Source organism: Pelagibius litoralis, from assembly GCF_011683915.1.
Classification (GTDB): domain Bacteria; phylum Pseudomonadota; class Alphaproteobacteria; order Kiloniellales; family Kiloniellaceae; genus Pelagibius; species Pelagibius litoralis.
The window spans coordinates 109365-223017 of record NZ_JAAQPH010000004.1; the positions used below are offsets into that span (position 1 = coordinate 109365).

General features: G+C 64.7%; 103 protein-coding genes, 1 tRNA gene and 2 pseudogenes (2 of these 106 only partly in view). 58 read left to right on the forward strand and 48 right to left on the reverse strand.

Going from position 1 to position 113653, the window contains the following annotated elements; all coding sequences use genetic code 11:
- The 10 genes from HBA54_RS06515 to HBA54_RS06560 form a co-directional block, all read left to right on the forward strand.
- Positions 1 to 342 carry the 3' portion of an HpcH/HpaI aldolase/citrate lyase family protein gene (locus HBA54_RS06515; protein WP_167222631.1) on the forward strand. Its footprint begins 540 nt before the window's first position, so the window shows 342 of its 882 coding nt (coding positions 541-882); its start codon lies off the left edge, out of view; the stop codon is at positions 340 to 342.
- 14 nt (positions 343 to 356) lie between these two features.
- Positions 357 to 1409 carry a MaoC family dehydratase gene (locus HBA54_RS06520; protein ID WP_167222633.1) on the forward strand — a complete coding sequence of 351 codons (1053 nt, stop codon included), beginning with the start codon at positions 357 to 359 and terminating at the stop codon, positions 1407 to 1409.
- Positions 1410 to 2872: 1463 nt separating this feature from the next.
- Positions 2873 to 3268 (forward strand): succinate dehydrogenase, cytochrome b556 subunit, encoded by a 396-nt coding sequence (gene sdhC, locus HBA54_RS06525; protein ID WP_167222635.1) that lies wholly within the window; start codon positions 2873 to 2875, stop codon positions 3266 to 3268.
- A gap of 1 nt (position 3269) precedes the next feature.
- Positions 3270 to 3647 (forward strand): succinate dehydrogenase, hydrophobic membrane anchor protein, encoded by a 378-nt coding sequence (sdhD, locus tag HBA54_RS06530; RefSeq protein ID WP_167222637.1) that lies wholly within the window; start codon positions 3270 to 3272, stop codon positions 3645 to 3647.
- Positions 3648 to 3752: 105 nt separating this feature from the next.
- Positions 3753 to 5540, forward strand: a complete 1788-nt coding sequence (gene sdhA / locus HBA54_RS06535; protein ID WP_167222639.1) for a succinate dehydrogenase flavoprotein subunit — start codon at positions 3753 to 3755, stop codon at positions 5538 to 5540.
- A gap of 65 nt (positions 5541 to 5605) precedes the next feature.
- On the forward strand, positions 5606 to 6385 hold the full coding sequence (locus HBA54_RS06540) for a succinate dehydrogenase iron-sulfur subunit (protein ID WP_167222641.1): 780 nt from the start codon (positions 5606 to 5608) through the stop codon (positions 6383 to 6385).
- 73 nt (positions 6386 to 6458) lie between these two features.
- Entirely contained in the window at positions 6459 to 6812 is a 354-nt protein-coding gene (locus HBA54_RS06545; RefSeq protein WP_167222643.1) for a hypothetical protein, read from the forward strand.
- A 323-nt stretch (positions 6813 to 7135) separates the two neighbouring features.
- Entirely contained in the window at positions 7136 to 7579 is a 444-nt protein-coding gene (locus HBA54_RS06550; RefSeq protein ID WP_167222645.1) for a hypothetical protein, read from the forward strand.
- A gap of 153 nt (positions 7580 to 7732) precedes the next feature.
- A complete protein-coding gene (locus HBA54_RS06555; RefSeq protein WP_167222647.1) occupies positions 7733 to 7984 on the forward strand; it encodes a hypothetical protein in 252 nt (83 codons plus the stop codon).
- The gene (locus HBA54_RS06560) at positions 7956 to 9044 is read left to right on the forward strand and encodes a glycerophosphodiester phosphodiesterase (RefSeq protein WP_167222649.1); all 1089 of its coding nucleotides are present in this window, start codon (positions 7956 to 7958) and stop codon (positions 9042 to 9044) included. The genes HBA54_RS06555 and HBA54_RS06560 overlap by 29 nt, the downstream gene beginning before the upstream one ends.
- On the opposite strand, the gene HBA54_RS06565 is transcribed toward HBA54_RS06560, so the two are convergent.
- A complete protein-coding gene (locus HBA54_RS06565; protein WP_167222651.1) occupies positions 9041 to 9247 on the reverse strand; it encodes a DUF6494 family protein in 207 nt (68 codons plus the stop codon). The two genes, HBA54_RS06560 and HBA54_RS06565, sit on opposite strands and share 4 nt — an antisense overlap.
- Before the next feature lie 216 nt (positions 9248 to 9463).
- On the opposite strand from HBA54_RS06565, the gene HBA54_RS06570 reads away from it, so the two are divergent.
- The 3 genes from HBA54_RS06570 to HBA54_RS06580 all read left to right on the forward strand — a co-directional run bounded on the left by HBA54_RS06570 (position 9464) and on the right by HBA54_RS06580 (position 12467).
- Positions 9464 to 10258, forward strand: a complete 795-nt coding sequence (locus tag HBA54_RS06570) for a phytanoyl-CoA dioxygenase family protein (RefSeq protein ID WP_167222653.1) — start codon at positions 9464 to 9466, stop codon at positions 10256 to 10258.
- Between the two features lie 7 nt (positions 10259 to 10265).
- Positions 10266 to 11627, forward strand: a complete 1362-nt coding sequence (locus tag HBA54_RS06575; protein ID WP_167222655.1) for an NAD(P)H-dependent oxidoreductase — start codon at positions 10266 to 10268, stop codon at positions 11625 to 11627.
- A gap of 519 nt (positions 11628 to 12146) precedes the next feature.
- The gene (locus tag HBA54_RS06580; protein WP_167222657.1) at positions 12147 to 12467 is read left to right on the forward strand and encodes a hypothetical protein; all 321 of its coding nucleotides are present in this window, start codon (positions 12147 to 12149) and stop codon (positions 12465 to 12467) included.
- Between the two features lie 38 nt (positions 12468 to 12505).
- On the opposite strand, the gene HBA54_RS06585 is transcribed toward HBA54_RS06580, so the two are convergent.
- Positions 12506 to 13207, reverse strand: coding sequence for a glutathione S-transferase N-terminal domain-containing protein (locus HBA54_RS06585; protein WP_167222659.1), 702 nt, complete (start codon positions 13205 to 13207; stop codon positions 12506 to 12508).
- 350 nt (positions 13208 to 13557) lie between these two features.
- On the opposite strand from HBA54_RS06585, the gene HBA54_RS06590 reads away from it, so the two are divergent.
- The 9 genes and pseudogenes from HBA54_RS06590 (at position 13558) to HBA54_RS28650 (ending at position 25192) form a co-directional block, all read left to right on the forward strand.
- Positions 13558 to 14469, forward strand: coding sequence for a DMT family transporter (locus HBA54_RS06590; RefSeq protein WP_167222661.1), 912 nt, complete (start codon positions 13558 to 13560; stop codon positions 14467 to 14469).
- A 35-nt stretch (positions 14470 to 14504) separates the two neighbouring features.
- The gene (locus HBA54_RS06595; RefSeq protein ID WP_167222663.1) at positions 14505 to 15251 is read left to right on the forward strand and encodes an SDR family oxidoreductase; all 747 of its coding nucleotides are present in this window, start codon (positions 14505 to 14507) and stop codon (positions 15249 to 15251) included.
- Positions 15252 to 15295: 44 nt separating this feature from the next.
- Entirely contained in the window at positions 15296 to 16450 is a 1155-nt protein-coding gene (gene zapE, locus HBA54_RS06600; RefSeq protein WP_167222665.1) for a cell division protein ZapE, read from the forward strand.
- Positions 16451 to 16633: 183 nt separating this feature from the next.
- Positions 16634 to 17581: pseudogene (gene mdh, locus HBA54_RS06605) on the forward strand (malate dehydrogenase); the annotation flags it as partial.
- A gap of 383 nt (positions 17582 to 17964) precedes the next feature.
- Positions 17965 to 19161, forward strand: a complete 1197-nt coding sequence (sucC, locus tag HBA54_RS06610) for an ADP-forming succinate--CoA ligase subunit beta (RefSeq protein ID WP_167222669.1) — start codon at positions 17965 to 17967, stop codon at positions 19159 to 19161.
- Between the two features lies 1 nt (position 19162).
- Positions 19163 to 20038, forward strand: a complete 876-nt coding sequence (sucD, locus tag HBA54_RS06615; protein ID WP_167222671.1) for a succinate--CoA ligase subunit alpha — start codon at positions 19163 to 19165, stop codon at positions 20036 to 20038.
- Positions 20039 to 20095: 57 nt separating this feature from the next.
- Positions 20096 to 22984 (forward strand): 2-oxoglutarate dehydrogenase E1 component, encoded by a 2889-nt coding sequence (locus HBA54_RS06620; RefSeq protein ID WP_167222673.1) that lies wholly within the window; start codon positions 20096 to 20098, stop codon positions 22982 to 22984.
- A gap of 45 nt (positions 22985 to 23029) precedes the next feature.
- The gene (gene odhB / locus HBA54_RS06625) at positions 23030 to 24736 is read left to right on the forward strand and encodes a 2-oxoglutarate dehydrogenase complex dihydrolipoyllysine-residue succinyltransferase (protein WP_167222675.1); all 1707 of its coding nucleotides are present in this window, start codon (positions 23030 to 23032) and stop codon (positions 24734 to 24736) included.
- 6 nt (positions 24737 to 24742) lie between these two features.
- Positions 24743 to 25192 (forward strand): hypothetical protein, encoded by a 450-nt coding sequence (locus tag HBA54_RS28650; protein ID WP_205944459.1) that lies wholly within the window; start codon positions 24743 to 24745, stop codon positions 25190 to 25192.
- Between the two features lie 3 nt (positions 25193 to 25195).
- Here the strand turns inward: HBA54_RS28650 and HBA54_RS06635 are convergent, their stop codons facing one another.
- The 7 genes from HBA54_RS06635 to HBA54_RS06665 form a co-directional block, all read right to left on the reverse strand.
- The gene (locus HBA54_RS06635; protein ID WP_240932542.1) at positions 25196 to 26368 is read right to left on the reverse strand and encodes an ABC transporter permease; all 1173 of its coding nucleotides are present in this window, start codon (positions 26366 to 26368) and stop codon (positions 25196 to 25198) included.
- Positions 26361 to 27305, reverse strand: coding sequence for an ABC transporter ATP-binding protein (locus HBA54_RS06640; RefSeq protein WP_167222677.1), 945 nt, complete (start codon positions 27303 to 27305; stop codon positions 26361 to 26363). The genes HBA54_RS06635 and HBA54_RS06640 overlap by 8 nt, the downstream gene beginning before the upstream one ends.
- Positions 27302 to 28258, reverse strand: a complete 957-nt coding sequence (locus tag HBA54_RS29595; RefSeq protein WP_167222679.1) for an HlyD family secretion protein — start codon at positions 28256 to 28258, stop codon at positions 27302 to 27304. The genes HBA54_RS06640 and HBA54_RS29595 overlap by 4 nt, the downstream gene beginning before the upstream one ends.
- Positions 28255 to 28887 carry a TetR/AcrR family transcriptional regulator gene (locus HBA54_RS06650; protein ID WP_167222681.1) on the reverse strand — a complete coding sequence of 211 codons (633 nt, stop codon included), beginning with the start codon at positions 28885 to 28887 and terminating at the stop codon, positions 28255 to 28257. The genes HBA54_RS29595 and HBA54_RS06650 overlap by 4 nt, the downstream gene beginning before the upstream one ends.
- A gap of 257 nt (positions 28888 to 29144) precedes the next feature.
- Positions 29145 to 29909, reverse strand: coding sequence for an alpha/beta fold hydrolase (locus HBA54_RS06655; protein ID WP_240932543.1), 765 nt, complete (start codon positions 29907 to 29909; stop codon positions 29145 to 29147).
- A 65-nt stretch (positions 29910 to 29974) separates the two neighbouring features.
- Positions 29975 to 30604, reverse strand: coding sequence for a LysE family translocator (locus HBA54_RS06660; protein WP_167222683.1), 630 nt, complete (start codon positions 30602 to 30604; stop codon positions 29975 to 29977).
- Between the two features lie 34 nt (positions 30605 to 30638).
- On the reverse strand, positions 30639 to 31757 hold the full coding sequence (locus tag HBA54_RS06665) for a threonine aldolase family protein (protein WP_167222685.1): 1119 nt from the start codon (positions 31755 to 31757) through the stop codon (positions 30639 to 30641).
- A gap of 223 nt (positions 31758 to 31980) precedes the next feature.
- On the opposite strand from HBA54_RS06665, the gene lpdA reads away from it, so the two are divergent.
- From lpdA to HBA54_RS06680, 3 genes are all read left to right on the forward strand, one after another.
- Positions 31981 to 33390, forward strand: a complete 1410-nt coding sequence (gene lpdA / locus HBA54_RS06670; RefSeq protein WP_167222687.1) for a dihydrolipoyl dehydrogenase — start codon at positions 31981 to 31983, stop codon at positions 33388 to 33390.
- A 153-nt stretch (positions 33391 to 33543) separates the two neighbouring features.
- The gene (locus HBA54_RS06675; protein WP_167222689.1) at positions 33544 to 34410 is read left to right on the forward strand and encodes an isocitrate lyase/PEP mutase family protein; all 867 of its coding nucleotides are present in this window, start codon (positions 33544 to 33546) and stop codon (positions 34408 to 34410) included.
- 179 nt (positions 34411 to 34589) lie between these two features.
- Positions 34590 to 35213: a LysE family translocator gene (locus HBA54_RS06680; protein ID WP_167222691.1), complete on the forward strand. Its 624-nt coding sequence runs from the start codon at positions 34590 to 34592 to the stop codon at positions 35211 to 35213.
- Between the two features lie 37 nt (positions 35214 to 35250).
- Here HBA54_RS06680 and HBA54_RS06685 read toward each other — a convergent pair whose 3' ends face one another.
- Positions 35251 to 35925: an HAD family hydrolase gene (locus HBA54_RS06685; RefSeq protein ID WP_167222693.1), complete on the reverse strand. Its 675-nt coding sequence runs from the start codon at positions 35923 to 35925 to the stop codon at positions 35251 to 35253.
- Positions 35926 to 36066: 141 nt separating this feature from the next.
- Here HBA54_RS06685 and HBA54_RS06690 point away from each other — a divergent pair, with 141 nt between their 5' ends.
- Both HBA54_RS06690 and HBA54_RS06695 read left to right on the forward strand, forming a co-directional pair.
- Positions 36067 to 37281 (forward strand): MFS transporter, encoded by a 1215-nt coding sequence (locus HBA54_RS06690; RefSeq protein ID WP_167222695.1) that lies wholly within the window; start codon positions 36067 to 36069, stop codon positions 37279 to 37281.
- Positions 37282 to 37284: 3 nt separating this feature from the next.
- The gene (locus tag HBA54_RS06695; protein ID WP_167222697.1) at positions 37285 to 37782 is read left to right on the forward strand and encodes a GNAT family N-acetyltransferase; all 498 of its coding nucleotides are present in this window, start codon (positions 37285 to 37287) and stop codon (positions 37780 to 37782) included.
- Here the strand turns inward: HBA54_RS06695 and HBA54_RS06700 are convergent.
- From HBA54_RS06700 to fsa, 3 genes are read right to left on the reverse strand one after another with little or no spacing between them, the layout of a single operon-like run.
- Positions 37761 to 38765: a tyrosine recombinase XerC gene (locus tag HBA54_RS06700; protein WP_167222699.1), complete on the reverse strand. Its 1005-nt coding sequence runs from the start codon at positions 38763 to 38765 to the stop codon at positions 37761 to 37763. The two genes, HBA54_RS06695 and HBA54_RS06700, sit on opposite strands and share 22 nt — an antisense overlap.
- Positions 38738 to 39526, reverse strand: coding sequence for a DUF484 family protein (locus HBA54_RS06705; protein WP_322095988.1), 789 nt, complete (start codon positions 39524 to 39526; stop codon positions 38738 to 38740). The genes HBA54_RS06700 and HBA54_RS06705 overlap by 28 nt, the downstream gene beginning before the upstream one ends.
- Entirely contained in the window at positions 39519 to 40208 is a 690-nt protein-coding gene (fsa, locus tag HBA54_RS06710; RefSeq protein WP_167222701.1) for a fructose-6-phosphate aldolase, read from the reverse strand. Before fsa ends, HBA54_RS06705 begins: the two co-directional genes overlap by 8 nt.
- Positions 40209 to 40359: 151 nt before the next feature.
- Here fsa and HBA54_RS06715 point away from each other — a divergent pair, with 151 nt between their 5' ends.
- The 7 genes from HBA54_RS06715 (at position 40360) to HBA54_RS06745 (ending at position 48942) form a co-directional block, all read left to right on the forward strand.
- On the forward strand, positions 40360 to 42672 hold the full coding sequence (locus HBA54_RS06715) for a primosomal protein N' (protein ID WP_167222703.1): 2313 nt from the start codon (positions 40360 to 40362) through the stop codon (positions 42670 to 42672).
- 343 nt (positions 42673 to 43015) lie between these two features.
- Positions 43016 to 43576: a F0F1 ATP synthase subunit delta gene (locus tag HBA54_RS06720; RefSeq protein WP_167222705.1), complete on the forward strand. Its 561-nt coding sequence runs from the start codon at positions 43016 to 43018 to the stop codon at positions 43574 to 43576.
- Complete coding sequence (atpA, locus tag HBA54_RS06725; RefSeq protein WP_167223067.1) at positions 43576 to 45108, forward strand: F0F1 ATP synthase subunit alpha; 1533 nt, start codon at positions 43576 to 43578, stop codon at positions 45106 to 45108. The genes HBA54_RS06720 and atpA overlap by 1 nt, the downstream gene beginning before the upstream one ends.
- A 49-nt stretch (positions 45109 to 45157) precedes the next feature.
- Positions 45158 to 46051, forward strand: coding sequence for a F0F1 ATP synthase subunit gamma (locus HBA54_RS06730; RefSeq protein WP_167222707.1), 894 nt, complete (start codon positions 45158 to 45160; stop codon positions 46049 to 46051).
- A 55-nt stretch (positions 46052 to 46106) separates the two neighbouring features.
- Entirely contained in the window at positions 46107 to 47528 is a 1422-nt protein-coding gene (atpD, locus tag HBA54_RS06735; protein ID WP_167222709.1) for a F0F1 ATP synthase subunit beta, read from the forward strand.
- A gap of 41 nt (positions 47529 to 47569) precedes the next feature.
- Entirely contained in the window at positions 47570 to 47974 is a 405-nt protein-coding gene (locus HBA54_RS06740) for a F0F1 ATP synthase subunit epsilon (RefSeq protein WP_167222711.1), read from the forward strand.
- 149 nt (positions 47975 to 48123) lie between these two features.
- The gene (locus HBA54_RS06745; RefSeq protein WP_167222713.1) at positions 48124 to 48942 is read left to right on the forward strand and encodes an acyl-ACP desaturase; all 819 of its coding nucleotides are present in this window, start codon (positions 48124 to 48126) and stop codon (positions 48940 to 48942) included.
- Between the two features lie 17 nt (positions 48943 to 48959).
- Here the strand turns inward: HBA54_RS06745 and HBA54_RS06750 are convergent, their stop codons facing one another.
- The 21 genes and pseudogenes from HBA54_RS06750 to HBA54_RS06850 all read right to left on the reverse strand — a co-directional run bounded on the left by HBA54_RS06750 (position 48960) and on the right by HBA54_RS06850 (position 70915).
- Positions 48960 to 49451 (reverse strand): RNA pyrophosphohydrolase, encoded by a 492-nt coding sequence (locus HBA54_RS06750; protein WP_205944460.1) that lies wholly within the window; start codon positions 49449 to 49451, stop codon positions 48960 to 48962.
- Positions 49451 to 50866: a divergent polysaccharide deacetylase family protein gene (locus tag HBA54_RS06755; protein ID WP_167222715.1), complete on the reverse strand. Its 1416-nt coding sequence runs from the start codon at positions 50864 to 50866 to the stop codon at positions 49451 to 49453. Before HBA54_RS06755 ends, HBA54_RS06750 begins: the two co-directional genes overlap by 1 nt.
- Before the next feature lie 163 nt (positions 50867 to 51029).
- Positions 51030 to 52331, reverse strand: coding sequence for a S41 family peptidase (locus HBA54_RS06760; protein WP_167222717.1), 1302 nt, complete (start codon positions 52329 to 52331; stop codon positions 51030 to 51032).
- Positions 52331 to 53719, reverse strand: coding sequence for a murein hydrolase activator EnvC family protein (locus HBA54_RS06765; protein WP_167222719.1), 1389 nt, complete (start codon positions 53717 to 53719; stop codon positions 52331 to 52333). The genes HBA54_RS06760 and HBA54_RS06765 overlap by 1 nt, the downstream gene beginning before the upstream one ends.
- 2 nt (positions 53720 to 53721) lie before the next feature.
- Positions 53722 to 55296, reverse strand: coding sequence for a 2,3-bisphosphoglycerate-independent phosphoglycerate mutase (gene gpmI, locus HBA54_RS06770; protein ID WP_167222721.1), 1575 nt, complete (start codon positions 55294 to 55296; stop codon positions 53722 to 53724).
- 70 nt (positions 55297 to 55366) lie between these two features.
- Positions 55367 to 55825, reverse strand: coding sequence for a 23S rRNA (pseudouridine(1915)-N(3))-methyltransferase RlmH (rlmH, locus tag HBA54_RS06775; protein ID WP_167222723.1), 459 nt, complete (start codon positions 55823 to 55825; stop codon positions 55367 to 55369).
- 105 nt (positions 55826 to 55930) lie between these two features.
- Entirely contained in the window at positions 55931 to 56284 is a 354-nt protein-coding gene (gene rsfS / locus HBA54_RS06780; protein WP_167223071.1) for a ribosome silencing factor, read from the reverse strand.
- Positions 56285 to 56455: 171 nt separating this feature from the next.
- On the reverse strand, positions 56456 to 57112 hold the full coding sequence (locus HBA54_RS06785) for a nicotinate-nucleotide adenylyltransferase (RefSeq protein ID WP_167222725.1): 657 nt from the start codon (positions 57110 to 57112) through the stop codon (positions 56456 to 56458).
- Positions 57113 to 57207: 95 nt separating this feature from the next.
- Positions 57208 to 58173, reverse strand: a complete 966-nt coding sequence (locus HBA54_RS06790; protein WP_167222728.1) for an ABC transporter ATP-binding protein — start codon at positions 58171 to 58173, stop codon at positions 57208 to 57210.
- Positions 58170 to 59144 (reverse strand): ABC transporter ATP-binding protein, encoded by a 975-nt coding sequence (locus HBA54_RS06795; RefSeq protein WP_167223073.1) that lies wholly within the window; start codon positions 59142 to 59144, stop codon positions 58170 to 58172. Before HBA54_RS06795 ends, HBA54_RS06790 begins: the two co-directional genes overlap by 4 nt.
- Positions 59144 to 60064 (reverse strand): ABC transporter permease, encoded by a 921-nt coding sequence (locus HBA54_RS06800; RefSeq protein WP_167222730.1) that lies wholly within the window; start codon positions 60062 to 60064, stop codon positions 59144 to 59146. Before HBA54_RS06800 ends, HBA54_RS06795 begins: the two co-directional genes overlap by 1 nt.
- Positions 60061 to 61044 carry an ABC transporter permease gene (locus tag HBA54_RS06805; RefSeq protein WP_167222732.1) on the reverse strand — a complete coding sequence of 328 codons (984 nt, stop codon included), beginning with the start codon at positions 61042 to 61044 and terminating at the stop codon, positions 60061 to 60063. The genes HBA54_RS06800 and HBA54_RS06805 overlap by 4 nt, the downstream gene beginning before the upstream one ends.
- 89 nt (positions 61045 to 61133) lie before the next feature.
- The gene (locus tag HBA54_RS06810) at positions 61134 to 62714 is read right to left on the reverse strand and encodes an ABC transporter substrate-binding protein (protein WP_167222734.1); all 1581 of its coding nucleotides are present in this window, start codon (positions 62712 to 62714) and stop codon (positions 61134 to 61136) included.
- 442 nt (positions 62715 to 63156) lie between these two features.
- Positions 63157 to 64440, reverse strand: a complete 1284-nt coding sequence (locus tag HBA54_RS06815) for a glutamate-5-semialdehyde dehydrogenase (RefSeq protein WP_167222736.1) — start codon at positions 64438 to 64440, stop codon at positions 63157 to 63159.
- Between the two features lie 23 nt (positions 64441 to 64463).
- A complete protein-coding gene (gene proB / locus HBA54_RS06820; RefSeq protein ID WP_167222738.1) occupies positions 64464 to 65633 on the reverse strand; it encodes a glutamate 5-kinase in 1170 nt (389 codons plus the stop codon).
- A complete protein-coding gene (gene obgE, locus HBA54_RS06825; RefSeq protein WP_167222740.1) occupies positions 65630 to 66664 on the reverse strand; it encodes a GTPase ObgE in 1035 nt (344 codons plus the stop codon). Before obgE ends, proB begins: the two co-directional genes overlap by 4 nt.
- On the reverse strand, positions 66661 to 67239 hold the full coding sequence (locus HBA54_RS06830; RefSeq protein WP_167222742.1) for a GNAT family N-acetyltransferase: 579 nt from the start codon (positions 67237 to 67239) through the stop codon (positions 66661 to 66663). Before HBA54_RS06830 ends, obgE begins: the two co-directional genes overlap by 4 nt.
- A 130-nt stretch (positions 67240 to 67369) precedes the next feature.
- A complete protein-coding gene (gene rpmA / locus HBA54_RS06835) occupies positions 67370 to 67651 on the reverse strand; it encodes a 50S ribosomal protein L27 (protein WP_167222744.1) in 282 nt (93 codons plus the stop codon).
- 216 nt (positions 67652 to 67867) lie between these two features.
- A pseudogene (gene rplU, locus HBA54_RS29600) lies at positions 67868 to 68170 on the reverse strand (50S ribosomal protein L21); the annotation flags it as partial.
- Positions 68171 to 68366: 196 nt separating this feature from the next.
- Positions 68367 to 69911: an alpha/beta hydrolase gene (locus HBA54_RS06845; RefSeq protein WP_167222748.1), complete on the reverse strand. Its 1545-nt coding sequence runs from the start codon at positions 69909 to 69911 to the stop codon at positions 68367 to 68369.
- Positions 69908 to 70915, reverse strand: a complete 1008-nt coding sequence (locus HBA54_RS06850; RefSeq protein WP_167222749.1) for a hypothetical protein — start codon at positions 70913 to 70915, stop codon at positions 69908 to 69910. The genes HBA54_RS06845 and HBA54_RS06850 overlap by 4 nt, the downstream gene beginning before the upstream one ends.
- A 216-nt stretch (positions 70916 to 71131) precedes the next feature.
- Here HBA54_RS06850 and HBA54_RS06855 point away from each other — a divergent pair.
- Positions 71132 to 71221: transfer RNA gene (locus HBA54_RS06855), tRNA-Ser, on the forward strand.
- A 985-nt stretch (positions 71222 to 72206) separates the two neighbouring features.
- Here the strand turns inward: HBA54_RS06855 and HBA54_RS06860 are convergent.
- Positions 72207 to 72515, reverse strand: a complete 309-nt coding sequence (locus HBA54_RS06860) for a carboxymuconolactone decarboxylase family protein (protein WP_167222751.1) — start codon at positions 72513 to 72515, stop codon at positions 72207 to 72209.
- 10 nt (positions 72516 to 72525) lie between these two features.
- The gene (locus HBA54_RS06865) at positions 72526 to 73224 is read right to left on the reverse strand and encodes a cyclic nucleotide-binding domain-containing protein (RefSeq protein ID WP_167222753.1); all 699 of its coding nucleotides are present in this window, start codon (positions 73222 to 73224) and stop codon (positions 72526 to 72528) included.
- 253 nt (positions 73225 to 73477) lie between these two features.
- Here HBA54_RS06865 and HBA54_RS06870 point away from each other — a divergent pair, with 253 nt between their 5' ends.
- The 9 genes from HBA54_RS06870 (at position 73478) to HBA54_RS06910 (ending at position 85332) form a co-directional block, all read left to right on the forward strand.
- The gene (locus HBA54_RS06870; RefSeq protein WP_167222755.1) at positions 73478 to 73942 is read left to right on the forward strand and encodes a universal stress protein; all 465 of its coding nucleotides are present in this window, start codon (positions 73478 to 73480) and stop codon (positions 73940 to 73942) included.
- A 63-nt stretch (positions 73943 to 74005) separates the two neighbouring features.
- Positions 74006 to 75658: an MFS transporter gene (locus tag HBA54_RS06875; RefSeq protein WP_167222757.1), complete on the forward strand. Its 1653-nt coding sequence runs from the start codon at positions 74006 to 74008 to the stop codon at positions 75656 to 75658.
- A gap of 66 nt (positions 75659 to 75724) precedes the next feature.
- Complete coding sequence (locus tag HBA54_RS06880) at positions 75725 to 77119, forward strand: NarK family nitrate/nitrite MFS transporter (RefSeq protein ID WP_167222759.1); 1395 nt, start codon at positions 75725 to 75727, stop codon at positions 77117 to 77119.
- A 65-nt stretch (positions 77120 to 77184) separates the two neighbouring features.
- The gene (locus HBA54_RS06885) at positions 77185 to 80925 is read left to right on the forward strand and encodes a nitrate reductase subunit alpha (protein ID WP_167222761.1); all 3741 of its coding nucleotides are present in this window, start codon (positions 77185 to 77187) and stop codon (positions 80923 to 80925) included.
- Positions 80922 to 82445: a nitrate reductase subunit beta gene (gene narH / locus HBA54_RS06890; RefSeq protein ID WP_167222763.1), complete on the forward strand. Its 1524-nt coding sequence runs from the start codon at positions 80922 to 80924 to the stop codon at positions 82443 to 82445. The genes HBA54_RS06885 and narH overlap by 4 nt, the downstream gene beginning before the upstream one ends.
- Positions 82445 to 83155, forward strand: coding sequence for a nitrate reductase molybdenum cofactor assembly chaperone (gene narJ, locus HBA54_RS06895; RefSeq protein ID WP_167222765.1), 711 nt, complete (start codon positions 82445 to 82447; stop codon positions 83153 to 83155). The genes narH and narJ overlap by 1 nt, the downstream gene beginning before the upstream one ends.
- 14 nt (positions 83156 to 83169) lie before the next feature.
- Positions 83170 to 83943, forward strand: coding sequence for a respiratory nitrate reductase subunit gamma (gene narI, locus HBA54_RS06900; protein WP_167222768.1), 774 nt, complete (start codon positions 83170 to 83172; stop codon positions 83941 to 83943).
- Between the two features lie 5 nt (positions 83944 to 83948).
- Entirely contained in the window at positions 83949 to 84752 is an 804-nt protein-coding gene (locus HBA54_RS06905) for a peptidylprolyl isomerase (protein WP_167222770.1), read from the forward strand.
- Between the two features lie 10 nt (positions 84753 to 84762).
- Positions 84763 to 85332, forward strand: coding sequence for a hemerythrin domain-containing protein (locus HBA54_RS06910; RefSeq protein WP_167222772.1), 570 nt, complete (start codon positions 84763 to 84765; stop codon positions 85330 to 85332).
- Positions 85333 to 85435: 103 nt separating this feature from the next.
- On the opposite strand, the gene HBA54_RS06915 is transcribed toward HBA54_RS06910, so the two are convergent.
- The 9 genes from HBA54_RS06915 to HBA54_RS06960 all read right to left on the reverse strand — a co-directional run bounded on the left by HBA54_RS06915 (position 85436) and on the right by HBA54_RS06960 (position 95975).
- Positions 85436 to 85822 carry a hypothetical protein gene (locus HBA54_RS06915; protein WP_167222774.1) on the reverse strand — a complete coding sequence of 129 codons (387 nt, stop codon included), beginning with the start codon at positions 85820 to 85822 and terminating at the stop codon, positions 85436 to 85438.
- A gap of 732 nt (positions 85823 to 86554) precedes the next feature.
- A complete protein-coding gene (locus tag HBA54_RS06925) occupies positions 86555 to 87388 on the reverse strand; it encodes an XdhC family protein (RefSeq protein ID WP_167222775.1) in 834 nt (277 codons plus the stop codon).
- A gap of 10 nt (positions 87389 to 87398) precedes the next feature.
- The gene (locus HBA54_RS06930; RefSeq protein ID WP_240932555.1) at positions 87399 to 88589 is read right to left on the reverse strand and encodes a vWA domain-containing protein; all 1191 of its coding nucleotides are present in this window, start codon (positions 88587 to 88589) and stop codon (positions 87399 to 87401) included.
- The gene (locus HBA54_RS06935; protein ID WP_167222779.1) at positions 88589 to 89470 is read right to left on the reverse strand and encodes an AAA family ATPase; all 882 of its coding nucleotides are present in this window, start codon (positions 89468 to 89470) and stop codon (positions 88589 to 88591) included. The genes HBA54_RS06930 and HBA54_RS06935 overlap by 1 nt, the downstream gene beginning before the upstream one ends.
- Positions 89471 to 89512: 42 nt before the next feature.
- Complete coding sequence (locus HBA54_RS06940; protein WP_167222781.1) at positions 89513 to 91933, reverse strand: aerobic carbon-monoxide dehydrogenase large subunit; 2421 nt, start codon at positions 91931 to 91933, stop codon at positions 89513 to 89515.
- Entirely contained in the window at positions 91930 to 92421 is a 492-nt protein-coding gene (locus HBA54_RS06945; RefSeq protein ID WP_167222783.1) for a (2Fe-2S)-binding protein, read from the reverse strand. Before HBA54_RS06945 ends, HBA54_RS06940 begins: the two co-directional genes overlap by 4 nt.
- 15 nt (positions 92422 to 92436) lie before the next feature.
- Positions 92437 to 93291: an FAD binding domain-containing protein gene (locus tag HBA54_RS06950; RefSeq protein WP_167222785.1), complete on the reverse strand. Its 855-nt coding sequence runs from the start codon at positions 93289 to 93291 to the stop codon at positions 92437 to 92439.
- Between the two features lie 179 nt (positions 93292 to 93470).
- Complete coding sequence (locus HBA54_RS06955) at positions 93471 to 94670, reverse strand: MHYT domain-containing protein (RefSeq protein ID WP_167222787.1); 1200 nt, start codon at positions 94668 to 94670, stop codon at positions 93471 to 93473.
- Positions 94671 to 94889: 219 nt separating this feature from the next.
- Positions 94890 to 95975, reverse strand: a complete 1086-nt coding sequence (locus tag HBA54_RS06960) for a LacI family DNA-binding transcriptional regulator (protein ID WP_167222789.1) — start codon at positions 95973 to 95975, stop codon at positions 94890 to 94892.
- 127 nt (positions 95976 to 96102) lie between these two features.
- Between HBA54_RS06960 and HBA54_RS06965 the strand changes: the two genes are divergently transcribed.
- The 6 genes from HBA54_RS06965 (at position 96103) to HBA54_RS06990 (ending at position 102132) form a co-directional block, all read left to right on the forward strand.
- A complete protein-coding gene (locus HBA54_RS06965; protein WP_167222791.1) occupies positions 96103 to 97095 on the forward strand; it encodes a substrate-binding domain-containing protein in 993 nt (330 codons plus the stop codon).
- Positions 97096 to 97172: 77 nt separating this feature from the next.
- Positions 97173 to 98675 (forward strand): sugar ABC transporter ATP-binding protein, encoded by a 1503-nt coding sequence (locus HBA54_RS06970; protein ID WP_167222793.1) that lies wholly within the window; start codon positions 97173 to 97175, stop codon positions 98673 to 98675.
- Positions 98668 to 99651, forward strand: a complete 984-nt coding sequence (locus HBA54_RS06975; protein WP_167222795.1) for an ABC transporter permease — start codon at positions 98668 to 98670, stop codon at positions 99649 to 99651. The genes HBA54_RS06970 and HBA54_RS06975 overlap by 8 nt, the downstream gene beginning before the upstream one ends.
- Positions 99648 to 100634, forward strand: a complete 987-nt coding sequence (locus tag HBA54_RS06980) for an ABC transporter permease (RefSeq protein WP_167222797.1) — start codon at positions 99648 to 99650, stop codon at positions 100632 to 100634. The genes HBA54_RS06975 and HBA54_RS06980 overlap by 4 nt, the downstream gene beginning before the upstream one ends.
- Complete coding sequence (locus HBA54_RS06985; protein WP_167222799.1) at positions 100631 to 101479, forward strand: sugar phosphate isomerase/epimerase family protein; 849 nt, start codon at positions 100631 to 100633, stop codon at positions 101477 to 101479. Before HBA54_RS06980 ends, HBA54_RS06985 begins: the two co-directional genes overlap by 4 nt.
- Entirely contained in the window at positions 101479 to 102132 is a 654-nt protein-coding gene (locus HBA54_RS06990; protein WP_205944461.1) for a nucleoside/nucleotide kinase family protein, read from the forward strand. Before HBA54_RS06985 ends, HBA54_RS06990 begins: the two co-directional genes overlap by 1 nt.
- Here HBA54_RS06990 and HBA54_RS06995 read toward each other — a convergent pair.
- On the reverse strand, positions 102125 to 103120 hold the full coding sequence (locus HBA54_RS06995) for a sugar-binding transcriptional regulator (RefSeq protein ID WP_167222801.1): 996 nt from the start codon (positions 103118 to 103120) through the stop codon (positions 102125 to 102127). The two genes, HBA54_RS06990 and HBA54_RS06995, sit on opposite strands and share 8 nt — an antisense overlap.
- Positions 103121 to 103411: 291 nt before the next feature.
- Between HBA54_RS06995 and HBA54_RS07000 the strand changes: the two genes are divergently transcribed.
- The 8 genes from HBA54_RS07000 (at position 103412) to HBA54_RS07035 (ending at position 111424) form a co-directional block, all read left to right on the forward strand.
- Positions 103412 to 104722 (forward strand): ABC transporter substrate-binding protein, encoded by a 1311-nt coding sequence (locus HBA54_RS07000; protein ID WP_167222803.1) that lies wholly within the window; start codon positions 103412 to 103414, stop codon positions 104720 to 104722.
- 96 nt (positions 104723 to 104818) lie between these two features.
- Positions 104819 to 105691 (forward strand): carbohydrate ABC transporter permease, encoded by an 873-nt coding sequence (locus HBA54_RS07005; RefSeq protein WP_167222805.1) that lies wholly within the window; start codon positions 104819 to 104821, stop codon positions 105689 to 105691.
- Between the two features lie 4 nt (positions 105692 to 105695).
- Positions 105696 to 106526: a carbohydrate ABC transporter permease gene (locus tag HBA54_RS07010; RefSeq protein WP_167222807.1), complete on the forward strand. Its 831-nt coding sequence runs from the start codon at positions 105696 to 105698 to the stop codon at positions 106524 to 106526.
- Between the two features lie 13 nt (positions 106527 to 106539).
- Positions 106540 to 107541, forward strand: coding sequence for an ABC transporter ATP-binding protein (locus HBA54_RS07015; RefSeq protein ID WP_167222809.1), 1002 nt, complete (start codon positions 106540 to 106542; stop codon positions 107539 to 107541).
- Positions 107538 to 108311 (forward strand): L-iditol 2-dehydrogenase, encoded by a 774-nt coding sequence (locus HBA54_RS07020; protein WP_167222811.1) that lies wholly within the window; start codon positions 107538 to 107540, stop codon positions 108309 to 108311. Before HBA54_RS07015 ends, HBA54_RS07020 begins: the two co-directional genes overlap by 4 nt.
- 13 nt (positions 108312 to 108324) lie before the next feature.
- The gene (locus tag HBA54_RS07025) at positions 108325 to 109101 is read left to right on the forward strand and encodes an SDR family NAD(P)-dependent oxidoreductase (protein WP_167222813.1); all 777 of its coding nucleotides are present in this window, start codon (positions 108325 to 108327) and stop codon (positions 109099 to 109101) included.
- A gap of 41 nt (positions 109102 to 109142) precedes the next feature.
- Complete coding sequence (locus HBA54_RS07030) at positions 109143 to 109835, forward strand: HAD family hydrolase (RefSeq protein WP_167222816.1); 693 nt, start codon at positions 109143 to 109145, stop codon at positions 109833 to 109835.
- Positions 109835 to 111424 carry an FGGY-family carbohydrate kinase gene (locus HBA54_RS07035; RefSeq protein WP_167223079.1) on the forward strand — a complete coding sequence of 530 codons (1590 nt, stop codon included), beginning with the start codon at positions 109835 to 109837 and terminating at the stop codon, positions 111422 to 111424. Before HBA54_RS07030 ends, HBA54_RS07035 begins: the two co-directional genes overlap by 1 nt.
- Positions 111425 to 111500: 76 nt before the next feature.
- On the opposite strand, the gene HBA54_RS07040 is transcribed toward HBA54_RS07035, so the two are convergent.
- Positions 111501 to 112067 (reverse strand): hypothetical protein, encoded by a 567-nt coding sequence (locus HBA54_RS07040; protein WP_167222818.1) that lies wholly within the window; start codon positions 112065 to 112067, stop codon positions 111501 to 111503.
- A gap of 166 nt (positions 112068 to 112233) precedes the next feature.
- On the reverse strand, positions 112234 to 113653 hold the 3' portion of the coding sequence (locus HBA54_RS07045) for a sensor histidine kinase (RefSeq protein WP_167222820.1). Its footprint extends 152 nt past the window's final position; 1420 of the gene's 1572 nt are visible here — the last part of the coding sequence; its start codon lies off the right edge, out of view — the gene reads right to left on this strand; the stop codon is at positions 112234 to 112236.

A 113653-nucleotide genomic window follows, 5' to 3' on the forward strand; every position in this document is an offset into this window, starting at 1 on the left:
GCGGCGCGCGCCTACGGCATTGCCATTGTCGACGGCGTGCATCTCGACCTCTCCGATGACGCGGGCTTTGCCGATCACTGCCTGCAGGGCAAGGAGCTGGGCTTCGACGGCAAGACCCTGATCCATCCCAAGACGGTCGCCAAGGCCAACGAGGTTTTCGCGCCCTCCGCTGAGGAGGTTGCCTGGTCGCACAAGATCATCGCCGCTCACGGCGAGGCGACGGCGGCGGGCCAGGGCGTCGTGGTGGTCGACGGCAAGCTGGTTGAGAATCTGCATGTCGAAGCGGCGGAGCGGCTGGTTGCCCTGGCAGAGGCGATCGCCCGCATGGAAAACGCCGCATAGAAGGGGCCCCTTGAATGAGTAAGGAAAACGCCGGCAACTTTTTCGAAGACTTCCAGCCGGGCCAGGTGCTGCGCCATGCCACGCCGCGGACCCTGACCGCAGGCGACCAGGCGCTCTACACCGCGCTCTACGGGTCGCGCTTTGCCCTGCAGTCTTCGGACGTCTTTGCCCGGCAACTCGGCCTGGCGCAGGCGCCGCTCGACGACCTGCTGGTCTTTCACGTGGTCTTCGGCAAGACGGTGCCCGATGTCTCGCTGAACGCTGTCGCCAACCTCGGTTATGCTGCCGGCCACTTCGGCGCGCCGGTCTATCCCGGCGACACCCTGAGCGCCGAAAGCGAAGTGATCGGCGTGAAGCAAAATTCCAACGGCAAGACCGGCGTGGTCTACGTCCGGACCAGGGGCGTGAATCAGGATGGCGCCCTGGTCGCCGACTACATCCGCTGGGTCATGGTCCGCAAGAAGGACCCGGCTTCGGCAGCCCCCGAACCCCAGGTGCCGGATCTGCCGGACGCAGCGAGCGCTGATCGTCAGGCGATTCCGCAAGGCCTCGATTTTTCAGCTTTCGACTTTGCCGCTGCCGGCAGCCCCCATCGCTGGGATGATTATCGGATCGGCGAGAAGGTCGACCATGGCGATGCCATGACCATCGAGGAGGCGGAGCACCAACTGGCGACGCGGCTCTACCAGAACACGGCGCGGGTACACTTCAACCAGCATGCCGAGGGCCAGGGGCGTTTCGGGCGCCGCATCGTCTATGGCGGCCATGTGATCTCCCTGGTGCGGGCGCTCAGCTTCAACGGCCTGGGAACGGCGGTGAAGCTGCTGGCGATCAACGGCGGCACCCATGCCGCGCCCAGCTTTGCCGGGGATACGATCTACGCCTGGTCGGAAGTGCTCGATAAGTCGGAGGTCGCCGGACGGCCGGACCTCGCGGTGCTGCGCCTGCGCACCGTTGCCGCCAAGGACCACGCCTGCGGCGGCTTTCCTTACAAGGATGCGGAAGGCCGCTATCACCCGGCCGTGGTGCTGGATCTCGATTACAGCGTCTTACTGCCGCGCGCCTAACCCGGCTAACCGGGCATATTACGCCAAGTGTTGTGTTTTTCCCTGAGAGGGACACAAAATTTAGTTGAAAGCGGTGAATCGCTCGTGTAATGACTGAGGCGCCGGGTGCAGAGGAGGCGAGCCTCTTCTGCGCTGTGCCCCGGAAGAAAGGGCAACACCCGACGCCTCAAGAGCTGGATCCAGCTCAGCGCGATCACAGCGGCAAGAGTGTTCTTTGTTTTCATCTGCGCACTGATACCGGGCCTGGCGTGACCGATAAGGCGCTGCGAGACAAAAACCCTCCCCGAGGGGAGCGAACGCTCCTGGTTGATCTCCGTCCGATCTAGCTGTCGCTCTTCCGGCTTCCGATACATTTGCTTCACTGCGGACCGAAGTCCGCCGTTCCGCTAACGTTTCCGACCAGGCCCAGGCAACGCTCCGAAGAGCCTTCACCCGTCAGTTGGCGGCGCAGGGCACGCCCACTGATCCCGATTCCCGGGAAGCGGCCCCCGAAGAGGTCTCCTCCCTGGCCGCCGACGGTCCGCAAGCGAACCCTCTTTGGCCTGAGAACCGCACAAAACCCCGTTAGAGGTTCTGCCGTCCCGGACTGGCCAGCCCCCCGACACGGGGAAGGGGAGCGACCGTCGCCGGAAAATGACGGTGCATGATCTGACCGACATCTCCCAACCAATGATCAAGAACTGCAGGGCAACCCGATCATCGGCGCCGGACCAGCCGCCTCCGAAGAAGCAACCCGCCCCCGGACATTGGAGCTGCGCCCCGGCTTCGCCAACTCCCGAAGAAGTTCTTGAAGCCGACACCCCCTGGTCCGAAGACCGAAGAACCCATGTCGCCCGGCCCGAGAGCCAGTCTCCACCGGTTCCGCAGGAACCGAAGTTCCCAGGGACCGCCGCAACCCTTCATGTTTCAGACCGTGAGACCCGAAAAACTCCAAGCTGCTCCCCCGTTGGACCGAAGCCCCGCGGGAGGGCCGCATCTACCGCCATCCGGCGCTTTCGCGTGCAAGAGAATGCTCGCCTGAATCATTCAGATCGACAACACGAAATGTCGGCAAGGGCGCAAAATCTTGTGCATAATTTCTCCAGTGCTGCACAATTCCTTCACATCTTGCCCACAGCTCTGTCCACAGTTTTGATCGGGGCGCTCCGGACCGCTGTGGTTGCAACGCGGTCCGCGGCGGGGCCGGCGCCGTAACCGTTTCGGTGTTTCGGGCATCCCCGGAAGAGTCCGGGACCGCTTGATCGAGTATCGCGAATCGTCAGGAAAACTGCGGCATGAAGGGGCCTCGCGTTGACTTGTGTTGCGCTGCGGTCTAAATCACAACGGTCTAGAGGTATTGTTGAGATTCGCCGTCTATTACTGTCGTCTCCGTCCTGTGTTCTTCGCACGAGCGCAGCGGCGGGCCAGATGACGACCAGACCTGTCAGCCCGCAAACTGGCACAGAGCCCAAAGGCAGCCGCGCATGAGCAGTTCCAACCGACCCCTGTCGCCGCATATGCAGGTCTACCGACCGCAGATCACGTCGATGCTGTCGATCCTGCACCGCATCACCGGCGTCGCCCTGGCGGTGGGAACCCTGTTGCTGGTCTACTGGCTGGCGGCGGCGGCAAGCGGGCCGGCGGCCTTTGCCGACGCCCAGGCGCTGATCGGCTCGATCATCGGCCGCCTGCTGCTCTTCGGTTGGACCTTCGCGCTGTTCTATCACCTCTGCAACGGCATCCGGCACCTCTTCTGGGATGCGGGTTACGGCTTTGAGATCGAGACCGTTTCACGCACCGGCTGGCTGGTGCTCGCCGCCGGCCTGGCGCTGACCGTGATCAGCTGGGTCCTCGGCTATACGATGATGGGGGGCGCCTGAGATGAGCCTTCGTTCCCCCCTCGGGCGCGTCCGCGGCCTCGGCTCCGCCAAGGATGGCACCGGTCACTGGTGGGCCCAGCGCCTCACGGCGCTGGCCCTGATCCCGCTGACGGTCTGGTTCTGCGTTGCGGTCGTCTCGCTCAGCGGCGCCGATCATGCCGCGGTGGCGGCCTGGGCCGGATCGCCTCTGGTGGCGGGTCTGCTGATCCTTCTGATCGCTGCGACTTTTTATCACGCCTATCTGGGTGTCCAAGTGGTGATCGAGGACTACGTACATAGTGAAATGTTTAAGATTGCCGGGTTACTGCTTGCAAAAGCGGCGGCAATCGTCCTGGCGTTGACAGGAATATTGTCCGTTCTGCTGCTTCTGTTCCGGTAATACCGGTTCGTCGGGCAGACCCGGGCAGTGGTTGGTGTCCGCGGTTTGGCGTCCGCCGGGCACGCGGCAGGAAAGAAACACCCCAGAGGGAACTGAGGGCCGAGCATGACCAAGTCCTATGAGGTAATCGACCACACCTATGACGTCGTCGTGGTCGGGGCCGGCGGCGCCGGCCTGCGGGCGACCCTGGGTCTGGCCGAGGCTGGCCTGAAGACGGCCTGCATCAGTAAGGTGTTCCCGACGCGCAGCCATACCGTGGCCGCCCAGGGCGGTGTCTCCGCCTCGCTCGGCAACATGGGCGAGGATGACTGGCGCTGGCACATGTACGACACGGTGAAGGGCTCGGACTGGCTCGGCGATCAGGACGCCATCGAATACATGGTGCGCGAGGCGGCGCCGGCGATCTTGGAGCTCGAACACTACGGCATGCCGTTCAGCCGCACCGAGGACGGCAAGATCTATCAGCGACCCTTCGGCGGCATGACCACCCACTTCGGCGAGGGCATCGCCCAGCGCACCTGCGCGGCGGCCGACCGTACCGGCCATGCCATGCTGCACACGCTCTATCAGCAGAGCCTGCGCCAGCACGCTGAATTCTTCATCGAGTATTTCGCCCTCGACCTGATCATGGAAGACGGCTCCTGCCGCGGCATCATGGCCTGGAACCTGGACGACGGCACGATCCACCGCTTCCGCGCCCAGATGGTGATCATTGCCACCGGCGGCTATGGCCGGGTCTATTTCTCCTGCACCGGGGCCCACACCCAGACCGGCGACGGCAACGCCATGGTGGCGCGGGCCGGCCTGCCGCTGCAGGACATGGAGTTCGTGCAGTTCCACCCGACCGGCATCTACGGCGCCGGGACCCTGATTACCGAGGGCGCGCGCGGCGAGGGCGGCTACCTCACCAATTCAGAGGGCGAACGCTTCATGGAGCGCTATGCGCCTTCGGCCAAGGATCTGGCCAGCCGCGACGTGGTCAGCCGCGCCATGACCATGGAGATCCGCGACGGCCGCGGCGTCGGCGGCGGCGACGATCATATTCATCTGCATCTGGAACATCTCGACCCGGCGCTGCTGCATGAGCGCCTGCCCGGCATTTCCGAATCGGCGCGCATTTTCGCCGGGGTCGACGTGACCAAGGAACCGATCCCCGTGCTGCCGACCTGCCACTACAACATGGGCGGCATCCCGGCGCTGTGGAGCGGCGAGGCGGTGACCGAGAAGAACGGCGATCCCAACACCGTGGTTCCCGGGCTGATGGCGATCGGCGAGGCAGCCTGTGTGTCGGTGCACGGCGCCAACCGCCTGGGCTCCAACTCTCTGCTCGACCTTGTCGTCTTCGGGCGTTCCGCCGCCAAGCGCTGTGCCGAGATCCTGACGCCCGGCGACAAGCAGCGCCCGCTGCCCGACGATGCCGGCGACTCTGCGCTCGACCGCCTGGACAGAACCCGCCACGCCAAGGGCGGCACCGCGACGGCGGAGCTGCGCGGCGAGATGCAGCGCGCCATGCAGGATCATGCCGCGGTCTTCCGCACCGGCGAGTCCCTGGTCGAGGGTGTCGAGAAACTCGACGCCGCCTGGCAGAAGCGCAGCGACCTTGTGGTCACCGACCGTTCGATGATCTGGAATTCCGATCTCGTCGAATCCCTGGAACTCGACAACCTGATGTTCCAGGCCAAGGTAACCATGGAATCCGCCGCCAATCGCACGGAAAGCCGTGGCGCCCACGCGCGTGAGGATTTTGCCGAGCGCGACGACGTGAACTGGATGAAACACTCGCTGGTATGGTGCGGTGAGGATGGCAAGGTGCGCTTCAGCAGCCGGCCGGTCAGCCTCAATACCCTGACCAACGAGGTTCAGACCTTCCCGCCCAAGGCGCGGGTCTACTGAATGTTCACCGGAGGCTCCCGGGCAGAAACCCCGATCAACAGCACAGTTGCTAGAGAAAGATTTCGATGGTCGAGTTAGCACTCCCCGCCAATTCCAAGGTCGGTACCGGCAAGTCCTGGCCCAAGCCCGCCGGTGCCGCCAAGACAAAGACCTTCAAGGTCTATCGCTGGAATCCCGATGACGAGGAAAACCCCAAGGTCGACAGCTTTGAGGTCGACCTTGACGACTGCGGGCCGATGGTTCTCGACGCGCTGATCAAGATCAAGAACGAGATCGATCCGACCCTCACCTTCCGGCGGTCCTGCCGCGAGGGGGTCTGCGGCTCCTGCGCCATGAACATCGACGGCACCAACACCCTGGCCTGCACCAAGTACCTGAGCGAAATCGGCGGCGATGTGAAGGTCTACCCGCTGCCGCACATGCCGGTGGTGAAGGACCTGGTGCCGGACCTGACCCAGATCTACGCGCAGTATGCCTCCATCGAGCCCTGGCTGAAGACCGAGACCCCGGCGCCGGAGCGCGAGCGCGCGCAGAGCCCGGAAGAACGCGCCAGGCTGGACGGCCTCTGGGAATGCATTCTCTGCTTTTCCTGCTCGACCTCCTGCCCCAGCTACTGGTGGAACGGCGACCGCTATCTCGGCCCCGCCATCCTGTTGCAGGCCTATCGATGGATCGTCGACAGCCGCGATGAGGCGACGGGCGAACGGCTCGATCAGCTGGAAGACCCCTTCCGGCTCTACCGCTGCCACACCATCATGAACTGCACCAAGACCTGCCCGAAGAGTCTCAATCCCGCCAAGGCCATCGCCGAAATCAAAAAGCTGATGGTCGAGCGCAAAGGCTGAGGCTGCGCGCGCTCAAAGGGGCGGCGCAACTTTCCCCCTGGCTTTGGGGATCGGCTAGGCCTATCTCTAAGCCATGATGATCAGAACAATCCTGGCGGTCGTGCTGGGCGGCGCTGCCGGTACGCTGGCGAACGCCGCGGCGGCGGCGCTTTTTCTCAATCCCGATCTTTTTGCCCGCCTGGCCGCTGTGCCGAATCGCTATGCTATTGGCATCCTCTTCGCGGCGGCTCTGCCGATCATCTATCGCCTGATCCGCGGGCCGGCCGGGGCGGTCGTCGCACTGTTGCTGCTGACCCTGGCGCCGTCGCTGCTGGCCAAGCTCGGCCTCGGCGCGATGACAGCCTGGACCACGGTGCTGGCGCTGAACTTCGTCTATGCCCTGGTCACGCTGATTGTCTATCGGCTCGTTGTTGGCGGGCGGCGGTGACGACGATCTTGGCGATGCCGCCATTTCCTGTGACAAATTCCGTCACCGGTTGAAGCTTCCGCTGAAGCGGGTATGGTCCCCAATCCGGCGACATCACGATGTCGCCATGTCCCGTCAACCGCCAGGGAAGGAAATCGCGATGATTTGGTTCATGCCTCCCGACATGCTGCGGCTTTCGCGACGGGCACGCCTTAGGGCTATCGCCTCCTAAAATCGATTTGCCGCAGGTTGCCGCCGCGCCCCTTCGTCTTGAAGCGGTTCGGCTTCGTCCTGCTTTTCTATAGAACGCTCACGGCCGGCATAGCGGCTGGGTGAGGTGATCCATGTCTGAGTACTTTGTACAGCAATGGACGCGGGCCAACCCGCGTTGGTACGAACTGCTGCGCCTGGCCGCGGCGGCGGGGGAGGAGTCTGCGCTGACGACCCAACCCCGCAGTGTGGCGGTCTGCGAAACCCTGGTGGCGCTGGTAAGGTGCCCGCACGGCCTCGGCGGTATTGCCGGCTATCTGCGCTTTGCGATTCGCGCGCCTCAGGCGGCGCGGGGCGTGCAGCCGGGGGACGCCGTGATCCTGGCCTTTGCCGTCGACCGCATTCACCGCGCCGCCGGTGTCGCCGCCCTCCTGCAGAACGAGGCCGCGTTCCTGGCACGGCGGATCGGCGGCCATCGGCTGCTGCCTTCGGTATCGGGCCTGCGGGTCCCGTCGCTGACGGGTGTGGGCGTGTGCTTCGAACTGCCGCTGGTCATTCAACCGCTTTCCTGGTCGTGAGGGGGGTCGAAGGGCGTGGGAAGGTCTGGGTCGGCAGTGGTCCTACAGGGCCGCTGTCGACCGGCCCTTTCCGCAGGCCCGGCGACCGCTTAGCGTGGCACTCCGCTCGCGGTCCAGGAGGATGGGCAGTCCGAGCCCTGGTCGACGGCGGGCTTGGATGCCGCCTTCATGCAGGCCATGATGCGCGGGCTGGTGGCGTTTGAAATGCCGCTGACCCGGCTGGAAGCCAAGGCCAAGCTGAGCCAGAACAAGAAACCGGAGCAGCTGGCCGCCGCGACCGCCGTGCTGGAGGCGGCGGCGGAACCTCTCACGCGGGCGACCGGCGCTTGGATGCGGGCGGCCCTGAATACTCTTGCGAAGGCGGAAGACACCGATCTTGAACGAGCCGAAGCTGACAAGACCTGAAGGCTCGCAGCGCAGGCTGTCGCGCAGCTCGCGCTTCTGGTTGCTGGCGACCGGCTTTTTGATCGTCCTGGCGCTGACCGGGGTGTTCTTTCCCGGCGAGACGCCGGATGCCGAAAGAGGACTGCTGGCCAAGACCTTTGATCTCCAGGGGCACCGCGGCGCCCGCGGTCTGATGCCGGAGAACAGCCTGCCGGCTTTCGAGAAGGCGCTGGCCTTGGGGGTGACGACCCTGGAGCTCGACACGGTAATGACCGCCGACGCTGTGGTGGTGGTGCATCACGACCGCCGCCTGATGCCGGAGCGCACCCGCGATGCCCAAGGCAACTGGCTGAGCGCGGACTCTACCGCCGCGCTGATCGACCTCGGCCATGCCGAACTGGAAGCCTATGACATCGGCCGCGCCAAACCCGGTGGCCGGCTGGCGGAACGTTATCCTGCACAGGCCGGTCTCGACGGCGTGGCGATCCCGACGCTGGCGGCGGTACTGGCGCGGGCGGAAGCGCTCAGCGGCGGGCAGGTCCGCTACAACATCGAAACCAAGATCTCGCCCCTGTCGCCGGAGGACTCAGCCGAGCCGGAGGTTTTTGTATCGGCTTTGGTGGCGGCGATCCGCGCCGCGGATGTGGCCGGGCGCGCCGCCGTGCAGTCCTTCGACTGGCGCACGCTGCTCCTGGTCCAGGAACAGGCGCCGGAGATCGAAACCGTCTACCTGACGGCGGAGCAGTCCTGGCTCGACAATCTGGGCCGAGGCGAGAGTGCTCCCTCGCCCTGGATCGGCGGCCTCGCCGTCAACTGGGCCGAGGTGACTCCGCCGGCGGTGGTGAAGGCGGCCGGCGGCGCGGTCTGGTCGCCCTATTACCGCGACCTGAAGGAACAGGACCTGAGGGAAGCCCAGGCGCTGGGCCTTCGGGTCGTGGTCTGGACCGTGAACGACCCAGGCGACATGGCCACGCTGATCGACCTGGGCGTCGACGGCATCATCACCGATTATCCGGACCGGGCGCGCGACGTCATGCGCCAGAAGGGCCTGCCCCTGCCGCGGGCGTATCCCGGCAGCTAGCCGAGCGAGATGTCGCCGGCGATCTCCTGGTTCAGGTCCAGGCCGTCGATGGTGAGCACCACCTTGGCCTTCAGGGTTTCCGACCCGTTCAGCTTGCCGGCATCGATGGCGGCGCGCACGGCGGTCTCGATCTCACGCTGCGAGGTGACGCCGACTTTCTTCAGGAACTTGCGCAGTTCCATGTTGAAGGTTTCTTCGTTCATGACCGGGAACTCCTGACTCTGTTGTGGGTGGGCTGCTGCCTTGCGCTCTAGATAACCGTCCCGGGGGCCTGCGCCAAGGCTTCTGCGTCTGAAGCCCTCCTATATCCTGGCTTGCTTTGCCAAGACCGCTGCTTATGTGGATACTGGAAGGCATAAAAACAGGAAGATCGCCGCAACAAAATGCGAAGGCGACGCCGAAGATAGAGGGAGACACAGATGCTCTTGACCGAAACTCAACGCGCGGATTTCGACCGCGAAGGGTATCTCTTCCTGCCGGAGGTTTTTTCTCCGGCGGAGGCCGCGCTGTTGCGGCGCGAGGCGGCGAGGGTCTTCTCTCTGGAGCGTGAGGAGGTCTGGCGCGAGGACTCCGGCGCGCCGCGCACCGCCTTTGCGGCGCAGACCTACAGCGAGCCTTTTCGCCGCCTGGGCCTGCATCCGCGCCTGGTGGAACCGGTGATGCAGTTGCTGGACGGGCCGGTCTATCTGCACCAGTACAAGGTGAACGCCAAGGCGGCCTTCGACGGCGATGTCTGGCAGTGGCACCAGGACTACGGCACCTGGGCGCGCGACGACGCGATGCCGGAAGCACGGGCGATGAACATCGCGGTCTTCGTCGATGACGTGACGCCGGTGAGCGGCCCGCTGATGTTCATCCCGCGCAGTCACAAGGACGGGGTGCTGGAAGCCGGCCACGACCTGGAGACGACGTCTTATCCGCTCTGGACCCTGGATCGGGAAACCGTCACCCGCCTTGCGGAACAAGGCGGCATCGTCGCGCCGACCGGCCCCGCCGGATCGCTGCTGATGTTCCACTGCAACCTGGTCCACGCCAGCCCGCCCAATATCAGCCCCTGGGGGCGGACCATCGTCTATCTCTCACTCTGTCACGTCGACAATCACATCCGTCAGTTCAAGCGGCCGGAATGGGTGGCGCACCGCGACTTCGCGCCCATCGCGCCGCTGGCCGACGACTGCCTGGCCGAACTGGCCGCCCAACAAGCAGCGGAGTAACGACGCGATGAACCTTCATGCTCTGCTTGGCCGCCGTGCGGCGGAAGGAAAGCCCGTTCGCATCGGGCTGATCGGCGCCGGCAAGTTCGGCACCATGTTCCTGGCGCAGGCCGCGCTGACGCCGGGTTTCCATGTCGTGGCCATCGCCGACCTGGCGCCGGAAAAAGCGCGCAGCTCTCTCGCCAATGCCGGTTGGCCGGAGGAACGTTTCACGGCGCCTGATATGGACACCGCGATGGCGCTGGGGCGCACCTGGATCACAGAGGATGCCGAAGCGCTGCTGCGCAGCGACGTCATCGAGGTGATGATCGACGCCACCGGTCATCCCGCCGCCGGCATCCGCCACGCCCGCCTGGCGCGCGAGAACGGCAAGCACATGGTGATGGTGAACGTCGAGGCCGACGCCCTGGCCGGGCCGCTGCTGGCCGCAGAGGCGGCAAAGGCCGGTCTGGTCTACAGCCTGGCTTACGGCGACCAGCCGGCCCTGATCTGCGAGATGGTCGACTGGGCGCGGACCTGCGGCTTTCCGGTGGTGGCGGCGGGCAAGGGCACCAAGTACCTGCCGTCCTATCACAAGCTGACCCCCGACGACGTGTGGCAGCATTACGGCATCACCGCCGAGGCGGCGGCCGAGGGCGGCATGAACCCGCAGATGTTCAACTCCTTCATGGACGGCACCAAGTCGGCGATCGAGATGGCGGCGGTGGCCAATGCGACGGGGCTTTCGCCGGCACCGGGCGGCCTGGAATTTCCGCCCGTCGATGCTGAAAGCCTGGCGAGCGTTCTTCGGCCGGCAAGCGAGGGCGGCTGTCTCCACCATAAGGGCCAGGTGGAGGTGATCTCCTCCCTGGCGCGTGACGGCAGCACCATCGAGCGCGACCTGCGCTGGGGCGTCTATGTCGTCTTTGAAGCACCGAGTGATTATGCCAGGCGTTGCTTCGGCGAGTACGGTCTGGCGACCGATCCCAGCGGACGCTATGCGGCGATGTACAAGCCTTATCACCTGATCGGCCTGGAACTCGGCATCTCCGTTGCCTATGCCGGCCTCCTGGGGCAGGCGACTGGCGCCGCCTGCGGCTGGAGCGGCGATGTCGTTGCCACCGCCAAGCGCGATCTTCAGGCCGGCGAAACCCTGGACGGCGAAGGCGGCTATACGGTCTGGGGCAAACTGATGCCGGCGGCGGAAAGTCTGCGCGCCGCCTGCCTGCCGCTTGGTCTTGCCCAGGGTGTCAAGCTGGCCCGGCCGGTGGCCGAGGATGCGGCGCTTTCCTGGGACGATGTCGCTATCGATTCAGCAGACGCCACTGTCGCCTGCCGCCGCGAGATGGAACAACACTTCGCGAGCCGGAAAGCCGCCGCGGCGGAATAGAACGTTCTCGGTTTTTTCGGCGCTGGTTGAAACACAGATACCAAAGATAGGTCTAAATCCCTGCGCTTCGGGTTCTTCAAGCCTGCGTGACCTTCCCTTGCGAATCATTACTCCCAACCCCAGATTAATACTTGAGAGCTCACCTCTCATTAGGTTCGGCAAAGATTGAGGACCTGTCGCGGTTTTCCCGGTTGAGGGACTGGGTTGGCTCCCCTTAAGAGCGTGAAAAGCCGCGAGATAAAAAGGGTTTAGCGACAGCTAAAAGGCGTAAGGCCTTTGTGTCGCAAAGGCCGCCCGGCTCAGCCGAAAGAGCCCGGGGCCTGTGGTAAAACCCACCGCCTTTCCACAACAGCAAAGTCATGATGGGTCCTTGGATCGGGAATATCCCGGTCGCTTCGACGTTAGTCTTATATGAACGAAGAACAGAGTCGTTTCGACAGATAAGACAGTCGAAGAAATTTTAAGGAGGCGTAAGCCATGAGCAAGATAACTTTATTTGAAAGGAGCCCGCGGAAGCGTTTGAACGCGTCGATCCTTGCGCTTGCGTTGGCTGCCCCCCTGATCGTTGCGGCGACAACCGCATTTTCCGGTTCTGCAGAGGCCCAGGGGCCGCAGTGCGCACCCCGCGAAGCGCTGTTGCAGAGCCTGTCGAAGAATTACAAGGAAGCGCCGGTCAACATGGGCGTGACCTCGACCGGTTCCCTGATCGAGATTCTGGCGAGCCCTGCTGGTTCCTGGACCATACTCGTGACCGTGCCCGGCGGCCCGACCTGCATGGTCTCCTCCGGCGATGGCTGGCGCAAGTCGCCGATCCAGATAGCGCAGGACCCGGCTGTCTGAAAACAATCCGACAACGGCCTGGCAAGCCTCGCCCGATATCAGGCCGCAGTGTCGTAGGCGGTAACGGATCGGGCGAGGCCGTCGAATAGATCCAGCATGCAGTGGCGCCAGGCGCGGAGGGTCGTGTCTTCCGGCGCCAGGATGTCCTGATCGCAGATCGTCCGGGCCCACTGAAATTCAGCGAAGGCCAGGTAGTCGCCGTAGGCCGGCCTTTCCCCGCAGATGAAGGATGACTCGCCGAGGCGCTGGCGCAGCGGTTCCAGTATCGGGTCGAGCGCTTCCAGATAGACCGCGCGCTTTGCCGCCACCCGTTCCAGGCTCTCGCCGTAGCGGGCTTCGCGGGTCTGGCGATAGTAGTGGCGGTCATCCGGATCGACGGCCGCCAGCATGTAGGGCGCCAGAATAGGGCTCAGCGCTTTTTGCAGGCCGTGATCGACCCAGTGGTTGACGAAGCGCGCCAGCGCCCGGCCGCCGGCCCCGTCGAACAGTGACGGGGCCTTCGGGTAAAAGTCTTCCAGGTAGCAGGCGATCTCCCAGGAATCGGTCACCACCCTGGCGCCGTCGACCAGCACCGGCACCTTGGCCTGGCCGCTGAAGGCGACGAGGTCGCTCTCGGTGAACCTGACCGTCCTGATTTCGGGGCTCAGCCCCTTGTGGGCCAGTGCCAGGCGTGCGCGCCAGCAGTAGGGGCTGGGGCGACGGTCGTCGGCGCAAAGGCGTTCATAAAGAACAAGAGGCATCGGGGCTTCCGGTTGTTTGCGCGGTCGGTGCCCATGTTGACCGAGCCGGCAACCGCTGCCAAGGGCGATGGCTGCCGGGGTTTTGCGATTGTCGGCTGACAATGCAAGGGTTGTCGCCCGCGCCGGCACGGCGCTAACCTAAAGTGTTTTCGACTGACGTCGAAGCGGTTCCAGCCCGCTCCCCCTCCCGGCCACCCATAGGATACTGGCGTTGGGTGGCCGGGAGGGGGAGCGGGCCGGTGTCGTAAAAACGTGAAAGAGTCCAGCATCCCGCAGGCCCCGGCTGCCGCCGGGCCGCAATCCGCATTTCAAATTCCTGTCTTGTCCCGTTGAAAAAGGGCCGTCCGGTCATGCAGAAGTCGCCCCTTTTCGACCCGGCGCTCTATGTCTTCACCGTTCTGGTGTGGGGCACCTCCTGGATTGCGATGACGTTCCAGATCGGCGTGGTCGCGCAGGAGCTCTCCGTGGCCTATCGCTTCGCCGCCGCCGCCCTGATCGTTTTCGCCTGGGCTTTCGCGGCCAAGCAGGGGTTGCGCTTCGGGTTGCGCCGCCATCTGCTGCTGATGGCCATGGGCCTTTTCATGTTCTCGCTCAATTTCTATCTCTTCTATACGGCGGCGGCTTATCTCACCTCGGGCCTGCTGGCGGTGATCTTTTCCATGACCGCGGTCATGAACATCGTCAACGGGCGCCTCTTCCTCGCCCGCCGCTCGACCCCGCGCATCATCATGGGGGCGGTCCTGGGGGCGGTCGGCGTCGCCGCCCTGTTCTGGCCCGAAGTCAGCAGCTTGGATCTGGCCGACAAGGGCCTGACCGGTCTGCTGCTGTCGTTGGCCGGCACCTACTGTTTTTCCCTCGGCAACATCACCTCGGCCCGCGCCCAGTCCGAAGGCCTGCCGCTGCTCTCCTGCAATGCCTGGGGCATGGCCTACGGCGCGGTGATCATGTTCGCCCTGGCGCTGATCACCGGCGCGCCCTTCACCTTCGACCCGGGGCTTGGTTACGTCGTCTCGCTGTTTTACCTGGCGATCTTCGGATCGGTCTTTGCCTTCGCGGCCTACCTGACCCTGCTGGGCCGCATCGGCGCCGACCGCGCCGCCTATGCCACGGTGCTCTTCCCGCTGGTCGCGCTGGCCATTTCGACGGTCGTCGAGGACTATGTCTGGACTGCACCGGCGCTGGCCGGCGTGGTTCTTGTCCTGATCGGCAATCTGCTGGTCCTGACGCGCCCGCGCGCCAAGCCGGCGCCGACCGTCGCCTAGCAAAGCAGCAGTCAGTAAAAGAGGAGAACAGCAGGATGTCGGGAACGCTTTTGGTGACCGGGGCAAGCCGTGGGATCGGCGCGGCGGTGGCCCGGCTCGGCGCGGCGCGCGGCTATGCGGTCTGTGTGAACTACAACGCCTCGGCCGATATCGCCGAGCAGTTGGTGCAGGATATCCGGGCGGCCGGGGGACAGGCCCTGGCGGTACAGGCCGACGTGGCGCGCGAAGACGCGGTCGAGCGGCTGTTCGAAACCGTCGATGCCGAACTGCCGCCGCTGACCGGTCTGGTCAACAACGCCGGGCTGTCCGGGCTGGTGAACCGGATCGAGGATGCCCCGGCGGAGACCATCCGTCATGTGATGGACTTGAACGTGCTGGGCAGCATCTGGTGTGCGCGCGCCGCCGTCAGGCGCATGGCGCGGCGTCACGGCGGTGACGGTGGCGCCATCGTCAACATCTCCTCCGGTGCTGCGACCCTCGGCAGCCCGGGGGAATACGTCTGGTACGCCGCCTCCAAGGGCGCCATCGACAGCCTGACCGTCGGGCTCGCCCGGGAAAATGCGGGCGACGGTATTCGCGTCAATGCCGTGGCACCGGGCTTCGTGAACACCGAAATCCACGCCGCCTCCGGCATGCCGGACCGGCTGGAGAAGATCGCCCCCACCATGCCCATCGGCCGGGCGGCGGAACCGGAGGAGATCGCCGAGGCGGTGCTCTGGCTGCTCTCCGACGCCGCCTCCTACACCACCGGGGCGGTCCTGCGGGTGGCCGGCGGGCGCTGAAGGGCGCTTTTCTGCGCCCGCGCTTTAGCCTATGTATCGATCCGATGGCAGAAGACGACAAGCAGACCGCCGAAGGGGGCAGCGCCGGCCCCCTGACCGCCTATCGCGCCCGGCGGCGCGAAGGGCATCTGCGCCACGATGCCGGCCAGCAGCTGGCGGCGGAGAAGCTGCAGTCCCTGCACAACGCCCTGCGCCACTATGAGCCGGCCAGCGGCATGGGCGGCTGGAAGGCGCGCCTCGGCCTTGCCCGCCGCCGTAGCGACCCGCCTCTGGGGCTTTATATCTTCGGCGGGGTCGGCACCGGCAAATCGATGCTGATGGACCTTTTCTTTGCCGGCGCGCCGCTGGAAAAGAAACGCCGCGTTCACTTCCACGCCTTCATGCAGGAGGTGCAGGAACGCCTGCATGTCTGGCGCCAGGACGAAGCCAATGCCGACAAGGCCGATCCGCTGCCGGTCATTGCGGCGGATCTGGCCGAGGAAGCCTGGCTGCTCTGCTTCGACGAGTTTCACGTCGTCAACATTGCCGATGCGATGATCCTCGGCCGGCTGTTCGAGACTCTCTTCGAACTGGGGGTGGTCGTCGTCGCGACCTCCAACTGGCCGCCGGACCGTCTTTATGAAGGCGGCCTGCAGCGCGAGCGCTTCCTGCCCTTCATCGAAGTGGTGAAGCAGCGCCTGGATGTGCTGGAGCTGGACGGCGGCATCGACTACCGCCAGCAACGCCTGAAGGACATCACGACCTATCATGCGCCGCTTGGCCCCAAGGCGGAGGCGGCGCTTGACAAGGCCTTTGCCGAACTGACCGAGGGGGCCAGGGCGGCGCCCGACAGCCTGCATTACAAAGGCCGGCAAATCCCCGTGCCCCTGGCGGCGCGGGGGGTGGCGCGGTTTTCCTTTGCCGATCTCTGCGAGCAGCCCCTGGGCCCCGGCGACTACCTGGCCATCGCCGGGCTCTATCATACCCTGGTGCTGTCCGGCGTGCCGCTGCTCTCGGCGGAGAACCGCAACGAGGCACGGCGCTTCATGACCCTGATAGACGCGCTCTACGAACACCGGGTGAAGCTGATTGTCGCGGCGGAGGCGCCGCCGGAAAGACTCTATCCGGCCGGCGACGGCGCGGTCGAATTTCAGCGCACCGTCAGCCGCCTGCAGGAGATGCGCTCGGCCGACTATGTGGCTGCCGCGCACATGACCTGACCGGCCCCCGGCAGGCGATCATCAACTGCCTGTGTTTGCGCCGCTGCGGCAGCGCCTTCGCCTTGCCCCGGCCTGCAAATCGCGCTACGTAACCCGAACTCGTCGCCGCGCATCCCAAGAGCGATGCAGGCGGTCGGCGAGGCGTCCACCCCAGGCAGCTCACATCGATCGAGGAAACACATCATGGCTCGCAACAAGATCGCGCTTGTCGGTGCCGGCAACATTGGCGGCACGCTGGCTTTACTCGCCGGCCTGAAGGAACTGGGCGACGTTGTCCTGTTCGATATCATCGACGGCGTTCCCCAGGGCAAGGCGCTGGATCTGGTCGAGTCATCGCCGGTTGAAGGCTTCGACGCCAAGTTCGTCGGCTCCAGCAAGTACTCGGCCCTCAAGGGCGCGGACGTGGTCATCGTCACCGCCGGTGTCGCCCGCAAGCCGGGCATGAGCCGCGACGACCTGCTGGGCATCAACACCAAGGTGATGACCGCGGTGGGTGAGGGCATCCGGAAGAACTGCCCCAAGGCCTTCGTGATCTGCATCACCAATCCGCTGGACGCCATGGTCTGGGTGCTGCAACAGGCCAGTGGTCTGCCCGCCAGCCACGTGGTCGGCATGGCGGGCGTGCTCGATTCGGCGCGCTTTCGTTACTTCCTGGCCGAGGAAATGAGCGTCTCGGTTGAAGACGTCAGCGCTTTCGTGCTCGGCGGCCACGGCGACACCATGGTGCCCATGGTGCGCTATTCCACCGTTGCCGGCATTCCGTTGCCCGACCTCATCAAGTTGGGCTGGCTGACCAAGGAGCGCCTCGACAAGATCGTCCAGCGCACCCGCGACGGCGGCGCCGAGATCGTCGGCCTGTTGAAGACCGGTTCGGCCTTTTATGCACCGGCCTCCTCGGCGATTTCCATGGCCGAGTCCTACCTGAAGGACAAGAAGCGGGTGCTGCCCTGCGCCGCCCATCTCACCGGCCAATACGGCATAAAGGGCCTGTATGTGGGGGTTCCCTGCGTGATCGGCGCCAAGGGTGTGGAGCGGATCGTCGAACTCACCCTGAACAAGTCCGAGCAGGCCATGCTGAAGAAATCGGTCGGTGCGGTCAGCGGCCTGGTCGATGTCTGCAAGGGCATGATGAAGCAGGCGGCGGCGCCCAAGAAGGCACCCAGGAAGGCCCCGGCCAAGGCTGCGAAGAAGGCCAGGGTCGCCAGGAAGGCGACGGCGAAGAAGGCAAAAGCCTAGGCACCGGCGCGCTCTTGTTGCGGATCGGCACCGCTGGATCGGCCGGCGATGGCGGGAAAAGGCCGGTTGCGGCCCGGCGTCTGTCGGTTGCGCTGCTCCGCCGGGGTGCTAAGGTAGCCCAGAAAGCGGCATCAAAGGCCGTGTCTCGGTGATTTCGGCGGGGGGCGCCGGGGTGCATGAAGGCGCGGCGGCTGGGACGAAAACGATGTTAGATATCAGGGCGCGGCTTACCGGCTCCGGCTGTCCCATCTCCTTCAACCACTCTGAAGCGGCGGATCATGAACATTCATGAGTATCAGGCCAAGAGTCTCTTGGCGAAGTTTGGCGTTGCGGTTCCCAAGGGCGGGGTTGCCTACACGCCCGAAGAAGCGGAGAACGCGGCACGCGAGCTGGGCGGGCCCGTCTGGGTCGTAAAATCGCAGATCCATGCCGGCGGCCGCGGGGCCGGGCGCTTCAAGGACGATCCCGACGGGCAGGGCGGCGTGCGGGTCTGCAAGTCGCTGGACGAGGTCAAGGAAAACGCCCGCAAGATGCTGGGTCATGTGCTGGTGACCAAGCAGTCCGGGGCGGCGGGCAAAGAGGTCAAGCGCCTCTATATCGAAGACGGCTGCGACATCGCGCGCGAACTGTACCTCGGTATGCTGATCGACCGGGCGACCAGCCGCATTACCATCATGGCCTCGACCGAAGGCGGCATGGAGATCGAAGAGGTGGCAGCCGCCACCCCGGAGAAGATCCTGAAGCTGGCCATCGATCCGGCCGAGGGCTACATGGCCTACCACGGGCGCCAGATTGCCTTCGGTCTGGGTCTTGAGGGCAAGCAGGTCAGCGCCGCGGTGAAGTTCATCGGGGCGATGTACAAGGCCTTCCTCGCGCTCGATGCTTCCATCGTGGAGATCAATCCCCTGGTGGTGACCGGCGCCGGCGAGGTGATCGCGCTGGATGCCAAGATGAACTTCGACGACAACGCCCTGTTCCGTCACAAGGATGTGGCGGATATGCGCGACGAAGACGAAGAAGACGCCATGGAGCTGGAGGCCGCGCGCCACGAGCTCAACTACATCAAGCTGGATGGTCAGGTCGGCTGCATGGTCAACGGCGCCGGCCTTGCCATGGCGACCATGGACATCATCAAGCTCTATGGCAGCGAGCCGGCGAACTTCCTGGATGTCGGCGGCGGCGCCACCAAGGAGCGGGTGACGGCGGCCTTCAAGATCATCCTTTCCGACAAGAACGTCGAAGGCATTCTGGTGAACATTTTCGGCGGCATCATGCGTTGCGACGTCATCGCCGAGGGTGTTGTGGCGGCGGCGCGCGAAGTGGAACTGCATGTACCTCTTGTCGTGCGCCTGGAAGGCACCAACGTGGAACTGGGCAAGAAGATCCTGGCCGACTCGGGCCTGCCGATCGTCTCGGCCGACAATCTGGCCGATGCCGCCGAGAAGGTGGTGAAGGCCGTGAAGGAGGCAGCATAAAATGGCGGTCCTGGTCGACAGCAATACCAAGGTCATCTGTCAGGGTTTCACCGGGGCCCAGGGCACCTTCCACTCTGAGCAGGCCATGGCCTACGGCACCAAGATGGTCGGCGGCGTCACCCCCGGTAAGGGCGGCGGCACGCATCTGGACCTGCCGGTTTTCGACACCGTGGCGGAAGCGGTCGGCAAGACCGGCGCCAATGCCAGCGTGATCTATGTGCCCCCGCCGTTTGCGGCCGACGCGATCCTGGAGGCCATCGATGCGGAGGTCGAGCTGATCGTCTGCATCACCGAAGGCATCCCGGTTCTGGACATGGTGCGCGTAAAGCGCGTTTTGTCCGATTCCAAATCGCGTCTTATCGGCCCCAATTGTCCGGGCATCATCACGCCGGAAGAATGCAAGATCGGCATCATGCCGGGCCATATCCATTCTGCCGGCAAGATCGGCGTGGTGTCGCGTTCCGGCACCCTGACCTACGAGGCAGTGGCCCAGACAACCGCGGCCGGCCTGGGCCAGACCACCTGTATCGGTATCGGCGGCGACCCGGTGAACGGCACCAATTTCATCGATTGCCTGGAGCTTTTCCTGGACGATCCCCAGACCGAGGGGATCATCATGATCGGCGAGATCGGCGGCAGCGCCGAGGAGGACGCGGCAGATTTTTTCAAGGCGTCAAAGATAAAGAAACCTATTTGTGGTTTCATCGCCGGCGTGACAGCGCCGCCGGGCCGCCGCATGGGCCATGCCGGCGCCATCATCGCCGGCGGTAAAGGCGGTGCCGACGACAAGATCGAGGCACTGAAATCGGCCGGTTTCCTGGTTGCGGATTCGCCGGCCAGTTTGGGATCGACAATGCTGCAAGCCATGGCAGGCTAGGCGGCGCAGAAAGAAGGCGGCCCGGCCCGGTTTCGCCCGGCCGGGCCGGGAGAAGCCATGACCATCTATTCCCAGTCGCAAGCCTCTGTTCTCGCGGACCTCTATCGCCAGTTCAGCCAGGCCCCCGGAACCGTGGAGCCGCAGTGGCAGGCCTTCTTTGGCGATCTCGACGCAGAGGCCAAAGCGATCATCGAAAAGCTGAACGGCGGTGCGGCCAACGGCGCGGCCGCGCCTTCGGCGGCCGGTTCGGTCGATGTCGGCGATGCCGGGGTGCGCGCCGCTACCCTGGATTCGATCCGTGCCCTCATGCTGATCCGCGCCTATCGCGTGCGCGGCCATCTCGAAGCCAACCTCGACCCCCTCGGCCTGAAGCCGCTGGAGCCGCACCCCGAGCTTGATCCCAAGAGCTACGGCTTCACCGAAGAGGACATGGACCGTCCGATCTTCATCGACAACGTGCTGGGGCTGGAAACCGCTTCGCTGCGCAAGATCGTCGAGGTGGTGCGGGCAACCTATTGCGGGACCATCGGTGTCGAGTTCATGCATATTCAGGATCCGGCGCAGAAGGCCTGGATCCAGGAGCGTATCGAATCGATCCGCAATCAGCCGGACTTCACGGTCAACGGCAAGCGGGCGATCCTTGAGCGCCTGACCGCGGCGGAGACCTTCGAGCAGTTCCTCAACAAAAAGTACACCGGCACCAAGCGCTTCGGCCTGGACGGCGGCGAATCGATGATCCCGGCGCTGGAGCAGATCCTCAAGCGCGGCGGCCAGCTCGGCCTGAAAGAGGTGGTCATCGGCATGCCGCACCGCGGACGCCTGAACGTGCTGGCGAACTTCCTCGGCAAGCCCTTCTCGGCGATCTTCTCCGAGTTCGAGGGCGGCGCCGCCCATCCCGAGGATGTCGGCGGCTCCGGCGATGTGAAGTATCACCTCGGCACCTCCTCCGACCGTGAATTCGACGGCAACGTCATTCACCTCTCGCTGACCGCCAATCCGTCGCATCTGGAGGCCGTCAATCCGGTGGTGGTCGGCAAGGTCCGGGCCAAGCAGGAGCAGGGCAAGTACAAGGACCGCAGCGAAGTCATGGCGCTGCTGATGCACGGCGATGCCGCCTTTGCCGGGCAGGGCCTGGTGCCGGAGACCCTCGATCTGTCGGAGCTGAAAGGCTACCGCATCGGCGGAACCATCCATTTCATCGTGAACAACCAGATCGGCTTCACCACCAACCCGGTGAATTCGCGCTCCGGGCCTTATTGCTCCGATGTGGCGAAGATCATCCAGGCGCCGATCTTTCATGTGAACGGCGACGATCCGGAGGCGGTGACCCATGTGGCGCGCATCGCGACCGAGTTCCGCCAGTCGTTCAACAAAGACGTCATCATCGACATGTTCTGTTATCGCCGCTTCGGTCACAACGAAGGCGACGAGCCTGCCTTCACCCAGCCGATGATGTACAAGGCGATCGCCAAGCACCCGACGGCGCGGCAGGTCTACGGCCAGAAGCTGGTGGGGGAAAGCACCTTCACCCAGGCCGAAGTCGACGGTCTGGTCGAGCAATGGACCGAACGCCTGGAGCAGGACTTTCAGGCGGCCAAGAGCTACAAGCCCAACAAGGCCGACTGGCTGGAGGGTGTCTGGTCCGGCCTGGATGCGGCCCGCGGTTACGATCCGCGGCGCGGCAAGACCGCGGTCGAGACGCCAACCCTGCAGGAAGTCGGTCTGTCGCTGACCAAGGTTCCGGTCGACTTCAAGCTTAACCGCAAGATCGCCCGCCAGCTCGACGCCAAGCGCAAGATGATCGAAAGCGGCGAGGGGATCGATTGGGCGACGGCGGAGGCCCTGGCTTTCGGGACGCTGCTGGTGGAGGGGCACCCGGTACGGCTCTCCGGCCAGGACAGCAACCGGGGCACCTTCTCGCAGCGCCATGCGGCTTTCATCGATCAGGAGACCGAGGCGACCTACAAGCCGCTGAGCCACATCCGCGAGGAGCAGGCGCGCCTCGAGATCGTCGACTCGCCGCTCAGCGAGCTGGCGGTGCTCGGCTTCGAATACGGTTTCTCGCTGGCCGAGCCGCGCGCCCTGGTGATGTGGGAGGCGCAGTTCGGCGACTTCGTGAACGGCGCCCAGATCATCATCGACCAGTTCATTGCCTCGGGCGAATCCAAATGGCTGCGCATGTCCGGCGTGGTCATGCTGTTGCCGCACGGCTACGAAGGCCAGGGCCCGGAGCATTCCTCCGCCAGAATCGAACGCTTCCTCCAGCTCTGCGGGGAAGACAATCTGCAGGTCGTGAACTGCACCACGCCGGCGAACTACTTCCATGCCCTGCGGCGTCAGCTGCACCGCGAATTCCGCAAGCCGCTGATCGTCTTCACGCCGAAGTCGCTGCTGCGGCACAAGCGCTGCGTCTCCAAGCTCGACGACTTCGGGCCGGGCAGTTGCTTCCACCGGGTGCTCTACGACGATGATCTGCCGAGCGCGAAGAAGGACGCCAAGCAGGTGGTCATCTGCTCCGGCAAGATTTACTACGACCTCTTGGAGGAGCGTGAGAAGCGCGGCGTGAAGGATGTTCACTTCCTGCGTCTTGAGCAGCTCTACCCCTTCCCGGCGGACGCCCTGACGCAGGAGCTGGAACCCTACAAGCACTGCGATCTGGTGTGGTGCCAGGAAGAACCGCGCAACATGGGCCCCTGGGCCTTCGTCTCCACCTTCATCGAAGAGGTGGCGGAGGAAATCGGCTTTAAGACCCCCCGGCCGCGTTATGCAGGCCGCCATTCCGCGGCTTCTCCGGCGACCGGGTCGCACAAGCGCCACGTCAACGAGCAGGCGGCACTGATCGACGATGCCTTGACCCTTGGCAAAAAAGCCGTGGGGCGTATCCAGTCGCGCAAGGCTGCGATGGAAGAGCGGGAAAAGAAAAGCAAGGGCCAGGCCGCGGAGTAGCACCGACGGCTTTCGGCTTTGCGCCAGAGGATGAGTGAGACAGATATGGCGACAGACATCGTGGTGCCCACCCTGGGCGAATCGGTCAGCGAAGCAACCGTTGCCCAGTGGCTGAAGAAACCCGGCGAAGCGGTTGCGGTTGACGACCCGCTCGTTGAGTTGGAAACCGACAAGGTAACCCTGGAGGTCAACGCGACCGCCGCCGGCGTGCTTGCGGAGGTGATCGCGGGCGAAGGCGACAACGTGGAAGTCGGCGCCGTTCTGGGCCGTATCGGCGAGGGCGAAGGCAGTGTTGCGGCGGCGCCCCCGGCGGCCAGCCCGGCGCCGGCCCCAGCAACACCTGATCCGCCAGCCGCCGCCCCGGTCTCAGCCCCCGCGCCGGCGGGCAACGGCAAGACCATGGAGATCGTGGTGCCGACCCTCGGCGAGTCGGTGACCGAAGCGACGGTCGCCCAGTGGCTGAAGAAGGCCGGCGATGCGGTTGGCGCGGACGAGGGGCTGGTCGAGCTGGAAACCGACAAGGTTACCTTGGAAGTCAATGCCCCGGCCGCCGGCAGTCTGCAGTCGATTGCCGCCGAAGAAGGCGCAACCGTGGAAGTCGGGGCGCTTTTGGCGGTCTTCTCCGCCGGCGGTGCCGGGGCTTCGGCAGCGCCTGCCGCCGCTCCCGCCACGGCGCCCGCCCCTGCGGCCGGTCCTGCGGCTGCGCCGTCCGTGCAGGCTGCGGCTCCCGCTCCCTCGGCGGCGCCGGTCGCGCTTGATCCTGCAGCGGCTGCCCGCACCGGCGGCAAGATCACCAAGGCGGACCTGGAAGCCTTTTTGACCGAGTCCGCCGTGGGCAAGCTCGGCCCCGCGGTGCGCAAGCTGGTTGAGGAGAACAAGCTCGATCCGGCGGTCATTCCCGCCAGCGGCAAGGACGGTCGCCTGACCAAAGAGGACGTGGTTGATTTCCTCGAAGGCAAGACGCAGCCAATTCCGGGGGCGATTCCGAGCCCGGTCTCGGCACCCGCCTCTTCGCCAGCCGCTGCGCCGGCACAGGCGCCTGCCGCCGCCGGTCCGCGTGAGGAACGGGTGCGCATGCCCAAGCTGCGCCAGACCATCGCGCGGCGTCTGAAGGAAGCGCAGAACACCGCCGCCATGCTGACCACCTTCAACGAGGCGGACATGTCGGCGGTGATGGCGTTGCGTGCGCAATACAAGGACGGTTTCGAGAAAAAGCACGGCGTGAAGCTCGGCTTCTCGTCTTTCTTCACCAAGGCCTGCGTGGCGGCGCTGCAGGAACTGCCGGCGGTGAACGCGCGCATCGACGGCGACGAGATCGTCTACAACAAGTTCTACGACATCGGCATGGCGGTCTCGACGCCCAACGGCCTGATGGTTCCGGTGATGCGCGACTGCGACAAGCTGGGCTTTGCCGAGATCGAAAAGTCCCTCGGCGAGCTGGCGGCCAAGGGCCGTGACGGCAAGCTCAGCATGGACGAAATGACCGGCGGCACCTTCACCATCACCAACGGCGGGGTCTTCGGCTCGATGATGTCGACGCCGATTCTGAACATGCCGCAGTCGGCCATTCTCGGCCTGCACAAGATCCAGCAACGCCCCATGGCGGTGAACGGTCAGGTGGAGATCCGCCCGATGATGTATCTGGCGCTGTCCTACGATCACCGCATCATCGACGGGCGCGAGGCGGTCACCTTCCTGGTGCGGGTGAAAGAAGCCATCGAGGACCCGCAGCGCCTGCTGATCGGTATGTGAGGGCCGATGGGTGACGCGGGAAGCAAGGGCGGCGGCGACGGGGGCGGCCTCAGCGGGTTCGAGGACCGGCGTCTCAAACGCCTGCTCGACCGTCACGGCGATGCCGACTACGAACTCGACCTGACCGGCCTCGACCTGGCCCATGCCATCGGCTCCGTCGACCGCATGGTGGAACGCCAGCGCTTCCGCGACGCGGGACGTTCGGTTCTGGTGCGCATCGACCCGGCGACGCCCGACAGCGGCGAGACGCACTTCGGCCACCTGGGCCGCCATCTGCTGGACCTGAAGCGGCGCGGACTGGTCGCCACCCTGGCGCCGCTGGACCCGGCGCGCGGCGCCGGCTTCAACGTCACTCTGCCGGCGGGTAAGGAAACCCTGGCTGAGCCGTCTTCCGAAGGCGAAACCCTGGCGGAACTGGCACCGGAGGGCGATGACGATGATCCGCCCTCCGCATAAGGTTCAATCGAGCGTACGCTTGTAGCGGGTCATTGCGATAATCCCCACGACGACCGTAAAGATGGCGATGGCCAGAAACGCATTCTGAACGTCTGCGTAGCCGGCACCTTTCAGCATCACGCCGCGAACGATACGCAGGAAATGGGTCAGGGGCAGGGCCTCGCCGACCACCTGTGCCCAGGCCGGCATGCCGCGATAGGGAAACATGAAGCCGGAAAGCAGGATCGACGGCAGGAAGAAAAAGAAGGTCAGTTGCATCGCCTGCATCTGCGACTTGGCGATGGTCGAAAAGGTGAAGCCCAGCGCCAGGTTGGCGATCAGGAAAAGAACCACACCGGCCAGCAGCAGCCATAGCGCCCCGGTAAAAGGCACGTCGAACAGAAAGCGCGCCGCGATCAGAATGATGACGGTCTGCACGCCGCCGACCCCGATGTAGGGGGCGATCTTGCCGATCATCACCTCGTGCGGTCTGGCCGGCATGGCGAGCAGGTTTTCCATGGTCCCGCGTTCGGCCTCGCGGGTCATCGCGATGGCGGTGATCATCACCAGGGTCATGGTGAGGATGACGCCGAGCAGGCCGGGCACGATATTGTACTGGGTGATGGCTTCGGGATTGTAGCGTGAGTGAATGATGACTTCGACGGGCCCGGCGACCGGCGCCAGATGGTCCAGGGCGCCCTTCAGATCATGACGCAGGGCCCGGTTGACGATCTCTTCGGCGCGCGCCACGGCGTTGGAAGAGGCGGCGGGGTCGGAGGCATCGGCCTCGATGAGCAGCTGCGGGCGCTCGCCGCGCACCAGGCGCTCGGTGAAGCCGACGGGTATCGATACCACGAAGGAGACGTCGCCGCGGGCCAGCAAGCGCGCGCTTTCGCGCGGGTCGGCGGTTTCGAACACAAGGTCGTAGTATTCCGAGGTTTCCAGCGCGGTAAGCAGGCTGCGCACGATGGGCGTGCGTTCTTCGACGTGAACCGCCGTGGGCAGGTGTTTCGGATCGTTGTTGATGGCATAGCCGAAGAGGACCAGCTGGAGAACCGGGATCGCCAGCATCATGGCGAAAGTCATGCGGTCGCGCCGCATCTGGATCAGCTCTTTCACGAAGACCGCGGTGATCCGCGAAAGACTGCCGGTCAGGGCTTTGATCCCGGGGGTGTTCATCCCAAGATACTCATCCATGGTCTCTCTTGTCGCTGCCGGCCCGCGCCATCAGCGCGATGAAAGCATCCTCCAGGCTCGGTTCGACTTCTTCCCAGGTGACGTTTTCGCCGTCCGCCCCGGCGACGGCGCGCTGCAGGGCGCGGCGTTCAGGGCCGCTGATATGCAAGGCCGCCCCGAAGTAGGCGGCGTGGTCGACGCCGGGCTGATGGCGCAGGACCTCGGCCAGTTCGCGCACGCCTGGGCCCTTGGCGCGGAAGGTGATCAGGCCGGATTCGGCGATGATGTCGGCGACCTGGCCCTGGGTGATGAGCTTGCCGTTGGCCAGGTAGACGATGCGGTCGCAGCGCTCGGCCTCGTCCATGTAGTGGGTGGAGACAAGCACTGTGAGGCCCGCCGTCGACAGGCGGTGGATCTCATCCCAGAAGTCGCGCCTTGCCTGGGGGTCGACGCCGGCGGTGGGCTCGTCGAGCAGCAGCAGCCGGGGCTGGTGCATAGTCACGGCGGCCAGCGCCAGGCGTTGTTTCCAGCCACCGGAGAGGGCGCCGGCGACCTGGTGCTGCCGGTGAGTGAGGCCGAGGGTGTCGAGGGTCTCGTCGACGCTGCGCCGCCGGTTCGGCATCTGATAGAGCCGGGCGACGAAGTCCAGGTTTTCGCGGATCGTCAGGTCGCCCCAGAAGGAAAACTTCTGGGTCATGTATCCCGTGGCCCGTTTGATCCTTGCGGAGTCCTTGAGGATGTCGAAGCCGAGGCAGCGTCCCTCGCCCGCGCTCGGCCGCAGCAGGCCGCAGATCATGCGGATCGTTGTGGTCTTTCCCGATCCGTTGGGCCCGAGAAAGCCCCAGACCTGGCCCTGCGGCAACTGTATGTCGACACCGTCGACCGCAACCTTGTCGTCGAAGCGCTTCACCAGGCCGCGCACGTCGATCGCCAGGTTCGTTGGGGCCGAGGGGCTCACGGCAGCCGCACATCGACCGGCTGGCCCGGGCGCAGTTCCGGCCCGGACAGGCGCGCCTCGACCAGGAACACCAGTTTCTCGCGGGATTCGGCGCTGTAGATCACCGGCGGTGTGTACTCGGCCTCCCGCGCGATGTAGGCGATGCGCGCCGTCAGCGGTTCGCTCCGGCCGGTGACCAGAACCTCGACCGCTGCACCCAGCGCGACGTCGGGAAGCTGGGCCTGGGGCACGAAGAAGCGCACCTTCGAGGCATCCGCCGGCAGCAGTGCCAGCACCGGATCGCCCTCGCGGACGAATTCGCCGCGACGCTGGAAGACTTCCTCCACCTGCCCGGCGATCCGGGACAGGACGCTGCGTTGAGACAGCCACCACTCGGCCTGGGCGAGGGCGGCGGCGGCGGCGGCGCGTTCAGCCTCCGCCGCTTCGCGCGCAGCCGCGCGACCGGCAAGGTTCGCCACCCGGATATCGGCTTCGACCGTGCGCATGCGCGCGAAGGCGGCGTTGTATTCCGAGGTTACCTGATCGCCACGTGCCTTGGGCGCGGTGCCGCGGGCAACCAGTTCGATCCAGCGGTCCCGTTCCAGTTCGGCCAGTTCGAGGTTTGCTTTCGATTCCGCCAGTTGAGCCTCGAGGGCGACGATTTCCTCACGGCGGGCGCCGGTCGAGATGTCCCTTGCCTGCGCTTCGGCCTGGCGCAGCCGCTCGGCGGCTTCGGCGACCTCGGCGTATTGGCGGTCCTTGTCGAGTTCGAAGAGCAGATCCTCAGCCGCGACAGAGTCGCCTTCGCGCAGCGGCGCCGCGACCAGCCAGCCCGATACCGGGGCGGCGACATAGACAAGCTCGGCCTCGACGTAGCCGGTGAACCGGCCGTCGTCGGGCAGCGGATCGCAGGCGGCCAGGCCGGCGAGCAGCATCAGGGCGAGAGCCCGACAGGTTTTTGCGGCGGCGGTCACTTTGCCGCGTCCGGGTTGGCGGCGAGCGCGTGTAGCAGCATCTTTTTGTGCAGGGCGAAGAGCGCGTCCAGATCGACCCGCGCTTCGGGATCGATCTCGAACACCACGGACCAGATCGCCGAGAGCAGCACCGGCGCCACCACAAGGCGCGCGGTCAGTTTGGGATCGTCGACAGCCAACTCGCCTGATCGCTTTCCACGCTCCAGAACCGCGGCAATAGCGGCGAGGACGCGGTCGATGACCTGGCTGCGGTAGCGGCGCACGACATCGGGAAAGGCGCCGGCATCGGCCAGCAGCACCTTGACGACCCTTGGCAGGGGCGTTTCCCGGATGAGATGCGGCATGAAGCCGGTCAGGGCGTGCAGCGCCGCGGTGGCGGAAGGGGCGGCTGCCGCCAAGTGTTCGACTTTTTCGACATTGGGGGCGGCGACCGTTTCAATGAGCGCGATGAAGAGCGCGTCTTTCGAATCGAAGTAGAGATAGAGCGCACCTTTGGACAGGCCGGCACGGCGGGCGATGTCATCCATGCGGGCCGCCGTGAAACCGCGGTCGAAGAACTCATCGAGCGCCGCCTTGAGAAGGGCTTGGCGCCGCTCATCCTTGGCGGCCGGGGTTCGCGCTCTCAGCATGGGATGTCCTTATATAACTGACTGGTCAGTTATATAAGGAGCAGAACGCAGGCTACAAGGGGGTGCCCGGCGGCGCGTTACGGTTCTGCTGAGATTCCGGGGCTGATGCTAGAGCAGATCCTGGTCGGATGGAATCGCCGGAGGCGATCCCCTGGAATATCTGGCGACCGGGTGAATCTGCTCTAACTGTTTGATGGCGATCGGATTCACATGTTTTGGCGCAACCACGAAGTGGTTCCGTCAAAACATGATCCGATCTAGGAAAAAAACCTTAGGGCCGCGGCGACGATGGCCTCCGGCGCGTCTTCCTGCATCAGATGCCCGGCTTTGGGGATCAAGGTCAGTTGCGATCCGGGGACCATGGCCTGCAGCGTTTCACCGCGGGCCGGCGGAATCCAGCCGTCCTCCTCACCCCAAAGCAGCTGCAGGGGGCAGCGGAGATCGCCGTAGCGGGGTTCCACCTCGTCGGTGTAGCGCAGATCCATCTGGGCGATCTGTCGATAGAAGGCCGGCTGTCCCTCGGGGCCGCGCCAGGGGGCGAGATAAGGGTCCAGCTCTGTATCGGAAAACGGCCGGTGGATGGCGCCACGGATATAGGCGGCCAGCAAGGCGTCGTGGATGTAGGCCGGCATCCCGGCGAAGGCGGTTTCGTGCGCCAGGACGTGCTGTACGAAGGGCGAGCCCCAGGGCCGGATCGCAACGGGATCGATCAGCAGCAGCTTCTCGTAGTCGCAGCCGTTCAGCAGATGGGCGCGCAAAACCGTCGCGCCGCCGAAGTCGTGGGCCAGCACCTTCGGACGGGCGAGGCCCCAGTGACCCAGCAGCGCCGCCAGCACGCGGTTCTGGACGCCCAGGGAAACGTCCTGCCCCCCGCGCATGGTCGACTGGCCGTAGCCGAGCAGGTCGAAGACATGGACCTGGAAGTCCCGCGCCAGCTCGCGGCCGATCGCGTGCCACACGTAAGAGGAAAAAGGGGGTGCCGTGGACCAGCACCAGGGGCGGGCCTTCGCCGAGAACGTCAAAGGCGACGTCGTCGCCCTCGAAGGCGAAGCGCTGCGTCAGCGACCATCCTGTCATGTTTTGATCCTCAGCCTCGTTCGGCGCGCAGGAGGGACAGGCCAGCCCCTATCAACAGGCCGCCGGTGACGCGGTTTTTCCAAAGCTGAACCTTTGGATTGGCAATCAGCGCGGCAAGCCTGTGGCCGGCCAGGGCATAGAGCCCCAAGGCGATCATGAAGAGCGCAAGATAGCTGCCGCCCAACAGCAGAAACTGTTTGCCGCTGCCCGCCGGTGCGAACTGCGGCAGGAAAGCGAAGTAAAACAGCAGGCCCTTCGGATTGGTGACCGATGTCAGGAAGGCCTGTGACACGAGGGCGCGATAGCGCAAGACCTGAACCGACCGGGCCTGGTTTTGAACATCGGGGGCGACGGCTTCAAGGTTTCGCCAATAGGCGATTCCGAGCCAGATCAGATAGCCCGCGCCGATCCAGCGCAGAACCGTGAAGCCGTTCTGCGACGCGAAGAGGATGGCGGAGAGACCCAGGACCGTCATGGCGATCAGCAACAGGTTGCCCAGCAAGGCACCGGCCATCAGGCTCAGCGGCCGGCGGGGATCGCCACTGAGTGCGTGGGACAGGATCAGCAGCGTCGAGGGGCCCGGCGCCAGAGCCAGAACTGCGGCTGTCAGTAGAAAGAGGCCGAAACCGAGTATGTCCAACCCTGATGCTCCTGGCGTTCCTTCGATTATGCCGTCATGCGACCTTGCCGGTCGTGTTTCGGCGGGCGAGGGCGCGCTGCAGCGCCCGAATGCCTTCGACGATTTCCTCGTCGCTCAGGGTCATGGCGCCTTCGCGCACGGTAATCTCGAAGGTTCCCAATCCCTCGATGCGATAGACCGGAGGCATGGTGGTCAACCAGAGGCCGGATTCTTCGGCAACGTCCAATGCCGCCTCCATCAGGTCGGCGCCGCCGGTCTCCACCGTCACCAGTACCGCGTTGGCATGGGGCGGTTCGGGCATCACCCAGACCCCGGGCAGGGCCGAAAGGGCCCGGGCGATGGCCTTGGTCTTCTCATGGTAGGCCGCCATGCGCGGCAGGCGTTCTTCCAGGCCCTTCATGGCGGCGGCGACATAGGGAAAGAGGTGGATCAACCGGCCGCCGCAGCGCTGTTGCCAGACCCGTACTTCGTCGACAATGTCTTTCGGCCCGGCCAGGGCGCCGCCGGCGAAGCCGCCGAGGCCCTTATAGAAAGAGACGTAGAGCGAATCGAAGGGCGCGGCGATCTCCGCCAGGCTGAGCCCATAGAACGGCTGGCTTTCCCAGATCCGTGCGGCGTCGGCATGGAGGGCGATGCCGCGCGTCTTGGCGATGGCGGCGAAGCCCTCTATATCCGACCAGGGATGCAGGCGGCAGCCGAGGCGGCGCAGCGGCAGTTCCAGGGCGATGGCGCCCAGGGGCTCGACGATGGCCTCCAGATCGGCGGGTGTTGCCAGACGGTCGGGCGCGCCGAGGGTGGCCGCCTGCAGCCCGAAGATTCTTTGATAGGCTTCCGATTCTTCGGCGAAGATGTGGCATTGTGGATGCAGGGCAACGGTCGGGCAGCGTTGCCGGTCGGCCCAGACCCGCAGGGCCGCGTTCTGCAGCATCTTGCCGCTGGGCCCGAAGACGGCGGCGGGCTTGCCCAGAATTTCGGCGATCCGTTGCTCGAAATCCTCGATCAGCTTGCCCGATCCGTAGAAATCGGCCTCTGCCTCCTCGGGCAGGAAATCGGCCAGTTCGGCCAAGGCCCGGCGCGGGTTGACCGGTGAATCGTGAGACAGAAACCGGCTGCAGGACCGGCGCAGGCTTTCCTTGTCACGGAGGGTGTCCATACATACTTCCCAGGGTGCGATTATTCGTTGAACAGCGTCTCCCAGGTTAGCCGATCTTCCGGCTTCGGGCGAGTTGCTGCGGTGATTAGCACTGTTGCAGATGGATCATGCTTTTGCAGCACGGCAGCTTTCCGCCCTGTGCGCTTGTCCGCCCCGGCGCGATGCGGCAAGGTGGCGGGGAATTGATACCTTGATTACGTCACGCCGAGGGAAGTGAGAGACCATGAGCGATAAGCAGTACGATCTGGTGGTTATCGGTGGTGGGCCCGGCGGCTACGTGGCTGCGATTCGCGCCGCGCAGCTGGGCATGGCGACGGCCTGTGTGGAAGGACGCGGCGCCCTAGGTGGCACCTGCCTGAACATCGGCTGCATTCCCTCCAAGGCCCTGCTGCAGTCGTCGGAGAAGTACGCCGACGCGACCAAGCATTTTGCCGAGCACGGCATCAAGGTGGACGGCCTGTCGCTCGACCTGCCGGCGATGATGGGCCGTAAGGACAAGGTGGTGAAGAACCTGACCGGCGGCATCGAATTCCTCTTCAAGAAGAACAAGATCGACTACATCAAGGGCTGGGGCTCCATTCCCGCCGCCGGTTCGGTGAAGGTCGCGCTGGCCGATGGCGGCGAGCAGGTTCTGCAGACCAAGACGATCCTCATTGCCACCGGTTCGGAATCGACGCCCCTGCCGGGGGTCGAAACCGACGAGAAGCAGATCGTCACCTCGACCGGCGCGCTGGCGCTCGACAAAGTGCCGGAGCACCTGGTGGTGATCGGCGCCGGGGTCATCGGTCTTGAGATGGGCTCGGTCTGGTCGCGCCTCGGCGCCAAGGTGACGGTGGTGGAGTTCCTCGACCGCATTCTGCCGGGCATGGACGGCGAGATTGCCAAGCAGACCCAGCGCGTGCTTACCAAACAGGGTTTGAAGTTCAAGCTGGGCACCAAGGTCACGGCGGCGAAGAACGCGAAGGCCGGCGTCACCCTGACTCTGGAGCCGGCCAAGGGGGGCGAGGCGGAAGAGATGAAGGCCGCGGTGGTGCTGGTCGCCATCGGCCGTCGCCCCTTCACCGATGGCCTTGGCCTGCAGGAACTGGGCGTTGCCATGGACAACCGCGGCGTCATCCAGGTGGACAAGCATTTCCAGACCTCGGTGCCGGGGATCTATGCCATCGGCGACTGCGTGCCCGGCCCCATGCTGGCCCATAAGGCCGAAGAAGACGGCGTGGTGGCGGTCGAATGCCTGGCCGGCCAGTCCAGTCACATCGACTACAACATGGTGCCCGGCGTGGTCTACACCTGGCCTGAGGTGGCCAGTGTCGGCAAGACCGAGGAGCAGCTGAAGGAAGAAGGCGTCGACTACCGGGTCGGCAAGTTCCCCTTCACCGCCAACAGCCGCGCCCAGGCCGTGGGCGACACCGACGGCGTGGTGAAGATCCTGGCCGACAAGCGCACCGACAAGGTTCTCGGCGTTCATATCCTGGGGCCGCTGGCCGGCGATATCCTGGCCGAGGCGGTGACGGTGATGGAGTTCGGCGGCTCGGCGGAAGACATCGCCCGGACCTGCCACTCCCATCCCGGCATGGGCGAGGCGGTGAAGGAAGCCGCCCTGGCGGTCGACGGGCGCGCCCTCCACATCTGATTGTATTTAGTTCCGAACCCCGTAGCGCCGCTGTCCCCTTGGTGCGGCTACCCGGTGGCTCCTCTGCCGGACGGTTTGCAGCAAGCGGCGCCGTTTGTGCTTTAATCCGGGCGCAACGACCCCAAGCGTCGTTGCCGACAGGGAGGCCGCTTTATGCGTTGGAGTGAGCGCCGTGCGCGATTTCGCGCGCTCTTTGCCGGGGACCGCTGTGTCCATCCCGGCTCCGTCTACGATCCACTCTCAGCCCGGATCGCCGAGGATCTGGGGTTTGAGGTTGGCATGTTCGCCGGTTCGGTTGCCTCGCTCGCGGTGCTCGGGGCACCGGACCTGATCGTTCTGACATTGAGCGAGTTCGCCGAACAGGCCTACCGGATCAATCGTGCCACCAACCTGCCACTGATGGTCGACGCCGATCACGGCTACGGCAACGCCCTCAACGTTCGCCGCACGGTGGAGGAACTGGAGACCGCAGGGGTCGCCGGACTCTCGATTGAGGACACGCTGTTGCCGCCGCCCTTCGGCGGCGCCGGCCAAGCGCAGCTTATTTCGATTGAGGAGGGGGTTGGCAAGATGAGCGCGGCCCTGGCCGGAAGAAGCGACCCAAATCTGCTGATCGCCGGACGCACCAGCGCGCTTTCGCTGAGCGGTGTCGACGACGCGGTTCACCGCATTGCCGCTTACGAGGCGACCGGGGTAGACGCCATTTTTCTGATTGGCGTGAAGACCAAAGACCAGCTGGCGACATTGAGAAAAGCGGTCAAGCTGCCGCTCATCCTCGGCGGTGCGGCGCCTGAGGTCCAGAACCTGGACTATCTCTCCAGCATGGGGGTGCGGCTCAGTCTGCAGGGCCATCAGCCCTTTATGGCCGCGGTACAGGCGGTTTACGACACCCTCAAAGCGTTGCGTGAGGGCGCTGCGCCTGCTGATCTCGAGGGTGTGGCACCGCCGGCGCTGATGAAGCGCCTTGGCCGTGAAGCCGACTATCAGGCCGCGATAAAGGAATTCCTCGGCGGCGCGTGACGGGCCCGCCCATTGCCAAGGCGATAACGGTTCGGGCCTGCTGTGGTTTGCGATCAGAATGTTATTCTCATCGACAAGACCCGGTTTTCGGTACGGACGGAAAAAAAACCGTTACAAGGGTCAGATCCGGGGTGGGCTTCTGCGTTCAAGTTTAAGTGTCTTGTTCTAAGGTGTGCCCGATGACCCTTGATCTCGTTCTTGCTTTTGTCGGCGTTGCTTTCCACGCTTCCATCGCGCCCGGGCCCAGCAATTTCTTGCTGCTGGCCTCAGGTGCCAATTTCGGACTCAGGCGGTCGCTGCCGCTGTTTCTGGGAATTAGCCTCGGCTTCCTCATCGTAATCCTGGTCTTTGGTCTGGGTTTCGAGAGGGTTTTTGGCGCGCCGCCGGCCGTCTTCATTACCTTGAAGGTCATCTGCGCAGGCTATGTGCTCTGGCTTGCCTGGAAGGTTGCCCGAAGCGCGGTACCGGAAGGCGACGCAGGGACGCCGGCAGCCCGGCCGATTTCCTTCCTGCAGGCTTTGGGTTTTCAGATGGTTAATCCAGCGGCCTGGCTCGTGGGATTCATCATCGTGGTTTCCTATGCGGCAGGAGAGTCCTCCGGCGACAGCATCGTCTCCAGGGTGTTGCTGCTGACGGCGGTCTTCGGTGCCGTGAATCTGCCAAGCATCGGCTTATGGGTGATGTTGGGCATGGGGTTGCGCCGCCTGCTCGGCGACGCGGGGAAGCTGCGGATTTTCAATATAGTGATCGCGCTGCTGCTGGTTGTATGGATGGTGCCATCTCTGTTGGGAGCCGTGTTTTAGAGTTCTTTCGCCCGGTGCCGTCAAACTATGAAAGAGTCTAGTCAGCGCTTGCCGGTACCTTCTCATCGATGCCGAGCAGGCCCGGCAGTTCCGCCATGTCGGCGAACGGCAGGCCGCCGGCGGCGGTAAGGGCGTCTTCGTCATTGTCGGCGGCGTAGGCGAGCACGCGCATGCCCGCCGCCATGCCGGCGGTGGTACCCAGAAGGCTGTCTTCGACCACCACGCAGGTATCGGGCATCTGGCCCATCTGCTCTGCGGCGTAGAGGAAGATGTCCGGGTGCGGCTTGCCGCGGGCCACCATGTTGGCGGAAAAGATGTTGTCGCCGAAATAGCCGCGCAAACCCGTCAGGCCGAGGGTCAGTTCCATCTTGTCCGGGTTGCCGGAAGAGGCGACGCAGATCGGTATCTCATTCTGCAGGATGGTTTCGATCGTCGCGGCAACACCGGAGATCGGCTGCAGGCCCTTGCGGAAGGCCGCATTACGTCTGACCTCGAAGTCGGACTTCCAGTTCGCCGGCAGGGGCTTGCCGAGCCATTGCTCCACCGTATCGGCGACGCGCTGCAGGGTGCCGCCAACGAAGCGGGCGCGGCATTCCTCATAGGTGATCGGAACGCCGGTGGCCGTGATGGTCTCAGCCATGATGCGGTTGGCAATGGTTTCGCTGTCGACGAGCACGCCATCGCAGTCGAAAATAACAAGAGCGGGAATCATGGCTATGACTATAACAGGTGCAAGCCAGCCATGCGGCCTTTTTTCTGCAGTGCAGCATGAAAGTGGATAGGCTGCGCGAAGGCCGGCCCCGGCCTGCATCTGGGCCTGCTTTTGGATTATGGGGAGTGTGCATTGCGGGGAATGGCGTTGACGGGCTGGCGGCTGGTTGCGCTGCTCTGCCTTACCCAGGTTCTGGGTATGCTGGGCAACGCGACCTTTCCGGCGTTGATCCCGGTCTTTCAGCCGCTCTGGGCCCTCAGCAATACCGAGGCCGGCTGGGTCAGTGGTGTCTATTACGCCGGCTACACCGCGGCGGTGCCGGTGCTGGTCACCCTGACGGACCGCCAGGACGCCCGCGGTATCTACCTGCTTTCCTGCCTGCTGGGCGGGCTGGCGGCCCTCGGTTTTGCCTTGCTTGCCAGCGGCTTCTGGACGGCGATGGTCTTTCGTTTTCTCGGCGGGATCGGCCTGGCGGGGACCTACATGGTGGGCCTGAAGCTGCTGTCCGACCGCCTGCCGGAACAAGGCCGGGCCCGGTCGGTTGCCATCTACACCGCGCACTTCGGTATCGGCGCCTCGCTTTCGGTTTTCGCGGCGGGCGAGGTAACGGCCCTGGCCGGCTGGTCCTGGGCCTTTGTCGTCGGTGCCCTGGGGTCCTTCGTCTCTCTGCTGCTGGTCGTTGTCTTCGTGCGGCCCCTGGCGCCCCGGCCACGCCGCGCGGCGCCCACGGCGGTGTTCGATTTCCGTCCGGTGCTGCGCAATCGCCCGGCGCTCGCCTATACCCTGGGCTATGCCGCCCATATCTGGGAGCTTTTCGGCTTCCGCGCCTGGCTGGTCGCCTTCCTCGTCTTCGTCTTTGCGCAGCAGCCGGCGCTGGCGGCGGGGGGCTGGTCGCCGACCCAGGTGGCTACTCTTCTGTTGTTGCTGGGGCTGCCCGCGTCGATCCTCGGCAATGAGATCGCGACGGCTTTCGGACGGCGGCGGATCGTATCGCTTTTCATGATCGGCTCCGGCGGCATCGCCCTGGTGCTGGGCTTCATCGCCGGGGCGCCGCTCTGGCTGCTGGTCGCCGTGCTGCTGGTCTACGGCTGTCTCATCATGGCCGATTCCGGTGCGCTCACCGCCGGGGCGGTGATTGCCGCCGCACCGGAGCGCCGCGGGGCGACCATGGCGCTCCATGCCCTGCTCGGTTTTGGGGCGGGTTTCCTCTCACCCCTGGCCTTCGGTGTGGTGCTGGACCTCGGCGGCGGTGTCGATCAGGGACTGGCCTGGGGCTTCGCCTTCGCGCTGCTCGGCCTCGGGGTTTTCACCGGGCCATTGATTCTGGCCCTGCTTGCCCGCCGCGGGAACGCCTGAACAATGGGCCGCCTCGAAACCGAACGGCTGTTGCTGCGGCCGCCGACGCTGCGGGATGTGCCGGCACTCTTCGAGTTCCTTGGCGATCCGCAGGCCATGCAGCACACCCATCTCGATACCTCCCTGCGCCAGTGCCGACGCCGCATCGCCGTTCACGAACGCCGCCGCCGCCGGGACGGCTATGCGCCCTGGACCGTGCGCACCAAGCAGGACCGCAGCATCATTGGCTGGGGCGGCATCTACGAGGATCCTTTTGATCCGGGTTGGGGCGTGGAGGTCGGCTATGCATTCCATCCCCGTGTCTGGGGCCGGGGTTATGCGACCGAGCTTGCGCAATTCTGTGTCGATCTTGCCGATCGCGCCCTGATGCTTCCGGAACTCAACGCCTTTGCCAAGGCCGACAACACGGCCTCGCGCAGGGTGCTGGAAAAAACCGGCTTCGAAGAGCTGGGTTTCGAACCGGCGCTAGGGCGCCTGCACTACCGGCGCGCCCGGGGGTGAGCGCGGTCGTAGACCTCCAGCAGTCCGGCGACGTCGACCTCGGTGTAGCGCTGGGTGGTGGACAGCGAGGCATGGCCCAGCAATTCCTGGATCGCCCGCAGATCGCCGCCGCCGGCCAGCAGGTGGGTGGCGAAGGAATGGCGCAGCGCGTGGGGCGTGGCGCTTTCCGGCAGGCCCAGCAGGCCACGCAGCGCGCGCATCTTTTCCTGCACCCGCCGGGCGCTCAGAGGGCCGCCGCGCTTGCCGAGGAAAAGCGGTGAGCGCGCATCGCCGCCGTAAGGGCAGGCTGCAAGATAGTCGGCGATGGCTTCGTTCACCACCGACAGCAGCGGGACCATGCGCTGCTTGTTGCCTTTGCCGGTCACCAGCAGGCTTTCCTGTCCCGCTTCCGGTGCCTCGCCCCGCGTCAGGCCAAGGGCTTCGCCGATCCGCAGGCCGCAGCCGTAGAGCAGCAGCAGCACGGCGCAGTCGCGCTTGCCGGTCCAGCCGTCGTCACTCAGTTCGGCGACCGTGTCGACGACCTCGCCTGCCTCGGATGCCGTCAGGGCCTTGGGCACCGCCTTGGGGACTTTCGGCGTGCGTAGTGTCGCCAGCGCCGCGTTCTCCGCCAGTTCGTGCTTGGTCAGCCAGCGGAAGAAGCCGCGCAGGCTGGAAAGCGCGCGGGCGGTGGAGCTGCGCTCCAGGCCCCGGTTGGCGCGAGCCGCCAGCCAGGCACGGAAGTCGGCCGCGGTCAGCCCCGAGAGGTCCTTCAGGCTGGCCGCCTTGCCCTGGTGTTCGGTCAGAAAGGTGAGGAACTGCTGCAGGTCGCGCTGATAGGCCAGCAGGGTATGCGGGGAGGCGCGCTTTTCATCGCGCAGCCAGGTCTGCCAATCCAGAAGCGCCGCCTGCAGGTCGGCAGCGGCGGGGATTAGGACTCCCGCGCCCGGCGCCGCAGGCACGCCGCTTCCGGCCCGGGTCAGTTTTTTGGCGGCAGGTGGAGCCATGCGCGGAAGGTTACCTCCAGCACCTGGGAGAGAAAGGTCAGCAGTTCGGTCCCCTGACCGTCGTGAAAAGCATCGGACTGGCGCGAACCGAGTGCCAGCAAGGCAGGCGGCGTGGTGTCGCTGATCTTCAGGCGGATCAGGGCATCGGAGCGCACCAGGCCGGCGGCGCCGTCGAAGATCGCCGGATCGCCGGTCACCGTTTCACGCAGCAGGATGCTGCCGTTCGGGCCAAGCAGTTTGTCGATGCTGCCGGCTTCCAGGCAGTAGACGCCAGCCGTGGGTTGCCAGGTGCCGCCGGGCTCGGCTTTTTCGACACCGATGGTGACGACATCCAGATCCAGGATTGCCGACATGTCGGTGGTGATCGTTTCGACAAACTGTTCGAAGCTGCGGGCGTTCAGGATCGCCAGGATGGCCTGGTGAACGCGGCTTTGGGTCGACAGGTTGCTGCGTCCGGCGGCGATCAGCTCATCACGCAGAGAGGTCAGGCTGCCGACCTCGTCGCGCAGGCGCTGGACCTGGAATTGCTGCAGGTCGACGATACCCTTGCCCTGGGCGCGGGCGGGCGGATGCTGAAGGTCCAGCAGCTCCGGATTGTCTGCCAGGAAATCCGGATGACGGCGCAGGTAGGCCGCGACCTGATCGTTGGATACCGGCAGCGCCAGGGCGCCGTTCTGTTCCGCCCCGGTCTTCTGCTTTTCGGATTTTTTGGCGCCGGCCTTGTCGGCGCCTTCGGTTCCCTGGGATTCGCTCTCAGGCACTGCGGCGCTCGGAACTGTCGTCGCTGCTCAGGATCGATTGTCCGGTCTTGGCCCAGTCGGCCAGGAAAGCCTCCAGACCCTTGTCGGTCAGGGGGTGCTTGTACATCGCCCGCAGCACCGCCGGCGGGATGGTCGCCACATGGGCGCCCATCTTGGCCGCTTCGATGATATGGCCGCTGTTGCGGACAGAGGCGACCAGCACCTCGGTGGTGAAGTCTTCGTAAGCTTCGTAGATCTCGACGATGTCGGCGATCAGTTCCAGGCCGTCGATCCCGGTGTCGTCGAGGCGCCCGACGAAGGGCGAGATGTAGGTCGCGCCGGCCTTGGCGGCCAGGATCGCCTGGGCGGCCGAGAAGCAAAGCGTCACGTTGACCTTGGTGCCCTCGTCGCTCAGCGTCTTACAGGCCTTCAGGCCGTCCACCGTCAGGGGGGCCTTCACGACGATGTTCGATGCCAGGGCCGCCAGCTTGCGTCCCTCGGTCACCATGCCCTCGAAGTCGACGGCGGTGACCTCGGCGCTGACCGGTCCCGGCACCACGTCACAGATCTCGCGCAATACCTCGAAGAAGTCCCGGCCGCTCTTGGCGATCAGGGAAGGGTTGGTGGTGATGCCGTCCACCAGTCCGGTTGCCGCCAGATCGCGAATCTCCGCCACGTCGGCGGTATCGATGAAGAACTTCATGCTTGCTGGTTCATCCTTCTCATAGCGGGCTTCTCATAGCCGGTTGCCGGCTTCGCCAAATTGCCGCATATCGACTTTGCCCATTGCCGCGCGCCGGCGTTGACCTGCCGGGCGATGGCCCTTCCCTCAGCCCTCGGCTAGAGTGTAGCCCATGCCCAAGCGCCTTGCCAGCACTGCCACCCTGCCTCTGGAGGAAGATACGCCTCTTGAGAAGGAAACCGCTGTCGACCCCGGCAATCCGCGGCGGGCTGCCGTCTTGCTGCCCTTGCCCTTGGCGGGCGCCTACGACTACCTGATTCCACCGGACATGGCCGTAGAGCCCGGCGCGGTGGTCGCGGTGCCGTTCGGCAAGCGCGAGCTTTCGGCGGTGGTCTGGGAGATTTTACCGGACGAAGGCCGGCCCGGTCCGGGCGGCGAATCGGCCCTGCCGCTGGAGCGGCTTCGCCCGGTGCTGGAGGTTTTACCGGTGCCGCCCTTGACCGAGGTCGCCCGCCGCTTCCTGCGTTGGGTTGCCGACTACACCTTGGCATCGCCGGGTGCGGTGCTGCGCATGGCCTTGTCTGCGCCTGCGGCTCTGCAGCCGCCGCGTCCGCTCACGCTCTACCGCCGCAGCGAGGCGCCGCCGCCGCAGGGCTTTCGCCTGACCCCGGCGCGCCGGCGCCTGCTGGAGGTTTTTGAAGAAGGGCCGGCGCGGGCCCTGGCCGAAGCCGCGGCCGCCGGCGGAGTCGGCACCTCTGTCGTGAAAGGACTGGTGAAGGCCGGCCTGGTCGAGGCGGTCAGCCTGCAGCGCGAGCCCGGTTTTCCGGTTCCGGACCTCGATCTTGCCGGGCCGGCGCTTTCCGACCGGCAGGCCAGCGCCTGCGAGACTCTGCATGGTTGCATAGCGGCGCAGGATTTCTCCGTTACCTTGTTGGATGGGGTCACCGGCTCCGGCAAGACCGAGGTTTATTTCGAAGCCCTGGCCGCCGCCCTGGCCGCTGGGCGCCAGGCCCTGGTGCTGTTGCCGGAGATCGCGCTGTCGGCGCAGTGGCTTGAGCGCTTTGAGGCGCGCTTCGGCGTCGCCCCTGCGCTGTGGCATTCGGACCTGACCTCGGCGCAGCGCCGGGCGATCTGGCGCGCCGTGGCTTTCGGTCGCGCCTCGGTGGTGGTCGGCGCGCGCTCGGCGCTTTTTCTGCCCTATTCCGACCTCGGCCTGATTGTGGTCGACGAAGAACACGAAGCCGCCTTCAAGCAGGAAGACGGTGTCGCCTATCACGCCCGCGATATGGCCGTGGTGCGGGCCCAGCTTGGCAAGATCCCGGTGATCCTGGCCTCGGCCACCCCGTCGATCGAAACCCTGAACAATGTGCAGAACGGCCGTTATGGCCGTCTGGAGCTGCCGGAGCGCCATGGCGGCGCGCTGCTGCCGCGGATCGACCTGGTGGATTTGCTGGAAGATAAGCCACCGCGTCTGGAGGGAATGGGGCCGGGTGGCGGCCAGGCCTGGCTTTCCACGGCGTTGCGCGCTGCCATGGCCGAGACCCTGGCAGCCAGCGAGCAGGTTCTGCTGTTCCTCAATCGCCGCGGCTACGCGCCGCTGACCCTTTGCCGCGCCTGCGGCCATCGGCTGCAGTGCCCCAACTGCACCGCCTGGCTGGTCGAACACCGCCTGGCCGGTCGTCTGCAGTGCCACCATTGCGGCTTTGCCAGCCGCCTGCCGAAGACCTGTCCGGACTGTGGCGCGGAGGGCAGCCTGGCGGCCTGCGGACCGGGCGTCGAGCGGCTGGCGGAGGAGGCCAGGGCCTTGTTCCCGCAAGCGCGTCTGGGATTGATGACCAGCGATACCCTGACCGGGCCCGATGCCGCTGCCGAGATGGTGCGCGCGGTGCAGGCGCAGGAAATCGATTTGCTGATCGGCACCCAGATCGTCGCCAAGGGACATCACTTTCCACACCTGACCCTGGTCGGCGTGGTCGATGCCGACCTCGGGCTCTATGGCGGCGACCTGCGGGCGGCGGAGCGGACCTATCAGCTGCTGCATCAGGTTGCCGGGCGCGCCGGTCGGGCGGAGCGGCCCGGCCGTGTGCTGCTGCAGACCAGTGAGCCGGAGCATCCGGTGATGCAGGCCCTGGCCGGCGGGCAGCGCGATCCCTTTTTGGCCGCAGAGGCGCAGGCGCGTGAAAACGCCGGCCTGCCGCCCTTCGGCCGTCTGGCGGCGCTGATCCTGTCCAGCCCGGACGCCCGGCAGGTCGATGCCCTGGCCTCGGCCCTGGCGCGCAGAGTGCCCAGGATCGAGGGTCTTAGCGTCCTGGGGCCGGCGCCGGCGCCCCTGGCCGTGCTGCGCGGGCGTCATCGCCGGCGTTTCCTGATCAAGGCACCGCGTGGCTTCCGGCTGCAGGCGGTGCTGTCAGGATGGCTTGGCGATGTGAAACTGCCGTCGAATCTTCGCCTTCAGGTGGACATCGACCCCTATAGCTTTCTTTAAAGCACGTTCCGACCAAATGGCTCCAATCGGTTGGAACGTGCTCTAGCCCGGCGGCTCCGGCTTGATAGCTTTCCGGCGTGGCTTTGATCGGTTAGGACGGCCCGCGCGGCCTTGCCTTGAAGCGCATCGTAAGCCGCATAAATGTGGTGTCCGGATTGCCCTTTCAAAGCAGGTCTAGGTTCCTTGCAACACCCTTTCAGCTATGATACCAAACCCGCGCTCGTCGGCGGGGAGACCGCTGTGTGCAAGGCTCAGGGGGATCGGCAGGCGTTAAGTAACCGATTTCCGGATAATGAGTTGGCCGGGCGGGCAGAGGTAACAAGGACTTTCGAGGAAATCGGGCTTGGCTGGTGATAACACGAGCTTGGGCGACCTGGCAGGGCGCTATGCCGCCGCGTTGCTCGATCTGGCCGACGAGCGCAAGGCGCTCGACGAGGTCGCCGGGGATCTGCAGCAATTGCGGTCCCTGATCGCCGAGAGCGCGGATCTGCGCCGGCTTCTGACCAGCCCGATCTATTCGCGGGCGCAGCAGAGTAAGGCTGTTGCCGCTATCCTGGACAAGGCCGGGCTCGGTGAGCTGACCCGCCGCTTCGTTCTGGTGGTGGCCAGCAACAGCCGTCTTTTTGCGCTGTCGGCGATGATCGAAGGCTATCTCACGGAGCTGGCGCGCCGGCGCGGCGAGATTACCGCAGAGGTCACGTCGGCCCGCAATCTTTCCGACGGCCAGCAGGCCGCACTCCTAAACGCACTGCGCTCAACGGTCGGCGACAAGGTCCAGCTTGACTTGACGGTCGATCCGGCGTTGATCGGCGGTCTGATCGTGAAGGTCGGCAGCCGAATGGTCGATTCCTCCCTGCGCAGCAAATTGCAACGACTTCAACTCGCCATGAAAGGGGTCGGATGATGGACATCCGCGCCGCGGAAATTTCCGCCATTCTGAAAGACCAGATTGAAAACTTCGGCAATGAGGCCGACGTCGCCGAGGTCGGGCAGGTTCTCTCCGTCGGTGACGGCGTGGCCCGTATCCACGGTCTGGACAATGTGCAGGCCGGCGAGATGGTCGAGTTCCCCGGCGGCATCAAGGGCATGGCCCTGAACCTGGAAGTCGACAACGTCGGCGTCGTGATCTTCGGCGAGGACCGCGGCATCAAGGAAGGCGACACGGTCAAGCGGACCGGCGAGATCGTCGACGTGCCGGTGGGCCGCGGCCTGCTGGGCCGCGTGGTCGATGCGCTGGGCAATCCGATCGATGGCAAGGGCCCGATCGAAAGCTCCGAGCGCCGCCGCGTGGATGTGAAGGCGCCGGGCATCATTCCCCGGAAGTCGGTGCATGAGCCGATGCAGACCGGCCTGAAGGCCATCGACGCGCTGATCCCCATCGGCCGCGGCCAGCGTGAGCTGATCATCGGCGACCGCCAGACCGGCAAGACCGCCATCGCGCTGGACACCATCATCAATCAGAAGCCGATTAACCAGGGCGACGACGACTCCAAGAAGCTCTACTGCATCTATGTCGCCATCGGCCAGAAGCGCTCTTCGGTCGCCAAGTTCGTGAAGATCCTGGAAGACCAGGGCGCGCTGGAATACTCCATCGTGGTTGCCGCGACGGCTTCCGAGCCGGCGCCGATGCAGTTCCTGGCGCCCTACACGGGCTGCACCATGGGCGAGTTCTTCCGCGACAACGGCGCCCATGCCGTGATCATCTACGACGATCTTTCCAAGCAGGCCGTCGCCTACCGCCAGATGTCGCTGCTGCTGCGCCGCCCGCCGGGCCGCGAAGCCTACCCGGGCGACGTGTTCTATCTTCACTCCCGCCTGTTGGAGCGGGCGGCGAAGATGGGCGACGAGGCCGGCAACGGCAGCCTGACCGCCCTGCCGGTCATCGAAACCCAGGCCGGCGACGTCTCGGCCTATATTCCGACCAACGTGATCTCGATCACCGACGGTCAGATCTTCCTGGAAACCAGCCTGTTCTATAAGGGCGTGCGTCCGGCGCTGAACGTCGGCCTCTCGGTCAGCCGTGTCGGTTCGGCCGCGCAGATCAAGGCGATGAAGCAGGTTGCCGGAACGATCAAACTGGAACTGGCCCAGTACCGCGAGATGGAGGCCTTCTCGCAATTCGCCTCCGATCTCGATGCGGCCACCCAGCGCCTTCTGGCACGCGGTTCGCGCCTGACCGAGCTGTTGAAGCAGGGGCAGTATTCGCCGCTTGCGGTCGAGGAGCAGGTCGCGGTGATCTTCGCCGGCGTGCGCGGCTACGTCGATAACGTGCCGGTCAACAAGGTCACGGCTTTCGAGGCGCAGCTGCTGGCAAAACTGCGGGCCGACGGCGCCGACATCCTGGCGGCGATCCGCAGCGAGCAGGCGATATCCGATGCGACGGAAGAGAAGCTGAAGGGCTTCCTCGATTCCTTCGCCAAGACCTTTGCGGCCTGATCGCAGACGGTTTTTGATCCACTAGAAAAGGCGGAGCGGGGCACGGCTTATGCCGAATCTCAAAGACCTTAAAGTGCGGATCGACAGCGTTAAGTCGACGCGCAAGATCACCTCCGCCATGAAAATGGTGGCGGCGGCCAAGCTGCGCCGGGCCCAGGAGCAGGCCGAGGCCTCGCGCCCCTATGCGGAGCGCATGGACCGGATGCTGGGCTCTCTGGCGGCGGCAGCTGCCGGCCAGGCGGGGGCGCCCAAGCTGCTCGCCGGTTCCGGCAGCGACCAGATCCATCTGATTCTGGTGGCGACCGCCGACCGCGGCCTTTGCGGCGGCTTCAACACCTCCATCGTGCGCGAAGCGCGGCGCATGGCCCACACCCTGATCGACCAGGGCAAGACGGTGAAGTTCTTCTGCATCGGGCGTAAGGGCCGGGACCAGTTGCGCCGCGATTTCGGCAGCATGATCATCGGCACCGTCGAAGACATCGCCAAGCCGAAGCTCTCCTTCGACAAGGCGGCAGCGATTGGCGAGCGTATCGTCACCATGTTCGAGGCCGGTGAGTTCGATGTCTGTACCCTGGTTTACGCCGAGTTCCGTTCGGCGATTTCGCAGATCGTCACGCCGCAGCAACTGATCCCCTTCGCTGCACCCGAAAGCGACGAGGGCGAGGATCAGGAAGAGGGGCTGAACGGCGCGGTTTATGAATACGAGCCGGGCGAAGAAGAGATTCTCACGGCGCTTTTGCCGACCAACATCTCCATACAGGTCTTCAAAGGCCTGCTGGAGAACGCGGCAAGCGAACACGGCGCGCGGATGACCGCGATGGACAATGCGACACGCAATGCCGGTGACATGATCAACAACCTGACGCTGGTCTACAACCGCACGCGTCAGGCGGCGATCACCGGCGAACTGATTGAGATTATTTCCGCTAAGGAAGCAATGTAACGGCGGACCGCAGGCCGCGCCCGCTGGGGCGCAGCGGGCACCAAGGAGCAAGAAGATGGCAGCAAATCTCGTTGGCAAAATTACCCAGGTGATGGGCCCGGTGGTGGACGTTCAGTTCGCCGGCGACCTGCCGCCGATCCTCAATGCGTTGGAAACCACCAACGACAACAAGCGCCTGATCCTTGAGGTCGCGCAGCACCTGGGCGACAACGTGGTGCGAACCATCGCCATGGACGCCTCCGAAGGTCTGGTTCGCGGTCAGGAAGTGACCGATACCGGCGAGCCGATCACGGTGCCGGTGGGTCCCGAGATGCTCGGCCGCATCATCAACGTGATCGGCGAGCCGATCGACGAACGCGGGCCGGTGAATGCTTCTGGCCGCGCGCCGATCCATCGCTCGGCACCGGAATTCGCGGAGCAGTCGACTGAATCCGAAATGCTGGTAACCGGCATCAAGGTCGTCGACCTGCTCGCGCCTTATTCGCGCGGCGGCAAGATCGGCCTGTTCGGCGGCGCCGGTGTCGGCAAGACGGTGCTGATTCAGGAGCTAATCAACAACGTTGCCAAGACCCACGGCGGCTATTCGGTTTTCGCCGGCGTCGGCGAGCGGACCCGCGAGGGCAACGACCTCTATCATGAAATGATGGAATCCGAGGTTATCAACCTGGAGGGTGAATCAAAGGTGGCGCTGGTCTTCGGCCAGATGAACGAGCCGCCGGGCGCCCGTGCCCGCGTCGCCCTGACCGGCCTGGCCCAGGCGGAGTACTTCCGCGACGAGGAAGGCCAGGACGTGCTGTTCTTCGTCGACAACATCTTCCGCTTCACCCAGGCGGGCTCCGAGGTGTCGGCGCTGCTCGGGCGCATTCCCTCGGCGGTGGGCTATCAGCCGACGCTGGCCACCGACATGGGCACGCTGCAGGAGCGCATTACCACCACCAAGAAGGGGTCGATCACCTCGGTGCAGGCCATCTATGTGCCTGCCGACGATCTGACCGACCCGGCGCCGGCGACTTCCTTCGCCCACTTGGACGCCACCACGGTGCTGTCGCGCCAGATCGCCGAGCTGGGTATCTACCCGGCGGTCGATCCGCTCGACTCTACCAGCCGTATTCTCGATCCCCAGGTCGTTGGTGAAGAGCACTACAACGTCGCCCGCGAAGTGCAGCGTATCCTGCAGAGCTACAAGGCGCTGCAGGACATCATTGCGATCCTGGGCATGGACGAGCTCTCGGAAGAGGACAAGCTGACCGTGGCCCGGGCGCGCAAGATCCAGCGCTTCATGTCGCAGCCTTTCGATGTTGCCCAGGTCTTCACCGGCAGCCCCGGCGTGCAGGTCTCCATCGAAGATACGGTGCGCGGTTTCAAGGGCATCTGCGACGGCGAGTACGATCACCTGCCCGAGGCTGCCTTCTACATGGTCGGTGCCATCGAGGAGGCGGTCGAGAAGGCGCGCAAGCTGGCTGTGGAAGCGGCCTAGGGCCTTTGCGGCGGTATAGATAGGAAACGGACGGCAAAATCATGGCCGAAGGCAAGATCGCGTTTGAACTGGTCTCTCCCGAGCGCCTGTTGCTGTCTCAGGAGGTCGAGATGGTGGTGGTGCCCGGCGAAGAGGGCGACTTCGGTGTCCTCGAGCGGCACACGCCGATGATCTCGACCCTGCGGCCCGGTGTGATCCAGGTGCACGAAGGCAGCAGTGTCACCGAGTCGATTTTCGTCGCCGGCGGCTTTGCCGAGGTGACGCCGGTCCGCTGTACGGTGCTGGCGGAAGAGGCCGTTGCAGTGAGTGAAATCGACCGGGGCGCCACGGAGCAGAGGCTGAGCGATGCCCGCGACGATCTGCTGGACGCCAAGGACGATGCGGAGAAGGTGGCGGTGGAGCGGCGGATCGCCGTTGCCGAGGCCATGTTGAAGGCGGCGGGCTAAGCCACTGTTTGGGCGTCGTCCGCACAAGAGAGTGCCAGGATTGAAGCGGTTGATTGTCCACGACCCTGTGGTAGATTGCGCCCGTCCTCAAAGCTTCATAAAGACGTTACACGGTCAATTGGCTTAGGAATTGGGTGCAGGCGTTTTCGATGGCGGTAAGTCACTGGAACCTCGACGACATTCCCTGGCAGGCGTTTGATCGCACAAAGGTTGATCCGGAACTGGTCAAGATCATCAAGGCGGCCAGCCTGGTGGAGTACAACGGCGGAATCTACGCCGACTACTTGTGCAATGTTTTCCCTGACGATGCCGCGTTTCAGTCGGCGGCCAAACTCTGGGCCCGCGAAGAGGTCCAGCATGGTGCGGCCTTGGCGAAATGGGCCAGCCTGGCGGATGAGAGCTTCGACTTCGACGCCAGCTTCCAGCGCTTTCGTGACGGCTATCAGATTACCGTCGATGCGCCGCAGTCCGTGCGCGGCTCGCGCTCCGGCGAACTGGTGGCGCGCTGCATCGTAGAGGTCGGCACCTCCTCTTACTATGCCTCCATTGCAAGCATCGCCGAAGAGCCGGTCCTGAAAGCCATCTGCCGCAACATCGCGGCGGACGAGCTGCGGCACTACAAGCTCTTCTACACGCACCTGAAGCGCTATCTCGAGCACGAGCAGATCGGCAGGTGGCGCCGCCTGGCCGTTGCTGTCAGCCGTGTCGGCGAAAGCGAGGACGACGAACTTGCCTATGCGTTCTATGCCGCCAACGAGCACCAACGTCCCTACTGCCGTAAACTGCATGGCCGGGCCTACATGAAGCGGGCCTATGCCTGCTACCAGCTGGGCCACGTGCGGCGTGCCGTCTCGATGACGTTCAAGGCCGCCGGGCTGAACCCGCAGAACCCGGTTACCGGGCCGCTGTCGCGCCTGCTGTTCGGCTTCATGCAGCTGCGCAGCCGCTGGACTGCTGCCGGGGCCTGATTTTCTGCATCGGCGTCTTACGCCACCAGATGCCGGAATTCCTGCACGATCGCGGTATAGAGGTCGCGTTTGAAGGTGATGGTCAGCGCTGGCAGGTTCTCCAGGTTTTCCCAGCGCCAGTCGCTGAACTCCGGATGCTCGGTATCGAGGTCGATATCGCTGTCCTTGCCAAGGAAGCGCATGGCGAACCAGCGCTGCTCCTGGCCGCGATAGCGGCCATGGCGGACTTTTTCGACCAGTTCCGGCGGAAAGTCGTAGCGCAGCCAGCTTTGGCTTTCCCCGATCACTGCCACCTTGTCGGTGCCGATCTCCTCGTGCAGTTCGCGCAGCGCTGCGCGCTCCGGGTCCTCGCCCTTGTCGATGCCGCCCTGCGGCATCTGCCAGGCATGGGGATTGTCTTTGCTCGCGTCGATACGCTTGGCGACGAAAACACGGTTTTCGGCGTTCAGCAGAACAATGCCGACACAGGGCCGGTAGGGCAGCCTGGCGATCTCTTCGGCGCTCAGCATCAGCGTTGCGCCTGCGTATCGATCAGGGCGGAGATAGGGGCGATGACGAAGCCTCTGGCGGTCAGCTCGGTCGACCAGCCGGCCAGGCGGTCGAGGGTCACCGGATAGGGCTGTGCCATAGCCACGGCAAAACCCTCGGAAAGGGCGATCCGTTCGATCTGCGCCAGCCTGGCATCGATGGCGACGCGGCTTGCCTGACGCTCGTCGACGGAGCGGTTGTTGAAAGCGGTGTGCAGGCCGATTTCGGCAGCGACCGCCGGGGCCACCGATTTCTCTGTGGTGCGATTATCGAGGAAGATCAGGCCGCGGGATTTCAGCTCTGCCAGGATTGGCGCCATCTGCGAGCGCGAGGCGGTGAAGCGCGACCCCATGCTGCCGGCGACGCCGACATAGGCGCTGCCGCGGCTGAGCACCCAGTCGAGTCGGTCAAGGTTGTCTTCAGAGCTCAGGTTGGTGAGCAGCGCCTGGGGCCCCGGGTCCTCGCTGGGGAAGGTCGTGGGCTCCATCGGCAGGTCCAGCATGACCTCGTGGCCGCGGGCGCGCGCAAGGGCGATCCAACGCTCCAATCCACGGGCATAGGGGCTGAAAGACAGGGTTATGGCCGGGGGCAGGTTGTCGATTGCCGCCTGGGTCGCCGAGTCGGAGAGGCCGAGACCGCTCAGCACCACAGCGATTCGCGGGCGTGTATCGGCGGTATTGAAGGGTTGGCGATAGCGCTCCCAGTAAGGCAATTCCTCGGGCGCGGGGGGAATGACGGGAACGTTGACGGCCTGCTGGTCCGCCGGTTGCGCGCCGGCCTCTCCTTCAGCCTCCCCTTCGGCCTTTGCGGCCTGCTCCGCTGCCACCGCCTTGGCGGCCTCTTCTACGGCGGCGGCCGGCGGTTCCGGTTTCGCCTTTGGGATGGCAACGGTCTTGCCGCCGTCATGTTGGCCCTCTTGGGTGGGGGCCGTCTCGGTGGTTTCAGGGGGCGTTTCAACGGCTGCCGGTGCTTCGGCCGGTGTTTCCGTCGGGGGCTTCAACGCCTTTTCAGCTTCCTCGGTTGGTGTTTCCTCGACCGGGGCTTCGGCGATGGGGGTCTCGGGTGCCGCGGCCGGCGGTGTTTCCGCGTCGGGAGCCGGGCCGGCAGCTTCTGAGGCGGGTGCCTCCGAATCCGTCTGCCCCGGCTCTGCCGTTGGCGCCTGTGGCGCGGCCTCACTCTCGCCCGGGGTCGCCTCAATCGGAGCGGCATCATCCAAGGCAAGGGTGGTTGGCGGGGTTTCGGCCAGGGGTTCCGGCGCCGGCATGGCGACACTCACCGGCTCGGCCACCGGCGGTGCGGGGTTGAGCAGGCCATAGCCCAGCCCGCCGCCCAGCGCCCCCAGGACGATCAGCCAGGCGGCAATCAGCAGCAAAGAACCAGGTGAAAGCTTGCGCAAGACCGACTGCCCTTAAACCACAGGCCGCGCGCACCCGGGGTGCGCGCGGCGCTGTTGCCAGCGAGTTGTCCAGAGACGACTCGTCATGTTCCTATACCGGGCTCCACTAACGGCCCGCTTTCCGGCGCCCCCCCGGCGCCGAAGCAGCGTTCGTTCCCTTTCGCTAGTTTACGACACGCCGGTTGTAAAGGGCCAGACCGCGCAGCAGGTCAATCGCACGGGCCAGCTGATAGTCCTGCGCCGCGGCTTCCGACAGCGCGTGGGGTTCTGTCTCGCCCTCCACCGGGGGCGTTCCCTCGTCGAGGCCGTTTTCCCCGTTGGGGTTGTCCAGGGCGCCGCGCAGATCGGCTTCGCGCCGGCCCGGCCCGTTGGTATCCGGCGTTTCGATGGTCGCGGCTTCGACCAGGATGTCCGGATCGATGCCCAGGGCCTGGATGGAGCGGCCCGAAGGCGTGAAGTAGCGGGCGGTGGTCAGCCGCATGGCGCCGTTCAATCCCAGCGGAATGATGGTCTGGACCGAGCCTTTGCCGAAGGAGCGGGTGCCCATGATGATGGCCCGGCGGTGATCCTGCAGGGCGCCGGCGACAATCTCGGAAGCAGAGGCGGAGCCGCCGTTGATCAGGACGACAATCGGCAGCCCCTCGGCCAGGTCCCCGCCCTTGGCATTGAAGCGCTGGGAATCGTCGACGACGCGGCCCCGGGTGGAGACGATCTCGCCCTGTCCGATGAAGGCATCGGAAACGTCGATGGCCTGATCCAGCAGGCCGCCCGGATTGTTGCGCAGGTCGATCACGTAGCCTTTCAGCTCGCTGCCAAGCTCCGCCTTGATCTCCTCGATCGCCTTTTTCAGGCCGGGCGTGGTCTGCTGATTGAAGGTGGTGATACGAACGTAACCGACGTTGTCCTCGACGCGGCTTCTGACCGAACGGATCTTGATCACGTCGCGGGTGAGGGTCAGGTCAAAGGGCTCCTGGCCTTCACGGCGGATGGTCAGATTCAGGTCGGTGTTCACCGGACCGCGCATCTTTTCGACGGCTTCGTTCAGGGTCAGGCCGAGAATCGCTTCGCCGTCCAGATGGGTGATGAAGTCGCCGGGTTCGACACCGGCCCGCGCGGCCGGGGTGTCGTCGATCGGCGAGACGACTTTCACGAAGCCGTTCTCCATGGTGACCTCGATGCCGAGCCCGCCGAATTCACCCTTGGTCTGAACGCGCATGTCCCCGAAGGAATCGGCGTTCAGGTAACTGGAGTGCGGGTCGAGCGTCGAGAGCATGCCCTGAATGGCGAATTCGATGAGCTGCTCGTCGGTCACCTCCTCGACGTAGTCGGCGCGTACACGCTCGAAGACGTCGCTGAACAGCTTCAGCTGGCGATAGGTTTCCGAGCGATCTTCTTGAGCAACAGAGACCTGTGGAAGGACAATAAAGAGGGCGGCCACCAGGGCCGTGATCTGGAGTTTGCGCATTAACCTCGCACCTTGTCATCGTTGGTCGCCAGCCAGGGCAGTGGATTGACAGCCTGTCCTGTACGGCGAAGTTCCAAGTAAAGCTCCGGATTGCGGCCGGCTAGGTCGCTCATCTGCGCGACCGGTTCGCCAGCCAGAACCCACTGTCCGACCACGGCATCGATCCGGTCGAGACCGGCAAGTATGGTATGATATCGCTCGCCGTGGTCGATGATCAAGATTTGCCCGTAGCCGCGAAATTGCCCGGCATAGGCGATCCTGCCGTCAAAGGGGGCGATAATCTGCGCGCCGGGGCGGCCGCGGATGATGATTCCCTTGCTGGTTTCCCCGGCGGAGGGGTCTTCCTGGCCATAGAGGCGGACGATTTCACCGCGCATCGGCATGCTCAGGCTCGCAGCGGCCTCAGGGAAGGGGCGCAGGCTGCGTGGTGGGGCAAGACGCGCGGTTTGCTGGGCTTTTTCGGCCGCTTTCGCCTCTTCCGCCGCCTGTTTTGCCGCCGCCGCCAGGCGTTCACTCTCCTCGGCGGCCTGGCGTTGCTGTGCCGCGGCGCGGGCCTCGGCCAAACGTTCCTGTTCGGCCAGTCGCTTTTCCTCCGCCAGGCGCTGTTGTTCGGCCAGACGCCGCTGCTCGGCCGCTTCGACCTCCAGGCGCTCCATCAATTCTCTGAGATCACCGGCCTCGCGCGCCATGCGGGCGATGCGTTCCTCGGTCGCCAGGCGCTCGCTTTCGGTGCGGGCCTGCAGATTCGCCTTGCGCGCGACCAGGGCTGACAGACGATCGCGCTCCGAACCGAGGGCGCCGCGGGCAGCGCTGAGATCGTCGCGTTTGATGGCGATCCGGGCGCGCAGGATCGCCAGGTCGCCCAATTCCTCGCGCAGCACCTTGGCGCGTGCCTCAAGCTCCGGTACGGCAACGCGCAGCAGCATGGCCGCCCGGGCACTGTCGATGGGCTGCTCGGCTCTGGTGAGCGCGGCTTCGGGCGGTTGCAGAGCCAGTCGCTGCAGGGCCCCCAGGGTCAGGGCCAGCTGATTGCGCCGCTTTGCGAGGCGGTCGGTTTTCTCGGTCTCTTCGCGGTCCAGCGCGGCGAGGTTCTGCTCCGCCGCGCCGATCTCGCTCTCCAGGCTTTGGGCCCGGGCGGCGGTGGCGATGGCTTTTTCGCGCAAACCCTCGACCTCGGCGGTCAACTCCCGGGCGGCGTTCGTCAGGGCCTCGGCCTTGGCGCGGTCTTCCTGAAGGGTTCTCTCCAAGGCCTGGAGATCGCTCTCTGTTTGCTGCGCCGGCGCCGGCGCCGGCCAAAGCAGCGCGGCGGCGAGCCCGATCAGGCTGAGACCGGCAAGCAGCGGCCGGTTACGGCAAAGTCCAACGGCAGGAGGGGGTGGGGGCCGCAAAGCTATTCCGCTGCCGCTTCGCCGAGCGCGGACTTGGTTTTCAGAAGACTGTTTCCCGTCATCGCCGCCGGGCGCGGCAGGTTCATCAGGTCCAGTATCGTCGGTGCGATGTCTGCCAGGCGCCCTTCGCTCAGGCCCGTCACCTGCTGGGGGCCGTTTATCAGCAACAGCGGTACCTTGTTCATGGTGTGGGCGGTGTGCGCCTGACCCGTGCTCTCGTCAGTCATCTGTTCGGCATTGCCATGGTCGGCGGTCAACAGAATGCAGCCGCCGGCTTTCTCCACCGCCTCTGCCAGGCGGCCGACACAGGTATCGACGCAGGCCACCGCCTTCATGGCGGCGACGAGATCACCGGTGTGACCGACCATGTCGCCGTTGGCGTAGTTCACCACCACAAGATCGAAGCGGCCGGATCCGATAGCCTCGACCAGCTTGTCGGTGACCTCCGGGGCGGACATCTCCGGCTGCAGATCGTAGGTGGCGACATCGGGCGAAGGCACGAGGATGCGCTCCTCACCATCGAAGACATCCTCGCGGCCGCCGTTGAAGAAGAAGGTCACGTGGGCGTACTTCTCGGTCTCGGCGATGCGAAGCTGCCGCTTGCCGTGTTCTGACACGATTTCACCCAGGGTCTCGGCCAGATCTTCCGGCGGGAACAGGGTGGCGAGGAAGGCATTCAACTGGGTGGAATATTCCACCATGCCCAGGGCACAGGCGAAGGAAGCCTGCCTGCCCCGCTGGAAGCCGTCGAAGGCCGGGTCGAGCAGGGCGGTCAGAATTTCGCGGGCGCGGTCGGCGCGGAAGTTGGCCATGAAGAGGCCGTCACCGTCGGCCATACCCTTGTAGTCGGCGATTACGGTCGGCAGCACGAACTCGTCACTGGTCTCCGCCGCATAGCTCTGCTCGATCGCCTTCAGGGCATCGCCGGCATGCTCCCCCTCGCCCTGCACCAGCGTGCAGTAGGCCTTTTCGACCCTTGCCCAGCGCTTGTCGCGGTCCATGGCGTAGTAACGCCCGGAGACCGTGGCGATCCTGGCGTTGGGGGCTTTGGCCTGAAAGGCCTTCAGGAAGTCCAGGGCGCTGCGCGGCGGTGTGTCGCGGCCGTCGAGGAAGGCATGCACCGCCACCGGGATGCCGGCGCCGGCCAGCACCTCGGACAGTGCGGCGATCTGGTTCTGGTGGGAGTGGACGCCACCAGGCGACATCAGTCCCATGACGTGAGCCGTGCCGCCGGACTGCTTCAGGGCGGCGATGGCGTCCTGCAGGGGCTGCATGCGGGCGAAGGAACCATCGGCGACGGCGGCGTCGATGCGCGGCAGGTCCTGCATCACCACGCGCCCGGCGCCGAGGTTCATGTGGCCGACCTCCGAGTTACCCATCTGGCCCCTCGGCAGGCCGACCTCACCTTCGGAGGCGTCGACCAGGGCGTGGGGCAGTTCCTCCAGCATGCGGTCCAGGTTCGGCGTCGGCCCCTCGCAGATCGCGTTGTTCTCGCAGCTTGTGCGGTGCCCCCAGCCGTCCAGGATACAGAGGATAACGGGCTTGGGAACGGGCGGCTGGGCGGCGGTTTCGGTCATGCTGGCTACCTTGGTCGTCAGGGTCTTGTTGCTGGTTATATCATGGCCGCGCCGGTTCCCGCCAACGGGCTCAGTCCCGGTGATAGGGATGCCCGGAAAGAATGCTCTCGGCCCGGAAAAGCTGTTCTGCCAGAAGGCCCCTGACCAGCATATGAGGCCAGGTCATGCGGCCCAGGCAAAGCGTGACATCGGCGGCCTGGCGCGCCGCTTTCGACAGGCCGTCGGCGCCGCCGATCATAAAGGCCAGGTCCTGCACGCCCTCGTCCCGCCAGCGGCCGAGCAGGGTGGCGAAGTCGCGGCTGCTGAAGTCCTTTCCGCCTTCGTCCAGGGCGATCACCCTGGCGTCGCGCGGCAGGGCGGCCAGCAGCAACTCGCCTTCGTTTTCTTTCAGAATTTCCGGCTTCAGGGGTCGCCGCTCTTCCACCTCTTTCAGGGCAAGCGGCCAGCGCAGGCGGGCGCCGTAGTGATCGTAGAGTTCCCTTGCGACCCCGGCTTTGGCTTTGCCGACGGCAGCCAGTGTAATGCGCATATCCCGCGTCCAAATTCAACCGGCCGTCCCGTTCCGCTGGTTCAGGCCAGGCAATCCCGGGGCCGGGCAGCGCCGCAGGGCGGCATTGTTCGTTCAGGGGCTGGCTCAGGCGGAGCCGGCGGTTACCCCCGATTCCTCTTCGCTCGGCAGCAGGTCCAGGCCCCACATCTTTTCAAGATTGTAGAACTCCCTGACTTCCGGTCGGAAGAGGTGAACGATCACATCGCCGGCGTCGACCAGCACCCAGTCGCAGCGTTCCAGGCCTTCGACGGCGATACCCTGCACGCCCGCGGCCTTCAGCTTCTCGCGCAGATGCCCCGCCATCGCGCCGACCTGCCGTACGGAACGGCCGCTGGCGATGATCATGAAATCTGCGATGCTGGATTTGTCGGCGAGTTCGATGGCGACGATGTCGTCTGCCTTGTCGTCCTCCAGGGACGACTGAACCAAGTTCAGCAGATGCCGGCTCTTGGCGAGGGCATCTTGCTGGTCGGCCTCAAAGGGCCCGGTGTCTTGCAGTATGACCTTAAGTCTCCTGTCCTGTTGTCACTCTCATTATGTTGTCACTCTCATCATGTCATCACTTTGGCCAGTCTCCGCCGCCGGCGCTGCCTGCATCCCGCGACGGCCCTAGCCGTCGGACGCTGCCCGGATATCGGTCGCTGATCTGGGGTTCAAGCGGCAACGAATGAAAACCCATGCCGGCGGCCGCTCCTCCGCCAGGCGCCTCGCCGAACCTTCGTTGAGACGGTGCCGGGCCAAGGAAAGCGCTGCTTTTCCTGACAACGCCCTGGAAGCATAGGAGGGGCGGTCGAAAACCGCAACGGCTACGGTGTTAAAGATTTTCTGCCAGGCCTGCCAATTATGAACTTGAATCAAGTTATCTGCCCCCATCAGCCAGATGAAGCGGACCTGGGGCAGCAGCCGGGTGAGCGCCTGCAGGGTATCGGCGGTATAGGCCGTGCCCAGGGCCGCCTCCAGGCCGGTGGGCAGAATCCGGGGGTCAGTGGCGGCGCGGCGGGCGCCGGCCAGGCGCTCGTTCAGCGGCGCCATGCCGTCGCGCGATTTCAGCGGGTTCTGAGGCGAGACCAGCCACCAGACGCGGTCCAGGCCAAGGCGCCGCAGAGCCTCTTGGCTGATTTCGAGATGGCCGTCATGGGCGGGATTGAAGGAGCCGCCGAGCAGGCCGATACGGGCGCCCGGTGCCGGGACCTGGCCGCCCAGGGCGGCGCCGAGGGCGGCCGGGGTCAGCGGGGCGAAGGGCTTGGGTGAGGGGCGCACGATCATGCGGGTTGTGGCTTGGTCATCGGAGAGCAGTTTGCGGGGTGCCGGCGGTTCATACAACCGGAACCGCAAGGCCTGCCGCGTCTGCTCGGCGGACTCTATTCGGCCAGGTGACAGGCGACACGGTTGCCGCCCAGGTCCCGCATCTCCGGGCGCTCCAGCGTACAGCGAGCGACCGCCTTCGGGCAGCGCGGATGGTAGGCGCAGCCGGACGGTGGATTGATCGGGTCTGGGATTTCGCCCTTAGGGGGTTCCACCTCCCGTCCGAAGCCGTCGAGCTTCGGCGCGGCGGCGAAGAGCATCTGTGTATAGGGGTGCTTTGGGTCCGCGAAAAGCACGTCGCGCGGCGCCTCCTCGACCAACCGGCCGAGGTAGAGCACGCCGATGCGGTCTGCCATGTGCTCGACGACGGTCAGGTCGTGGCTGATGAAGAGGTAAGTGAGGCCGAATTCCTCCTTCAGGTCACTCATCAGGTTCAGCACCTGCGCCTGCACCGAGACGTCGAGGGCCGAGGTGGGTTCGTCGCAGACGATCAGTTTCGGTTCCGAGGCGAGCGCCCGGGCGATGCAGATACGCTGGCGCTGTCCGCCGGAAAACTCGTGCGGATACTTGCCGGCATCGGCGGCGGAAAGGCCGACCTGTTCCAGCAGGTGTTCGGCCAGGCCCTCCGCCTTGCCGCCACGCGCGGTGACCGGTTCGGCGATGATGTCGCGCACCCGCCAGCGTGGGTTCAGGCTGGCATAGGGATCCTGGAATACCATCTGGATGTCGGTGCGGATCTTATCGACACGCTGGCGGTCAGGCTCGCGGAGCAGGTCGACGCCGCCGATCTCAATGACCCCGTCGGAAGGGCGCAACAGGTGTACGATCATCTTGCCGATGGTCGACTTGCCCGACCCGCTCTCGCCGACCAGCGCATAGACGCTGCGTTCTTCGATGTCGAAGCTGACGTCGGAGACGGCCTGCAGAAAGGCTTTCGGCTTTCCCTCCAGCAGACGGTTCAGCCAGGGTTTGGAAACGTCGAAAATCCGGGTCAGGTTTTTGACCGAAACCAGCGCGTTCATGCCACGCGCTCGTTTGCAAACCAGCAGGCCGCGCGGCCGCCACCGGCGGCCAGTGTCGGGTCAGGTGCCCGGCGGCAACGCTCCGCCGCCTTGGGGCAGCGCGGGTGAAAGGCGCAGCCCTCCGGCAGCCGGGACAGGGACGGCATGGCGCCGGGGATCTGGTTGAGACGCTTCAGCCCCTTGGAGGCGAGCGGCGTCGAGGCCATAAGACCGGCGGTATAGGGATGCGCCGGGCGCGTCAGGACGTCCCTGACGTCACCGATCTCCGCCAGCCGGCCGGCATACATCACCGCAACGCGGTCGACCGCCTCGGCGATCACCCCCATGTCGTGGGTGACCAGCATGACGGCGGTGCCGCGTTCCCGGCAGAGCTGTTTCAGCAGTGCGATGATCTGGGCCTGCACCGAAACGTCGAGGGCGGTTGTCGGTTCGTCGGCGATCACCAGTGCCGGCTCGGCGCAGAGCGCCAAGGCGATGACGACGCGTTGGCGCATGCCGCCGGAGAATTCGTGCGGGTAGCTGCCGATGCGCGCCGCGGCGGCAGGAATGCCGACCTCCTCCAGGGCCGCGACGGCGCGGCTCTCGGCCTCGGCGCGGGTGACCGGCAGGTGTTCCAGGATGGTCTCGGTAATCTGCTCACCGATGGGCAATAGCGGGTTGAGCGAGGTCAGCGGGTCCTGGAAGACCATGCCGATCCGCTTGCCGCGCACCCGCCGCAGGCGGTCCTTGGTCAGGTTGTCAATGCGCTCGCCGTTCAGCAGGATCTCGCCGCTGGCGATATGGGCTGGCCGGTCGAGCAGGCCGATGACGGCGTTGCCGGTCATCGACTTGCCGGCGCCGCTTTCGCCGACCACCCCCAGAATCTCGCCCGGGGCGATGTCGAGGCTGATCCGGTCGACCGGCCGCAACACCGCATGACGCGTCGGTATCTCGACCACCAGGTCGCGGATCGATAGTACGGCTTCGGCCATCATCGCAGCCTTGGGTTCAGGACGTCGCGCAGCCAGTCGCCCAACAGGTTGACCGAGAGTGCGAGTACCAGAAGGGTGGTGGCCGGGAAGAACAGGATCCACCATTCGCCGGAGAAGAGGAAGCCCTGGCCGATGCGGATCAGCGTGCCGAGGGAAGGCTGGGTCGGCGGCGCCCCGACCCCCAGGAAAGAGAGTGTGGCCTCGGCGATAATGGCCAGCGCCAGGCTGATGGTGGCGATAACCAGAACCGGGCCCACCACGTTGGGCAGGATGTGCCGCAGCATGATACCCACGGCTTTGCGGCCGTTGAGACTGGCGGCCTGGACGTAGTCCTTCTTTCTCTCCACCAGGGTGGCGCCGCGCACGACACGGGCGAACTGCACCCAGTCCGACAGACCGATGGCGAAGATCAGCACCCAGACCGCCATCTGGTCGCGCAGGTGTACCGGTGTGAATCCCTTGGCGATGCCGAAGATCAGCATGGCCACCAGGATCGCCGGAAACGTGAGTTGCACGTCGGCGATGCGCATGATGACGGTGCCGACCATGCCGCCGGAATAGCCGGCGATCAGGCCCAGAGTGACGCCCAGCACCATGGCGAAAAGCACGGCGCAGAAGCCGACAAAGAGTGATATCCGCATGCCGTAGAGGATGGTCGAAAAAACATCGCGCCCCTGATCGTCGGTGCCCAGCCAGAAGGCCTCGCCGGTGAAGGCATTGGGCTGCATCGGTTTCGAAAAGCCGTTCATCAGGTTGAGCGAGGAGGGATCGAAGGGGTTGTGGGGCGCGACCAGCGGCGCAAAGACAGCCCCCAGGACCAGCACCAGAACGACGAAGAAGGAAACCACAGCCGTCGGGGACCGCCGGAAGGACCACAGAAAATCGGACTGCCAAGCCCGGGAAAGCCTGCTTTCCATCATGCGGTTGCCTTCGAGCTATCGCCGCGCAGGCGTGGATCGATAACGAAGTAAAGCAGATCGACGATCAGGTTTATGCCGACGAACATCACTGATATCAGCATCAGGTAGGCGGCCATGACCGGGATGTCGACGAACTGGATGGCGTTGATGAACAGCAGCCCGACGCCCGGCCACTGGAAGACTGTCTCGGTGATGATCGCAAAGGCGATGATCGAGCCGAGCTGCAGGCCGGTCACGGTGATCACCGGTACCAGCGTGTTCTTCAGCGCATGGCGGAACAGCACCGACTTCTCACGCAGGCCCCGCGCCCGCGCAAAACGAATGTAGTCCTGGCGCAGCACCTCCAGCATCTCGGAGCGCACCAGGCGCATGATGAGGGTCATCTGGTAAAGCCCGAGGGTGATCGACGGCAGGATCAGCGCCTTCAGCCCCGATTCCGTCAGGAAGCCGGTGCGCCACCAGCCGAGGTCGACGACCTCGCCGCGCCCGAAGCTCGGCAGCATGTTCAGTTCGACTGCGAAGAGATAGATCAGCAGGATGCCGATCAGGAATGTGGGCAGTGACACGCCGACCAGCGACAACGTCATGATGGTGTTCGCGGCCCAACCGTCCCTTCTGATCGCGGTGAAAACGCCCAGCCCCAGACCGAAGACGATGGCCAGGATGGCGGAGACGGAAGCGAGTTCCAGGGTTGCGGGCAGGCGCTCGGCAATGATGTCGGCCACCGGCCGGCCCTGGCGGTAGCTGACGCCGAAATTGCCCTGCGCTGCGCCGGTCAGGAACTTGAAGTACTGCACCGGGAATGGCTGGTCGAGCCCGAGCTGGCCGCGCAGGCGCTCGATATCGGCACCGGTGCGCTCCTGCCCCAGCATGTTTTCGATGGGGTCGCCGACGAAGCGGAACATGGAGAAGGCCACCAGGCCGACGACGAGGAGGACGACGAAGGACTGAAAAACCCTGCGGATGACGAATGCGAGCATGGCGGCCTGTTCAGGTGGGCCCGCATAGAAGGGGCCCGGGGTCGTCGGTCAGGCGGGAAGCCGCAAGGCCTCCCGCCCGCCGAACGCAGTTACTTGATCTTGAAGTACTTGATCTTGGGCTCGTCGTCCGGGTCGACGACGGTATCGACCTTGGCGGCCATGCCCCAGTTCAGCACCTGGTGATGGATCGGCAGATAGAGGACTTCGTCCTGCACCACCGACCAGATGTTGGCGATCATCAGGTTTCGCTCGTCCAGGTTGGTCTCAGAGGCGAGACGCTGGATCTGTTGGTCCAGTTCGGGATTGGAGAAGCGGGTGCCGTTCCAGGAGCCGTACTTCTCGCCCTTGGTGTGGGCCAGGAAGTTGAAGATGTACTCCGAATCGTAGGTCGGCACGCCCCAGCCGAGCATGTAGAAGTCGGTCTCAAGGTTGTTGATCAGCGGGAAGTGCTGCGCCTTCGGCTTGGCGTCGAGACGCACGTTGACGCCGATCTGGGCCAGCATGCCGACGGCAGCCTGGCAGATCGCTTCGTCATTGATGTAGCGATCGTTCGGGCAGTCGAGCTGGATCGAGAAGCCGTCGGCGTAGCCGGCGTCGGCCATCAGGGCCTTGGCCTTGGCGACGTCGTTGGCCGGCAGGCTGTCGAGATCTTCGGTCCAGCCGTTGACGAAGGGCGGCATGGCAACACCGGCCGGGATGGACTGGCCGCGCATCACCACCTGCTTGATGGCCTCGCGGTTGATGGCCATGTTCATGGCCTCGCGCACCCGCTTGTCGGCGAGGGGGTTTTTGCCCTCGACATCGTCACCCTTCAGATCCGCATCGCCTTGGTTCATACCAAAGAAAATGACCCGATTCTGCGGTGCCGTAATGACTTGCAGCCCGTCCGTGGAGCCAACGCGCTGCAGGTCCTGCACCGGCACGTCCTGAATAAAGTCGACCTCGCCGGACAACAGCGCGGCGACCCGCGTGGCCGCGTTCTGGATGGGGGTGTAGACGATCTCCGTCACCTCCATCGGGAACTCGTCCTTACCCCAGTAGTTCTCGTTCATGGTGAGAACGGTCTTGGAGTCCGGTTCACGGCTCACCAGCTTGTAGGGGCCGGTACCATTGGCGTTGCGGGCCGCGTAGGTGTCCTCGCCACCCTCGAAGTCCTGCACCTTGGTGGCGTTGTTCGCCTCGGCCCAGTCCTTGTCGATGACGAAGATGTCACTCAGGTTCGACGGCATGATCGGGTTGGGGCCGTTGGTGACGATCTCGAAGCCGTATTTGCCGTTCGCCCGCACTTCCGTGACCGAGGCCAGCAGCTCCTTGAAGTCGCTGTCGGGGCTCATGGCGCGGTTGAAGGAGAAGACCACATCCTCGCTGTCGAACTCGGCCCCGTCGTGGAAGGTGACGCCTTCGCGCAGCTTGAACGCCCAGACGTTGGGATCTTCCTCGCTGGGCGCCCATTCGGTGGCCAGGGCCGGCACGATCTTGCCGGTCATGTCGCGGATGACCAGCGGCTCCATGATCTGGTGCGACAATGCCGAGGTCGGGCCTTCGTTCTGGGCATGAGGATCGAGGGTCAGGGCGTCGCCGGCCCGGGCCCAGTTCAGGGTCTCTGCAGTGGCGTAAGTGCTGGTGCTGGCCAGCAGCACAGCGGTCAGCATAGTTGTTCTGATTTTCATTTGTTGTCTCCCTGTTTCTTCAACTTGTACTTTGACGTCATGCTGTCAGCAACCGCCGGGAAGGTCTAGCCGATTGTGAGAGGGCCGGGCCGGCGGCGCCACGCTGGGCAAAGTACCGGCGGACCGAGCTTGCGACTGCTGTTAAGGCGCTCCGGAACCCGCGGTCGGCTTCGGAACAAAGCCATGCGCGGGCAACGGAGACCGGCTTCCTTGGCAGCTGTCCTGGGACGTTAACCAACCATCACGCTGCGGGTATTGTCCGCCGCCTGAGTCCTGTTCCCTGGTGTCCCTTGGAAAGCGTCCCTCTCAACATGTCGCTAGACTGCTCCCTGCTCTGGTTGCCTTTGCCTTGGCAGCAATTGCGGCTGGGGCGCTATATCGCGCCCGTTGTGAGTCTGCAAGCTAAAGAGGCGTTCGATTGTTTGTCAACGAACAACCTGTCTCAGGGCCGGGTCTGGCCGCTGCCGACAACCTTGTATTTGTAGCTGGTCAGCTGCTCGGCGCCGACCGGGCCGCGGGCGTGCATTTTACCCGTGGAAATGCCGATTTCGGCGCCCATGCCGAATTCGCCGCCGTCGGCAAACTGGGTCGAGGTGTTGTGCATGACGATGCCCGCATCGACCTCGTTCATGAAGCGCGCCGCGGCCCCGGCGTCCTGGGTGATGATGGCCTCGGTATGGTGGGACCCGTGGCGGTTGATATGGGCGATGGCCTCGTCCAGCCCTGCGACCACCTTCACGGCGATGACCGGTGCGAGGTATTCGGTTTCCCAATCCTCGGGCGTGGCCGGGGTTACGCCGGGCAAAGCCGCCTGGGCCGCCGCATCGCCGCGAAGGGCGCAGCCGGCCTGCTGCAGGGCGCTCAGCAGCGGCGTCAGTTGGCTGTCGCCCAAGGCCCGGTCGACCAGCAGGGTCTCGGTCGCCCCGCAGATGCCGACGCGCCGCATCTTGGCGTTGACCACCAGTTCGCGGGCCATGGCCGCATCGGCGGCTTCGTGGACATAGGTATGCACCATGCCGTCCAGGTGTGAAAACACTGGCACCCGGCTTTCACGCTGGACCCGTTCGATCAGGCTGCGGCCGCCGCGGGGAATGATCACGTCGACGGTATCGCTCATGGTCAGCAGGATGCCGACGGCGGCCCGGTCGGTGGTGGGAATGCGCTGAATGGCGGCGGCCGGCAGTCCGGCTTCGCGGAGTCCCTGCTGCAGGCAGTCGAGAATGGCGCCGGAGGAGTGGAAACTCTCGGAGCCACCGCGCAGGATGGCGGCGTTGCCCGACTTGAGGCAGAGCGCGCCGGCATCGGCGGTGACGTTGGGCCGGCTCTCATAGATAATGCCGATCACCCCCAGGGGCACCGAAACCCGGGCGATCTTAAGGCCGTTGGGCCGCTCCCACTCGGCCAGTATCCGGCCCACCGGGTCGGGAAACGAGGCGATGTCCTCCAGGCCCTTGGCCATGGCCTCGATGCGCTCGGGCGTCAGCTCAAGCCGGTCGAGCAGCGCCGGGGTCAGGCCTTTTTCGCGGCCGCCCGCCATATCCCGGGCATTGGCGTCCTGAATGGCCGCTTTGTTGTCGCGCAGCGCCTTGGCGGCGGCGATCAGGGCCCGCTGCTTGGCTTCCGGCGCGGCCTGTGCCAGTTCGGCCGCGGCATCGCGGGCCTGACGGCCCAGGGCGGTCATCTGATCCTGCAGGTCTTCCTGCTGTCGCGCTGCCTCAGCGGGCATTTTCCTGTCTCCTGAATCGGGCTTTACGATACCACCAGATCGTCACGGTGGATCAGCTCTTCGCGGCCACGGTAGCCGAGAATGGCTTCGATTTCACGGCTCTTATGGCCGATGATCAGGCGCGCGTCGCCGGCGGAATAGGCGGCCAGGCCGCGGGCGACCTCCCGGCCCTGGTCATCGCAGACCAATACCGCATCGCCGCGCTCGAAGCTGCCCTCTACAGCAGTCACGCCGGCCGGCAGCAGCGACTTGCCGCCGCGCAGGGCGGTCAGGGCGCCGTCGTCCAGCAGCAGCTTGCCGCTGGGTTTCAGGCTGCCGGCGATCCAGCGCTTGCGCGCCGTGCGCGGTTCGACCGAGGCCAGGAACCAGGTGCAGCGCGCGCCCTCTATGACGGCGGACAGCGGGTTGAGGCGCCGCCCGTCGGCGATCAGCATGCGGCAGCCCGCGCCGGTCGCGACCTTAGCGGCGGAGAGTTTGGTGACCATGCCGCCGTTGGAATAGTCGCTGGGGGCGGCGCCGGCCATGGCCTCGATCGCCGGGGTGATCGCGGCGACCTCGGGGATGAAGTCGGCCGCCGGGTTATCCCGCGGATCGGCGCTGTAAAGCCCGTCGATGTCCGACAGCAGCACCAGGGTATCGGCGCCCAGCATGGCGGCCACCCGGGCGGCCAGGCGGTCGTTGTCGCCGACCCGGATTTCGCTGGTCGCCACGGTATCGTTCTCGTTGATCACCGGCAGGGTGCGCAGTTTCAAAAGCGTGTTGAGGGTCGAGCGGGCATTGAGGTGGCGCCGCCGTTCCTCGGTATCGTCCAGGGTCAGCAGGATCTGCGCGACGGTGATGTCATGGCGGGCGAGCGATTCCTGATAGGCATGGGCCAGGCGGATCTGCCCGGTCGCCGCGGCGGCCTGCTTCTCCTCCAGTTTCAGGGCGGCCTGGGTCAGGCCCAGATGCCGGCGGCCGGCGGCGATGGCGCCGGAAGAAACCAGCAGGACCTCGGTGCCTGCCGCGATCAGCGCGGCGACGTCGTCGCTCAGTGCATCCAGCCAGTCACGGCGGATCGCCCCGGAGGTGTCGTCGACCAGCAGGGCCGAGCCGATCTTCACCACCAGACGGCGCGCCGCCTGCAGATCCTGGCGAGGGGAGGGCGCCTGGCCCTGGCCGGTGGTTTGGGTCTGGTCGGACTTGGCGCTCATGGCTGGTAGCCGGCTGTGGCGTTTACCTCCGCCCGCGCCGCGCGGGCCGCTTCGATGTGCTGCAGCAGGCGGGCCAGAACCCTGTCCACGCCCTCGTGGCTGGCGCCGGAGAGGCAGAGCACCTCGGCGCCGGAGGCGGCCTCCAACTCGGCCTGCTTGGCCGTCCGCTCTTCGGGCGTCAGGGCATCGACCTTGTTGAGGCCGATAACCTCCACCTTGTCGGCCAATTCGCCGCTGTAGGCCGTCAGTTCCTCGCGGATGACGCGATAGGCGCCGGCCACGTCCTCCTGGGTGCCGTCGATGAGATGCAGCAGCACGCCGCAGCGCTCGATATGGCCCAGGAAGCGGTCGCCGAGACCGGAACCCTCGTGTGCGCCCTCGATCAGGCCGGGAATATCGGCCACCACAAAGTCCGCCTCGCCGACGGTCACGACCCCCAGGTTGGGGTGCAGGGTGGTGAAAGGATAGTCGGCGATCTTCGGCTTGGCGCGGGAAACCACGGAGAGGAAGGTCGACTTCCCGGCATTGGGCAGGCCGACCAGGCCGGCGTCGGCGATCAGTTTCAGGCGCAGCCAGACCCATTGTTCCTCGCCCGGCCAGCCGGGGTCGGCGCGGCGCGGCGCCTGGTTGGTGGAGGTCTTGAAGCGGGCATTGCCGAAGCCGCCGTCACCGCCGGTCAGATGGACGACCCGCTGGCCTTCCTCGGTCAGGTCGAGGAGCACGGTCTCTTTGTCCTCGTCCAGCACCTGGGTGCCGACCGGCACCTTGACGACCAGGGGCTTGCCGGCGGCGCCGGTCATGTTCTTGCCTTTGCCGCCCTCGCCGCGCGGTGCCTTGAAGTGCTGGCGGTAGCGGAAGTCGATCAGGGTGTTCAGGCTGTTGACGGCCTCGAAGACGATGTCGCCGCCGCGCCCGCCGTCGCCGCCGTCGGGGCCGCCGAATTCGACATACTTTTCGCGCCGCATGGACATGCAGCCGTTACCGCCGTCGCCGCTCTTCAAATAGACCTTGGCTTCGTCGAGGAACTTCATGACGCCTCACCCATTTCCGCCTGCCAAGCTGCCCGGGGCAGGACCAGGCGCTTGGAGGTTACGAATTTCTGTCGTGCCTCGCTCCAGGTTTCTTCGTCGTCGACCGGCTGAAAGCCGCACTTGGCCAACACCCGGCCGGAGGCCGGATTGTCGCTGAAGTAACCGGATGTCAGCCCGCTGACTTGCGGATGATCGAAGGCATGCGCCACCAGCGCACTGGCCGATTCCGTCGCCAGACCCCGGCCCCAGACCCGGGGCGTCAGCCAATAGCCGATCTCCGCCGTATCCGGCCCAACGGCTGCCGGATCGTTGCGGCGCAGGCTGATCGCACCGACAGCTTGGTCTTCATGGGCGATGCAGAAGATCGCCTCGCCGTGCCGCTTCTCCGCTGCACCATGGCTGGCGATCCATTCCGCTGCCGCCCCGGCCGGGTAGGGATGGGGAATGCGTGTGGTCATGCGGGCGATATCCCAGTTTGCGACATCGGTCTGGACCACGGCTGCATCGGCTTCTTCAAAGGGCCGCAGCACCAGCCGCTCCGTCTCGATACGCTTTCGTTCAATCAGCCAAGTCATGGTTTGGTAAGTCCCTGACGCGGCCCCGGAGGTATGGAGAGGCCAAAAAGAAAGAAGGGAGATGGCGACCCATCTCCCTCCTCTTCAGTCGGCTGTTCCAGATGGGCGCCCCGGTGGGCACCCACCGGCGTTATTCAGCAGCGCTCGGCGACGGCTGTTCCGCCGCGTCCACGGAAACGTAGGTCCGGCCGCCGGTCTTGGTCTGGAAGGAGACCGCGCCTTCGACCTTGGCGAAAATCGTGTGGTCCTTGCCGATGCCGACATTGCGGCCCGGGTGGAACTTGGTACCGCGCTGGCGGACCAGGATGTTGCCGGCGAGAACCGCTTCACCGCCGAACTTCTTCACGCCCAAGCGGCGTCCGGCTGAATCGCGGCCGTTGCGGGAGCTGCCGCCTGCCTTTTTATGAGCCATGGCTTAGTCTTCCTTCTTCTTGGCAGCCGCCTTTTTGGCAGGTGCCTTCTTAGCCGTTGCCTTTTTGGCCGCAGCCTTCTTCGCCGGGGCCTTCTTGGCGGCTTTGGGCTTCTCGGCCTTGGCTTCTTTCGGTGCAGCTTCGGCGTCGCCGTCAGCGGCTTCCTTCTTGGGCGCGGCCTTTTTGGCCTTCGCCGCGGCTTTTTTGCCGTCGGTCAGGATGTCGGTGATCTTCACCACCGTCAGGTCCTGGCGGTGGCCGTTGGTCCGCCGATGGTTCTTGCGGCGCTTTTTCTTGAAGATCAGGATCTTATCGCCGCGGGTCTGCTCGACGACCTCGGCCGCGACGCTGGCCCCTTCGACGAAGGGCACGCCGGCCTTGGTCTCGGCGCCCTCGCCGACCATAAGCACGGAATCGAAGGAGACGGCCTCGCCGGCCTCGCCTTCAAGCTTTTCGATGACGATTACATCGTCCTTGGCAACTTTGTACTGCTTGCCGCCGGTTTTGATCACTGCAAACATTGCGCTGGCTCGCCTATCTTCGGCTCAAACGTCCGTAGGAGCGCGGAATTCCGCAGTTTCCCAAGACGTAAATAAAGAGTGCCGCGGTCCGAAGATCCGCGGTTATTGGGCGCGCACTATAGCCCTGCCGCCCGCCCTGTCAACGCCCTTTTCGGGGCTTTTTGCTTGGCGTTTCGGGGGCAAAACCCGGTTGCTTTCAGCCTCCTGCCGAGACCACGACTTGCCCGGATTGGCAGAAACCTGTCGAGGGCCGCTCCCGGGTTTCCAGGAATCGCTTGACCAGCCGTCCGGCGCAGGGGTTCAAGAACAGTACGCCGTGGCTGGCATCGGCAAAGATAAAGGCATGGCCGTTTGAGAGATGACGGGCCGCCTGGCGCGCCAGTGCCGGCGGCGTCAGCGGATCGAAGCGGCCGGCCAGCAGCAGGGCCGGGACCGCGCTCTCCACCGGGGTATTCTCCACCGGATCAGCCGCGCCCACGGGCCAGTGGGCACAGAGGTGATTGGGCCAGTGATCCGCGACGAAATAGCCCAGGTCCCCGGCTTTTTCGATGGCCGCGGCGATCTCCGCCGCGCTGCGGAAAGGGGCTTCGTCCCGGCAGATGTGGGAAAGATAGACGGCCACGGAGCTGAAATCGTTTTGATACAGGGTGATGCGCAGGGTCTCTCGCAGCCGGCCCGCCAGGGCCGAAGGCCCCCGCGCCGAGGTCTCGGACAGAAGCAGGGGAATCAGGCCCGTGGCCTCCGGCTCCGCCAGGGCATCGAGCAGCAGCAGGTCGAACCAGGTGTGGTCGAGGGTTATCACGCTGTCCGCGGTGGCGCCGCGCGCCACCAGTTCGTCCGGGTCAAGGAAGTCCGACAAGGCATAGACAGCCGGGCGTGCCTTCAATCTTTTGAAGCTTGCGGTATAGGCCGATTCCAGGTCGCCATGACGGCGGGCGCAGTCCGCGTCGGCGGCGCAGTCCCTGAATACCTGTCGCAGGGCGCCGCTGAAAAAATTTGCGACTTCAAGGCCTTCTGCCGCCTCGGGCGGGACCACGGAATCGAGAATGACCGCCTGCACGCCCTCGGGGTGATAGCGCAGCACGCTGAGGGCGAGGCGCGTACCGTAGGAGATGCCGTAGAGCGTCCAGCTTTCGATCCCCAGGGCTTCGCGCAACTCGGCGATGTCGGCCGCGCTCTCGCGGCTGTTGTAGGCGGAAAGATCGACCTCTTCGGAAAGCAGGCGCCGGCTGCAGTCGATCACGCCCTCAGCCGATAGAGCGCGGAAATCCGGTGGGCTGGTTCCGGGGGCGTGGGCGCCAAGGCTGATTTCAGCGGTTTTCAATTCCGGACAATCGAAATCCGGACGGTCCAGGCCGGTGCCGCGCTGACCGAGGAGGATCAGATCGTGTCCCGGCGGAAATGACTTTCGCCCGATCGACCAGCCGTCGATTTCCTGTTGCGTTGCCAAAAGGGCTCGGGCGCCGGGCCCGCCGTCCAGAAAGAGGATCGGTTCCCTTTGGGGGACACCGTCTTCGGCTTTGAGAACGACGACCGGCAGAGCGATGGTCCGGCTGTCCGGCTTCTGCCGGTTTTCCCGCACAACGAAGTAACCGCACTGCGCCTCGCCTATGACCCGCGTGTTGAACCAGCAGCGGCGCTCATGAAACCCGGGATCTTCGGGAACCGGGGGGCCGAGGTAAAAATAGACGGCGGCGGCGGTGAGGGCGACCCCTGCCAGGGCGATGGTTATCCGCCTCATGGCAGTAACTCAGTGACCGCGGTGGCGGGGGCGGCTTGATGGTCGTCGGCGGCCTCGAAACCCTGGGCGACCAGGCGGCCGGCGGCGGGCTCGGCATAGAGTACGAGCCGGGTGGTCTCGTTGAGCACCGGCCGGCGCAGCCAGGCCAGATCGGGACCGGCCGCCGCCGCTTCCTTGCCCATCACCCGGGCGCGCTCCTCGGAAACGACGCCACGGGCGCGGGCGCGCGGCAGGGGGCCGCGCCAGTGGTTGGCGGCCACCTGGGGCCCTTCATGCACCACGGCGCGCTGCTCCAGCCGTTCGATCACCGCGTGTTCTTCAGGGCCGGTGCCGGCCAGGGAAAAGATCGCCGGCATGGCCAGGGGGCTCTGGATCAGCTGCTGCTTGGCCTCGGCGTAACTCTGGGCGCGCTCGAAGACCTGGCGCAGCAGATGTCCCGGCGGCAGGGCGCGGCGGCCCCAGAAGCCGAGGCGGTCGATCCCCCAGTCGACGATCCGCGACGGCGTGCGCCGGCGCAGGGGTGCCTGGTTGAAGGCGGCGGCGAAGCGCCCGGGGGCCAGCCCCTGGATGGCACCGGTGAAGCCCGGCCAGGTGAGGTTGATCCAGTCCCCAGCCGACCCTGTCTGGCGCAGCGCCAGGACCTGGGCGCCGAGGCCGTCGAAAGGCCAGTCCAGCACCCGGGTCAGGCGGCTGGCGTCGCCCCTGGCGGTCGGGCCGACGCTGCAGGTGCAGGCCCATTCATAGGAGAGGTTCAGGAAATAGGCGCCGGGCCGGCCCAGCGCCCGGGCCACCGTTTCGATCTCTGCGAGGTAGGGGTTACCGCTGTTTTCCAGCCAGCGCCGCGACAGCCGGTCGCCCAGCGCGATGACCGGGCCGGGATAGCGGCGCTCGGCATAAGCGATCAGGGCGGCGAGGCGCGCCTGCTCGGCCGCGATCAACTCGGTCTGGCCGGTGACCGGCCGCAGGGGAATGCGGGGCAGGTCGTTACTCTGGGGCTGGTTCATCGCGCCTGCGGACCGGTGGTTTGAGCTTCCGAAGCTGGACTATAGCAGTGTCGGAAATTTGCCGGCCAGGGTTCAACCCGGCGGGCAAAAAGATGCGGGTGTCACAACGGGCGCTCAGGCGATGCTTGCAGGGGGTACGGCGGCTGGGCTAGTAAGGGCGCGCCGTTCGCGGCGGCCCGGTCCGATGGACCGCTGTGGTCGCCGCGTTCCGCTTGCGGAGGGATGCCGGAGTGGTTGAACGGGGCGGTCTCGAAAACCGTTGTGCGCGCAAGCGTACCGAGGGTTCGAATCCCTCTCCCTCCGCCATTAAGTCTGCTCTTTCGCGATATCTCGGGTCCGGTGGCCGACCAGAGCCGAGACTCGCGGCTGTCTGCGGTACTTTGCGCCCGATTACTTCCCAAACCGAACAGAGAGAACAGCACCGCCCCGGCGATCCCATGTTTTCGACCGTGTTTTCTCCCGAGCCCATTTTTGAAGTCCGGTTTCAGTGCCGGCACATGGCCCGATTTGATTCGCAGGTCCAAGACACCCTGCTGACCCTAGCGGTGACGGCTCCGGTTACCTCTTTCGCGACCGCGCGCCGGTGCCCGGCGCCGCCAACGTCGCATCGGTCCCCAATGGCGCGATTAACCGAAGAGACCACGATGAAAAAGACCTTGACTTAGATGTTCTCGGGGGGAGCTGCCTTCTGTTGTTCGGTGCCTGCGCTAGATCGGATCATGTTTTGACGGAACCACTTCGTGGTTGCGCCAAAACATGATCCGATCGCCATCAAACAGTGAGAGCAGATTTACCCGGTCGATGGATCGCCTTCGGCGATTCCATCCGACCGGGATCTGCTCTAGGCTCGGAATCTCGGCAATTCCCTGTATTTTTTGCTGTTTAACAGGCGGCCACTTTGGAGAGGGGTTCGCAGGAGACTGCCTGCACCGCCATAAAATCAATCCATACGACTGATTTTAATTGGCTGTGTTTTCGGTCAATAGGGCTGGTCCCACAGCGTGCCTCTGCGGATCTTGACACTACCGCTGTCTTCCAGTGTGAACGTGGGGCTGATCCCGGCTACGGTCTTTCTCCAAAAGACCATGTGGTCAAATGGGACCCCCTCTTGGCCAGAGGCGGCCTAAAACCGGAGTCCCGGTCTGCGCAATTGAAATCGAGGCCCGCCAAGCGCGGGCGTGTAGCGCCTAAGGAACCACGATTCAGCCGCAACTGAATATGGCTCTCGGCCACTGCAGGGTCGGCTTCCGCCGCTGTCGCCAGATCGAGAAAAACGATCTGAGCGCCGTGATCAATCGATGTCTTCAATCCAGGTCTTGGCGGCCACCGCGCGGGCCAGGCCACAGGAACCGATGGACAGGAGCGCCACCTGCGTCAGTGCCGCTTCCTCAATTCCCTCGGCCTTGGCGCGACGCGTGTGGGAGTGAACCGCGCCTTCGGACCCGATGCCGATCGCGAGTGCCAGTTTGACCAGCCGCATCTCGCGCTCCGTCAGCGGGCCGGCCTCGGCCGTGGCCTTGCCGAGAGCGGCATAGGCCTGCCAGATGTCGGGAAAAGCGGCGGCAAGGTCGCCGGCGGCACCGGGCATAGTCTTTGTCATGGTGAATCCTTCACGTTGAATAGTCGTCGATCAGGGGGCTTGGCTTCGCAAAGCGCTCCAGATCCCGCTGATTCGAGATGCGCACCTTTATACCCTCCACCATTACGCCGTAGGCATGAAGGCCCTTGAAGGCTCGACTGAGGTTTTCCGGGGTCATGCCGAGGAACGATGCAAGCCGGCGTTTTTCTATCAAAAGGTCGAATTCAGCGGCACCGTCCGCGCGCGTCTGCTGGCGCAGAAGGTAGTTGGCGAGCCGTTCCAGCGAGGTGCGCAGCTTAAGATCCTTGGTGCTCTTGACCACGGAGCGATAACACTGTGCCAGTTCGGTGACGATGGCCTGGGCAAAGACAGGATCGATGTCGAAGACTGCGCGCACATCCTCGCTGGGCACCAGGACGATGCGGCTCTTCTCCAGCGTACGGGCCGACATCAGGTAGGGCGCATCCTTGATCGTGGCCGCAAGGATGAATGTCGAGATCGGGCGTACGGTGGCCATACTCGTCTCACGCCTGTTCCAGGTGGAAAACAGATCGACCGATCCGCTCAGTACGATATGCAGGAAGTCACTGGGGTCACCCTCGTTGATCAACTCGATCTGGGGCGGAAAATTCTGGACATAGGCCCCCCGCATCAGGGCCAGGAAATGATCCTCCTGCATCCCCTGGAACAGGTCCAGTTCGCGAATCTCGGGAAAGTGCGACTTAGGCATTCCTAGCTCTACCGCCCAGTTTTTCTCTTGATATTTATCAAGCCTAAAGTCGTCAAATGTCAACCGATGATATCTCTTGCGGCTTTCCCCCGCTTGATGCTCACCGTGATCCAAAACGACATTCTTCGGTAACCCATTTATTTCAAACAGAAAAACCCTTCACTTGATCCTGATCAAGTCGGCGGGAACACAATTGTAGGCCTCTGACGTCAAGCGCCGGCCGAAGCCGCGCAAAGACCGAAGGAGGACAGTGATGGATGTAATGCTTGCCTATGACCATTCGCGCAATGCGCGGATCGCGCTTGAGGCCGTGAAGGAAATGTTCGGTGCGATCAGGCCCAACATCACGCTGATCTCGGTCATCGAGGACCCAGGCAGCACGACCTCCGGTGCCGACGACATGTTCAACGAGCAATATGCCGAGCAGAAGGCCGGCGTCGATGCGGCGGCGGCCGAGCTTCTGGCGGCCGGCTTTCCCTCCAAAGTCATCGTGGCCGAGGGCGACGCCCGCAAAATGATTCTGCGCGCCTGTGAAGAGCGCCAGCCCAACCTTCTCGTCATGGCGCGTCACAGCCACAAGCCTGACGGCAACTTTATCACCCGGCGCCTCGACGCGCTGGTGGAAGAGTTCGATCACATGACCTTCGGGTCCGTCTCCGCCTTTCTGGCCCGGCGCGTGCAATGCCCGCTGCTGATCATTCCCACCGGAACCGGCTGATCCCGGCAGCCCGCTTTCTCAAAAAAATGCTTCGATACTCTCTAGCCTGACCGAGGCCCACCCATGCAAGTCTCTGACGTCTTCCGGTTCAAGAACCGTGAAATTCGGGCGCTCCACCTGACTTGGATCGCTTTCTTCATCACCTTCTATGTCTGGTTCAACATGGCGCCGCTCGCGTCGTCGATCCTGAAATCGGTCGATTGGCTGACCAAGGACGATCTGCGCCTCTTCGCCATCGCCAACGTGGCGCTTACCATTCCTGCCAGAATTCTCGTCGGCATGGCGCTCGATAAATGGGGCCCACGGCGGGTCTTTTCGGTCCTGATGATCACGATGGCCATTCCGACCTTCGTCTTCGCTTTCGGTGACACCCGCGAACAGCTCTTCATCTCGCGTCTCGTGATGTCATCGGTCGGCGCCTCCTTCGTCGTCGGCATCCACATGACCGCGCTCTGGTTCAAGCCGCGCGACATCGGCTTCGCCGAGGGCTTCTACGCCGGCTGGGGCAACTTCGGCTCGGCCGCGGCGGCGCTGACAATCCCCACCGTGGCCCTGACGATGTATGGCGGGGATGACGGCTGGCGCTATGCGATCGCCACCTCGGGCGCCATCATGGGGCTTTACGGTATCTTCTATTGGTTCGCGATCACCGACGGGCCGACGAAAGACACCCACAAGAAGCCCCGCAAGGCGACGGCGCTGGAGGTTTCCAGCTACCGTGACCTGGGCCTGTTGGTTCTCTTCACCGTGCCGATGATCGGGATTCTCTCGATCCTCGTCTGGCGGATACAGGGCATCGGCTATATCGACACGCTGACGGCTTCGATCTGCTACACCGCGATCGTGGTGGTGGTGGTTTACCAGGTCTGGCAGGTCCTGCGCGTCAACCTGCCCACGCTCAAAAAGGGCGTGCCCAAGGACGACCGCTATCCCTTCTCCTCGGTCGCGGCCCTTAACACCACCTACTTCGCCAACTTCGGTGCCGAGCTTGCGGTGGTGTCGATGCTGCCCCTGTTCTTCCAGGAAACCTGGGGACTGACACCGGTCACGGCGGGCATCATCGCCTCGTCCTTCGCCTTCGTGAACCTCTTTGCGCGGCCGATGGGGGGGCTTGTCTCCGACCGCTTCGGCAACCGCCGCTTCGTGATGCTGTCTTACATGTTCGGCATCGGTCTGGGCTTCGTGCTGATGGGGCTTCTGGACTCGACCTGGCCGCTCATCATCGCCATCGCGATCACCATCGCCTGCTCCTTCTTCGTGCAGGGCGCCGAGGGCGCGACCTTTGGGATCATCCCTTCGATCAAACGGCGCGTGACCGGTCAGATCGCGGGCATGGCGGGGGCCTACGGCAACGTCGGCGCGGTCTTCTACCTCTTCATCTTCATGTACGTCACGCCGTCGCAGTTCTTCTTCATCATCGCGACGGGCGCCTTCATCAGCTGGGCGGTCTGCTTCCTCTGGCTGCGTGAACCGCAAGGCGGGTTCGATGATGAATACGTGATCTCGTCTGTCGACGAAGCGATCGCCGACGAGGCGCGGCTGCGCCGCGAGACCGAGGCGGACCTGGCCGTGATCTTCGCGGGCAGCGAGAAGGTTGCCTTGGCCGACAAGGGCTCCGGCCTGACCGTAACCGCCCGGTTCAAGGACATCGACGACCTGCGAACGGCGCTCGCGCGCCTTGGCAACGGCAGTGCGAAATCAGCACCGGCCGAATGATACGCGGCTGGCCCGGTACGCGGGCCGCCAACTGAAACCATACGCCAAATCGGGAGGAACCAACCCATGGCGACCACAGACCACCCCAATAGGCCCCAAGGTCGGGTCCTGACCGACTGGCGCCCCGAAGACCCCGAGTTTTGGAGCGCCCAGGGACGCGCCATCGCAACCCGCAACCTCTGGATTTCGATCCCCAACCTTCTGCTGGCTTTCTCGGTCTGGATGGTGTGGTCGGTGGTCGTGGCACGGCTTCCGGCGATCGGGTTCAACTACACAACCGGTCAGCTTTTCTGGCTGGCCGCGCTGCCCGGCCTTTCCGGCGCGACGCTCAGAATCTTTTACACCTTCATGATTCCGATCTTCGGGGGGCGGAGGTGGACGGCGCTTTCCACCGCCTCGCTGCTTTTCCCGGCACTGGGGATCGGCTTCGCCGTCCAGAACCCCGAGACGCCTTACATGTTGTTCATCGGCCTGGCGCTCATGTGCGGCTTCGGCGGCGGTAACTTCGCTTCCTCCATGGCCAACATCGCCTATTTCTATCCCAAGAAGAGCAAGGGCCATGCGTTGGCACTGAACGCGGGGCTTGGCAATCTCGGCGTCTCTGTCATGCAGTTCGTCGTACCGATGGTGATCACCGCGAGTGTCTTCGGCGCCATCGGGGGCGAAGCCCAGACGCTGTCCGACGGCAGCGAGCTCTGGATCCAGAATGCCGGCTTCATCTGGGTGCCGTTCCTTGCGGTCTCGGCCGTCGCGGCTTGGTTCGGAATGAACGACATCGCCGATGCCAAAGCATCGCTCGGCAATCAGCTGACGATCCTCAAGCGCAAGCATAACTGGATCATGTGCATCCTCTACACCGGCACCTTCGGATCGTTCATCGGCTATTCGGCGGGCTTCCCGCTTTTGATGAAGACGCAGTTCCCGGACGTGAACGTTCTGTCCTACGCTTTCCTCGGTCCGCTCGTCGGCGCGCTCAGCCGCGCGGCCACCGGATGGGTATCGGATAAATTCGGTGGTGGCCGGGTGACCTTCTGGGTTTTCCTGGGCATGATCATCGCTGTTTGGGGCGTTCTTCAGTTCCTGCCGCAAAACGGTACTGCAGGCCATTTCTGGGGCTTCTTCGCCTGCTTCATGGCGCTCTTCTTCCTGACCGGCGTGGGCAATGCCTCGACCTTCCAGATGATCCCATCGATCATGAAGAAGGAAATCGCCCGCCTGATACCGAACGGCGATCCGGCGGTGAACCAGAAGACGGCCGAGCGGGAAAGCGCCGCGATCATTGCTTTCACCAGCGCGATCGCCGCCTACGGCGCCTTCTTCATTCCGAAGGCCTATGGCACCTCGATCGACATGACCGGCGCCCCGCACGGTGCGCTTTGGGCCTTCCTCGGCTTCTACGTGGTCTGCGTTGGGATCACGTGGTTCTTCTACAGCCGCAAGAGTGCCCCGGTTTCCTGCTGAAGCTTTGACTTGCCCTGCGCCGGCCAAGACGCCGGCGCAGGCCCCCACGCTGAGGAGACAGAGATATGAGCCATCTGCTCGACAGATTGAACTTCCTCCAGTCCAAAGAACTGGAACAGTTCTCGAACGGGCACGGCCAGGTGACGCGGGAAGACCGCGCCTGGGAAGACACCTACAGAAACCGCTGGCGCCATGACAAGGTCGTGCGCTCGACCCACGGGGTGAACTGCACCGGATCGTGCTCATGGAAGATCTACGTGAAGTCGGGGATCGTGACCTGGGAGACCCAGCAGACCGACTATCCCCGAACCCGCCACGACCTGCCGAACCACGAGCCGCGCGGCTGCGCGCGGGGCGCTTCTTACAGCTGGTATCTCTACTCCGCCAACCGGGTGAAGAATCCGCTGGTTCGGGGCAAGCTTCTGAAGCTCTGGCGCCGGATGCGCGAGACGATGAGCCCGGTCGAGGCCTGGACCGCGCTGCAGCAGGACCCGATCCTGCGCGCTTCCTACGTCGAAACCCGCGGCAAGGGCGGTTTCGTTCGCGCCAGTTGGGACGAGGCGACCGAGATCATCGCGATCGCCAATGCCTATACGGCAAAGACCTATGGCCCCGACCGGGTCTTCGGATTCTCGCCGATCCCCGCCATGTCGATGGTCAGCTATGCCGCCGGCAGCCGCTATCTCAGCCTGCTCGGCGGTACCTGCATGAGCTTCTACGACTGGTACTGCGACCTGCCGCCCGCAAGCCCGATGACCTGGGGCGAGCAGACCGACGTGCCGGAATCGGCCGACTGGTACAACGCCGGCTACCTCCTCGTCTGGGGGTCGAACGTGCCGCAGACGCGCACGCCGGATGCGCATTTCTATACCGAGGCGCGCTACCGCGGCACCAAGTCCGCCGTCATCTGCCCGGACTATTCCGAAGCCGCCAAGTTCGGCGACGTGTGGCTCAACGTCAAACAGGGTACCGACGCGGCGCTCGCCATGGCCTTCGGCCACGTCATCCTGCGCGAATTCCATCTGGACCGGCAGACCGCCTACTTCGAGGACTACTGCCGCAAGTACTCCGACATGCCGATGCTGGTGCAGCTGGAGGAAAAGGACGGCCGGCTGGTGCCGGGCCGGTTCCTGCGCGCCGACAGTCTTGACGGCAAGCTCGGCGAAGCGAACAACCCGGAATGGAAGACCATCGCCATCGACGAGGCCACCAGCAACCTGGTCGCGCCGAACGGCTCGATCGGTTATCGCTGGGGCGAGCAGGGCGAATGGAACCTTGAGGAACGCGCCGGCGAGGCGGACACCTGCCTGAAGTTGACATTGGTCGGCGACACCGACCACGACGAGGTCGTGGGGGTCGATTTCCCCTACTTCGGCGGCGCCGCCACGGCTGCATTTGCCACCGACGCCGATCATCCCGAAGTGCTGACCCGCAACATCCCCGCCCGCCGTGTGAAAACCGCCCAAGGCGATGTACTGGTCGCCACGGTCTTCGATCTTTTCTGCGCCAACTACGGCCTCGACCGCGGCCTCGGTGGCGACTGGGTGACAGACGACTTCATGTCCGATGTGCCCGGCACCCCGGCCTGGGCCGAAAAGATCACCGGTGTCGATGCCGAGAAGATCATCCATGTGGCGCGTGAGTTCGCGTCGAACGCCGAGAAGACCAGCGGCAAATCCATGGTCATCATCGGCGCGGCGATGAACCACTGGTACCACATGGACATGAACTACCGCGGCGTCATCAACATGCTGGTGATGTGCGGCTGTGTAGGTCAGTCGGGCGGCGGCTGGGCGCACTATGTGGGGCAGGAGAAGCTGCGCCCGCAGACCGGCTGGGCGCCCCTGGCCTTCGCGCTCGACTGGGGCCGTCCACCCCGGCACATGAACTCCACCTCGGCCTGGTATGCGCACAGCGATCAGTGGCGCTACGAGACGCTGACGGCAAGTGAGATCATCAGCCCCACCGCACCTGAGGGCGACTGGGACGTCTCGCTGATCGACTACAACATCCGTGCCGAGCGAATGGGCTGGCTGCCCTCGGCACCGCAGTTGAAAACCAACCCCTTGGAGGTTGCCAAGGCGGCCAAGGCGGCAGGCAGGGAAATACCCGCCTACGTGGCCGAACAGCTCAAGTCCGGCGCCCTGGAAATGTCCTGCGAGGACCCGGATGCGCCCGAGAACTGGCCCCGCAACCTCTTCGTCTGGCGGTCCAATCTGCTGGGCTCGTCCGGCAAGGGGCATGAGTACTTCCTCAAGCACCTTCTGGGCACCGATCACGGTGTTCTGGGCAACGACCTGGGCGAGGAGGGCCAGCAGTTGTCGAAGGAGGCGAAGTGGCATGACGAAGGCCCGCGCGGCAAGCTCGACCTTCTCGTCTGCATCGACTTCCGGATGAGCACGACCGCGGTCTATTCCGACATCGTGCTGCCCACGGCAAGCTGGTACGAGAAGAACGACCTCAACACCAGTGACATGCATCCTTTCATCCATCCGCTCCAGGCGGCCGTGGACCCGGCCTATGAGTCGAAATCGGATTGGGAAATCTTCAAGGCGATCGCCAAGAAGTTTCAGGAGCTGGCGCCGGAAATCCTGGGGCGGGAGACGGACATCGTCGCGCTGCCCATCCTGCACGATACCCCTGGCGAAATTGCGCAGGATCAGGTGCGGGACTGGAAGAAGGGCGAATGCGATCTGATTCCCGGCAAGACGGCGCCGGCCTATGTGGCGGTCGAGCGTGACTACACCGCCATCCATGATCGCTTTGTCGCCCTTGGCCCGCTCATGGACAAGATCGGCAACGGCGGCAAGGGCATCGCCTGGGACACCAAGAAAGAGGTCCAGCACCTGCGTGAGCTGAACGGCGAGTGGCGGGACGGTCCCGCCAAGGGCTGCCCGAAGATCGTGACCGACATCGACGCCTCCGAAGTGATCCTGATGTTGGCGCCGGAGACCAACGGCGAGGTCGCGGTCAAGGCCTGGGAGGCGCTCGGCAAGGCCACGGGGCGCGAACATACCCACCTGGCGCGGCCCAAGGAAGACGAGAAGATCCGCTTCCGCGACATCGCCGCCCAGCCGCGCAAGATCATCTCGTCGCCCACTTGGTCGGGCCTGGAAAGCGAGAAGGTCTGCTACAATGCGGGCTACACCAACGTCCACGAGTTGATTCCCTGGCGGACGCTGACTGGCCGTCAGCAGCTCTACCAGGATCACCTCTGGATGCGCGCCTTCGGTGAGGGCTTCATGTCCTACCGCCCGCCGGTGGACCTCAAGACCATCACCAAGGAGTTGAACCAGGACGCCCGCGACGGCGAACCGCATCTGGTGTTGAACTTCATCACGCCGCACCAGAAGTGGGGCATCCACTCGACCTATTCGGACAACCTCCTGATGCTTACCCTGAACCGGGGCGGACCGGTGGTCTGGATCTCCGAGCCTGACGCCAAGCGTGCCGGGATCGAGGACAACGACTGGGTCGAGGCCTACAACGTGAACGGCGCGCTTACCGCCCGCGCCGTCGTCTCCCAGCGCATGAGGGACGGCACCATCTTCATGTATCACGCGCAAGAGAAGATCGTGAACACGCCGGGGTCCGAGAAAACCGGCCTCAGGGGCGGTATCCACAACTCGGTGACGCGCACGACGCTCAAGCCCACCCACATGATCGGCGCCTACGCCCAGCAGAGCTACGGCTTCAACTACTACGGCACCGTGGGATCGAACCGGGACGAGTTCGTCGTTGTGAGGAAAATGCGCAAGGTCGATTGGCTCGATCAGCCCGCCAGCCAGAAGGAGACCGCGAAATGAGAGTACGCGCACAAGTCGGCATGGTGCTGAACCTCGACAAATGCATCGGGTGTCACACCTGCTCGGTCACCTGCAAGAATGTCTGGACGAGCCGTGAAGGCGTCGAATACGCCTGGTTCAACAACGTCGAGACCAAACCCGGCATGGGTTATCCAACCGACTGGGAGAACCAGGCGCGCTGGAACGGCGGCTGGGAGCGGACGAAGTCCGGCAAGCTGCAGCCCAAGCAGGGGTCGAAGTGGCGGATACTGGCGAACATCTTCGCCAACCCCGACCTTCCCGAGATCGACGACTATTACGAGCCTTTCGATTTCGATTACGACCACCTCAAATCAGCGCCGGAGATGGCGGCCTTCCCGACCGCGCGGCCACGCTCCAAGATCACCGGTGAGCGCATGGAGAAGATCGAGAAAGGCCCGAACTGGGAAGAGATTCTGGGTGGGGAATTCTCCAAACGCAGCCAGGACTACAACTTCGACGGCGTGCAGAAGGAGATCTACGGGGAATACGAGAATACATTCATGATGTATCTCCCCCGGCTCTGCGAGCACTGCCTGAACCCGGCCTGCGCCGCATCCTGCCCATCAGGCGCGATCTACAAGCGCGAGGAAGACGGCATCGTCCTGATCGACCAGGAGAAGTGCCGCGGCTGGCGCATGTGCGTCAGTGGCTGTCCCTACAAGAAGGTCTACTACAACTGGTCCACGGGCAAATCCGAGAAATGCACACTGTGTTATCCGCGGATCGAATCCGGTAACCCGACCGTCTGTTCGGAAACCTGCGTCGGCCGTATCCGCTATCTGGGCGTGATGCTCTATGACGCCGACAAGATCGAGGCGGCGGCGAACGCTGAAAAGACGACCGATCTCTATGATGCGCAGTTGGACGTGTTCCTCGACCCGCAGGACCCCGCGGTGATCGAGGCCGCAAGGGCCGACGGCATCCCCGAGGACTGGATCAAGGCGGCGCAGGAAAGCCCGATCTGGAAGATGGCGATGGAGTGGAAGGTGGCCTTCCCCCTTCATCCCGAGTACCGGACGCTGCCCATGGTCTGGTACATCCCGCCGCTCAGCCCCATCCAGAACGCCGCCCAGGCGGGGGCGATCGGCATGGACGGTGCGATGCCCGACGTGCGCAGCCTGCGCATACCGGTGAAGTATCTCGCCAACATGCTGACGGCGGGTGACGAGGAACCGGTCGTCCAGGCGCTCGAGCGGATGCTCGCGATGCGTTCCTACATGCGCTCGAAAACCGTCGAGGGCGTGATTGACGAAGGTATCGCATCGCGTGTCGGGCTGAGCGGCCGGATGATCGAGGATATGTACAAGATCATGGCGATCGCCGACTACGAGGACCGCTTCGTGATCCCCACCACGCACCGCGAGGAGGTCGAGGACGCTTACGACCTGCGCGGCGGCTGCGGCTTCACCGACTCCAACGGCTGCTCGGGCGGGATCAGCAAGGGCAATCTCTTCGGCGGCAAGAAACGCTCGCTGAAAATGCCGACGGAGGTGATGTGATGGACCGCACGGTAAAAGCCCTCTCGCTGATCCTCAGTTATCCGACGCGCGCGTTGCAGGCGGCGATGCCGGAGATCGGGGGCGTTCTCGCCGCCGACACCCGGCTTACCGCAGCAACTCGCAGGGCGCTGCGCCCGCTGGTCGAAGAACTGGCCGGCCGCGATATCTACGACCTCGAAGAACGCTTCGTGCTGCTCTTCGACCGCTCGCGCAGCCTGTCTCTCAACCTCTTCGAGCATGTCCATGGCGAAAGCCGCGACCGGGGCGGCGCCATGGTCAGTCTGGTGGAGACCTATCGCGCGGGTGGTTTCGAGCCCGCCACCTCCGAACTGCCCGACCATCTGCCGGTACTCCTGGAGTTCCTGTCCACGCAGCCAGCGTCTGAGATGCAGGAGACCCTGGCGAACGCGGCCCACATCTTCGAGGCCCTGAATACCCGGCTGATCCGGCGCGAGAGCCATTACAGCGCCGTTTTTTCCGCCCTGTTGCAGCTCTCCGGCGTGTCGGCCGACACCGAGGCCGTGGCCGAGCTCCTGGAGCAGCCCGAGGACGACCCCGGCGACCTCGCCGCGCTCGACGCGGTCTGGGAGGAGAGCCAGGTCACCTTCGGCCCCGACCCGAACGCCGGCTGTCCGCAGGTGCACGAGATGCTGTCGCGCATGGACGCGCCCACCACCCCTAATTCGGCCCGAGACACCGCGGCCAAGTGACGGAGGACTGAGACATGAGTATCGACTTCTTCATCTTCGGCATCATGCCCTACGTCGCGCTGACCGTGCTGATCGTCGGCTCGATCGCACGATACGAGCGCGATCCCTTTACCTGGAAATCCTCGTCGAGCCAGCTTTTGCGGCGCAAACAACTGATGTGGGGCTCGGTCCTGTTCCACGTCGGCATCATCGTCGTCTTCTTCGGCCATCTGGTCGGCCTCTTCACGCCGATCTGGGTTCTCGATGTCATCGGCATCAGCTACGGATTCAAGCAACTCATGGCCATCGTTGTCGGCGGCATCGCCGGGGTCGCGGCGTTGATCGGCGCCAGCATGCTGCTGCACCGTCGCCTGTCCGACCCGCGTATCCGCAAGACTTCCAGTTTCGCCGATATCGGCATCCTCTCCTTGATCTGGCTGCAGCTTGTGGTCGGCCTCGGCACGATCTTCCTGTCGATGAAGCATCTCGACGGCGGCGAGATGGTGCGTTTCATGACCTGGGCTCAAAGCGTTATGGGTCTGCAGCTCAATGCCTGGCTTGAAGTGGCCAATGTGCACGCCCTGTTCAAGTTCCACATCTTCCTCGGCCTGCTGATCGTGATCCTGTTCCCCTTCACCCGGCTGGTGCACATGCTGTCGGCGCCGGTGCGTTATCTCTGGCGTCCGGGCTACCAAGTGGTGCGGTCGCGGCGCCAGACGCCCCTATCGGGCCGGCGGGGTGCCGCCGCGTCAGCCCCAACACGCGCCGCGCAGCCTTCTGCCGGCGGTATCGCCAAACCAGCGGAGTGACGGCTATGAGCACATCGTTGTTTCCCGATCTTGTCGTGAACGGCGAGGTTATCCCGCAAGCGGAATTGGACGCGGAAACCCAGAACCACCCCGCACCCAAGGGCAAGCCGTTGATCGCCCGGCGCAAGGCCGCCAATGCACTGGCCGTCCGAACCCTTCTGTTGCAGGAAGCGCGGCGGCGCGGATTACAGGCTGAACCCCGCGAGGTGGCGCCAGAGCGGTTCGAGACGGAGGAGGAGGCCCTGATCCGGGGCCTTCTCGACCAGGCGATCCCGGGAACCTCACCGACCGACGCGCAGGTTCACGCCGAATGGGCGCGCGACCCGTCGCGCTTTCGCAGCCCGCCGCTCTGGGAGGTTTCGCACATCCTCTGCGCCTGCGATCCCCGCGATGACGCGGCCCGACAAGCCGCCCAGGCACGGGCAGCGGCGTTGAGTGGGGAGGCTCTGGGCGATCCCCGCGGCTTTGCCGCCTTGGCAAGGCGCGCCAGCGACTGCGGCTCCAAGGCGAACGGCGGCGCTCTCGGACAGCTCGGCCCCGGCGATACCGTGCTGGAGTTCGAGACCGCCCTGCGCAAGCTGTCGGAGGGCAAGATCACACCCGAACCGGTGCTCAGCCGCCACGGTTGGCATGTTATCCGGCTGGACGCGGTGGCCCCGGGTCAGACGCTGCCCTTCGAGAGCGTCAAGGATCAGATCGGCGCCGCTCTCGAAAGAGCGGCCTGGGCCGAAGCAGCCCGGGATTTCATCGCCGAACTTGTCGATTCCGCCGAGATATCCGGTGCGAACCTCCGAACTGCCCAGCACTGAAGAGCGCGACATGAACCGCAAAATCGCCCCCCAGCAACGCGGAGACTGCCTGACCCCGACCGATCTGAATCTCATCCGAAAGCCACTTGATTTCATTGCCGAAGACCACCTGCGCGAACGCGAGATCTGCGCCACCTTGGATCGGATCGCCGAGGCATCCGTGCCGGAACGCGGCGACCTTGAAATCGTTTTGACCTTTCTGGACGGGGAGTTCGCCGTCCATAGCGCGGACGAACAGGATGGTCTGTTCCCTTTGATGCTGGCGCGCTGTGCGCCCGAGGACGAAATCGACAAGGTCATCCTGCGGCTTCAGGCGGCCCACCGCCACGCCTCTCTATGCATGCCGAAAATCCTGGCGCTGTTGCGGGATCTGCTGGTCAGCGCGGCCGCGCCCGACGCCGATGCCCGGGCCTTGCTGCGCGAATTCGCCGCCAGCGAGCGCCAACATCTTATCGTCGAGAACGCGATCATCCTGCCGATCGCCCGCGCGCGGCTGACCGAAGAAGACCTGATGGCGCTGACCCAGGGGATGCAGCGGCGGCGCGGTTTGGATCAGCCTAACGGAGGTGCGTCACGTTAAAGCGCCGCAGTGCCAAGACGGGTTTCTTGCGACAAGGCAGAAGCGGCCGGTTCTCTGAAAAACGGCTGTTGCAGGAAATTGGTCGAGAACCTCTTGTCTGGAATCAGATTTGGAAACTTTCGATCAGTTGGGCAAGTGAGCGCCCGGCAATGATCTGATAGATACCGTTCATGACCAGCAAGCAAACCACGAAGATGGCGAGGCTGCAGAGCCGGTTCGCGGCGATGCGGGCCTGGCGGCGCGCTTTCAAACGCCGTTGGGCGTAGGCGAGAGGTGGTTTTAAGGAAGAGGGCTGCCGAGAGGCGCTGCTGGCAGAGGCGCTCTGGGAAGTCAGCACCATCTCGCGCTGGTTGCCGTCTTCATCCCAGATGACATGCCCCTGCTCCAAGGTGCCGGAAGCAAACAGCCGGCGGGCCAGCTCTTTGACCTCGGATATGCTGTTGCCGACGCCTTGGAGGGCCCAGCTCTCGTTGTAAAGAAAATAGATCATGATCTCTTAAAGTCCGGCAGGCCCAGAATGAGCGCCTAACTTTCTCAGGACAGGAGTTGACGTCGGCTCAGTCGCCCCGCGCGGGGAAAACGTCGTCCGGCGCTGGTAGGCAAAAGCCGGAAGACGAGAAAGACAAATGGTCCGGCTGAAAGGAAACGAGAAGAGGCGCAGCGGGTCTGTCTTCAGGCTCTGCCTAAACCCGGTCGAGCCTGAGGTGAGTTCGGGATCAAGGATAGCCTGGGCCAAGCGATGCGCAGGGTCTTCCCGCACCGGCATGAACTCCCTCTGGGCGACCGTTTTGCCCGCGTTCTCGACCTTGCGATCACTCATAATTCCAGCGATATCTTATGCTTACCCGGATCAAGAGCAATTGCATGGCCGTTTAGTTGGCCGGTTTTTTCTTGCCTAATTCGATTAATCGTTTTCGGTTAGAATGCGGCTTTCAACGGCGATCACGGCTTCGAATGTGCTGAGCCATGGAGTGTTGTGGTTGAGGGACTCAAAATCCGCACAGTAGCCAGTCGATCAGCGTCGTGACGGTCATGCCGCGATTGAATCAGGTTTCGCCGAGCTGGTTCCCCAGGCTCCTGAGCTCGCCGTCGCCGCGCTTGCGATCCACAACTCTTTTAACTGTGGGGTTCTTGGGTATCACACCGGACGCCTTGCTGCCGCGGGACCGGTCGGCGTCGGCTTCACACATGCGCCGGCCTCGATCGCGCCGACCGCGGGTCGTTATGCTGTCTGTTTTGCGACAGCCTGTTGCTGTTGGCGGTAGGATTGAATCACCTCGGCGATGATCGACAGGGCGATCTCCTGGGGTGTAATCGCGCCGAGGTCGAGGCCCGCCGGGGCCTTCACGCGGTCGAGCTGTTCGGGCGCCACGCCGTCGGCGGTGAGCCGCCCGCGAAGGTTTGCCATCTTCTTGCGGCTGCCGACGAAGGCAATGTGGTTGGCGTCGAGCGATAGCATCGCACGGAGTGCGGCAAGGTCGCCGCTGCCCTGGGTGGCGACGACGATGAAGCGCTGACTGCGATTCGTATTCTCAAGTTCAAAGCCATCGATGAGTTGGTCGATGTCGCCGAAAGCTTCGCGGCTCGTTTTGGGCGCGCAGGCGACGACCCGATAGCCGAACTGGCGGCCCAGTTCGGTGAGGGCTATGGCGACCGGACTGGCGCCGCAGACGACCAGCTCCGGTTTCGGCAGCATCGGCTCCACGAAGATGTCCATGGTGCCCTGGCTGGGGCACATGTTGGATGCGAAGCGCACGCCCTCGCTTTCCTCTCCGGCGGTGAGGCCCTGCTCCTGGAGCAGGTCGGCCGGCTGCACTGAAACCAGCCGTGGCTTACCGTCGGCGATGGCTTCGCGCGCGGCCTTCAGGACCGCTGATTTGGCGCAGCCGCCACCGATCCAGCCGTCCGATATGGTGCCGTCGGGCCGGATCACCGCCTTGGCGCCGGCCTTGGCGGCGGTCAGCGAGACGGTGCGCACCACGGTCGCCAGGGCAAAGGCCTCGCCGGTCGCTTTCAGATCGGAAACCAGATCGAGAATGTCGGCAGCGGGGGTCATCGGCGCGCCCTCACAGCCGTTGAAGCTGTGGTTCGAGGGCGGCAAGGCTTTCCAGCGTGTTGGCCGGGGCGAAGAGGTCGAGATAGGGCAGGGCCGCCGCCATGCCTGCCGCAACCGGGGCGTAGTCCTTCCAGCCTTTCAGGGGATTGAGCCAGACGATGCGGCAGCCGCGCTTTTTCAGTCGTTGCAGGGCGGTGGCGATCATCGCCGGCGGATCGGTGTCGTAGCCGTCGGAGAGGATGACCACCACGCTGCGCCCGTTCACCCGCTGCGCGGCATACTGTGCATTGAATTGGGCGAGATTGGCGCCGATGCGGGTGCCGCCGCCGAAGCCGTCGGCGAGCAGGGAGAGGCGGTTCACGGCGCGCAGGCTGTCGTGGTCGCGCAGGGCGTCGCTGATCGGCACCAGCCGGGTGTGGAAGAGATAGGCGTCGGTGCGCTGATCGGCGCTCATCAGGCCTTTCAGGAAGGCGAGGAAGACCCGCGCGTAGACTGTCATGGAGCCGGAGACATCGAGCAGGGCCACCAGATGCACCGGCCGGTCCGGGCGGCGCCGTTTCAGCAGGCGGATGGGCTCGCCGCCGGCGCTGACGCTCGCCCTGGCGATGCGCCGAAGGTCCAGCTGCGCCCCGCGCCTTGCCGCCTTGCGGCGGCGGGAGCGGCGGTCGCGGATGTTCTTGCCGAAGCGCTCGGCAACCCGCTCGGCGCGCTTCAGGTCTTCCGGCATCATCAGCTCGCGCAGATCGACCTTTTCGATGTTGCGCAGGCGTGAGGCGACCAGTTTTCCGTCACCGCTGTGGCTGAACCCATCGGAATCATCGCCACCCTCGGGCTGGTCGAGCGCGCCCTTTTCGCCGCTGCGGGATTCCCGGTCGACGCCGGGCCCGAAGGTCGGCACCTGGTGCTTCGTCCGGCGTTCGTCCCGGGTGGCGAAGCCTTGACGCTCCCGCCCGCTGTTCAGCCAGTAGGCCTCGAAGAGGTCGTCGAAGCGCTCGAAACGCTCGGCATCGCCGGCACAGATGGCTTTCAGGGCCAGCCGCGCCTCCGCCGCATCCCAGGCCTTGATGGTAGTGAGCGCCTTCAGCGCGATTCCTGTTTCAGGGGGCCCGACCGGCAAGCCATTGGCGCGCAGATGGGCCATGAAGTCGGCCATCCGCTCTGTCGTGCCGGCGGCCCGGGCGGGAAAGCGGGTCACCTGCATCACGCGGCCTTTCCGGCCAGGCGCTGGGCGACTTCCGGCGGTATCGCGGCGCAGTCCGCCTGAGTTTTCAGCAGGCAGACCAGCGACGCCTGCAGAGCCACGGGGTCTTCGGCCAGGTCGTTGATGCCCAGGCCGCTCAAGGCCGCCGCCCAGTCCAGGGTTTCCGCAACGCCCGGCTTTTTCTCCAGGTCCTCTTTGCGCAGCGCTTGAACAAAGCCGACGATCTGTTCGGCCAGCCGCGTTTCGATGCCGGGGTTGCGCTTGTTGAGGATGGCAAGTTCCGAGGCTCTGTCCGGGTAATCGACGAAAGAATAGATGCAGCGCCGCCGCAGGGCATCGGAGAGATCGCGCGCGCCGTTCGCGGTCAGGACGACATGGGGCCGCGTCGTTGCTTCGATGGTGCCCAGCTCGGGAATCGAAATCTGAAAGTCGGAGAGCACTTCCAGGAGATAGGCCTCGAACTCCTCATCCGCCCGGTCGATTTCGTCGATCAGCAGAACCGGCGCAGTCTCCTGCTGGATCGCCTCAAGCAGGGGCCGGCGCAGCAGGAACTTCTCGGAGAAGATCCGCTCTTCGATTTCCTCCGAGGAGGCGTCTTCGTTGGCCGCCGCCCGGATCGACAGCAGTTGGCGTTGATAGTTCCATTCATAGATTGCCGCCGCCGCATCCAGGCCTTCGTAGCACTGCAGTCGGATAAGGCGGGTGTCCTTCAGCTCGGCGAGGGTCTTGGCGACCTGGGTCTTGCCGACGCCGGCCGCGCCCTCCAGCAGCAGGGGGCGGCCCAGCGCCAGGGAAAGATGCAGCGCCATGGCGAGATCGTCGGAGGCGACATAGCCGGTTGTCGCGAGATCGGATTTCAGCTCGGTCCAGGTCATGGTCATCGAAAGGGGCGCGGGAAAAATTTCCCCGCGCCCGCTCCCCACTTACGCATGCAGCCCGAGATCGTTGGCGGTCTTCCAGATCCGCCAGTGATCGTGGGGCATTTGCGTGTGGGTCAGGCCGAAGGCCCGGAAGGCGTCGTTCACCGCGTTGGAGAAACAGGGTACCCCGCCGACGTTCGGGCTCTCGCCGACGCCCTTGGCCCCGATGGGATGATGCGGGCTGGGCGTTTCCGTGTAGTCGGTGGTGTAGTGGGGCGTCTCCCAGGCCGTCGGCAGGAAGAAGTCCATCAGGGTCGCGGTCTTGACGTTGCCGATCTCGTCGTAGGCGATTTCCTGGCCCATGGCGATGGCCAGGGCCTCGGTCAGGCCGCCGTGCACCTGCCCTTCGATGATCATCGGGTTGATCCGCGTTCCGCAGTCGTCAAGTGCGTAGAACTGGCGGACAACGGTTTCACCGGTATCGACGTCGATGTCCAGCACGCAGATATAGGCGCCGAAGGGATAGGTCATGTTGGGCGGATCGTAGTAGCTGACCGCCTCCAGCCCCGGCTCGACGCCGGGGATCGCCTGGTTGTAGGCGGCGTAGGCAATTTCCTTCATGGTCTTGAAGCGCTCCGGCGCGCCCTTCACCGCGAAGCGGTCGACATCCCACTCGACGTCGTTGTCATGCACCTCCAGCAGGTAGGCGGCGATCATCTGCGCCTTGGCGCGGATCTTCCGCCCGGCGAGCGCCGTCGCCGCACCGGCCACCGGCGTGGAGCGCGAGCCGTAGGTGCCCAGGCCGTAAGGCGCGGTATCGGTGTCGCCTTCTTCGATGGTGATGTCGTCGGCGGGAATACCGGTCTCCGTCGCCAGGATCTGGGCGAAGGTCGTCGCATGCCCCTGGCCCTGGGAGATGGTGCCGAGGCGGGCAATGGCCGAGCCGGTCGGGTGGATGCGGATCTCGCAGGAATCGAACATGCCCATGCCCAGGATGTCGCAGTTCTTCACCGGCCCGGCCCCGACGATCTCGGTGAAGTGGGTGAGGCCGATGCCCATCAGCTTGCGGGTCTCGCCGCGCTTGAAGGCTTCCAGCCGCTCGGCCTGTTCCCGCCGCAGTCCGTCGTAGTCGACGGCCTTCAGGGCCTTGTCCCAGGCGGTGTGGTAGTCGCCGGAATCGTACTCCCAGCCCAGGGCCGAGTGGTAGGGGAATTGGTCCTTCCTGATGAAGTTCTTGGCCCGCAGCTCGGCGGCGTCCATGCCCAGCTTGATGGCCAGGACCTCGATCATCCGCTCGATGAAATAGGCGGCCTCGGTCACGCGGAACGAGCAGCGGTAGGCAACCCCGCCCGGCGCCTTGTTGGTGTAGATTCCGTCGACGGCCAGATAGGCGGTTGGGATGTCATAGGAACCGGTACAGATGTTCATGAAGCCGGCCGGGAACTTGGTCGGATCGGCACAGGCATCGAAAGCGCCGTGGTCCGCCGTGGTGTGGCACCAGAGGCCGGTGATCCTGCCGTCCGAAGTCGCGGCGATTTTGCCCTTCATCCAGTAGTCGCGGGCGAAGGCCGTGGACATGAGGTTTTCCATGCGGTCCTCAATCCACTTCACCGGCTTGCCGGTGACGATGGAGGCGACGATGGAACAGACATAGCCGGGATAGACCCCGACCTTGTTGCCGAAGCCGCCGCCGATATCCGGCGAGATGATGCGGATGTTGTGCTCGGCGATGCCCGACAGCAGCGAGGCCACGGTGCGCACCACGTGCGGCGCCTGGAAGGTGCCCCAGACGGTCAGCTTGCCGTTCACCTTGTCCATGGAGGCGACGCAGCCGCAGGTCTCCAGCGGGCAGGGGTGGGTGCGGTGATAGTAGACCATCTCCTCGGCCACCACCGGCGCCTCGGCGATGACCGCCTCGGTCGCCGCCTTGTCGCCCTGTTCCCAGGTGAAGATGTGGTTGGGGTGACGCCGCGGGCCGTGGGCGCCCTCCAGATCGTCGGCGATGTCTTCGCGCAGGATCGGCGCGTCCGGCAGTTCGGCCTTGAAGGGATCGACCAACACCGGCAGTTCCTCGTAGTCGACCTCGACCAGTTCCACGGCGTCGGCGGCGATGTAGCGGTCCTCCGCCACCACGAAGGCGACTTCCTGGCCCTGGAACAGCACTTTGCCGTCGGCCAGCACCATCTGCTTGTCGCCGGCCAGGGTCGGCATCCAATGGAGGCTGAGCGGCTCCAGATCCTTGGCGGTCAGCACGGCGACGACGCCGGGCAGGGCGAGGGCCGCCTCGGCATTGATCGACTTCACCCGCGCATGGGCATAGGGCGAGCGCACGAAATCGCCGAACAGCATGCCGGGCTGTTGGATATCGTCGACGTAGTTGCCTTTGCCCTGGGTGAAGCGCACGTCCTCGACGCGCTTGCGGGCGGTGCCCAGGCCTTTCAGGGCGGCGGAGCGTTCGCTTTTCGGGGGGCTCATCTCGTTCATTGGGCTGCCTCCTTGGCGGCGTTCATCTCGGCGGCGGCGGCCAGGATCGCCTTGACGATGTTCTGATAGCCGGTGCAGCGGCAGAGGTTGCCCGCCATGCCGAAGCGCACGTCTTCCTCGCTGGGATTCGGATTTTCCAGCAGCAGGCGATGGGCGCGGATGATCATCCCCGGCGTACAGAATCCGCACTGCAGGCCGTGGTGCTCACGGAACATCTCCTGCAGCACATGCAGGTTGTCCGGATCGCCCAATCCTTCGACGGTGGTGATGTCGGCGCCCTCGGCCTGGGCGGCGAAGACCGTGCAGGACTTCACCGACTTGCCGTCCATATCCACGGTGCAGGCGCCGCAGTGCGACGTCTCGCAGCCGATGTGCGGGCCTTTGATGCCAAGCCTCTCGCGCAGGACATGGATCAGCAGTTCACGGGGCTCGGCAAGGGTTTCGACTTCCTGGCCGTTTACGGTCATTTTCAGATGTGTCTTTGCCATCGGTTCCTCCCAAACTCAGGCGCGCGACCAGGCGCGTTCGATCGCGCGGCGCAGGATCACCCCGGCGACGTGTATCTTGAACGCGACGGGCCCGCGGTTGTCTTCGGCCGGTTCGATGTCGTTGAGCGCGGCGGCGACGGCGGTCTTGATGGCCTGATCGTCGAGCGGGCTGCCCGTCAGGGCGGCGCCGGCATCGGCGCTGTACACCGGCGTGTCGGAGAGGTTCGTCATGGCAATCGAAGCTGCGGAGCAGCGATCGCCATCCTTGCTAAGGAGCACCGCCGCGGCTGCGGTGGCGTAGTCGCCGATCTTGCGTTTCTGCTTTTCATAGGCATAGCCGCCTTTCGGTGCGGTGAAGGAGATGGCGGTCAGGATCTCCTCGTCCGTGCGGGCGGTGAAGTAGGCCGCTTCATAGAAGTCGCGCGCCGCCACCTGACGCTCGCCGTCGGGCCCGACCAGGGTAAATGTCGCGTCGAGGCACTGCATCAGGCCGGGCATGTCGTTGCCCGGGTCGCCGTTCGCCACGTTGCCGCCGATGGTGCCGACATAGCGGACCTGCGGATCGGCGATCTGCAGCGCCGCCTCGCGCATGATGGGCGCGGCGTCCTGCAGTGCAGCATTCTCGATCAACTCGTGCTGGGTCGTCATGGCGCCGATGGTGACGGTACCGCCGTCGACGCGAATGCCTTTGAGGTCGCCGATCTTCTGCAGATCGATGAGATGGCTCATGTCGGCCATGCGCAGTTTCATCATCGGAATGAGGCTGTGGCCGCCGGCGATGACACGCGAGTCCTCGCCCAGCTCGGCCAGCAGCTTTACCGCCGCGTCGACAGACTCCGGCCGATGGTACTCGAAAGCACCTGGTATCATTCTTTCCTCCCGGTCCTACGATTATGTCGCCTGCCTGATGGGCAGGGCGCTTTCTTGTTGGGAACCAGTAAAGAACAGGCCCGGGCGGCGGGACAGCCGGTTTGGCACTAGCGGTGCGCGGCTGTCACGAACTGCGATTTATCGGAATGAACTGCGGCCGTAAATCGGGGAGCGGCCGATCAGAGGCCCAGCGCCTCGCGAAGCGGTTCGATGCGCGTACGGCTGACCGGAACCGCCGGCAGATGAGAAAAGGCGTCGAACCGGCAGGCCGCCTTGTCCTTGCGCCGTTCGAAGCTGGTCACGTGTCCGATGTTCACCAGATAGCTGCGGTGGGTCCGGTGAAACTGGGTAGCGGGCAGCCGCTTTTCCGCCTCTGAGATCGACCAGGGGCAGAAGAGTTTCTCGTTCTCGGCGTAGAGATAGGTATATCGCCCCTCCGCGCGCACGGCCGCGATGACGTCGCTCGAGATGAAGAATGTTTTCTTGTCGCGCTCATAGGGAATGCGCACCACCGGGGGAATGCCAAGCACCGGCGTATCGTAGGGGATGGGCGCCGGCCCGGCTTTGGCTTTTGTCTCTGGTTGCAGCGCACCATTCGGCGCCGGGGCAGTTTGTTCCGGCTTTGCCGCCCCCGGCCTTGCCGTTTGCGGCGTCGCTTCGGCCAAGGCGCCGCCGGGCGCAATGAAAGTGACCGCCGACAGCAGGAAGGTGCCGCAGATCACAAAGGCGGCCAGGGTGACGATGATCGCCAGGGTGCCGTTTTCCAACGAGGTCGTCATGGTCTCCGGCGCCGGCATCGGCAGGAACCCGGTCCAGTACATGGCGGAAAAATGGACCACCACGACCGAAAGGCCGAAGACCAGGGTGCCGGCGACGATGTTCTGCTTTGTGCGTTTTCCGTAAGCCGCCCAGATCGCCGCAACACCCATCGCGGCGGCCAGGATGACCGCCACCGCTTTTCCCGGCAGCTCAAAGACCGGCAGGCAGCCGCGCATGCCGGAAATTCCCAGGAAATGCATGGAGATGATGCCGCTGCCCAGCAGGATGCCGGCAATCACCATGTTGCGCGGCGTGCGGACCCGGAAATGCATCAGCAGCAGCGCCACGCCGACCAGCAGAATGGCGATCAGCGCCGATCCCAGGGTGTAAAGCGCGTCGTAGAATATCGTGATCGGGAAATCCATGGCAAGCATGGCCACGAAATGCATCGACCAGATTCCGCCGCCCAGGACGAAGGCCGACATGACGACCAGCGTCTTGCGCGCGTTGACCGACAGCTGCGAGATCCCGTTGGTCAGTGCAAGCCCGGTAAAGGCCGCCATGAAGGAGATGAAGATCGCTGCCAGTACCAAGGAGAAGTCGTAGGTATACGGCACCATGGCATAGTTTTACCGCTATTCCCGGCCCGCTTGCAAATAACGCCCGGTCACTTGTTCGATAGAGTTTTTCTGGGTTTGACGGCACCGGCCCGCACCCCCTCCCGGCCACCCATAGGATACTGGCGTTGGGTGGCCGGGAGGGGGTGCGGGCTGGAACCGCTGCGACGTCAGTCGAAAACGCTATAGAGCGAAATCCGCTGCCGCCGGACCGCCGGCCCCTTAGCCGGGGGCGATGAGGGCCGGGTTCACCTTCACGATCCTTGGCGTCGTATCCTCCGAGGTCAGAAGCTGGAAAGCCTCGCGGATCAGGCCCTCGACATCCTGGCGCACCATGACCACCGGAAAGCGCAGGTAGCGTACGAAGGGATCGTAGTCGTAGCAGCCGACCACCAGGCTCTCCACCGTCTCGGGCGGCAGGGAGCCGAGGAAACTCAGCCCGCCTTCGAAAGCGATGGTGGAGTTCACGAGAAGCGCCCGCGGCGCGGTTTCCGGATTCTGGAACAGCACCTGGGCCTGGCGGGCGACGGTTTCCGGGTTGTAGCCGGTGGCGACGACCTGTTCCGACGCAAAGTCTCCGCTCCGCCTGGTCACCACCTTGCGGAAGCCGGCGATGCGTTCGCTGGTGGCGAAGTCTTTCTCCCGCCCGCCGAGGAAGTAGATCCGGCCCTTCAGCCGCGCGTCGGCCCCGGGTTTGGCGTCGAACATGGCCTCGGTCAGGGCGACCGCCCCGGCAAGATTGTCGGAGATCACCGAGGGGGCAAGACTGCCGGGCAGGTCGACGTTGACGTGGCGTAGGCCTGCGTCCCTGCAGAGCCGGCTGATCGCATCGGGATCGGTCGCCCCGGCGATGAACAGCGAATCAACGGCGTAGGAAATCAGGGTTTCCGCCGTGCGCTGCTCTTCCTCAGGGTCGCGGTGGGTGCTGACGGTGATCGGGCAGAGGCCGCGGCGCCGGGCCTCGACCTCGAAGGACTGGGCGAGGGAAGCGAAGAAGCGGTTGTCGTACATCGGCATGATGAGCCCGGCGAGGCCGGAGCGCGACTGCCTGAGCCCGCGGGCCTGCAGGTTGGTGCGATAGCCTTCGCGTGCGGCGATGCTCTGGATCTGCCGGACCGTGCTTTCCTTGATCCGCCGCTCCCGCCAGGTGCCGTTCAGGGCGGCGCTCACCGTCGACGGCGAAGCCCCCGATAACTGTGCCAGATCGTAGATCGTCGTTTTCTTCACCGTCTCCAACTGCTCGCTACCCTCTGTATGGCGCCCGTCGGCACAGGTTCTTCCCGATTTGCCCGGAATCTTTAGGGCCATCCTATGAACGTGCTTGACTCAAAACGCCAGTCCAATAACCTTGCACTATCGATTGTGCAAAGCAACTTGCCTGAAGAGCAGGATGGTGCAGACGATCACCGATAAGAAAAAACATAGGGAGGATAAGATGTTCGCGAGATTTATGAGGGCAGCGGCGCTTGCGCTCGCTATGGCCGGAATTGCGACCGGCGCTGTCGCTGCGGAGAAGCCGAAGCTGGGCGTTGTCGTCAAGATCGGTGGCATCCCCTGGTTCAATGCCATGGAAGTGGGCATCAAACAGCGCGGCGAAGAACTGGGGATGGAGGCCTTTATGATCGGCCCGACCAGCGCCGACCCGGCACTTCAGGTGCGCGCCATCGAGGATCTGATCGCCCAGGGCGTCGATGCCATCGGCGTGGTGCCCAACGACGCCGAGGTGCTGGAGCCGGTTCTGGCCAAGGCCCGCGCCCAGGGCATCAAGGTCATCACCCATGAAAGCCCCGACCAGAAGAATGTCGACTGGAACTTCGAACTGGCCTCGGCCAACGGCTTTGGCGAGGCCCATGCCGACCTGCTGGCCGAGAAGATGGGCGGCAAGGGCGAGTATGCGGTTTTCGTCGGCTCGCTCACCGTGCCGCTGCACAACGCCTGGGCCGATGCCGCCATCGCGCACCTGAAGGCGAAGTACCCGGACATGACGCTGGTCAGCGAGCGTCACGGCGTGGCGGAATCGGCCGACGACAGCCGCAAGACGGCGCTCGATCTGATTTCCGCCAATCCCGACCTGAAAGGTTTCCTCGCCTTCGGCAGCCAGGGGCCGATCGGCGCCGGCCGCGCCATTGCGGAGCGCCGCAAGGTGGGTGAGATCTTCGTGCTCGGCCCGTTTTCGCCCGGCCAGGGGCAGAAGCTGATCAAATCCGATGCCATCTCCGGCGGCTTCATGTGGAATCCGATGGAGGCCGGGCGGGTCTTCGTCACCATGGCCGACCTGCTGATCAAGGGCGAGGAAATCAAGCCGGGAATGCAGATCGAAGGCTTGGGAACGATCTCTCCGCAAGCCGGATCGACCAACATCATCGTCGACCAGTTGGTGACCATCAACAAGGACACCGTCGACGAACTGGCTGCAATGGGTCTCTGACTGCTGTCGACCTGCCGGGGCGGTGCCTGATGGTGCCGCCCCTTTTTTTCACCCGGGCTTTTGGGGATTGATGGGGTATGGCGGAGCGGGCCGGGCCAGGGGCAGTGCTGGCGATGCAGAGGGTCTCCAAGACCTTCGGCGGCGTCAAGGCCTTGGATCATGTAGCCTTCGAGGTTCGCGCGGGCGAAGTGCATTGTCTGGCCGGCGAAAACGGCTCGGGCAAAAGCACGCTGATCAAGATCGCCACCGGCGTCTATTCGGCCGATCCGGGTGCCGACATCCGGATCGCAGGGCAGCGCGTTGCGGCACCGACGCCGGGCCTCGCGCGGCGGCTCGGCATCGCGGTGATCTGGCAGGATCTTGCGCTGTTCCCGGAGATGACCGTGGCCGAGAACATCGCCTTCGAGACCCTGTTGGGCGCGCGCCCGCGGTTGGCCTCGCAGCGGCGCCTGCGCGAAACCGCGCAGCGGGCCTTGGACCGGCTCGATGTGGCGCTGGACCTTGAGGCCCCCTTGCGCAGGCTGCCCATCGCCAAGCGCCAGATCGTCGCCATCGCCCGCGCCCTGGTGGGCGAGGCAAAGCTGATCTTCATGGACGAGCCGACCGCCTCTCTGACCCAGACCGAGACCGATCATCTGCTGGCGATCGTGCGCAATCTTGCGGCCGGCGGCGTTGCCGTGGTTTTCGTCAGCCATCGCCTGGCGGAGGTACTGGAGATCGCCGGCGCCGTGACGGTGCTGCGCGACGGCGGTCTGGTCGGCGTTTTCCCCACTGCGGGCATGACCCAGTCGCGGCTTACCGAACTGATGACCGGCCAGACTTTCGACAACGCGGTCGCGGCGCGCGATCGCAGCACCGCTGCGCCGGTTCTGGAAGTGCGCGGCCTGACCCGCAGCGGCGAATACCAGGATATCGACCTGACGATCCGCGCCGGCGAGACCGTCGGCATCACCGGGCTGATCGGCGCCGGCCGGACGGAGCTTGGCCACACCCTCTTCGGCATGACCCGGGCGGAGCGCGGTGAGATCCGGCTGCACGGCAGGCCCGTCGCCTTTCGCTCCAACAAGGATGCCATCCGCGCCGGCGTCGCTTACGTCTCGGAAGACCGGCTGTCGCTCGGCCTCATTCAGCCGCAGTCGATTGCCGACAACCTGGCCCTGCCGGTTCTCGACCGTCTGCTTTCCGGCGGTCTCATTTCGCCGCGCCGCAAGGCGGAGCTGGTGGACAGTTGGATCCGCGATCTGGCGGTGAAGATCGGCAAGCCCGATGATCCGGTCTCCACGCTCTCAGGCGGCAATCAGCAACGCATCGTCCTGGCCAAGTGGCTGGCGACGGAACCGCGGCTGCTGATCCTGGATGCGCCGACGGTCGGCGTCGATGTCGGGGCCAGGGCCGGAATTTTCGCGATCATCCGAAAGCTCGCCGAGCAGGGCCTCGCCATCCTGCTGATTTCCGATGAAGCGCCGGAGGTCCACTTCAACGCCGACCGGGTTCTGCATATGGCGGGCGGGCGGATCGTCGGCGAATACGACCCGCGGGAAACCAGCCTCGCGGCCCTGGAACGCGCCGTCTATGCGTAACCTGGTCCGCGCCAATACCACCGAGTTCTGGCTGATCCTGGTGATCCTCGCGCTGAGCCTTTTCCTGTCAGCGGCAACCGAACAGTTTTTCAGTCTGGTCAACTTCACCGACCTGATGAACACCTCTGCCGTCAACCTGATCTTTGCCATGGGCTTGGTCGTGGTGCTGATCGCCGGCGGGATCGACATCTCCTTTGCCGTGGCGGCCTCTGTGGTGCAGTACGTGACGGCACTGGCCCTGATGTCCCTCGGCGGCGGCAACTGGGCGCTGGGCTTCATCATTGCCGGTCTCTGCGGGATCACCCTGGGGGCGGTGAACGCCGCGCTGATCCATCACTTCCGGATCATCTCCATCGTGGTCACCATCGCCACCTTCAACGTCTTCTTCGGCCTACTGATGTTCTTCACCAGGGGCGTGTCGATCTACAACCTGCCGGACTGGTGGAGCGCGCGCATCATCCTCTGGGAGCAGGAGACCGCGAGCGGCGCCTGGGCGGAGCTGACCCTGCCGGTGCTGGTCATGTCGATCTGCGTTTTCCTGACCTGGATGCTGATCGGCCACAGTTCCACCGGGCGGCAGCTCTACGCCTACGGCGACAACCCGGAGGCGGCGCGGCGCATCGGCATCAACGAGGCGGCGATGCAGTACATCGCCTTCGGCTGGCTCGGCCTGATGACCGGCATCGCCGGGCTGATGCAGGTGAACTACGCGCAGGAGGTCGTGCCCAATGCGCTTTTCGGGCGCGAGCTTGATGTGCTGGCCGCCGTGGTGCTGGGCGGTGCGCGGCTTGGCGGCGGGCGCGGCACGGTGTTCGGCTGCGTGATGGGCGTGCTGCTGATTGCCATCGCCGAGAACGGGCTGAACCTGCTGGGCGTTTCGCCCTATGCCTTCAAGATGGTCGTCGGCGCCATTATCCTGGTCGCCATCACACTCTCCAATCTCTCCCTCGATACGCTTGTCAGGCAGCGAACATGATGGCCTGGCTGAAAGCGCGCCTCGGGGCGGAGGTTCTGGGTCTTGGGCTTTTCCTGGTGCTGGTGGTGCTGGTGTTTTCCTTTGCCAGCGACCGTTTTCTCACCGCCGCGAACTTCGGTTCCGTCGCCGTGCAGCTTCCCGAGCTCGGCCTGCTGACTCTGGCGATGCTGCTGCCGATCCTCTCCGGCGGCCTGAACCTCGCCGTCACCTATACCGCCAACATCTCGGCCCTGACCCTTGCCTGGGTGCTGCAGGCCAATGGCGGGCCGGAGGCCGGCTTCGGCGCCTTCGTCCTCGGGTCGCTGCTGGCGCTGGCGGTCGGCGGTGCAGCGGGTTTCGTCATGGGGGCGGTGGTCGCCTATTCGCGCGCCCATCCCATCCTGGTCAGCCTGGCGATGATGATCTTCCTGCGCGGCCTGGGCGAATACCTGACCCGCGGCGGCGATATCTCCGGCTTCCCCGACTTCGTCGCCGCCATCGGCCACGGCAGCATCCTGGGGGTGCCCGCGCCCTTGATCGTTTTCCTGGCCTGCGTGCTGCTCTGGCAGATCCTGCTCGGGCGCAGCCGGCTCGGTTTCTTCACCTACATGGTCGGCTCGAACATCGAGGCGACGCGCTATTCCGGGGTGAACACCAAGCGCGCGCTCACATTGATCTACACGCTCTCGGGCCTGATGTGCGCGGTGGCGGGCATCGTCATGATGGCGCGCTTCAATTCGGTGCGGGTCGGCCACGGCGAGGCCTATCTGCTGATCACCGTGCTCGCCTGCTTCCTGGGGGGTGTCGACCCCTTCGGCGGCTTCGGGCGGGTGACGTCGGTGCTGCTGGCGCTGGTGATTCTGCAGCTGCTTTCCTCCGGGCTCAACCTCCTGGGGGCGAATCAGCATCTCAGCACAGCGGTCTGGGGCCTGTTCCTCATTGCCGTCATGGTGCTGCGCTTTGGTTGGAAAAGATGGATTGAAATGAGGAGGAACGGGACATGAAGGGTTTGGGCGTTCACACCAGCCTCTGGGCGATGAACTGGACCCGCGAGGGGGCCGAGACCTCGGTTGCCGAGGCCAAACGTTACGGCGTGGATTTCATCGAGATCGCATTGCTCGATCCACCGGCGGTCGACACGGCGCATACCCGCGCGCTCCTGGAAAAGGCGGAGATGACGGCGGTCTGTTCGCTGGGTTTGCCGGAGGAGTGCTATGCTTCGCGCGACCCGGAAAAGGCGGTCGCGTTTCTCTCCCTCGCCGTCGACAAGACGGTGGAGATCGGCGGCCTCGCCCTCTCCGGCGTGACCTACGGCGGGATCGGCGAGCGTACCGGCGTACCGCCGACCCAGGATGAGATCGACAATGTCGCCCGGGCGCTGGCCGGCGCCGCCAGGTATGCGAAGTCGAAGGGCATCGATCTCGGCATCGAGCCGGTCAACCGCTATGAAAATCATATCATCAACACCGGACGGCAGGCGGCGGAGATGATCGACAAGGTCGGCGCCGACAACATCTTCATTCACCTCGACACCTATCACACCAACATCGAGGAGCATGGCGTCGCCAACGGCATCCTCGCGGCGCGCGAGCACCTGCGCTACATGCATATGTCGGAGAGTCACCGCGGCGTGCCGGGCAGCGGCACCTGCGACTGGAACGAAATCTGCGGCACCCTGGCGGCGATCGGCTTCGACGGCGGCCTGGCCCTGGAGAGCTTCATCAACCTGCCGCCGCAGATCGCCTCGGCGCTTTCGGTCTGGCGGCCGGTGGCGGACAGTGCCGACCAGGTGATGCTGGAGGGCCTGCCCTTCCTGCGCAACATGGCCAGGCAGTACGGGCTCATCTGATGGCGCCGGGCGGCCGCGCCCTGGAGGCTGCGGAATTCATCGCCCTGCTGGGCGACCTGCAGCGCAAAACACCGCCGGGCGCCCGGCGGATCGTGGCGCTTGCCGGCGCGCCGGCTTCGGGAAAGTCGACCCTGGCCGAGGTGGCGGAGGCCAAGCTGAACGAGGAGATGCCGGGGGCCTGCGCGGTGCTGCCCATGGACGGTTTTCACTATGACGACGCGGTGCTGGAGGCGCGGGGCTGGCGCGCGCGCAAGGGGGCGCCGCATACCTTCGACGTTGGCGGCCTGGCCGCCATGTTGGCGCGGCTGCGGGCCAATAGGGAACCGGCTGTCGCCGTACCGCGCTTCGACCGGGGGCTGGAAATCGCCCGCGCCGCTGCGGTTCTCATCGAGCCTTCGGTGCGCCTGATCCTGGTGGAGGGAAACTACCTTCTCTTAAAGGAGGCGCCCTGGGATGCGCTGGCACCGTTGTTCGACCTGACGGCCCTGATCGAAAGCGATGAGGAAACCCGGGTCGCGCGGCTGAGGCAACGCTGGCTGGATCACAATCTGAGCGCTCCGGAGATTGCCGCGAAGCTGGAAGAAAACGACCTGCCCAACGGGCGCCTGGTTTACGCCAACAGCCGTGAAGCGGATCTTGTGATCGTCACCTGATGTCGCCGGGCTGGTCGACAAGCGCCTTTGCCGTGGCCTCGTCGGTAATCAGTGCCGACATCAGCTTGCCCCTCAGCGCGGCCTTTAAGGGCGCCACCTTCTGCGGCCCGCCGCCCACCACAACCGTGAGCCGCTGCGGTGGGATTTCAAGCGGCAGACTGGCGACCCGCCGGTTGACTGGGCTGTCCAGCGGGCGCCCCTCCGCATCGAAAGCCCAGCCGGTGATCTCGCCTACCGCGCCGGCTTCGATCAGGGCCGAGATATCGCTGTCGGTCATGAAGCCGTCACTCTGGATCGGGGCCTGCCAACCGATCTCGCTGATTCCCACGAAGCTGGCGCGGGCCTGGTCGCGCAGTTCGCGCAAGACCGTAAAGGCACGCTGGCTCTGCAGGGCTTCGCGGTCGGCGACCGTCTCGGTCAGCACCGGCGCCGGCATCGGGTAGCGTTGGGCAGCGACCTTGTCGCCCAGGCGCATCACCACGTCGTAGGGGCTGGCCTGGCCGCCGGCCGCCATCGCGCCGACCAGCGACACCACCTTGTGCTGCGGACGGTCGAGCGTGTCCAACTCCTCCACCGCGGCCCGCAGCGTTCGCCCGGTGCCGACACAGACAATCATCGGCGCCTTCGATGCCAGCAGGCGCTGCAGGCGCACGGCGGCGGCCACCGCGATGCCGCTGGTCGAGCCCGGTGCCGCCGGATCGCTGGGGGTCACGTCGCAGAACGCCAGGCCGTGGCGCTCGGCCAGGCTGGCCGCCAGTTCGGTGCAGGAGGCGATCGGATGGTCTAGCCGGAACTTGATCAGCTTCTCGCTCACGGCCAGCGCGACAAGGCGTTGCACGGCCTGGCGCGACAGGTCGAGCTGCGTGGCGATCTCGTCCTGGGTCCGCCCGCCGATGAAGTAGAGCCAGGCGGCCCGCGCGGCGTCGTCGCGCCGTTTGTCGGTCTGCCGGTCCGTGGAGGGGGATGAAGAGCCAGGGGATGAAGGCAAAGGGACGGCACACCTCTGTTCCAGCACCCCAGGGGGTGGCAATTGAACGACAGCCGGGCATTTGTGCGCCGCAGCATGAGAAGGGTTCGAGGCCGCCCAAAGCGGGGGTGCCGCGAAATAAGCTACTGAAATGCTTGTAACCTAATTCCCAGCCCATGAAAAGCCGGCCCCTTCACGGCGGCATCAGCCCGGCCACCCTACGAATGGTCTCTTGACTCTCATTTGCAGAAGACCGATCATATGCTCAATAACAGAGCATATGCTCATAAACCTAGGGAGGAAGGCTTAAAGATGGTCCTCACACGACTCGCGCTCACCGCAGGCGTTCTGCTTGCATCGACGGCACTCGCTTCTGCGGAAACCCTGACGATCGCCACGGTCAACAACGGCGATATGATCCGCATGCAGAAGTTGTCGAGCGAATTCACCGCGCAGAATCCGGACATCGAGCTGGAATGGGTGACGATGGAGGAGAATGTGCTCCGCCAGAAGGTCACCACCGACATCGCCACCAAGGGCGGCCAGTTCGACATCATGACGATCGGCACCTACGAGGTTCCGATCTGGGCCAAGCAGAACTGGCTGGTCGCGCTTGACGATCTGGGTGCCGACTATGACGTGGACGATCTGCTGCCGGCGATCCGCGGCGGCCTGACCGTCGACGGCAAGCTCTATGCCGCGCCCTTCTACGGCGAAAGCTCGATGGTCATGTACCGCACGGACCTCTTCGAGAAGGCGGGCATTGATATGCCCGACGCCCCGACCTGGGACTTCGTTGCCGATGCGGCTCGCAAGATCACCGACAAGGACAACGAGATCTACGGCGTCTGCCTGCGCGGCAAGGCCGGCTGGGGCGAGAACACGGCCTTCCTGTCGGCGACCGCCAACTCCTTTGGTGCGCGCTGGTTTGACATGGATTGGAATCCGCAGTTCGACACACCCCAGTGGAAGAACACGCTGACCTTCTATGTCGACCTGTTGAACGACGCCGGCCCTCCGGGCGCCTCTTCCAACGGCTTCAACGAGAACCTCGCCCTCTTTCAGTCCGGCAAGTGCGGCATGTGGATCGATGCCACCGTGGCGGCCTCCTTCGTGACCAATCCGGCTGAATCCAAGGTGGCCGATCAGGTCGGCTTTGCGATGGCCCCGGACAACGGCCTGGGCAAGCGCGGTAACTGGCTCTGGGCCTGGTCGCTGGCCGTTCCCGCCGGCTCCGAGAAGCAGGCAGCGGCGCAGAAGTTCATTGGCTGGGCGACCAGCAAGGCCTATGCGGAATTGGTTGCCTCGAAAGAGGGTTGGGCGAATGTGCCGCCGGGCACCCGGACCTCGCTCTATGAGAATGCGGAATACCAGAAGGCCGCCCCCTTTGCCGCGATGACTCTGGAATCCATCAAGGCAGCCGATCCGACCAAACCGACCGTCGACCCGGTTCCCTACGTCGGCGTGCAGTTCGTGGCGATCCCCGAATTCCAGGGCATCGGCACCGCGGTGGGGCAGCAGTTCTCCGCCGCCCTGGCCGGCACCACCTCGGTCGACCAGGCGCTGAAGAACGCGCAGAACCTGACCGAGCGTGAGATGAAACGCGGCGGCTACATCAAGTAGCCGATCCTCCTGACGGGCCGCCTTCCATGGCGGGTGGCGGCCCGTACTTTTCATCACTTCGACCTTCTCTGGTCCCGTCTGAAAGGGAGTGGCGCTATGGCGACCATGCACACCCAAAACACTGCGCGCTTGATGATGTCGCCGGCCGTGCTGATGTTGCTGGTCTGGATGGTCGTCCCGCTCGGCATGACGCTCTACTTCTCCTTCCTGCGCTACAATCTGCTGATGCCGGGGATGGAGCATTTCACCGGCTTTGGTAACTACGAATTCTTCCTCAGCGATCCTGCCTTTTTCGAAGCGCTCGCCAATACGCTGCTGCTGGTCGGCGGAGTGCTTCTGGTCACCGTGGTCGGCGGTACCTTCCTCGCGATCCTGATCAACCAGCCCTTCTGGGGGCAGGGCATCGTCCGCCTGCTGGTGATTGCGCCCTTCTTCGTCATGCCGACGGTTTCGGCGCTGGTCTGGAAGAACATGCTTATGCATCCGGTGAACGGGCTCTTCGCCTGGATCGCCCACGGCTTCGGCTTGGACCCGGTCGACTGGCTCGCCGTGCTGCCGCTCTTCTCGATCACCATGATCGTTGCCTGGGGCTGGCTGCCCTTTGCCACCCTGATTATCCTGACCGCCCTGCAATCGCTCGATCAGGAGCAACAGGAAGCGGCGGAGATGGACGGCGCCGGGATCGTCTCGATCTTCACCTATATTACGCTGCCGCATCTGTCGCGGGCGCTGACCGTGGTGGTGCTGATCGAGACCATCTTCCTGCTTTCCATCTTCGCGGAGATTTACGTGACCACCAGCGGTGGTCCGGGCACGGCCAGCACCAATATCTCATTCCTCATCTATGCAGAGGCGCTGTTGAAGTACGACGTGGGTAGCGCTGCGGCCGGCGGCGTGGTGGCCATTATCCTCGCCAACATCGTTGCGATCTTCCTGATCCGGATGATCGGCAAGAACCTGGAGGCGTAAAGTCATGGCCCGCGAAACGACCCGCAACCGCAAGCTCGTCTTCACCGTCATCGGCTGGACGATCGGTCTGACCCTGTTCTTCCCGATCCTCTGGACCATCATCACCAGCTTCAAGACCGAGGGCGAGGCCATTGCCTCGCCGCCGAGCTTTGTCTTCTTCCAATGGACGCTGGAAAACTATTTTGAAGTGCAGACCCGGTCCGACTATTTCAAGCATGCCATGAACTCGGTGATCATTTCCCTCGGCTCAACCGGCCTGGGTTTGCTGGTCGCCATTCCCGCCGCCTGGGCCATGGCCTTTTCGCCGACAAAGCACACCAAAAACGTCCTCATGTGGATGCTCTCCACCAAGATGTTGCCGCCGGTCGGCGTGCTGGTCCCTATCTTTCTGATCTTCCGCGACTTCGGCTTGCTCGATACCCGCACCGGCCTGGTGGCGGTGCTGATGCTGATGAACCTGCCGATCATCGTCTGGATGCTCTACACCTACTTCAAGGAGATCCCCGGCGAGATCCTGGAAGCAGCGCGCATGGACGGCGCGACCCTGGGCAAGGAGATCGTCTATATCCTGGCGCCCATGGCGGTCCCGGGCATTGCCTCGACCCTGCTGTTGAACATCATCCTCGCCTGGAACGAGGCCTTCTGGACACTGAACCTGACGGCTGCCGACGCGGCGCCGCTCAGTGCCTTCATCGCGTCCTACTCCAGCCCGGAGGGTCTGTTCTGGGCAAAGCTTTCGGCGGCCTCAACCATGGCCATTGCACCCATCCTGGTGATGGGCTGGTTCAGCCAGAAACAGTTGGTCCGCGGCCTCACCTTCGGCGCGGTCAAATAGGGGAGATAGTACGATGGGTGCAATCACACTTCAGAAGGTGTCCAAGTCCTTTGGCGACGTTACCGTCATTCCCGGCGTCGACCTGGAGATAAACGATGGCGAGTTCGTCGTCTTCGTCGGTCCCTCGGGTTGCGGCAAGTCGACCCTGCTGCGGCTCATCGCCGGACTTGAAGATGTGACCTCCGGCGCTATCCGCATCAATGGAACCGATGCGACCGGCATGCCGCCGGCAAAGCGGGGCCTCGCCATGGTGTTCCAGTCCTATGCGCTCTACCCGCATATGAGCGTATACAAAAACATCGCCTTTCCCTTGAAGATGGCCGGCCAGGATCAGGCGGCGATCAAGCAGAAGGTGGAGTCCGCCGCCTCGGTTCTCAATCTGACCGATTATCTCGACCGCCGGCCGGGCCAGCTTTCCGGCGGCCAGCGCCAGCGCGTCGCTATCGGCCGTGCCATCGTGCGCGAACCGGATGCCTTTCTCTTCGACGAGCCGCTGTCGAATCTCGATGCTTCTCTCCGGGTCAACATGCGCCTGGAAATCAGCGAACTGCATCAGTCGCTGGCGACCACCATGATCTATGTGACCCACGATCAGGTCGAGGCGATGACCATGGCCGACAAGATCGTTGTGCTGCGCGCCGGCAACATCGAACAGGTCGGCTCGCCCCTGGAGCTCTACCGCAATCCGGCGAATGCCTTTGTTGCCGGTTTCATCGGTTCGCCGAAGATGAACTTGATCGAGGGTCCCGAGGCGGAGAAACAGAGTTGTACCACGCTGGGCGTTCGCCCCGAGCATATTGCGGTCTCGACCGATGGCGGTGCCTGGAAGGGTGTCGTCGGCGTCGCCGAGCACCTGGGCTCCGATACCTTCCTGCATGTTCGTGTGGAAGGTGTTGGTCTGATGACCGTGCGCGCCGAGGGCGAATTCGATCTGCATCACGGCCAGACAATCTTTCTGACGCCGGTCCCCGATAAGATTTACCGCTTCGACAAAAACGGCAACGCGATTCGATGAACCGGCTGGCCGGCAAGACCGCCTTGATCACCGGTGCCGCCCGCGGCATCGGCGCCGCTTTTGCCGAGGCTTATGCCCGTGAAGGGGCGGTGGTTGCGATTGGCGACATCGATCTGGCCCGTGCGCAGGAGACAGCCGCGTCGATCGGCAAGGCTGGCTTTGCGGTGAAAATGGATGTGACGGATCAGGCCTCCATCGACGCCGCCGTGGCGCAGGTTGTGGAACGCGCCGATGCCATCGATATCCTGGTGAACAATGCGGCGCTGTTCGATCTTGCGCCGATTACCGAGATTACCCGGGCGAGCTACGACCGTCTTTTTGCGGTGAACGTCGCCGGTGCCCTCTTCACCCTGCAGGCGGTGGCGCGCGCCATGATCGCGGCGGGCCGCGGCGGCAAGATCATCAACATGGCCAGCCAGGCCGGGCGGCGCGGCGAGGCGCTGGTCGCGGTCTACTGCGCCAGCAAGGCGGCGCTCATCAGCCTGACCCAGTCGGCGGCGCTCAATCTCATCGAACATCGCATCAATGTGAACGCCATCGCCCCCGGGGTGGTCGAGGGTGAGCATTGGGAAGGCGTCGATGCGCTGTTTGCCAAGTACGAGAAGCGCCCCCCGGGCGAGAAGCAGCGTCTGGTCGGCGAGGCCGTGCCCTACGGTCGCATGGGGCGGGCGGAGGATCTCATCGGCATGGCGGTGTTCCTGGCGTCTGCCGAGAGCGACTACGTCGTCGGCCAGACCTACAACGTCGACGGCGGCAACTGGTTGAGCTGAAAGGCCTGGTGTCATGTATCTCGAAAAGCTGAAACTGGACGGAAGGGTCGCGGTGGTCACCGGTGGCGGGCAGGGAATCGGTGCTGCCTGTGCCCGGGCCCTGGGCGAGGCCGGGGCGACGGTGATCATTGCCGAACTGCAGCCGGAGCGGGCGGAAGCCTGTGTTGCGGATCTGGCCAAGCTCGGCATCCGGGCCGAAGCCGCGCCGCTGGATGTCACCAGGTCGGATGATGTCGACAGGGTCGCGGCCGAGGTCATTGCCGGGCACGGGCGCGTCGACATCCTGGTGAACAACGCCGGGGTGGCCAAGAGCGATGTAAAGGCGGAAGACACCAGCGACGATCACTGGCGTTTTCACATGGATGTCAATCTTGACGGCCTGTTCTGGTGCTGCCGGGCTTTCGGGCGTCAGATGCTGAAGCAGGGCAGTGGCTCCATCGTCAACATCGGCTCGATGTCCGGTTTCATCGTGAACAAGCCGCAACCGCAGGCCTTTTACAACGCCTCCAAGGCAGCGGCCCATCATCTCACCAAGTCTTTGGCGGCGGAGTGGGGCGCCAGAGGCGTGCGGGTGAATGCCGTCGCGCCGACCTACATCGAGACCCCGCTGACCGCCTTTGGCATGAACGAAAGTCCGGAGATGTACAAAACCTGGCTCGATATGACGCCGATGGCGCGGGTCGGCCAGCCCGAGGAGATCGCCTCCGTGGTGCATTTCCTCGCCTCCGATGCCGCCAGCCTGCTGACCGGGGCGGTCGTGCTGGCCGACGGTGGCTATACCTGCTGGTAAGAGGCGGCTATCCTCTCTCAGACTTTGAGGGGCTTGAACCGATGACCGCGGCGCCGGTTGGACTGATCATCTTCGACTGCGACGGGGTGCTGGTGGACAGCGAACCGCTGTCCATGCGTATCCTGCTGCAGGCCATCGCCGAAGCCGGGGCTGAGATCGATGCCGCCCAGGGCTACGAGGCCTTTCTCGGCAAATCGCTCGCTTCGGTCTGTGCCTTGCTGCGCCGCGACTATCGGGTCGACATGGACGATGCCGCGCTGGAGCGCATGCGCGAGCACCTCTATCAGGCGATCCGGCAGGAGCTGCAGCCCATTGCCGGTATCGCCGAGGCCCTCGACGGGCTGGCGCGGCCGGTTTGCGTTGCCTCCTCCAGCCAGCCGGAGCGGATCGGCCTGTCGCTGGAAGTGACCGGCCTGGCCCCCTTTTTCAACGGCCATGTCTTCAGCGCTTCGATGGTGGCGCGCGGCAAGCCGGCCCCTGACCTCTTCCTGCATGCGGCGCGGGAGATGCAGGTCGCCCCGTCCGACTGTATTGTGGTGGAGGACAGCCCCGCCGGGATCGTCGCGGCATTGAAAGCCGGTATGGGCGTTTTCGGTTTCACCGGCGGCAGTCACGCACGTTCGCAACCGCATCGGCAAAAACTGGCGGCCCTGGGCCCAATACAGGTTTTCGAGGACATGCGGGAACTGCCGGGCCTGATTCGAAATCTGGAGCGGGGCCAGAGGGTATCTTGATGCAGGACCTGGTGGTGGGTGTCGATGTGGGAACCGGCAGCGCGCGCGCCGGCGTGCTGACGCGCGAAGGCGCTTCGCTGGGCCGTGGCGAGCAGCCCATCGACCTGCATCAGCCGCGGCACAATCACAGCGAACACGATTCCGAACAGATCTGGGCAGCGGTCTGCAGTGCGGTGCGCGGCGCCCTGACGGCCGCCGGTGTGGAGAGCGGGCGCATTGCCGGGATCTCCTTCGATGCCACCTGCTCGCTGGTTCTGCGCGACCGCAACGCGGCACCGCTCAGCGTTTCAACGACGGGCGAACCGCGCTGGGACACCATTGTCTGGCTGGATCACCGGGCACTGGCCGAGGCTGAGGAGTGCACCGCCACCGGTCACCGCGTGCTGGACTATGTCGGCGGTGTGATGTCGCCGGAAATGGAAACGCCGAAACTGATGTGGCTGCGGCGCAACCTTCCCGATCAGTGGGAAAAGTGCGGCTACCTTTTCGATCTTGCCGATTTCCTCACCTGGAAGGCTTCGGGCGCGCTGGACCGCTCGCAATGCACCCTGGCCTGCAAATGGACCTACCTCGGTCATGAGGCGCCGGGCTGGCAGCAGGATTTTTTCCAGCAGATCGGCCTGCCCGACCTGCTGGCGCGCGGCCAACTGCCGGCCCAGGCGAGCCCCATAGGGACCGACCTCGGGCCGCTGACGCCGGAAGCCGCCGCCGCCCTCGGCCTCACTACCGCCTGCCGGGTCGCTGCCGGCTTGATCGATGCCCATGCCGGGGCCTTGGGAGTGCTCGGCGGCTATGCCGGGGATGCCGGGGGTATCGATCGGCACCTGGCGCTGATCGCCGGCACTTCAAGCTGCGTCATGGCGCTGTCGGCCGAGCCGCGGCCGATCCACGGTGTCTGGGGGCCTTACTTCGGCGCGGTGTTGCCCGACTGCTGGCTGAACGAGGGCGGCCAGTCCGCGACCGGCGCCCTGCTCGACCACATCATCCGCTGGCACGGCGCCGGCGGCGAAGCCGACGCCGCCATGCACGGCCGCATCGCCGCAAGGGTCATGGAACTGCGCCGGGACGAGGGGCTCGACCTCGCCGGGCGGCTGCACGTGCTGCCGGACTTTCACGGCAACCGCTCACCGCTGGCCGACCCCCAGGCGCTCGGTGTCATCTCCGGGCTTACCCTCGACAGTTCATTTGACAGTCTCTGCCGGCTCTATTGGCGCACGGCGGTGGGCATCGCCCTGGGTGTACGCCATATCCTCGATGCGCTGAACGCCAGGGGCTACGGCATCGACACGCTGCATGTCACCGGTGGGCATATCAAGAACCCGCTGCTCATGGAGCTCTATGCGGATGCCGTGGGCTGCAAGGTCATCGAACCGGCGGCTGAGGACGCCGTTCTGCTGGGCACGGGTATGGTGGCGGCGCGGGCGGCAGGGATGTTTCCCAGCCTGACGGCCGCCGCCGAGGGCATGCAGCAGGGCGGCCGTGAACGCTTGCCCAACCCGGCGGCGCGCAGCCGTTTCGACCACGATTACACGGTCTTCCTGAAAATGCATGAGCAGCGCCGGGCTCTGGATGAACTCAGTCTGTCGTGATCCAGCTGCTTTTGGAGATTCGGGCTATAGCGTTTTCGACTTATGTCGGGCCGGTGCCGTCAAACTGTGAAAGAGGCTAAAACCGCGGCGCGATCGGGACGCTGCGCAGCTTCTCGACCGTATCCTGGCGCCAACCCAGGGCGCCTTGCACATCGTCGAGGGTGAGGGCTTCGCCGGTTTCCTCGTTGATCATGGTAACGCCGGGCGGGAGTCCCGGTTTGCTCTGACCCAGCTGGTTTTGACCCCTTTGGCTTTGATAGGCCGTTTCGGCGGCGGGTAGCAGCAGTGGTGCCAGCGGCACGAACTTTGTGGCTGCCGTTCCGCGGGACGCGGGCATGACCAAGGTGCCGAGGATACTCGGTTGGAGGGGGCTGAGGCGGGGCGGTGCCGCGGGACTACTCGGCGTGCTGGCCGGCGCGCTGCCCGGCAGTGGCGCTCGCGCCGCCGGAATGATCCGGGTTTCACTTGCCGGTGAAGGTTGATTTGACCTGCCCGACGGCTGCGGATCGTTCAACGCCTTGGGGGCGCCTTTGGGCATTTGCAGTTTATAGACCACCAGCGGTCCATGCTCGCCCTGCTGTACCGAGAACACCATCGCCAGCGTGGCCACGGCACAGGCAGAGATCATTTTTCTTGGCAGCAAACCGTCTTCCCCGGTCGTTGTCGCAGCAGGAACGGCGGCGGCCCGTCCTTACGAATCCGGGAAAGAGTAAGCATCCGGCGCGACTCACCGGCTGAGTCATTTTTGTGATCTGGTCTGTGGCCTGGCCCGTGATCTGAGCGCGACCGGGAGGTTCTTAAGGGAGGCTTCAAGCGGCGGGTGAGGAGTGCCGGCTGTCGTAGAAGACCCGCTTGCCGGGCAGCTTCACCACGGCGGTGGTGCCCTTCCCCTTCTCGCTTTCCAGATGGAGCGAGCCGCCATGCAGTTCCACGAAGGACCGGGCGATGGGCAGGCCAAGACCCGTCCCCTCGCTGGCGACGGCCTTGACCGCCGACTGTTCATAGGGCCGGAAGACCAGGTCCAGCTTGCCGGCGTCGATGCCGCGGCCCTCGTCGGTGATGCGAATTTCCAGCTGCGTCCCGGGCTTGTTGACGGACACCGTGATCGTGCCTTTTTCGGGGCTGAACTTTGCCGCGTTGGTCAACAGATTGATGGCGACCTGTTTCAGCAGTCTGAGGTCGCCGAGCAGGTTTATGTTCTGCTCCTCAAAGACCAGGCGGAACTCTTTCGACCGGCCGTGGCTGGTCGCGCCGATCATTTGGACGGCTTCTTCCAGCAGTTTCGGCAGATCGACTTCGCTTTCCTGCAGGATCATCTTGCCGGACTCGATCTTTGCGAGGTCGAGCAGGCCGTCGATCAGGCTCAGCAGGTGGCGGGCGGAATGATTGATGTCGTAGACATAGTCCTGGTAGCGGCTGTTGATCGGGCCGAACACGCCAAGATGGATGGTTTCCGAGAAACCGAGAATGGCATTCAGGGGCGTGCGCAGCTCGTGGCTCATGTTGGCCAGGAATTCCGATTTGGTCCGGTTCGCCTTTTCCGCCTGATCGCGCGCGACCACCGCCTGCGAGGAAATGTCTTCCAGCTCGATGGTGCGCTCGCGGACCCTTTTCTCCAGCTCGATGTTGAGGTTGGCAAGGCGGGCTTCGGCTTCGACCCGGTCGTTGATGTCGGTCTCGGTCATGACGATGACCCACTCGCCACTTCGAGGGTCGCGCCCACGTTGGCAATGTACCTGATGCCAGCGCTGGCCCTGCGCCGTTGCGATGCGCAGGTCCCTGTGAAAGGAGGTGCCGGAAAGCACCGTTTCGCGCAGCTCCACCGCCAGCCCGGCGTTGTCGAAATGCTCGGCCAGGTCGCGGCGGCCGGCGGCGACGGGTCTGGCGCCGAAGGTTTCGACGGCGGCCGGATTGCGTGACAGCAGCAGGCCTTCCGAGGAGAAGACGCTGACCATCAGCGAGGTATAGCGGGTTGCCTCCAGCAGGCGCAGGGTTTCGTCATCGCCCTTAAGATCCAGCGGGCCGGAGCTCTCGATCAGGATCGCCTGCTGGCCGTCTTCGATGGTGACCGGCGTGGCGGCCAGCAGCACGGTGATCGGCGTGCTGTCCGGATAGAGCGTCCAGGCCTCCAGCGCCACTTCGCCCGGCGGTGTGTTCTCCACCACCTGGGCCAGGCGTTGGCGCACCGTCGCGCTGTCGGAGCTGTAGTCGCGCGCCAGCAGGTCGGCC

Coding starts and splice junctions, on each gene's coding strand:
- HBA54_RS06650 (WP_167222681.1), bottom strand. CDS start 28,887: ATGCTGAGAGCGCGAACCCCGGCCGCCAAGGATGAGCGGCGCCAAGCC.
- HBA54_RS06520 (WP_167222633.1), top strand. CDS start 357: ATGAGTAAGGAAAACGCCGGCAACTTTTTCGAAGACTTCCAGCCGGGC.
- narH (WP_167222763.1), top strand. CDS start 80,922: ATGAGAGTACGCGCACAAGTCGGCATGGTGCTGAACCTCGACAAATGC.
- HBA54_RS06925 (WP_167222775.1), bottom strand. CDS start 87,388: ATGACCCCCGCTGCCGACATTCTCGATCTGGTTTCCGATCTGAAAGCG.
- rlmH (WP_167222723.1), bottom strand. CDS start 55,825: ATGCGCATTACACTGGCTGCCGTCGGCAAAGCCAAAGCCGGGGTCGCA.
- HBA54_RS06635 (WP_240932542.1), bottom strand. CDS start 26,368: ATGGATGAGTATCTTGGGATGAACACCCCCGGGATCAAAGCCCTGACC.
- HBA54_RS06690 (WP_167222695.1), top strand. CDS start 36,067: ATGGCGTTGACGGGCTGGCGGCTGGTTGCGCTGCTCTGCCTTACCCAG.
- HBA54_RS06785 (WP_167222725.1), bottom strand. CDS start 57,112: ATGATCGTGCGCCCCTCACCCAAGCCCTTCGCCCCGCTGACCCCGGCC.
- HBA54_RS06680 (WP_167222691.1), top strand. CDS start 34,590: ATGACCCTTGATCTCGTTCTTGCTTTTGTCGGCGTTGCTTTCCACGCT.
- HBA54_RS07005 (WP_167222805.1), top strand. CDS start 104,819: ATGGCGACCATGCACACCCAAAACACTGCGCGCTTGATGATGTCGCCG.
- HBA54_RS06915 (WP_167222774.1), bottom strand. CDS start 85,822: ATGATCTATTTTCTTTACAACGAGAGCTGGGCCCTCCAAGGCGTCGGC.
- HBA54_RS06905 (WP_167222770.1), top strand. CDS start 83,949: ATGAGCACATCGTTGTTTCCCGATCTTGTCGTGAACGGCGAGGTTATC.
- HBA54_RS06595 (WP_167222663.1), top strand. CDS start 14,505: ATGTCGGGAACGCTTTTGGTGACCGGGGCAAGCCGTGGGATCGGCGCG.
- HBA54_RS07030 (WP_167222816.1), top strand. CDS start 109,143: ATGACCGCGGCGCCGGTTGGACTGATCATCTTCGACTGCGACGGGGTG.
- HBA54_RS06800 (WP_167222730.1), bottom strand. CDS start 60,064: ATGATGGAAAGCAGGCTTTCCCGGGCTTGGCAGTCCGATTTTCTGTGG.
- HBA54_RS06845 (WP_167222748.1), bottom strand. CDS start 69,911: ATGAGGCGGATAACCATCGCCCTGGCAGGGGTCGCCCTCACCGCCGCC.
- HBA54_RS06850 (WP_167222749.1), bottom strand. CDS start 70,915: ATGAACCAGCCCCAGAGTAACGACCTGCCCCGCATTCCCCTGCGGCCG.
- HBA54_RS06990 (WP_205944461.1), top strand. CDS start 101,479: ATGGCGCCGGGCGGCCGCGCCCTGGAGGCTGCGGAATTCATCGCCCTG.
- HBA54_RS06985 (WP_167222799.1), top strand. CDS start 100,631: ATGAAGGGTTTGGGCGTTCACACCAGCCTCTGGGCGATGAACTGGACC.
- HBA54_RS06805 (WP_167222732.1), bottom strand. CDS start 61,044: ATGCTCGCATTCGTCATCCGCAGGGTTTTTCAGTCCTTCGTCGTCCTC.
- HBA54_RS06830 (WP_167222742.1), bottom strand. CDS start 67,239: ATGACTTGGCTGATTGAACGAAAGCGTATCGAGACGGAGCGGCTGGTG.
- HBA54_RS07000 (WP_167222803.1), top strand. CDS start 103,412: ATGGTCCTCACACGACTCGCGCTCACCGCAGGCGTTCTGCTTGCATCG.
- HBA54_RS06730 (WP_167222707.1), top strand. CDS start 45,158: ATGCCGAATCTCAAAGACCTTAAAGTGCGGATCGACAGCGTTAAGTCG.
- HBA54_RS06965 (WP_167222791.1), top strand. CDS start 96,103: ATGTTCGCGAGATTTATGAGGGCAGCGGCGCTTGCGCTCGCTATGGCC.
- obgE (WP_167222740.1), bottom strand. CDS start 66,664: ATGAAGTTCCTCGACGAAGCCAAGGTCTATTTGAAGAGCGGCGACGGC.
- HBA54_RS07015 (WP_167222809.1), top strand. CDS start 106,540: ATGGGTGCAATCACACTTCAGAAGGTGTCCAAGTCCTTTGGCGACGTT.
- HBA54_RS06880 (WP_167222759.1), top strand. CDS start 75,725: ATGGCGACCACAGACCACCCCAATAGGCCCCAAGGTCGGGTCCTGACC.
- HBA54_RS06790 (WP_167222728.1), bottom strand. CDS start 58,173: ATGAACGCGCTGGTTTCGGTCAAAAACCTGACCCGGATTTTCGACGTT.
- zapE (WP_167222665.1), top strand. CDS start 15,296: ATGGCAGAAGACGACAAGCAGACCGCCGAAGGGGGCAGCGCCGGCCCC.
- HBA54_RS06795 (WP_167223073.1), bottom strand. CDS start 59,144: ATGGCCGAAGCCGTACTATCGATCCGCGACCTGGTGGTCGAGATACCG.
- HBA54_RS06935 (WP_167222779.1), bottom strand. CDS start 89,470: ATGACCATGACCTGGACCGAGCTGAAATCCGATCTCGCGACAACCGGC.
- HBA54_RS06715 (WP_167222703.1), top strand. CDS start 40,360: ATGCCCAAGCGCCTTGCCAGCACTGCCACCCTGCCTCTGGAGGAAGAT.
- HBA54_RS06950 (WP_167222785.1), bottom strand. CDS start 93,291: ATGATACCAGGTGCTTTCGAGTACCATCGGCCGGAGTCTGTCGACGCG.
- HBA54_RS06940 (WP_167222781.1), bottom strand. CDS start 91,933: ATGAACGAGATGAGCCCCCCGAAAAGCGAACGCTCCGCCGCCCTGAAA.
- HBA54_RS06945 (WP_167222783.1), bottom strand. CDS start 92,421: ATGGCAAAGACACATCTGAAAATGACCGTAAACGGCCAGGAAGTCGAA.
- sdhD (WP_167222637.1), top strand. CDS start 3,270: ATGAGCCTTCGTTCCCCCCTCGGGCGCGTCCGCGGCCTCGGCTCCGCC.
- HBA54_RS06585 (WP_167222659.1), bottom strand. CDS start 13,207: ATGCCTCTTGTTCTTTATGAACGCCTTTGCGCCGACGACCGTCGCCCC.
- sdhA (WP_167222639.1), top strand. CDS start 3,753: ATGACCAAGTCCTATGAGGTAATCGACCACACCTATGACGTCGTCGTG.
- HBA54_RS06860 (WP_167222751.1), bottom strand. CDS start 72,515: ATGACAAAGACTATGCCCGGTGCCGCCGGCGACCTTGCCGCCGCTTTT.
- fsa (WP_167222701.1), bottom strand. CDS start 40,208: ATGAAGTTCTTCATCGATACCGCCGACGTGGCGGAGATTCGCGATCTG.
- HBA54_RS06970 (WP_167222793.1), top strand. CDS start 97,173: ATGGCGGAGCGGGCCGGGCCAGGGGCAGTGCTGGCGATGCAGAGGGTC.
- HBA54_RS06565 (WP_167222651.1), bottom strand. CDS start 9,247: ATGAACGAAGAAACCTTCAACATGGAACTGCGCAAGTTCCTGAAGAAA.
- HBA54_RS06930 (WP_240932555.1), bottom strand. CDS start 88,589: ATGCAGGTGACCCGCTTTCCCGCCCGGGCCGCCGGCACGACAGAGCGG.
- proB (WP_167222738.1), bottom strand. CDS start 65,633: ATGAGCGCCAAGTCCGACCAGACCCAAACCACCGGCCAGGGCCAGGCG.
- lpdA (WP_167222687.1), top strand. CDS start 31,981: ATGAGCGATAAGCAGTACGATCTGGTGGTTATCGGTGGTGGGCCCGGC.
- HBA54_RS06695 (WP_167222697.1), top strand. CDS start 37,285: ATGGGCCGCCTCGAAACCGAACGGCTGTTGCTGCGGCCGCCGACGCTG.
- HBA54_RS06960 (WP_167222789.1), bottom strand. CDS start 95,975: ATGGCCCTAAAGATTCCGGGCAAATCGGGAAGAACCTGTGCCGACGGG.
- HBA54_RS06540 (WP_167222641.1), top strand. CDS start 5,606: ATGGTCGAGTTAGCACTCCCCGCCAATTCCAAGGTCGGTACCGGCAAG.
- HBA54_RS06745 (WP_167222713.1), top strand. CDS start 48,124: ATGGCGGTAAGTCACTGGAACCTCGACGACATTCCCTGGCAGGCGTTT.
- HBA54_RS06955 (WP_167222787.1), bottom strand. CDS start 94,670: ATGGTGCCGTATACCTACGACTTCTCCTTGGTACTGGCAGCGATCTTC.
- HBA54_RS07010 (WP_167222807.1), top strand. CDS start 105,696: ATGGCCCGCGAAACGACCCGCAACCGCAAGCTCGTCTTCACCGTCATC.
- atpA (WP_167223067.1), top strand. CDS start 43,576: ATGGACATCCGCGCCGCGGAAATTTCCGCCATTCTGAAAGACCAGATT.
- HBA54_RS06545 (WP_167222643.1), top strand. CDS start 6,459: ATGATGATCAGAACAATCCTGGCGGTCGTGCTGGGCGGCGCTGCCGGT.
- HBA54_RS06675 (WP_167222689.1), top strand. CDS start 33,544: ATGCGTTGGAGTGAGCGCCGTGCGCGATTTCGCGCGCTCTTTGCCGGG.
- HBA54_RS06570 (WP_167222653.1), top strand. CDS start 9,464: ATGCTCTTGACCGAAACTCAACGCGCGGATTTCGACCGCGAAGGGTAT.
- HBA54_RS06750 (WP_205944460.1), bottom strand. CDS start 49,451: ATGCTGAGCGCCGAAGAGATCGCCAGGCTGCCCTACCGGCCCTGTGTC.
- HBA54_RS06685 (WP_167222693.1), bottom strand. CDS start 35,925: ATGATTCCCGCTCTTGTTATTTTCGACTGCGATGGCGTGCTCGTCGAC.
- HBA54_RS06865 (WP_167222753.1), bottom strand. CDS start 73,224: ATGCCTAAGTCGCACTTTCCCGAGATTCGCGAACTGGACCTGTTCCAG.
- HBA54_RS28650 (WP_205944459.1), top strand. CDS start 24,743: ATGGGTGACGCGGGAAGCAAGGGCGGCGGCGACGGGGGCGGCCTCAGC.
- HBA54_RS06885 (WP_167222761.1), top strand. CDS start 77,185: ATGAGCCATCTGCTCGACAGATTGAACTTCCTCCAGTCCAAAGAACTG.
- HBA54_RS06575 (WP_167222655.1), top strand. CDS start 10,266: ATGAACCTTCATGCTCTGCTTGGCCGCCGTGCGGCGGAAGGAAAGCCC.
- sucD (WP_167222671.1), top strand. CDS start 19,163: ATGGCGGTCCTGGTCGACAGCAATACCAAGGTCATCTGTCAGGGTTTC.
- HBA54_RS07035 (WP_167223079.1), top strand. CDS start 109,835: ATGCAGGACCTGGTGGTGGGTGTCGATGTGGGAACCGGCAGCGCGCGC.
- HBA54_RS06875 (WP_167222757.1), top strand. CDS start 74,006: ATGCAAGTCTCTGACGTCTTCCGGTTCAAGAACCGTGAAATTCGGGCG.
- HBA54_RS06740 (WP_167222711.1), top strand. CDS start 47,570: ATGGCCGAAGGCAAGATCGCGTTTGAACTGGTCTCTCCCGAGCGCCTG.
- HBA54_RS06550 (WP_167222645.1), top strand. CDS start 7,136: ATGTCTGAGTACTTTGTACAGCAATGGACGCGGGCCAACCCGCGTTGG.
- HBA54_RS06810 (WP_167222734.1), bottom strand. CDS start 62,714: ATGAAAATCAGAACAACTATGCTGACCGCTGTGCTGCTGGCCAGCACC.
- rpmA (WP_167222744.1), bottom strand. CDS start 67,651: ATGGCTCATAAAAAGGCAGGCGGCAGCTCCCGCAACGGCCGCGATTCA.
- sucC (WP_167222669.1), top strand. CDS start 17,965: ATGAACATTCATGAGTATCAGGCCAAGAGTCTCTTGGCGAAGTTTGGC.
- HBA54_RS06910 (WP_167222772.1), top strand. CDS start 84,763: ATGAACCGCAAAATCGCCCCCCAGCAACGCGGAGACTGCCTGACCCCG.
- HBA54_RS06870 (WP_167222755.1), top strand. CDS start 73,478: ATGGATGTAATGCTTGCCTATGACCATTCGCGCAATGCGCGGATCGCG.
- narI (WP_167222768.1), top strand. CDS start 83,170: ATGAGTATCGACTTCTTCATCTTCGGCATCATGCCCTACGTCGCGCTG.
- narJ (WP_167222765.1), top strand. CDS start 82,445: ATGGACCGCACGGTAAAAGCCCTCTCGCTGATCCTCAGTTATCCGACG.
- HBA54_RS07020 (WP_167222811.1), top strand. CDS start 107,538: ATGAACCGGCTGGCCGGCAAGACCGCCTTGATCACCGGTGCCGCCCGC.
- HBA54_RS06760 (WP_167222717.1), bottom strand. CDS start 52,331: ATGCGCAAACTCCAGATCACGGCCCTGGTGGCCGCCCTCTTTATTGTC.
- odhB (WP_167222675.1), top strand. CDS start 23,030: ATGGCGACAGACATCGTGGTGCCCACCCTGGGCGAATCGGTCAGCGAA.
- gpmI (WP_167222721.1), bottom strand. CDS start 55,296: ATGACCGAAACCGCCGCCCAGCCGCCCGTTCCCAAGCCCGTTATCCTC.
- HBA54_RS07025 (WP_167222813.1), top strand. CDS start 108,325: ATGTATCTCGAAAAGCTGAAACTGGACGGAAGGGTCGCGGTGGTCACC.
- HBA54_RS06815 (WP_167222736.1), bottom strand. CDS start 64,440: ATGCCCGCTGAGGCAGCGCGACAGCAGGAAGACCTGCAGGATCAGATG.
- sdhC (WP_167222635.1), top strand. CDS start 2,873: ATGAGCAGTTCCAACCGACCCCTGTCGCCGCATATGCAGGTCTACCGA.
- HBA54_RS06665 (WP_167222685.1), bottom strand. CDS start 31,757: ATGGACACCCTCCGTGACAAGGAAAGCCTGCGCCGGTCCTGCAGCCGG.
- HBA54_RS06700 (WP_167222699.1), bottom strand. CDS start 38,765: ATGGCTCCACCTGCCGCCAAAAAACTGACCCGGGCCGGAAGCGGCGTG.
- HBA54_RS06590 (WP_167222661.1), top strand. CDS start 13,558: ATGCAGAAGTCGCCCCTTTTCGACCCGGCGCTCTATGTCTTCACCGTT.
- HBA54_RS06620 (WP_167222673.1), top strand. CDS start 20,096: ATGACCATCTATTCCCAGTCGCAAGCCTCTGTTCTCGCGGACCTCTAT.
- HBA54_RS06975 (WP_167222795.1), top strand. CDS start 98,668: ATGCGTAACCTGGTCCGCGCCAATACCACCGAGTTCTGGCTGATCCTG.
- atpD (WP_167222709.1), top strand. CDS start 46,107: ATGGCAGCAAATCTCGTTGGCAAAATTACCCAGGTGATGGGCCCGGTG.
- HBA54_RS06980 (WP_167222797.1), top strand. CDS start 99,648: ATGATGGCCTGGCTGAAAGCGCGCCTCGGGGCGGAGGTTCTGGGTCTT.